This window comes from Leeia sp., from assembly GCF_041909055.1.
In the GTDB taxonomy this organism is placed as follows: Bacteria; Pseudomonadota; Gammaproteobacteria; order Burkholderiales; family Leeiaceae; genus Leeia; species Leeia aquatica.
Genome location: NZ_JAYREC010000006.1, coordinates 1 through 114,155 on the forward strand (window position 1 = coordinate 1; position 114,155 = coordinate 114,155).

Annotated in this window: 107 protein-coding genes and 1 tRNA gene (1 of these 108 running past the window's edge); 49 read left to right on the forward strand and 59 right to left on the reverse strand. The window is 61.7% G+C overall.

Going from position 1 to position 114,155, the window contains the following annotated elements; translation table 11 throughout:
- The 7 genes from ACE3O2_RS14580 to ACE3O2_RS14610 form a co-directional block, all read left to right on the forward strand.
- Positions 1-189: hypothetical protein (locus tag ACE3O2_RS14580; RefSeq protein ID WP_374338708.1), on the forward strand; the 189-nt coding region annotated here is incomplete at its 5' end.
- Between the two features lie 163 nt (positions 190-352).
- Positions 353-1,627: a phosphoribosylamine--glycine ligase gene (gene purD / locus ACE3O2_RS14585; protein WP_374338710.1), complete on the forward strand. Its 1,275-nt coding sequence runs from the start codon at positions 353-355 to the stop codon at positions 1,625-1,627.
- A 2-nt stretch (positions 1,628-1,629) separates the two neighbouring features.
- On the forward strand, positions 1,630-2,181 hold the full coding sequence (locus ACE3O2_RS14590; RefSeq protein WP_374338712.1) for an L-threonylcarbamoyladenylate synthase: 552 nt from the start codon (positions 1,630-1,632) through the stop codon (positions 2,179-2,181).
- Between the two features lie 91 nt (positions 2,182-2,272).
- On the forward strand, positions 2,273-3,526 hold the full coding sequence (hemA, locus tag ACE3O2_RS14595) for a glutamyl-tRNA reductase (RefSeq protein WP_374338714.1): 1,254 nt from the start codon (positions 2,273-2,275) through the stop codon (positions 3,524-3,526).
- A 53-nt stretch (positions 3,527-3,579) separates the two neighbouring features.
- Positions 3,580-4,659, forward strand: coding sequence for a peptide chain release factor 1 (gene prfA / locus ACE3O2_RS14600; protein WP_168878414.1), 1,080 nt, complete (start codon positions 3,580-3,582; stop codon positions 4,657-4,659).
- Between the two features lie 57 nt (positions 4,660-4,716).
- The gene (gene msrP / locus ACE3O2_RS14605; RefSeq protein WP_374338717.1) at positions 4,717-5,649 is read left to right on the forward strand and encodes a protein-methionine-sulfoxide reductase catalytic subunit MsrP; all 933 of its coding nucleotides are present in this window, start codon (positions 4,717-4,719) and stop codon (positions 5,647-5,649) included.
- A gap of 10 nt (positions 5,650-5,659) precedes the next feature.
- Positions 5,660-6,310 carry a sulfite oxidase heme-binding subunit YedZ gene (locus tag ACE3O2_RS14610; RefSeq protein ID WP_374338719.1) on the forward strand — a complete coding sequence of 217 codons (651 nt, stop codon included), beginning with the start codon at positions 5,660-5,662 and terminating at the stop codon, positions 6,308-6,310.
- Here the strand turns inward: ACE3O2_RS14610 and ACE3O2_RS14615 are convergent.
- A complete protein-coding gene (locus ACE3O2_RS14615) occupies positions 6,289-7,389 on the reverse strand; it encodes a VanZ family protein (protein WP_374338721.1) in 1,101 nt (366 codons plus the stop codon). The genes ACE3O2_RS14610 and ACE3O2_RS14615 overlap by 22 nt on opposite strands.
- A gap of 143 nt (positions 7,390-7,532) precedes the next feature.
- On the opposite strand from ACE3O2_RS14615, the gene ACE3O2_RS14620 reads away from it, so the two are divergent.
- The gene (locus tag ACE3O2_RS14620; RefSeq protein WP_168878410.1) at positions 7,533-8,426 is read left to right on the forward strand and encodes a response regulator; all 894 of its coding nucleotides are present in this window, start codon (positions 7,533-7,535) and stop codon (positions 8,424-8,426) included.
- 9 nt (positions 8,427-8,435) lie between these two features.
- On the opposite strand, the gene ACE3O2_RS14625 is transcribed toward ACE3O2_RS14620, so the two are convergent.
- The 6 genes from ACE3O2_RS14625 to ACE3O2_RS14650 form a co-directional block, all read right to left on the reverse strand.
- Complete coding sequence (locus tag ACE3O2_RS14625; RefSeq protein WP_374338723.1) at positions 8,436-9,299, reverse strand: amino acid ABC transporter substrate-binding protein; 864 nt, start codon at positions 9,297-9,299, stop codon at positions 8,436-8,438.
- Positions 9,300-9,395: 96 nt separating this feature from the next.
- Complete coding sequence (gene ubiB / locus ACE3O2_RS14630) at positions 9,396-10,913, reverse strand: ubiquinone biosynthesis regulatory protein kinase UbiB (protein ID WP_374338725.1); 1,518 nt, start codon at positions 10,911-10,913, stop codon at positions 9,396-9,398.
- Positions 10,913-11,509: an SCP2 domain-containing protein gene (locus ACE3O2_RS14635; protein ID WP_374338727.1), complete on the reverse strand. Its 597-nt coding sequence runs from the start codon at positions 11,507-11,509 to the stop codon at positions 10,913-10,915. Before ACE3O2_RS14635 ends, ubiB begins: the two co-directional genes overlap by 1 nt.
- Positions 11,506-11,835: a multidrug efflux SMR transporter gene (locus ACE3O2_RS14640; protein WP_168878406.1), complete on the reverse strand. Its 330-nt coding sequence runs from the start codon at positions 11,833-11,835 to the stop codon at positions 11,506-11,508. The genes ACE3O2_RS14635 and ACE3O2_RS14640 overlap by 4 nt, the downstream gene beginning before the upstream one ends.
- A 2-nt stretch (positions 11,836-11,837) precedes the next feature.
- On the reverse strand, positions 11,838-12,569 hold the full coding sequence (gene ubiE / locus ACE3O2_RS14645) for a bifunctional demethylmenaquinone methyltransferase/2-methoxy-6-polyprenyl-1,4-benzoquinol methylase UbiE (RefSeq protein ID WP_168878405.1): 732 nt from the start codon (positions 12,567-12,569) through the stop codon (positions 11,838-11,840).
- 22 nt (positions 12,570-12,591) lie between these two features.
- Complete coding sequence (locus ACE3O2_RS14650) at positions 12,592-12,957, reverse strand: gamma-butyrobetaine hydroxylase-like domain-containing protein (protein WP_374338730.1); 366 nt, start codon at positions 12,955-12,957, stop codon at positions 12,592-12,594.
- Between the two features lie 155 nt (positions 12,958-13,112).
- On the opposite strand from ACE3O2_RS14650, the gene phoB reads away from it, so the two are divergent.
- The 3 genes from phoB (at position 13,113) to ACE3O2_RS14665 (ending at position 17,278) form a co-directional block, all read left to right on the forward strand.
- Entirely contained in the window at positions 13,113-13,805 is a 693-nt protein-coding gene (gene phoB, locus ACE3O2_RS14655) for a phosphate regulon transcriptional regulator PhoB (RefSeq protein WP_168878403.1), read from the forward strand.
- Positions 13,806-13,865: 60 nt separating this feature from the next.
- Positions 13,866-15,224 carry a phosphate regulon sensor histidine kinase PhoR gene (phoR, locus tag ACE3O2_RS14660; protein WP_374338732.1) on the forward strand — a complete coding sequence of 453 codons (1,359 nt, stop codon included), beginning with the start codon at positions 13,866-13,868 and terminating at the stop codon, positions 15,222-15,224.
- A 110-nt stretch (positions 15,225-15,334) separates the two neighbouring features.
- Positions 15,335-17,278 carry an ATP-binding protein gene (locus tag ACE3O2_RS14665; protein WP_374338734.1) on the forward strand — a complete coding sequence of 648 codons (1,944 nt, stop codon included), beginning with the start codon at positions 15,335-15,337 and terminating at the stop codon, positions 17,276-17,278.
- Here ACE3O2_RS14665 and gloA read toward each other — a convergent pair.
- The gene (gloA, locus tag ACE3O2_RS14670) at positions 17,259-17,645 is read right to left on the reverse strand and encodes a lactoylglutathione lyase (protein WP_374338736.1); all 387 of its coding nucleotides are present in this window, start codon (positions 17,643-17,645) and stop codon (positions 17,259-17,261) included. The genes ACE3O2_RS14665 and gloA overlap by 20 nt on opposite strands.
- Positions 17,646-17,752: 107 nt before the next feature.
- Between gloA and ACE3O2_RS14675 the strand changes: the two genes are divergently transcribed.
- Positions 17,753-18,793: an aminopeptidase gene (locus ACE3O2_RS14675; protein ID WP_374338738.1), complete on the forward strand. Its 1,041-nt coding sequence runs from the start codon at positions 17,753-17,755 to the stop codon at positions 18,791-18,793.
- Position 18,794: 1 nt separating this feature from the next.
- Here the strand turns inward: ACE3O2_RS14675 and ACE3O2_RS14680 are convergent, their stop codons facing one another.
- The 6 genes from ACE3O2_RS14680 to glyQ form a co-directional block, all read right to left on the reverse strand.
- Positions 18,795-19,559 carry a M48 family metallopeptidase gene (locus ACE3O2_RS14680; protein WP_374338740.1) on the reverse strand — a complete coding sequence of 255 codons (765 nt, stop codon included), beginning with the start codon at positions 19,557-19,559 and terminating at the stop codon, positions 18,795-18,797.
- Entirely contained in the window at positions 19,514-20,236 is a 723-nt protein-coding gene (locus ACE3O2_RS14685; protein WP_168878397.1) for a 1-acyl-sn-glycerol-3-phosphate acyltransferase, read from the reverse strand. The genes ACE3O2_RS14680 and ACE3O2_RS14685 overlap by 46 nt, the downstream gene beginning before the upstream one ends.
- Before the next feature lie 45 nt (positions 20,237-20,281).
- On the reverse strand, positions 20,282-20,863 hold the full coding sequence (locus ACE3O2_RS14690; protein WP_168878396.1) for a phospholipid scramblase-related protein: 582 nt from the start codon (positions 20,861-20,863) through the stop codon (positions 20,282-20,284).
- Positions 20,863-21,405, reverse strand: a complete 543-nt coding sequence (gene gmhB, locus ACE3O2_RS14695; protein WP_374339200.1) for a D-glycero-beta-D-manno-heptose 1,7-bisphosphate 7-phosphatase — start codon at positions 21,403-21,405, stop codon at positions 20,863-20,865. Before gmhB ends, ACE3O2_RS14690 begins: the two co-directional genes overlap by 1 nt.
- A 12-nt stretch (positions 21,406-21,417) precedes the next feature.
- Positions 21,418-23,484 carry a glycine--tRNA ligase subunit beta gene (glyS, locus tag ACE3O2_RS14700; protein WP_374338742.1) on the reverse strand — a complete coding sequence of 689 codons (2,067 nt, stop codon included), beginning with the start codon at positions 23,482-23,484 and terminating at the stop codon, positions 21,418-21,420.
- 63 nt (positions 23,485-23,547) lie between these two features.
- Complete coding sequence (gene glyQ / locus ACE3O2_RS14705; RefSeq protein WP_205882143.1) at positions 23,548-24,456, reverse strand: glycine--tRNA ligase subunit alpha; 909 nt, start codon at positions 24,454-24,456, stop codon at positions 23,548-23,550.
- Between the two features lie 139 nt (positions 24,457-24,595).
- On the opposite strand from glyQ, the gene ACE3O2_RS14710 reads away from it, so the two are divergent.
- Positions 24,596-26,065: an NAD(P)H-hydrate dehydratase gene (locus ACE3O2_RS14710; RefSeq protein ID WP_374338744.1), complete on the forward strand. Its 1,470-nt coding sequence runs from the start codon at positions 24,596-24,598 to the stop codon at positions 26,063-26,065.
- Positions 26,066-26,071: 6 nt separating this feature from the next.
- Here the strand turns inward: ACE3O2_RS14710 and ACE3O2_RS14715 are convergent, their stop codons facing one another.
- The gene (locus tag ACE3O2_RS14715; protein ID WP_374338746.1) at positions 26,072-26,887 is read right to left on the reverse strand and encodes a cytochrome c; all 816 of its coding nucleotides are present in this window, start codon (positions 26,885-26,887) and stop codon (positions 26,072-26,074) included.
- Positions 26,888-27,089: 202 nt separating this feature from the next.
- On the opposite strand from ACE3O2_RS14715, the gene ribA reads away from it, so the two are divergent.
- Entirely contained in the window at positions 27,090-27,683 is a 594-nt protein-coding gene (ribA, locus tag ACE3O2_RS14720) for a GTP cyclohydrolase II (protein WP_168878434.1), read from the forward strand.
- 7 nt (positions 27,684-27,690) lie between these two features.
- Here ribA and ACE3O2_RS14725 read toward each other — a convergent pair whose 3' ends face one another.
- The 6 genes from ACE3O2_RS14725 to ACE3O2_RS14750 all read right to left on the reverse strand — a co-directional run bounded on the left by ACE3O2_RS14725 (position 27,691) and on the right by ACE3O2_RS14750 (position 34,065).
- Positions 27,691-28,629 carry a VirK/YbjX family protein gene (locus ACE3O2_RS14725; protein ID WP_374338748.1) on the reverse strand — a complete coding sequence of 313 codons (939 nt, stop codon included), beginning with the start codon at positions 28,627-28,629 and terminating at the stop codon, positions 27,691-27,693.
- A 198-nt stretch (positions 28,630-28,827) separates the two neighbouring features.
- A complete protein-coding gene (locus ACE3O2_RS14730; protein ID WP_374338750.1) occupies positions 28,828-29,604 on the reverse strand; it encodes an ABC transporter ATP-binding protein in 777 nt (258 codons plus the stop codon).
- Positions 29,601-30,650, reverse strand: coding sequence for a FecCD family ABC transporter permease (locus ACE3O2_RS14735; protein WP_374338752.1), 1,050 nt, complete (start codon positions 30,648-30,650; stop codon positions 29,601-29,603). The genes ACE3O2_RS14730 and ACE3O2_RS14735 overlap by 4 nt, the downstream gene beginning before the upstream one ends.
- Complete coding sequence (locus ACE3O2_RS14740; protein WP_374338754.1) at positions 30,647-31,768, reverse strand: ABC transporter substrate-binding protein; 1,122 nt, start codon at positions 31,766-31,768, stop codon at positions 30,647-30,649. Before ACE3O2_RS14740 ends, ACE3O2_RS14735 begins: the two co-directional genes overlap by 4 nt.
- A 7-nt stretch (positions 31,769-31,775) precedes the next feature.
- The gene (locus ACE3O2_RS14745; RefSeq protein ID WP_374338756.1) at positions 31,776-32,072 is read right to left on the reverse strand and encodes a DUF2218 domain-containing protein; all 297 of its coding nucleotides are present in this window, start codon (positions 32,070-32,072) and stop codon (positions 31,776-31,778) included.
- Positions 32,073-32,124: 52 nt separating this feature from the next.
- Positions 32,125-34,065: a TonB-dependent receptor domain-containing protein gene (locus tag ACE3O2_RS14750; protein WP_374338758.1), complete on the reverse strand. Its 1,941-nt coding sequence runs from the start codon at positions 34,063-34,065 to the stop codon at positions 32,125-32,127.
- 178 nt (positions 34,066-34,243) lie between these two features.
- Between ACE3O2_RS14750 and ACE3O2_RS14755 the strand changes: the two genes are divergently transcribed.
- Positions 34,244-35,185: a helix-turn-helix transcriptional regulator gene (locus ACE3O2_RS14755; protein ID WP_374338760.1), complete on the forward strand. Its 942-nt coding sequence runs from the start codon at positions 34,244-34,246 to the stop codon at positions 35,183-35,185.
- 151 nt (positions 35,186-35,336) lie between these two features.
- The gene (locus ACE3O2_RS14760) at positions 35,337-35,780 is read left to right on the forward strand and encodes a prepilin-type N-terminal cleavage/methylation domain-containing protein (RefSeq protein ID WP_168878385.1); all 444 of its coding nucleotides are present in this window, start codon (positions 35,337-35,339) and stop codon (positions 35,778-35,780) included.
- A 9-nt stretch (positions 35,781-35,789) separates the two neighbouring features.
- Here ACE3O2_RS14760 and panC read toward each other — a convergent pair whose 3' ends face one another.
- The 6 genes from panC to purB form a co-directional block, all read right to left on the reverse strand.
- Positions 35,790-36,614 (reverse strand): pantoate--beta-alanine ligase, encoded by an 825-nt coding sequence (panC, locus tag ACE3O2_RS14765; protein WP_374338762.1) that lies wholly within the window; start codon positions 36,612-36,614, stop codon positions 35,790-35,792.
- Positions 36,615-36,625: 11 nt separating this feature from the next.
- Positions 36,626-37,420 (reverse strand): 3-methyl-2-oxobutanoate hydroxymethyltransferase, encoded by a 795-nt coding sequence (gene panB / locus ACE3O2_RS14770; protein WP_374338764.1) that lies wholly within the window; start codon positions 37,418-37,420, stop codon positions 36,626-36,628.
- 146 nt (positions 37,421-37,566) lie between these two features.
- Complete coding sequence (locus tag ACE3O2_RS14775; RefSeq protein WP_374338766.1) at positions 37,567-38,202, reverse strand: deoxynucleoside kinase; 636 nt, start codon at positions 38,200-38,202, stop codon at positions 37,567-37,569.
- A 24-nt stretch (positions 38,203-38,226) separates the two neighbouring features.
- The gene (gene folK, locus ACE3O2_RS14780; protein WP_374338768.1) at positions 38,227-38,733 is read right to left on the reverse strand and encodes a 2-amino-4-hydroxy-6-hydroxymethyldihydropteridine diphosphokinase; all 507 of its coding nucleotides are present in this window, start codon (positions 38,731-38,733) and stop codon (positions 38,227-38,229) included.
- Positions 38,733-40,076 (reverse strand): polynucleotide adenylyltransferase PcnB, encoded by a 1,344-nt coding sequence (pcnB, locus tag ACE3O2_RS14785; RefSeq protein WP_374338770.1) that lies wholly within the window; start codon positions 40,074-40,076, stop codon positions 38,733-38,735. The genes folK and pcnB overlap by 1 nt, the downstream gene beginning before the upstream one ends.
- 9 nt (positions 40,077-40,085) lie before the next feature.
- A complete protein-coding gene (purB, locus tag ACE3O2_RS14790; RefSeq protein WP_374338772.1) occupies positions 40,086-41,465 on the reverse strand; it encodes an adenylosuccinate lyase in 1,380 nt (459 codons plus the stop codon).
- A 272-nt stretch (positions 41,466-41,737) separates the two neighbouring features.
- On the opposite strand from purB, the gene dusB reads away from it, so the two are divergent.
- The 6 genes from dusB (at position 41,738) to ACE3O2_RS14820 (ending at position 47,185) form a co-directional block, all read left to right on the forward strand.
- Positions 41,738-42,742, forward strand: coding sequence for a tRNA dihydrouridine synthase DusB (gene dusB, locus ACE3O2_RS14795; protein ID WP_374338774.1), 1,005 nt, complete (start codon positions 41,738-41,740; stop codon positions 42,740-42,742).
- A gap of 58 nt (positions 42,743-42,800) precedes the next feature.
- Positions 42,801-43,049 carry a Fis family transcriptional regulator gene (locus ACE3O2_RS14800; RefSeq protein WP_168878377.1) on the forward strand — a complete coding sequence of 83 codons (249 nt, stop codon included), beginning with the start codon at positions 42,801-42,803 and terminating at the stop codon, positions 43,047-43,049.
- Between the two features lie 42 nt (positions 43,050-43,091).
- A complete protein-coding gene (gene purH, locus ACE3O2_RS14805) occupies positions 43,092-44,660 on the forward strand; it encodes a bifunctional phosphoribosylaminoimidazolecarboxamide formyltransferase/IMP cyclohydrolase (protein WP_374338777.1) in 1,569 nt (522 codons plus the stop codon).
- 50 nt (positions 44,661-44,710) lie between these two features.
- Complete coding sequence (locus ACE3O2_RS14810; protein ID WP_374338780.1) at positions 44,711-45,373, forward strand: HAD hydrolase-like protein; 663 nt, start codon at positions 44,711-44,713, stop codon at positions 45,371-45,373.
- A 28-nt stretch (positions 45,374-45,401) separates the two neighbouring features.
- Positions 45,402-46,733, forward strand: a complete 1,332-nt coding sequence (rlmD, locus tag ACE3O2_RS14815) for a 23S rRNA (uracil(1939)-C(5))-methyltransferase RlmD (RefSeq protein ID WP_374338782.1) — start codon at positions 45,402-45,404, stop codon at positions 46,731-46,733.
- 122 nt (positions 46,734-46,855) lie between these two features.
- Entirely contained in the window at positions 46,856-47,185 is a 330-nt protein-coding gene (locus ACE3O2_RS14820) for a hypothetical protein (RefSeq protein ID WP_374338784.1), read from the forward strand.
- 69 nt (positions 47,186-47,254) lie between these two features.
- On the opposite strand, the gene ACE3O2_RS14825 is transcribed toward ACE3O2_RS14820, so the two are convergent.
- The gene (locus tag ACE3O2_RS14825; RefSeq protein ID WP_374338786.1) at positions 47,255-47,938 is read right to left on the reverse strand and encodes a Bax inhibitor-1 family protein; all 684 of its coding nucleotides are present in this window, start codon (positions 47,936-47,938) and stop codon (positions 47,255-47,257) included.
- A gap of 160 nt (positions 47,939-48,098) precedes the next feature.
- On the opposite strand from ACE3O2_RS14825, the gene ACE3O2_RS14830 reads away from it, so the two are divergent.
- Both ACE3O2_RS14830 and ACE3O2_RS14835 read left to right on the forward strand, forming a co-directional pair.
- Positions 48,099-48,186: transfer RNA gene (locus tag ACE3O2_RS14830), tRNA-Ser, on the forward strand.
- A 325-nt stretch (positions 48,187-48,511) separates the two neighbouring features.
- Entirely contained in the window at positions 48,512-49,711 is a 1,200-nt protein-coding gene (locus ACE3O2_RS14835; protein ID WP_374338788.1) for a branched-chain amino acid ABC transporter substrate-binding protein, read from the forward strand.
- Positions 49,712-49,795: 84 nt separating this feature from the next.
- Here the strand turns inward: ACE3O2_RS14835 and ACE3O2_RS14840 are convergent, their stop codons facing one another.
- Entirely contained in the window at positions 49,796-50,236 is a 441-nt protein-coding gene (locus ACE3O2_RS14840) for an Lrp/AsnC family transcriptional regulator (RefSeq protein WP_374338790.1), read from the reverse strand.
- Positions 50,237-50,505: 269 nt separating this feature from the next.
- On the opposite strand from ACE3O2_RS14840, the gene ACE3O2_RS14845 reads away from it, so the two are divergent.
- From ACE3O2_RS14845 to ACE3O2_RS14900, 12 genes are all read left to right on the forward strand, one after another.
- Positions 50,506-52,158: a phosphotransferase gene (locus tag ACE3O2_RS14845; RefSeq protein ID WP_374338792.1), complete on the forward strand. Its 1,653-nt coding sequence runs from the start codon at positions 50,506-50,508 to the stop codon at positions 52,156-52,158.
- A gap of 288 nt (positions 52,159-52,446) precedes the next feature.
- Entirely contained in the window at positions 52,447-54,138 is a 1,692-nt protein-coding gene (gene kdpA / locus ACE3O2_RS14850; protein WP_374338794.1) for a potassium-transporting ATPase subunit KdpA, read from the forward strand.
- A 12-nt stretch (positions 54,139-54,150) separates the two neighbouring features.
- Positions 54,151-56,205 carry a potassium-transporting ATPase subunit KdpB gene (gene kdpB / locus ACE3O2_RS14855; RefSeq protein WP_374338796.1) on the forward strand — a complete coding sequence of 685 codons (2,055 nt, stop codon included), beginning with the start codon at positions 54,151-54,153 and terminating at the stop codon, positions 56,203-56,205.
- 10 nt (positions 56,206-56,215) lie between these two features.
- On the forward strand, positions 56,216-56,803 hold the full coding sequence (gene kdpC, locus ACE3O2_RS14860; protein ID WP_374338798.1) for a potassium-transporting ATPase subunit KdpC: 588 nt from the start codon (positions 56,216-56,218) through the stop codon (positions 56,801-56,803).
- Positions 56,804-56,825: 22 nt separating this feature from the next.
- A complete protein-coding gene (locus tag ACE3O2_RS14865) occupies positions 56,826-59,486 on the forward strand; it encodes an ATP-binding protein (protein WP_374338800.1) in 2,661 nt (886 codons plus the stop codon).
- Positions 59,476-60,198 (forward strand): response regulator, encoded by a 723-nt coding sequence (locus ACE3O2_RS14870; protein WP_374338802.1) that lies wholly within the window; start codon positions 59,476-59,478, stop codon positions 60,196-60,198. Before ACE3O2_RS14865 ends, ACE3O2_RS14870 begins: the two co-directional genes overlap by 11 nt.
- 43 nt (positions 60,199-60,241) lie before the next feature.
- Positions 60,242-60,943, forward strand: a complete 702-nt coding sequence (locus tag ACE3O2_RS14875; protein WP_374338804.1) for an HAD family hydrolase — start codon at positions 60,242-60,244, stop codon at positions 60,941-60,943.
- A 109-nt stretch (positions 60,944-61,052) separates the two neighbouring features.
- Positions 61,053-61,502, forward strand: coding sequence for a DUF4124 domain-containing protein (locus tag ACE3O2_RS14880; RefSeq protein ID WP_168878366.1), 450 nt, complete (start codon positions 61,053-61,055; stop codon positions 61,500-61,502).
- A 178-nt stretch (positions 61,503-61,680) separates the two neighbouring features.
- On the forward strand, positions 61,681-62,769 hold the full coding sequence (gene glnL / locus ACE3O2_RS14885) for a nitrogen regulation protein NR(II) (RefSeq protein WP_168878365.1): 1,089 nt from the start codon (positions 61,681-61,683) through the stop codon (positions 62,767-62,769).
- On the forward strand, positions 62,766-64,172 hold the full coding sequence (gene ntrC, locus ACE3O2_RS14890) for a nitrogen regulation protein NR(I) (RefSeq protein WP_374338807.1): 1,407 nt from the start codon (positions 62,766-62,768) through the stop codon (positions 64,170-64,172). Before glnL ends, ntrC begins: the two co-directional genes overlap by 4 nt.
- Positions 64,162-65,019 (forward strand): hypothetical protein, encoded by an 858-nt coding sequence (locus tag ACE3O2_RS14895; RefSeq protein WP_374338809.1) that lies wholly within the window; start codon positions 64,162-64,164, stop codon positions 65,017-65,019. The genes ntrC and ACE3O2_RS14895 overlap by 11 nt, the downstream gene beginning before the upstream one ends.
- A 25-nt stretch (positions 65,020-65,044) precedes the next feature.
- Positions 65,045-66,091 carry a hypothetical protein gene (locus ACE3O2_RS14900; RefSeq protein WP_374338811.1) on the forward strand — a complete coding sequence of 349 codons (1,047 nt, stop codon included), beginning with the start codon at positions 65,045-65,047 and terminating at the stop codon, positions 66,089-66,091.
- Here the strand turns inward: ACE3O2_RS14900 and ACE3O2_RS14905 are convergent.
- From ACE3O2_RS14905 to ACE3O2_RS14930, 6 genes are all read right to left on the reverse strand, one after another.
- Complete coding sequence (locus tag ACE3O2_RS14905; RefSeq protein WP_374338813.1) at positions 66,077-67,069, reverse strand: septal ring lytic transglycosylase RlpA family protein; 993 nt, start codon at positions 67,067-67,069, stop codon at positions 66,077-66,079. The two genes, ACE3O2_RS14900 and ACE3O2_RS14905, sit on opposite strands and share 15 nt — an antisense overlap.
- A 24-nt stretch (positions 67,070-67,093) precedes the next feature.
- Positions 67,094-68,209, reverse strand: a complete 1,116-nt coding sequence (rodA, locus tag ACE3O2_RS14910) for a rod shape-determining protein RodA (RefSeq protein WP_205882130.1) — start codon at positions 68,207-68,209, stop codon at positions 67,094-67,096.
- Positions 68,202-70,169: a penicillin-binding protein 2 gene (mrdA, locus tag ACE3O2_RS14915; protein WP_374338816.1), complete on the reverse strand. Its 1,968-nt coding sequence runs from the start codon at positions 70,167-70,169 to the stop codon at positions 68,202-68,204. Before mrdA ends, rodA begins: the two co-directional genes overlap by 8 nt.
- Positions 70,169-70,678, reverse strand: a complete 510-nt coding sequence (gene mreD / locus ACE3O2_RS14920) for a rod shape-determining protein MreD (protein WP_168878358.1) — start codon at positions 70,676-70,678, stop codon at positions 70,169-70,171. The genes mrdA and mreD overlap by 1 nt, the downstream gene beginning before the upstream one ends.
- A complete protein-coding gene (mreC, locus tag ACE3O2_RS14925) occupies positions 70,675-71,589 on the reverse strand; it encodes a rod shape-determining protein MreC (protein ID WP_374338818.1) in 915 nt (304 codons plus the stop codon). Before mreC ends, mreD begins: the two co-directional genes overlap by 4 nt.
- Positions 71,590-71,655: 66 nt before the next feature.
- The gene (locus ACE3O2_RS14930) at positions 71,656-72,711 is read right to left on the reverse strand and encodes a rod shape-determining protein (RefSeq protein ID WP_374338820.1); all 1,056 of its coding nucleotides are present in this window, start codon (positions 72,709-72,711) and stop codon (positions 71,656-71,658) included.
- A gap of 194 nt (positions 72,712-72,905) precedes the next feature.
- Here ACE3O2_RS14930 and gatC point away from each other — a divergent pair, with 194 nt between their 5' ends.
- From gatC to gatB, 5 genes are read left to right on the forward strand one after another with little or no spacing between them, the layout of a single operon-like run.
- Entirely contained in the window at positions 72,906-73,193 is a 288-nt protein-coding gene (gatC, locus tag ACE3O2_RS14935; RefSeq protein WP_168878355.1) for an Asp-tRNA(Asn)/Glu-tRNA(Gln) amidotransferase subunit GatC, read from the forward strand.
- A 20-nt stretch (positions 73,194-73,213) separates the two neighbouring features.
- Positions 73,214-74,671 carry an Asp-tRNA(Asn)/Glu-tRNA(Gln) amidotransferase subunit GatA gene (gatA, locus tag ACE3O2_RS14940; protein ID WP_374339203.1) on the forward strand — a complete coding sequence of 486 codons (1,458 nt, stop codon included), beginning with the start codon at positions 73,214-73,216 and terminating at the stop codon, positions 74,669-74,671.
- Positions 74,668-75,360, forward strand: coding sequence for a hypothetical protein (locus tag ACE3O2_RS14945; protein ID WP_374338822.1), 693 nt, complete (start codon positions 74,668-74,670; stop codon positions 75,358-75,360). Before gatA ends, ACE3O2_RS14945 begins: the two co-directional genes overlap by 4 nt.
- The gene (locus tag ACE3O2_RS14950; RefSeq protein ID WP_374338824.1) at positions 75,357-76,109 is read left to right on the forward strand and encodes a GNAT family N-acetyltransferase; all 753 of its coding nucleotides are present in this window, start codon (positions 75,357-75,359) and stop codon (positions 76,107-76,109) included. The genes ACE3O2_RS14945 and ACE3O2_RS14950 overlap by 4 nt, the downstream gene beginning before the upstream one ends.
- Before the next feature lie 11 nt (positions 76,110-76,120).
- Positions 76,121-77,578 (forward strand): Asp-tRNA(Asn)/Glu-tRNA(Gln) amidotransferase subunit GatB, encoded by a 1,458-nt coding sequence (gatB, locus tag ACE3O2_RS14955; RefSeq protein WP_374338826.1) that lies wholly within the window; start codon positions 76,121-76,123, stop codon positions 77,576-77,578.
- A 48-nt stretch (positions 77,579-77,626) separates the two neighbouring features.
- Here gatB and ACE3O2_RS14960 read toward each other — a convergent pair whose 3' ends face one another.
- Positions 77,627-78,253, reverse strand: coding sequence for a DUF4124 domain-containing protein (locus tag ACE3O2_RS14960; RefSeq protein WP_374338828.1), 627 nt, complete (start codon positions 78,251-78,253; stop codon positions 77,627-77,629).
- Positions 78,237-78,896 carry an orotate phosphoribosyltransferase gene (pyrE, locus tag ACE3O2_RS14965; protein WP_374338831.1) on the reverse strand — a complete coding sequence of 220 codons (660 nt, stop codon included), beginning with the start codon at positions 78,894-78,896 and terminating at the stop codon, positions 78,237-78,239. Before pyrE ends, ACE3O2_RS14960 begins: the two co-directional genes overlap by 17 nt.
- A gap of 93 nt (positions 78,897-78,989) precedes the next feature.
- On the opposite strand from pyrE, the gene ACE3O2_RS14970 reads away from it, so the two are divergent.
- The 5 genes from ACE3O2_RS14970 to ACE3O2_RS14990 all read left to right on the forward strand — a co-directional run bounded on the left by ACE3O2_RS14970 (position 78,990) and on the right by ACE3O2_RS14990 (position 85,837).
- Positions 78,990-79,769: an exodeoxyribonuclease III gene (locus ACE3O2_RS14970; protein WP_374339205.1), complete on the forward strand. Its 780-nt coding sequence runs from the start codon at positions 78,990-78,992 to the stop codon at positions 79,767-79,769.
- A gap of 12 nt (positions 79,770-79,781) precedes the next feature.
- Positions 79,782-81,494 carry an MFS transporter gene (locus ACE3O2_RS14975; protein ID WP_374338833.1) on the forward strand — a complete coding sequence of 571 codons (1,713 nt, stop codon included), beginning with the start codon at positions 79,782-79,784 and terminating at the stop codon, positions 81,492-81,494.
- Positions 81,487-82,455, forward strand: coding sequence for an asparaginase (locus tag ACE3O2_RS14980; RefSeq protein ID WP_374338835.1), 969 nt, complete (start codon positions 81,487-81,489; stop codon positions 82,453-82,455). Before ACE3O2_RS14975 ends, ACE3O2_RS14980 begins: the two co-directional genes overlap by 8 nt.
- An 86-nt stretch (positions 82,456-82,541) precedes the next feature.
- Positions 82,542-83,495 carry an ABC transporter substrate-binding protein gene (locus ACE3O2_RS14985; protein WP_374338837.1) on the forward strand — a complete coding sequence of 318 codons (954 nt, stop codon included), beginning with the start codon at positions 82,542-82,544 and terminating at the stop codon, positions 83,493-83,495.
- Positions 83,492-85,837 (forward strand): response regulator, encoded by a 2,346-nt coding sequence (locus ACE3O2_RS14990; protein WP_374338839.1) that lies wholly within the window; start codon positions 83,492-83,494, stop codon positions 85,835-85,837. The genes ACE3O2_RS14985 and ACE3O2_RS14990 overlap by 4 nt, the downstream gene beginning before the upstream one ends.
- Positions 85,838-85,942: 105 nt before the next feature.
- Here the strand turns inward: ACE3O2_RS14990 and ACE3O2_RS14995 are convergent, their stop codons facing one another.
- From ACE3O2_RS14995 to ACE3O2_RS15040, 10 genes are all read right to left on the reverse strand, one after another.
- Positions 85,943-86,995, reverse strand: coding sequence for a LacI family transcriptional regulator (locus ACE3O2_RS14995; RefSeq protein WP_374338841.1), 1,053 nt, complete (start codon positions 86,993-86,995; stop codon positions 85,943-85,945).
- A 21-nt stretch (positions 86,996-87,016) separates the two neighbouring features.
- The gene (locus tag ACE3O2_RS15000; protein WP_374338843.1) at positions 87,017-88,741 is read right to left on the reverse strand and encodes an amylo-alpha-1,6-glucosidase; all 1,725 of its coding nucleotides are present in this window, start codon (positions 88,739-88,741) and stop codon (positions 87,017-87,019) included.
- 2 nt (positions 88,742-88,743) lie between these two features.
- A complete protein-coding gene (locus ACE3O2_RS15005) occupies positions 88,744-89,565 on the reverse strand; it encodes a carbohydrate ABC transporter permease (protein ID WP_205882129.1) in 822 nt (273 codons plus the stop codon).
- Between the two features lie 38 nt (positions 89,566-89,603).
- On the reverse strand, positions 89,604-90,512 hold the full coding sequence (locus ACE3O2_RS15010) for a carbohydrate ABC transporter permease (protein ID WP_168878342.1): 909 nt from the start codon (positions 90,510-90,512) through the stop codon (positions 89,604-89,606).
- Positions 90,513-90,594: 82 nt separating this feature from the next.
- Positions 90,595-91,815 (reverse strand): sugar ABC transporter substrate-binding protein, encoded by a 1,221-nt coding sequence (locus ACE3O2_RS15015; protein ID WP_168878341.1) that lies wholly within the window; start codon positions 91,813-91,815, stop codon positions 90,595-90,597.
- Positions 91,816-91,922: 107 nt separating this feature from the next.
- Positions 91,923-92,984: a sugar phosphate isomerase/epimerase family protein gene (locus ACE3O2_RS15020; protein ID WP_374338846.1), complete on the reverse strand. Its 1,062-nt coding sequence runs from the start codon at positions 92,982-92,984 to the stop codon at positions 91,923-91,925.
- 11 nt (positions 92,985-92,995) lie between these two features.
- Positions 92,996-94,105 (reverse strand): ABC transporter ATP-binding protein, encoded by a 1,110-nt coding sequence (locus tag ACE3O2_RS15025; RefSeq protein ID WP_374338848.1) that lies wholly within the window; start codon positions 94,103-94,105, stop codon positions 92,996-92,998.
- Between the two features lie 24 nt (positions 94,106-94,129).
- On the reverse strand, positions 94,130-94,879 hold the full coding sequence (locus ACE3O2_RS15030) for a sugar phosphate isomerase/epimerase family protein (RefSeq protein ID WP_374338850.1): 750 nt from the start codon (positions 94,877-94,879) through the stop codon (positions 94,130-94,132).
- Positions 94,876-95,955 carry a Gfo/Idh/MocA family protein gene (locus ACE3O2_RS15035; RefSeq protein WP_374338852.1) on the reverse strand — a complete coding sequence of 360 codons (1,080 nt, stop codon included), beginning with the start codon at positions 95,953-95,955 and terminating at the stop codon, positions 94,876-94,878. The genes ACE3O2_RS15030 and ACE3O2_RS15035 overlap by 4 nt, the downstream gene beginning before the upstream one ends.
- A complete protein-coding gene (locus ACE3O2_RS15040; protein WP_374338854.1) occupies positions 95,952-97,973 on the reverse strand; it encodes an aldo/keto reductase in 2,022 nt (673 codons plus the stop codon). The genes ACE3O2_RS15035 and ACE3O2_RS15040 overlap by 4 nt, the downstream gene beginning before the upstream one ends.
- Positions 97,974-98,230: 257 nt before the next feature.
- On the opposite strand from ACE3O2_RS15040, the gene ACE3O2_RS15045 reads away from it, so the two are divergent.
- Positions 98,231-99,352, forward strand: a complete 1,122-nt coding sequence (locus ACE3O2_RS15045) for a Gfo/Idh/MocA family protein (RefSeq protein WP_374338856.1) — start codon at positions 98,231-98,233, stop codon at positions 99,350-99,352.
- 34 nt (positions 99,353-99,386) lie between these two features.
- On the opposite strand, the gene ACE3O2_RS15050 is transcribed toward ACE3O2_RS15045, so the two are convergent.
- The 4 genes from ACE3O2_RS15050 to gcvPA are packed head-to-tail and all read right to left on the reverse strand — an operon-like array spanning position 99,387 to position 104,358.
- The gene (locus ACE3O2_RS15050) at positions 99,387-100,172 is read right to left on the reverse strand and encodes an SDR family NAD(P)-dependent oxidoreductase (protein WP_374338859.1); all 786 of its coding nucleotides are present in this window, start codon (positions 100,170-100,172) and stop codon (positions 99,387-99,389) included.
- Between the two features lie 39 nt (positions 100,173-100,211).
- Positions 100,212-101,366, reverse strand: coding sequence for an ATP-NAD kinase family protein (locus ACE3O2_RS15055; protein WP_374338861.1), 1,155 nt, complete (start codon positions 101,364-101,366; stop codon positions 100,212-100,214).
- A complete protein-coding gene (gene gcvPB / locus ACE3O2_RS15060; protein WP_374338863.1) occupies positions 101,363-102,958 on the reverse strand; it encodes an aminomethyl-transferring glycine dehydrogenase subunit GcvPB in 1,596 nt (531 codons plus the stop codon). Before gcvPB ends, ACE3O2_RS15055 begins: the two co-directional genes overlap by 4 nt.
- Entirely contained in the window at positions 102,955-104,358 is a 1,404-nt protein-coding gene (gene gcvPA / locus ACE3O2_RS15065) for an aminomethyl-transferring glycine dehydrogenase subunit GcvPA (protein ID WP_374338865.1), read from the reverse strand. The genes gcvPB and gcvPA overlap by 4 nt, the downstream gene beginning before the upstream one ends.
- A 197-nt stretch (positions 104,359-104,555) precedes the next feature.
- On the opposite strand from gcvPA, the gene gcvA reads away from it, so the two are divergent.
- Both gcvA and ACE3O2_RS15075 read left to right on the forward strand, forming a co-directional pair.
- Entirely contained in the window at positions 104,556-105,464 is a 909-nt protein-coding gene (gene gcvA, locus ACE3O2_RS15070; RefSeq protein ID WP_168878331.1) for a transcriptional regulator GcvA, read from the forward strand.
- Positions 105,465-105,608: 144 nt separating this feature from the next.
- A complete protein-coding gene (locus ACE3O2_RS15075) occupies positions 105,609-106,013 on the forward strand; it encodes a hypothetical protein (protein WP_374338867.1) in 405 nt (134 codons plus the stop codon).
- Positions 106,014-106,034: 21 nt separating this feature from the next.
- Here ACE3O2_RS15075 and ACE3O2_RS15080 read toward each other — a convergent pair whose 3' ends face one another.
- The 8 genes from ACE3O2_RS15080 to atpD form a co-directional block, all read right to left on the reverse strand.
- Entirely contained in the window at positions 106,035-107,393 is a 1,359-nt protein-coding gene (locus tag ACE3O2_RS15080) for a flavin monoamine oxidase family protein (protein ID WP_374338870.1), read from the reverse strand.
- A gap of 83 nt (positions 107,394-107,476) precedes the next feature.
- On the reverse strand, positions 107,477-108,004 hold the full coding sequence (locus tag ACE3O2_RS15085; protein WP_374338872.1) for a hypothetical protein: 528 nt from the start codon (positions 108,002-108,004) through the stop codon (positions 107,477-107,479).
- 45 nt (positions 108,005-108,049) lie between these two features.
- Positions 108,050-108,685 (reverse strand): LysE family translocator, encoded by a 636-nt coding sequence (locus ACE3O2_RS15090; protein WP_374338874.1) that lies wholly within the window; start codon positions 108,683-108,685, stop codon positions 108,050-108,052.
- A gap of 120 nt (positions 108,686-108,805) precedes the next feature.
- Positions 108,806-110,635 (reverse strand): glutamine--fructose-6-phosphate transaminase (isomerizing), encoded by a 1,830-nt coding sequence (gene glmS, locus ACE3O2_RS15095; protein WP_374338877.1) that lies wholly within the window; start codon positions 110,633-110,635, stop codon positions 108,806-108,808.
- Complete coding sequence (locus ACE3O2_RS15100; protein WP_374338879.1) at positions 110,636-111,421, reverse strand: DeoR/GlpR family DNA-binding transcription regulator; 786 nt, start codon at positions 111,419-111,421, stop codon at positions 110,636-110,638. It lies immediately after the preceding gene.
- A 135-nt stretch (positions 111,422-111,556) separates the two neighbouring features.
- Positions 111,557-112,924, reverse strand: a complete 1,368-nt coding sequence (gene glmU / locus ACE3O2_RS15105) for a bifunctional UDP-N-acetylglucosamine diphosphorylase/glucosamine-1-phosphate N-acetyltransferase GlmU (RefSeq protein ID WP_374338881.1) — start codon at positions 112,922-112,924, stop codon at positions 111,557-111,559.
- Positions 112,925-113,038: 114 nt separating this feature from the next.
- On the reverse strand, positions 113,039-113,464 hold the full coding sequence (locus tag ACE3O2_RS15110; RefSeq protein WP_168878323.1) for a F0F1 ATP synthase subunit epsilon: 426 nt from the start codon (positions 113,462-113,464) through the stop codon (positions 113,039-113,041).
- A 14-nt stretch (positions 113,465-113,478) separates the two neighbouring features.
- A protein-coding gene (gene atpD, locus ACE3O2_RS15115; RefSeq protein ID WP_168878322.1) for a F0F1 ATP synthase subunit beta crosses the window boundary here: on the reverse strand, positions 113,479-114,155 show its end. It continues 724 nt past the right edge of the window; the window shows 677 of its 1,401 coding nt (coding positions 725-1,401); the start codon falls outside the window, past its right edge; its stop codon occupies positions 113,479-113,481.

Below are 114,155 nucleotides of genomic sequence, written 5' to 3' on the forward strand. Positions count from 1 at the left end.
TTTGTTAAAGAGCAGTTGCAACCCACACCAGACTTCGCTAAACTCAGCAGCTTTTCGCTTCGTTTCGTCGTCTGCGTCAGCAGCAGAGATGCGAACTATACGCACACCAGCCACAGCCGTCAACACCTTTCTGCAGTTAATTTTCCAGTCTCTCGTCTTACGGCTTTCAAGCTCATGTTTCTGCAATGAATTTTTGGTGAAATTTTTTTCGCCTGCGAAGCATTTGACACAATCTCTCCCATTTTCAGCCACTGAGCAGCGGCATACCGGCTTGCATGGACACCGATCAGGGCTTTTTATATAGTGCGACAAGTCGCTTTCTATATATATGTAACGGGCAAGGTGTCGGGTCATGAAAGTTCTGGTTATTGGTTCGGGTGGTCGTGAGCATGCGCTGGCATGGAAGCTGGCACAGTCACCCCGGGTGTCCAAGGTCTTTGTTGCGCCGGGCAATGCCGGTACGGCGCTCGACAAGCATTTGACCAATGTGCCGCTCAGCGGTCATGACGCCCTAATGGCATTTGTACAGCAGGAGGGAGTGGACCTGACGGTGGTGGGCCCGGAGGCACCCTTGTCAGAAGGAGTGGTCGATGCTTTTCGTGCAGCAGGGCTGCCCATCTTTGGCCCGACCCGCGCTGCGGCGCAGCTGGAATGGTCGAAAGATTTTGCCAAAGCATTCATGCACCGTAACAACATCCCCACTGCACGCTACCGTACCTTTAGTGATGCCGCTGAAGCGCATGCTTATGTGGTTGAGCAAGGCGCACCTATCGTGATCAAGGCGGATGGTCTGGCTGCGGGTAAAGGCGTGGTGGTGGCAATGTCGCTGGACGAAGCCCACGGTGCCATCGACATGATGCTGCTGGATAACCGCATGGGCAAGGCCGGTGCTCGGGTGGTCATTGAGGAATTCATGCAGGGCGAGGAGGCCAGCTTTATTGTGATGGCAGATGGCCAGCATGTGCTGCCGCTGGCCACCAGCCAGGACCATAAGCGCCTGCTGGATGGTGATCTGGGGCCCAATACGGGCGGCATGGGTGCGTATTCCCCCGCGCCGGTGGTGACTCCGGAGGTGCATGCACGTGCCATGCGTGAGGTGATTCTGCCGACCATCGCTGCGATGTCGCGTGAGGGCATGCCGTTTACGGGCTTCCTGTACGCCGGGCTGATGATTGATGAGCAGGGTGCGCCACGGGTGGTGGAATTCAACTGTCGCATGGGGGACCCGGAAACCCAGCCGATCATGGCGCGCTTGAAATCTGACCTGCTGACCCTGCTGGAGCACGGTGTAGCCGGGACGCTGGATCAGGTGGAAGCCGAGTGGGACCGTCGGGTCGCGGTGGGTGTGGTGATGGCAGCCAAGGGCTATCCTGACCACCCGGAAAAAGGCGCGGCCATTACCGGCCTGCCTGCCGCGCAGGACGATGTGCAGGTATTCCATGCCGGGACGACCCTGGAGAGTGATGGCTCAGTCCGGGTTAGCGGTGGTCGCGTCTTGTGCGTGACGGCCATTGGTGACAACGTCAAGCAGGCTCAGGCACGTGCCTATGACGTGGCAAATGGCATCCAGTTTGATGGCATGCAGATGCGGCGCGATATTGGCCACCGGGCCCTGCAGCGTCGTTAATCATGCGGATGCGTCGTCTGGGCCGTGCTTCGCGCGGCCACATCCAGCGTGGGGGGGTGATTGCCTACCCCACCGAGTCTTGTTTTGGCCTGGGGTGTGACCCCTTGCATCCGCAAGGCTTGAAAGCCATCTTGCGGCTTAAGGGTCGCCCGCAGCGCAAGGGGATGATTGTGGTGGCGGCCTCGCTGGATCAGGTGCGCCCGCTGTTGCGCCCACTCAGTCAGGCCGACGAGGCCAGACTGATGCAATACTGGCCCGGCCCGTATACCTTTCTGTTGCCAGCCGCCTGTCGGGTGCTGCCCTTGCTGCGAGGCAAACACCCGACCCTCGCGGTGCGTGTCACCGCCCATCCGGCCACGCTAGCTTTGTGCCGTAGCCTCGGTCCGCTGGTTTCGACCAGCGCCAACCGCAGCGGCAAGCCGTCGATCCGCGATGCCCGCAACTGCCGTCGCCAGTTTGGTACCGGCGTCCAGGTGATTCCAGGCCGGGTGGGGCGCGCCCGCAAGCCCTCTACCATTATTGATTTTGCCAGTGGGCGCATCTTGCGGGGCTAGTGATCCCTTGATCCGGATCAGTTCCGTCGCAGGCGACGAATGAATCGGCTAGAATGCCGGTACTCGGTCGACAAGTCATTGTTTTTCATTCATGCAGTTATTCACGCTGGGCATTAATCACCACACCGCGCCATTGGCGTTGCGTGAGCAAGTGGCATTCCAGCCGGAACGGCTGACGCATGCCCTGCATGATCTGGTCGACGGCCAGCGTGCGCATGAAGCCGCTATCCTGTCCACTTGTAATCGCACCGAGATCTACTACGCCACCGAGCGACCGGAACAGGCGTTGGACTGGCTGGCCCAGCATCACCAGCTGCCCCGCACCCAACTGGAACCCTTTGCCTACCAGCTCAATAGTGAGCAGGCGGTCAAGCATGCCTTCCGGGTCGCCAGCGGGCTGGACTCCATGGTGCTGGGGGAAACCCAGATCCTGGGTCAGCTGAAGGATGCCGTCCGTCAGGCTGAGGCGGCGGGCACGCTGGGCCTGCTGCTGAATCGTCTGTTCCAGCACACCTTCTCGGTGGCCAAGTCGGTACGCAGTGAAACGGCCATTGGCAGCAGCTCCATTTCGATGGCGGCGGCGGCCGTCCGCCTAGCCGAGCGTATTTTCCCCCGCGTGGGCGACCAGCATGTGCTGTTTATCGGCGCGGGCGAGATGATCGAGCTGTGCGCGGCGCACTTTGCCGCCCAGCAGCCGAAAAGCCTGCTGATTGCCAACCGCACGCTGGAGCGCGGTGAGGCCCTGGCCAGCCGCTTTGGCGGTCAGGCCATCACCTTGCAGCAGCTGCCGGATGCCCTGCCCCGCTTTGACATTGTGGTGTCCTGTACGGCAAGCCCCTTGCCCATTATCGGCAAGGGCTTGATGGAACGGGTGATTCGCCAGCGCAAACACCGCCCGGTGTTCATGGTGGACCTGGCGGTGCCGCGTGACATCGAGCCAGAAATCGCGCGGATGGACGATGTGTTCCTCTACACGGTGGATGACCTGGCCAGCATCGTGCGCGATGGCATGGATGCACGACAAACCGCCGTGGTGGAAGCAGAGGCCATCATCGAGCAGCAGGTCGTCGAATTCATGCAGTGGCTGGGCAAGCGGGAAGTGGTGCCCACCATACGTGCACTGCGCGATCATGTTGAACGCTTGCGCCGCCATGAGATGGAGCGCGCGCAAAAGCGTCTGGCACAAGGCGAAGACCCGCAACAGGTGCTGGAGCAATTCGCCCACAGCCTGACCAACAAATGGCTGCATGAGCCCACCCAGGCGCTGCAACAAGCCGATAGTGATGAGCGCAGCCAGCTGATTCGCCTGCTCGGCCGACTCTACCATTTCACGGATCACCTCTAGCGGCAGCGGCCCTCCCCGCGCATGCCCCCTTGATCCGTTTGACAGGAATACCCATGAAAGCCTCCATTGCCCAGAAGCTGGCCCAGCTGGCCGACCGTCTGGAAGAAGTCAACCATCTGCTGGCCTCACCCGAGGCGACCGCCAAGATGGAGCAGTTCACCCGGCTCTCCCGCGAGCATGCCGAGCTGTCGCCGGTGGTCGAACTGTTCCAGCGCTTCCGCCAGCAGGAACAAGACATGCAGGATGCCGAAAACCTGCTGTCCGACCCGGAGATGGCCGAGTTTGCCGCTGAGGAATTGCGTGAGGGCAAGCTGGTCTTGCAAGCCCTGGAGCAGGACTTGCAACGTGCCTTGCTGCCCAAGGACCCCAATGACGAGCGCAATGTGTTTCTGGAAATCCGCGCCGGTACGGGCGGAGATGAGTCGGCCTTGTTTGCCGCCGACCTGTTCCGCATGTACAGCCGCTTTGCCGAGCGGCAGCGCTGGCAGGTGGAAATTGTCTCTGCCAGCGAATCCGACCTGGGTGGTTACAAGGAAATCATTGCCCGGGTAATCGGCTTCGGTGCCTACTCGCAGCTCAAGTTTGAGTCCGGCGGGCACCGGGTACAGCGGGTACCCGCCACCGAAACGCAGGGCCGCATCCACACCTCGGCCTGCACGGTGGCCATCATGGCCGAAGCGGATGAGCTGGCTGAGGTCAACCTGAACCCAGCGGATCTGCGCATCGACACCTTCCGCGCCAGCGGGGCCGGTGGCCAGCACATCAACAAAACCGACTCTGCGGTACGGGTCACCCACCTGCCAACCGGCATCGTGGTGGAGTGCCAGGACGATCGCTCGCAACACAAGAACAAGGCGCGCGCGCTGGCCGTATTGGCTGCCCGCATCCAGGACCGGGAAGTACAGGCCAGACAAGCTGCCGAGGCGGCCACCCGCAAATCGCTGATCGGCTCCGGCGATCGTTCTGAACGTATCCGCACCTATAATTTCCCGCAAGGCCGGGTCACCGACCATCGTATCAACCTGACACTGTACAAGATTGATGCCATCATGGACGGAGACTTGGGGGAACTTACCCAGGCGCTGATTACCGAACATCAGACTGAACTGCTGGCCGAGCTGGGCAATGACTGATCGCCTGTAAGAATGCAGTCTCCCCGGCGACCAAGCCGTATTGCCGAGGAGTCCATCATGCTGATACGCCACCCTGCCGATATTGCCCCGTCGGACATCACCGACCGCACCCTGTTCGAGCAACGCCGACAGTGGCTGAAAACGGCATCTGGCCTCCTGCTGGCCGGTAGTGGTCTGCTGCCTTCGATCGCCGAAGCCGCCTTGCCCAAGGCCGGCAAAAGCCCGCTCTCGACCAATGAGCCGGTCAATGCCCTGCAGGAAATCACCGGCTACAACAATTTCTACGAATTTGGCACCGGCAAGGATGAGCCCGCACAGAACGCACGCAGCCTGAAAGTCCGACCGTGGACGGTACAGGTCAGCGGCGAGGTCAAACAAACCAAGACCTTTGATATCGACAGCCTGATCAAGCAGTTCCCGCTGGAGGAGCGCATTTACCGGCTGCGCTGTGTGGAGGGCTGGTCGATGGTGATTCCCTGGGTAGGCTTTCCGCTGGCCAGTTTGCTCAAGGCGGTAGAACCTACCGGCAAAGCCAAATTTGTGGCGTTTGAAACCCTGAATCGGCCCAGCGAGATGATCGGCCAGCAGTCTGGCGTGCTGGACTGGCCCTATGTGGAAGGCCTGCGGCTGGACGAGGCCATGCACCCGCTCACCCTGCTGGCGGTAGGCCTCTACGGCGACGTGCTGCCCAACCAGAACGGGGCCCCGATCCGGCTGGTGGTGCCGTGGAAATACGGCTTCAAGAGCATCAAGTCTATCGTCCGCATCCGGCTGGTGGAGGCTTTGCCACCCACCACCTGGAACAAGACCAACCCGCGCGAGTACGGCTTCTACTCCAATGTGAATCCGGAGGTGGATCACCCGCGCTGGAGCCAGAAGACCGAACGCCGCATCGGCGAATTCAGCCGCCGCAAGACCTTGCCCTTCAACGGCTATGCCGAGCAGGTGGCCAGCCTGTACAGCGGCATGGACCTGCGCCGCTACTACTGAGGGACAGCCGATGTTGAGTTACTGGCGCAAACTGCACTGGACGGTGCGTCTGAAATGGCTGCTGTGGCCGCTCTTGCTGCTGCCGCTGACACGTCTGGCGGTCGCTGCCTGGCACGATATTCACCATGGCAGCCTGTGGTTGAGCGCCAATCCGATTGAGTTCATCCTCCGCTCCACCGGTACCTGGGCGCTGACCTTCCTGCTGTGTACGCTGGCCGTCACGCCATTACGGCAGCTGCTGCAGCGCCCCGAACTGTTGCGCATCCGTCGCCTGCTGGGCCTGTTTGCCTTCTTCTACGCCTGCCTGCACCTGGGTACCTACCTGTGGCTGGATCAGGGCTGGGACTGGCTGGGCATGCTGAAAGATGTATGGAAGCGCCCCTTCATCACGGTGGGCATGACCGCCTGGTTGCTGCTACTGCCGTTGGCGGCCACCTCCACGCGATGGGCGATGCGCAAACTGGGCCGCCGCTGGCAAAGCCTGCACCGGCTGGCCTATCTGGCTCCAGCATTGGGTGTGCTGCACTATTGGTGGCTGGTGAAGGCGGACTACCGCACACCCCTTTTGTTCGGCCTCAGCCTGTTGTTGCTGCTCGGCTGGCGAGTATGGCGCAAGCAGCAAGCGAGCTCGCCACCGGCTCAGGTCGCCCGCCAACGCTGATACAGATAAGCCGAGAAGTACACCAGCCCTGCCAGTGGCCACAGATCGGCCGCCAGATCCGCCACCGCATTGAAATTCTGCAAATGCCCCATGGACCAGCGGAACAATTGCAGCATGGCGACGGGATTGGCCGTCAGCGGCCAGTAGTAGCTGACCACTTCACTCCCCAGCAGCAAGAGGATGGCCAGCATGGCCTGATAACGGCGAGGCAAACGGAAAATGCTGGCCAGGACCAGCCAGCCCAGAATTTGCCCCACCACCACGGTGACATTGAGCCAACTGAAAAAGGCAGCAGGTTTAAGCAGCATCCCGGCCATCACCCCTTTCACCAGCAAGGCGCCCGTGGCCATGATCAGCATGGCACGCAAGGTATGCTGCGGCCGCTGCAGCAAGGTTGCCAGAAAGATGCCCACGCTGGTGAAGTGCAGTGCCGCCCCCCCGCCCTCCAGCAGGCGCAGGAACAAGGCCGGATCCGCGATGGGCGATTCAAACGGCTGTGGCAAGCCCGTGGGCAGCAGCACAATGCCGAATAGCGGCGTCGCCGGGTTGGTCTGACCGATCAGCCAGAGCAGCAGCAACACTACGCCAAAATCCGCCAGTGGTCCATCGCGGAAAACCTGATGCCGCCAGCGGAACAGGGCCGCGGCAAACGGCAGCTTGCGACCCCACACCGGCAACAGCGCCCCGAGCGCACCGCCCAGCGTATTCGCCAGCAGGTCGACGTTGGAGGCATTCCGATTGGGCAGGTATTGCTGCAGCAGTTCAATCAGCAGGCTGAGTGCGGCACTGAGCAACACGGCCCGCAACCAGGCATGCCACCCCAGCCGACGACGGCGGCCATCCAGCCACAGTGCCGCCCCCAGCGGCATGAACGCCACAATATTGAGGCCGAAATCGAAGCGGGAAAAGTAATAGGGCCAGTCATAGCCCAAAAACGCGCCGAACGGTACCCCCGTATCCTGCCAGCCCTGCAATGGGAACAGCCCGGCGGTCAGCAGCAGCAATGACAGCCAGAACGCCACAAACCGCGGGATGCGGCTCTCGGCAGGATGGCGGGACAGGTAAGACACCGAAAACATGGGGGACTGCACGCTCCGTAACGCTGAGGCTCACGCCACCTACTGTCCTTTCAGGACAGTGGGTAGCGTTTGCAAAACAATACGGTACGTCTACACTGAGGATCACAGGTCCATTCGTTGGCGCAAGTCGCCAGGAGCACCCGATGCACAGACCCATACTGCTGGTCGTTGACGACGAACCGTTCAATCTCGAGATCATATGCGAATATCTGGAAGAGATCGACTGTGAGATCGATACGGCGGTTGATGGTGAACAAGCCTGGGCCAAGCTGCAGTCCGCCCCGGGCCGCTATGATCTGGTGGTGCTGGACCGGATGATGCCGCGCATGGATGGCATGCAAGTGCTGGCCAACATCAAGGGTGATCCACTGCTGAAAGCCTTGCCGGTGATCATGCAGACGGCGGCGGCGGCCAAGGAGCAGGTGCTGGATGGCCTGCGGTTAGGTGCCTACTACTACCTGACCAAGCCGTTCGAGAGCGATGTCCTGCTCACGGTGATCCGCACCGCCTTGAACGACCGGATGTCGCAACTGGCTGTCATTCAGCAGATGGAAGAGCAAAAGGCCATGCTCGACCTGCTGTGCGAGGGCACCTTCCAGCTGCGCACCTTGGCCGAGGCGCGCCGTCTGGCGGCCTCACTGGCCAATATCTGCCCCAACTCCTCCATCGTGGCACTGGGGCTGGCCGAGCTGCTGGTTAATGCCATTGAACATGGCAATCTGGGCATTGGCTATGAAGAAAAATCCACACTGATGTCCACGGGCAACTGGGCGCGTGAAGTCGAGCAGCGGCTTGAGCATCCGGATTATCACCATAAAGTGGTCTCCGTGCGCTTCCATCGCATGCCGGACCAAATTCAGCTGCATATCACCGACCAGGGCGAAGGCTTTGAGTGGCAGCGCTTTACCGAGCTGGACCCCACACGCGCCTTTGATTCCCATGGGCGCGGCATTGCGCTGGCCCGGCAGCTGTCATTTCAAAAGCTGGAGTATCTCGGCAAGGGTAACGAGGTGGTCGCTACCCTGCTGCTGAGCTAGGTTCCCGGCTTACGGAAAAGCCGGATGGTTGTTTGGGGTGTTGAAGTCTTCGCGCAGGATGTGGTTCAGCGGAGTCTTGCGTTTGGCATTCATGAACCAGCGGTTATAGATGCCAGTCGCCTCACCACCAATCATGATGTCGGACAGGGTACGGTTCAACGCCTTGAGCAAGTCCGGGTCGCTCTTGCGCAGCAGCAGGCCATAGGGCTGCACCGACAGGTATTCATGGGCAAAGGCATAGGCATCCGGGCCTGCCTTGCTGTGGGCAGCATGATCCAGCAACTGCGTGTCGTCATAGGCCAGACCATCCACCTTGCCTTGTTCCAGCAAGGTCCATAGCTCGTCAGCAGTCTTGCCCGGCACAAACACATAGTTATAGTGTTTTTCATTGGACAACTGGGTAATCAGCTTGGTCGCGGTGGTTCCTGGCATCACGCCCAGCCGCAGGCCCTTGTAGGCGGCCAGGCTGGTCAGCTTACGGTCTTTACGCCCCATGACGCGAGTGCCGGTCACAAAGATGGTGTGCGAGAAGGCATACTTCTGCTGCCGTTCTGCCGTGTTGGTAGTACCACCACACAGGATGTCGTACTGGCCACCATCCAGCAGTGAAAAACGGGTCTTGGAATCCAGCGGCACCCACTTGATGCGGACCTCCCCGCCTGCCTTCTTGCTCAGGTCTTGCAGGAATCGCTTGCACAGTTCCACCGCATAACCGGTGGGCTGCCCGGCCTCGACAAAAGAGAAAGGCTCATCATCGGTCCAGTGCCCCAAGCGGATTTCCTTGGTTTGCATAATCCGGTCCAGCGTCGGATCTGCCAAGGACAATACAGGGGTCGCCGCCAGAGCGAGGGCCAGCAGTTTAAGCAAGTTCATGATAAATGCATCCGGGAAAAAGGGCTTCTTTTACCCTAGGCGCCACCTGCCTGACAAGCAAAATGACGACGACAAACGGTCAGAATACGACCCGTCTCAGCGGCCCAGCCAAAAAAGCAGCACCATGACACACAACAGTAAAGCCACCACCAGCAGCAACCAGCTCTGCCGGCGTTGTTCGCGAGCCAGATGCATATAAGCCTGCACCAGGGTCTGGCTATGATCTTTCGATAGCAGTTGATCCAGCTTGCGCGGCCAAGCCGGTACGCTGGCCGCCCAGTGTGGTGCCTCCTGCTTCAGGGTGCGCCACAGCCCCCGCCAGCCAATCTGCTCGTTCATCCAGCGCTGCAGGAAGGGCTTGGCGGTCTGCCACAGGTCCAGTTGCGGATCGAGCTGGCGCCCCAGTCCTTCAATGTTGAGCAAGGTCTTTTGCAACAACACCAGCTGTGGCTGCACTTCTACATTGAAGCGGCGGGAGGCTTCAAACAGCCGCAACAGCACCTGGCCGAAACTGATTTCAGCCAGCGGCTTGTCAAAGATCGGCTCAAACACGGCGCGCAACTCTTTTTCCAGCTCATCAGGCCGAACATCGGCGGGTACCCAGCCAGACTCGATATGGGTGGTGGCAATACGGCGGTAATCGCGGTTGAAGAAAGCGAGGAAATTGACTGCCAGAAAGTGCTTGTCGACATCCGACAAGGTGCCGATGATGCCAAAATCCAGCGCAATGTAACGCCCATCCGCCGCCACCAGGATATTGCCGGGGTGCATGTCGGCATGGAAGAAACCGTCGCGAAACACCTGGGTGAAGAAGATCTCCACCCCGTAGCGACTCAGGGTGGGCAAGTCGATGCCTGCCGCCTGCAGCTGCTCGATCTGGCTGATCGGCGTGCCATCCATCCACTGCATCACCATCACATCGCGACTGCAGTAATCCCAGTAGATCTCCGGCACCAGCAGCATGCTGGACCCGGTGAAATTGCGCCGCAACTGGCTACCGTTGCCCGCCTCTTTCATCAAGTCCAGCTCGTCATGCAGGTACTTGTCGAACTCGGCGACCACCTCGCGCGGACGCAAGCGCTTGCCGTCCGCCGACACACGCTCGACCAGCCCTGCCAGCGTTCGCATCAAAGCGAGGTCAGACTCAATGACCGGGGCAATACCCGGCCGCAACACCTTGACCGCCACCGGACGGCCATCCAGCAGCACCGCAGCGTGCACTTGTGCCACCGAGGCACTGGCCACCGGTGTCAGGTCAAAGCGGGTAAACAGCTGGCTCACCGAGCGACCGAGACTGGCCTCGACAATGTCACGCGCCGCCTCACCGGAGAACGGCGGGACTTTATCCTGCAAGCGGGCCAGCTGATCGGCAATATCGGAGGGTAACAGGTCACGCCGGGTGGACAGCACCTGGCCAAATTTGACGAAAATCGGCCCCAGCGACTCCAGCGCCAGCCGCAGCCGCTCGCCACGTGGTGCATCCAATCGCCGCCAGAACAGCAGTCCGCCCACCAGCCGCCGCGCCCAGCGCGTTCGACTGTGCCCCAGCAAAAACTCATCCAGTCCGTAGGCAAAAATGACCCAGACGATGCGGCACAGACGGAACAACCGCATCAGGCACTGTCTCCAGTGGCACTCCGTTTCGCCTCCAGCAAGCTCAGCCGAGCCTCCAGCCGAGCGACATCGTCGCGCAGGGTGTCAATATCATTCACAAAACGGGACACCGCCTCCGGGTCCGCCAACAAGCCCGCTTCATCCCGGGCGTATTCGGCCAGTTGCTGCCCCAGCACCTGCCATTGTTCGCGATGCGTGTCCCAGTACTGCTGCCACTGCCGAGCAATTGGCGTCGCTGCCGTATCGCCCAGCAGGCGGGACAGGTCGGCGGATACGTCCCACTGCAGGGCTTGCAACACCTCACCCAAGGCAGCCGCCAGCGCCGGATCACCACTGATCTGCACCGCTCCACGCCGCTGGGCGGCGTCACCCAGCATCAGCGGCAGGCTGGACAACGGTATGCGGATGCTGGCATCCGGCTCGGCATCACCCGGCAAGGCGTGCAGATAGCCATCTGGCTGGATCAGCGCCACCACCTGCAAGGGCGACTCACCCAGCGCCACCTTGCGCCCGGCAAAGGGGCGCAGCTGTTCACACAGCCAATCCTGCTGCTGCAGCAAATGATTGAAGGCCGAGATTGCCAGATGCGCCATCATGCGTGCCCACCCCCGCTGAGGTTCAAGCCCACCACACCGGCCACGATCAGGGCAATCGACGCCAGCTTGAGCGGGGTCAGGCTTTCCTTGAACAGCCACCAGCCAATTACCGCCATCAAGGCGGTACCCGCTCCCGACCAGATGGCGTAAACCGTGCTGATCTCCAGTTTCTTGACCGTCAGGCCCAGCAACCAGAATGACACGCCATAACCGAGCACCACCATCACCGATGGCAGCAGGCGGCTGAAGCCCGCCGAGGCCTTCAGTGATGCGGTTGCCACCAGTTCAGCCGCGATGGCGGCGGCCAGCAGGCCCCAGGCATTCATGATCAGACCTTGAATCCCTTGTGCAGGGCGACCACACCGCCGGTCAGGTTGAAATAATCAGCACTGGCAAAGCCGGCATCCAGCATCATCTGCTTCAGGGTGTCCTGATCCGGATGCATGCGGATCGACTCGGCCAGGTACTGATAGCTCTCGGCATCCCCCGCCACCAGCTTGCCCATCATCGGCAACAGCTTGAAGGAATACACATCGTAGGCCTTGGACAGCGGCGCCCACACCTTGGAAAATTCCAGTACCAGCAAGCGGCCACCCGGTTTCAGCACCCGGCACATCTCGGCCAGCGCCTTGTCCTTGTGCGTCATGTTGCGCAGGCCAAACGCCACGCTGACACAGTCGAAGTAGGCATCCGGGAACGGCAGCTTCTCGGCGTCACACAGCAGGCTGGGCACCAGCAAGCCGTCATCCAGCAGGCGATCACGCCCGACTTGCAGCATGGAGCTGTTGATATCGGTATGCCACACTTCGCCGCTCCGCCCGGCCTTGCGGGCAAAGGCACGGGTCAGGTCGCCAGTACCGGCGGCGATGTCCAGCACCTTGCTACCGCTGCGCACCCCGCTCTGGGCGATGGTGAACTGCTTCCACACCCGGTGCAGGCCTGCCGACATCAGGTCGTTCATCAGGTCATATTTCTGCGCCACCGAGTGGAATACCCCGGCCACCTTGCGTGCCTTGTCCTGCTCTTCGACCTGCTGATAACCAAAGTGGGTCTGTGTCATGTTTGCTTACTCCTTCACCGGCTCAGGCCGGGTCTCGCGAAGCGCCTGCTGCAGCCAGTCGCGCCAGATAATCCTGCCAGTTGGCCGCATGCTGCTGCCCCAGCTGGTACAGCCAATCCCATGAGTACAGGCCGGTGTCGTGGCCATCGTCAAACACCAGCTTGACGGCGTAATGACCGACAGGCCGGATGTCTACGATATTCACTTGTCGCTTGCCGACCTGCAGCACCGCCTGTGAGGGCGAATGACCCCGCACTTCGGCACTGGGCGAGAACACCCGCAGGTACTCGCAATCAAGCATGAAATGCGCACCATCCGAGAAGCGCAGCTCCAGCTGTCGCGATTGTTGGTGCAGGATCAGATCGGTGGGATGCGGCATGTCCGCCATGGCGGCTCACTTCCTTCTAAAACAGTTGTCTATGATAGCGCAGCGTGGCAGGTGCCGGATACTGCGGCAACGCAACACAAGCTGTCATTTTTCTGTAATATGAAATATCTATGCTGTCGCGCATCAACAAGCAGATCAGCAGGTGGGGGGAAGTCATGGCAGCGAACATTCTGGTAGTGGAAGATGAGCCCGCCATTCAGGAGTTGATTGCCTTCAATCTGGAGCAGGCTGGTCATCATGTATTACGTGCCGACACCAGCGAACGCGCCCAGCATCTGGTGAAGAATGCCTTGCCGGACCTGATTCTGCTGGACTGGATGTTGCCTGGTCAGAGTGGCATCGACTTTGCCCGCCGCATGCGCTCGGATGACCGCACCCGCCCGATCCCCATCATCATGCTCACTGCCCGTTCCGACGAGCAAGACAAGATTATGGGGCTGGAATGCGGCGCGGACGACTACGTCACCAAGCCTTTCTCGCCGCGCGAGCTGTTGGCCCGCATCAAGGCCGTCCTGCGCCGCCGTGCACCCCAGATGACCGACGATGTGGTGGAAGTACGCGGCTTGCGGCTGGACCCGCAAACCCATCGCGTCACCAGCCACGGCTCACCGATGGATCTGGGCCCGACAGAATTCCGCCTGCTGCACTTTTTCATGACCCACGCCGAGCGGGTACATTCCCGCACCCAGTTGCTCGACCAGGTATGGGGCGACCATGTGTTTGTGGAAGAGCGTACCGTGGATGTACATATCCGGCGGCTGCGCTCCTCACTGGAGCCCAGCGGGCACGACAACCTGATTCAGACTGTACGCGGCGCAGGCTACCGCTTTTCTACCCAACCCGCCTGACCCCCGGTCAACGACCCGGCGCGTTTCCCTCCCGCATGGAAACGCGCTACCCTTGCGCCCATGAGTGACCTCCCCTTTTTCTCAGCCAAGGCGCAACCTCGCGTCAAGCGCTACCCGCCCCTGATGAAGTTCACCAGTCGCCTGCTCGGTGCGCTGCTGCCAGCAGCGGCGCTGATCTGGCTGGTGGGCTTCTTCGGCAGCAGCCATAGTGCCTGGGTGCTGGCCGCCACCTTGCTGGCGGTAGCGCTGGGCTACCAGCTGTGGCAGCTGTATCGTTTGAATGCCTGGCTGCTGGACCCCCACCCGGAATCGGTACCGGACGGGGTGGGCAACTGGGGGGAAATCTTCAGCGCGCTGTACCGGCAGGAAAAGCGTCGCCGCAAGGACCAGCGCCGCCTGACCGCCACCCTGTCGCGTTTCACCCTGGCGGCAGAAGCCTTGCCGGATGGCGTGGTGGTGCTGAACGATAACGACCGCATCGAATGGTGCAACCGGGTAGCCGAGCACCACCTGGGGCTCTCCCGCAAGCGAGACCTTGGCCTGACCATCAGCTACCTGATCCGCCAGCCGCACTTTGTCGAATACGTCAACAACGAGCGTTATACCGAGTCGATCAGCCTGCACCCGGTGCACGCACCCGATACCCTGCTGTCGATCCAGATTTTCCCGTTTGAGGCCACCCTCAAGCTGCTGGTCACCCGCGATGTCACCCAGCTGGAAAAAGTCAGCGTGGTACACCGGGACTTTGTCGCCAACGTCTCACACGAGCTGCGCACGCCACTGACCGTGGTCGGCGGTTTTCTGGAGACGCTGCTGGATCTGGAACAGCCCAACCGCGACATCGAACACCGCTACATGCGGATGATGCAGGAGCAGACCCGCCGCATGCAGCGCCTGGTGGACGATTTGCTGACCTTGTCACGTCTGGAGAGCCACAGCGGCGAGCACCGCGAAGAGGATGTCAACCTGTCCCTGCTGCTGCAGATGCTGGCGCAGGAGGCCGAAGGCTTGTCCGGTGGGCGTCATGTGGTGGTGCTGGAAAATCAGGGTCCAGCCTGGCTGCGTGGCAATCGGGATGAGCTGCACAGTGCGCTCGGCAACCTGGTCAGCAACGCCGTGCGCTATACCCCGGAAGGCGGGCGCATTACCTTGCGCTGGCAGAAGCAGGAAGACGGTGTTTGTTTCTCGGTCTGCGATACAGGTATCGGTATTGCCCCGGAACATCTGGACCGGCTGACCGAGCGCTTCTACCGCGTGGATCGCAGCCGCTCACGGGACACGGGCGGCACCGGTCTCGGCCTCGCCATTGTCAAACATGCCCTGTTGCGCCACCAGGCCCAGCTTGACATCCGGTCGATATCCGGCGAAGGCAGCACCTTCAGCGCCACGTTTCCGCCGGAGCGCATTGTCAACCGCTAAGCAAAACAGGCAGCACAACGGCCCGCCAGGCATTATGCTTCAAGCAGACCCCTGAACGGAGGCAACATGCCCCGCTGCTTTGCTGACCCTTTCAAAAACGCATCCCAACCATGAGTGCCCGGCGCTCGCTGGTACGCACCATTCTGCAGACCATACTGTTGCGTGTTGGTCTGCTATTGCTGGTTGTACTGCTGGCCGGGCAAGCCTATGCCCGTTGGTTATTGCAGCAGGAGAAGCTGCACGACCTTGAGCGGATGCTGCATGGGGTCCGGCGAGAACTCAACAGCTTCCTGCTCTCGCACCCCGCTGCATCTCGCCAACTGGGCAACTTTCATCCCACCACGCTGCCGGATGCGCAAATTTGGCTGTTTGATGACCAGGGTTATGCCCTGCTGAGCCCCATGGTGGCGCCACGCGGACCGGACGGGCGCCTACAGCTGACCCCGCAGCAACTGGCCCTGCTGGACTGGCGCCCCAGCCTGCCCGCACAAGGCAGTCTGGTACTGGACAACCAGCTGGCCAGTGTCGCACCTCTGCCCTCGCAGCGCTGGAGCCTGATCGCTTTACAGCCCCTCAGCATCCTGAATGCGCAGCTATGGCTGATTACCCTGCCTGTCGCCCTCTGCGGCTTGCTGAGCCTGTTGCTGGGCGTCCTGACCCTGCGCAGCACCCTGAAACGGCAGCTGGTCCAGCCCTTGCAGCAGCTGGCCACTGCGCATGCGGCCATTGGACAGGGCAACTATCGGCCTGACATCCCGGAGAATCCACTCTCCGAAATCCATGCCTTGAGTCAGGCCACTCGCCTGATGGCCGAGGCGCTGGATGAACGGGACCAGGCCTTGCAGGCCAGTACGGAGAGCCTGGTCCAGCAGATGATGCTGGCCGAAGCGCAACAAGCACGCTTGCAAGGCATACTGGCCACCATGCCGGACCCGGCTTTCCTGATGACCGCCGAGGGCGTGTTTGTGGATATTCTCGGCAAGCCGCACCTGCATCGACCCAGTGCCCTGCTAGGCCGCAGTCTGCTGGATCTACCCTCACCGCCGTGGGATGAGGTGGTTCGCACCGAGCTGAAGCGCTGTCTGGCGGGCGAGGCCGTGACCTATGAACTGATGCTGGAGGGCCAGGAAGGTCCGGTCTGGCTTGAGGCGCATATGGCCCCCATGCAGCAACCTGCACCTTTGGGTGCAGCGATCATTGCCGTTGCCCGCAACATCACGGCCCGCAAGCTGGCCGAACAGGAGCTGGCGCGCCACCGCGACCATCTGCAGGAGCTGGTTGCCCAACAAACCGAGCAGTTGTTGCAGGCCAAAAATGTGGCGGAAACCGCCAACCGGGTCAAATCGGAGTTTCTCAGCAATATGTCGCATGAGCTGCGTACCCCGATGCACGCCATCCTCAGCTTCTCCCGACTTGGGCTGGAGCGGGGCGGGCAGGATAGCAGCAAGGCCCAGCGCTACTTTCAGAATATCCAGGAAGCCAGCACCCGCTTGCTGGCCCTGATCAATGACCTGCTGGACCTCAGCAAGCTCGAAGCCGGCAAGATGTCCTACGATTTTCGCCTGCAGCCGCTGACCCCGCTGGTGACCGAGTGCCTGCGGGAAATACAGGGCTTGCTGGAAGCCCGCCAAGTGCAGCTCATCCTTCCCGAGGAGACCCTGCTGCAACAAAAGGTATGGTGTGATGGCTTGCGATTCGGGCAGGTGTTGCGCAATCTGCTGGCCAATGCTCTCAAGTTCGTGCCGCAGTCGGGTAGCATCACCCTCAGCGTGACCCCCTGGCAGGAACCCGGCTGGCTGGAGCTCGGTATCAGCAATAGCGGCAGCCCGATACGGGAGGATGAGCTGGAGCTGATTTTCGACAAGTTCGTGCAGGGTCGGCAGCATCGGGCGCCCTCCGGGGGGACCGGCTTGGGCCTGCCGATCTGCCGCGAGATCATGCAGGCCCACGGCGGGCGTGTCTGGGCGTCAAACCTGCCCGATGGGCAGGGGGTCTGCTTTACCGTCTTGCTACGGCAGAACCCGGACGTTGTCGTTAGCCCTTCCGCTCAATGAACTCAATCTTGTAGCCATCCGGGTCTTCGACAAAGGCGATGACCGTCGTGCCATGCTTCATCGGCCCCGCCTCCCGCACCACCTTGCCCCCCTTGGCTCGCACCTGATCACAGGCCGCCGCCGCGTTCTCCACCTCCACGGCCAGATGGCCAAAGGCATTGCCCAGCTCGTAGGCATCGGTGTCCCAGTTATGGGTCAACTCCAGCACCGTCTGCTGGGCTTCCTCACCATAGCCGACAAAGGCGAGTGTAAAGCGCCCTTCCGGATAGTCCTGTCGGCGCAACAGGCGCATGCCCAGCACCTCGGTATAAAACTGCAAGGACCGCTCAAGCTGCCCGACCCGCAGCATGGTATGCAGCAAACGCATGATCTGTTCTCCAATGCTATTGAAGAACTACCCTAACACAGCCCTTCGCTTGTCGGGTAGCCCACTGCTGCCTACAATCGGCCTATCCCCATTGCGTCACGGTTTCCATGCGCGCCCTGCTCCTGTGCCTGTCCTTGCTGCTGAGCGGTTGCCAGACGGTCGCCTATTACCTGCAGGCTGCACAAGGCCATGCCGATCTGCTGCATCGGGCGCGCCCCATTGAGGGGCTGCTGGCCGACCCCGCCACACCCGCCACCTTGCAGCAGCAATTGCGATCCGCTCAAGCCATTCGGCGTTATGCCAGCGTGCAACTCGGCCTGCCGGACAATGCCAGCTACACACGCTACAGTGCGCTGGACCGCCCCTATGTGCTGTGGAATGTGGTCACCACCCCGCCGCTCTCCCTGCTTCCGCAGCAGCACTGTTTCCTGTTCGCCGGTTGTGTCAGCTACCGGGGGTATTTTGATGCGGAGAGCGCCCGCCGGGTCGCACAGCAAGCCGCCGCCGAAGGGCAGGATGTGTTTCGCTACGGCGTTCCCGCCTATTCCACCCTGGGCTGGTTTGATGATCCTTTGCCCAGCACCGTGATCCAGTATGACCGCCCGACGCTGGCACGGCTGATCTTCCATGAGCTGGCCCATCAGGTGGTCTATGTGGCAGACGACAGCACCTTCAATGAGGCCTTCGCCACCAGCGTGGAGCTGGAAGGACTGACTCGCTGGCTCGCCATTGAAGCGACCGCTGACGAACGGACGCAGTACCTGCTGGAGGACAGCCGCCATCAGGCGGTGCAGCAGTTGCTGGAAGACGGGCGGCAACAGCTGACTACCCTGTACCAGGGACCTCTGAGCGATGCGGAGAAGTTGCAGCAAAAACAGCAGATCCAGCAACAGATGGCGGATCACTATCAAGCACTCCGCACACGCTGGCCTGATTACCGGGGCTATGCACAATGGTTTCAGCCTTACCCCAATAATGCCCAGCTGACGACGCTGGCCACCTACCAGCACTGGGTTCCGGCGTTCCGGCAGCTGTTCGCGCAAAACGGTAGCGATTTCCCTCGCTTCTACAGTGCGGTCAAAGCACTGGCGCAGTTGCCAGCGCCTCAGCGCCAGCAGCAGCTGTCCGCCTTGCTGCCCGCGAGCTGACTCAGCCCAGCCGCATCCAGCGATGGCCCTGCTGCTTTAATACGCTGCGCAACGGCAGATACGATGGGCACAGGCGAGCCACTTCGGCCCAGAAGCGAGGAGAATGGTTGAACTCCAGCAGGTGGGCCAGTTCGTGGCACACCACATAGTCCACCACTTCGGGTGGGGCTTGCAGCAGCCGCCAGTTCAGGCGTATCTCACCGTGCCGGTTACAGCTGCCCCAGCGTCCACGTGCAGAAGACAAACTCAGCGGTGGTACCGGGCGCTGCATCAGCGCCGCAAAATGGCTCAGCCGTGCCAGCAAGTAGGGCAGGGCCTGCTGGCGGTAATAACGGCTGACCGCCTGCGGCAAGGCGTCTGCCGCTGCCGCAACCGGCACACGCACCACCAGATGCGCCCCATCCCGCTCAACCCGGCTGCTGCGGCCTGCGGCGGGAAGGCACACCAAGGTCAAGGGCTCACCCAGCCATTCCACGGTGCCACCATCCTGCAGCGCAGGCACGGGCTCCGCAGCGGTTTGCAGATGACGCAGCAGCCAGCTGGCCTTATCTCGCAGCAGCGGCGTGAGGTCATGCAGGGGGTAGCGCTGCGGCAGCTGCAGGGTGAGCTGCCCGTCACGGATCAACAGGCCCACCGTGCGGCGGGCGCTACGTTTCAGCTGGATCGGCCAAGACTGCGATGCCAGCTGCAGGGTGCCGCCCTGCTCAGTCAGCTGCCAGCTTAGCGCGGCAGCGTGCTGATGCGCTGGACTTCGTCTTCGATCCACGTCTCAGCCACATCGGTCAGCGTCGTCGCATCCCGACCTTCCGGATAAACCGGGCGGCCAATGCTCACCGTGATGGTGCCAGGCCGCTTCCACCAGGAATTACGCGCCCAGAATTCACCGGCATTGTGTGCCACCGGCACCAGCGGCACATCCAGCGCGCGAGCCAGCTCGGCACCGCCCTTCTTGTATTTGACGCGACGTCCCGGCGCAATGCGCGTGCCTTCCGGAAAAATCACGATCCAGAAGCCATTGTCCAGGCGGTTGCGTGCCGCCGCTACCATCTTTTCCTTGGAGCGGGCACCGGCCTTGCGGTCGATGAAGATGGTGGAAATGGTGGCCAGGCCCCAGCCAAAGAACGGCAGCCAGCGCAGCTCCTGCTTGGCGATATACACCTGCGGCGGAAAGATGAACTGCAGTGCCATGGTTTCCCACGCTGACTGATGCTTGCTGTAGATCACCGCCGGACGGTCCGGGATATTCTCTGCCCCTTCCACCACATACTTGATGCCGCAGATATGCTCGATCACCCACATGGTGATGAGGGTCCAGCCACGCTGGGTCATGATGCGGTAACGCAGCTGCGGCGGCAGTGGCAGGATCAGCACCCCGATCAGGCAGTACAGGGGGGTGGTCAACAGCGCAATCAGGTAGAACAACAGGGAGCGGATAACCAGCATGGCGGGGTTTTCGTCACAAAAGGGGGGAGTTTAAGGGATGAATCATCATTCTTTCAGTACCATGTCGATGCACAGTACCGAGGCCAGCATCAGCCGCATCAGCTCCGGCTGGTTACAGGCTTGCGGGTCCAGCTCCAGCCGGTAATCGTCAGCGGTGGTAAACAGCTCTTTCACAAAGCCGTTCCAGACTTTGGTGATGGTAGCCCAATGCTTCTGCTCGTCCACCACCCGATAATCACGGCCGCGCCAATGCCCCAGCAGGCGGCCGACCTCATGATCGGTCCGGTCAAGCAGCTGAAACGCACCACCCGACGACAAGGGTATCTGCTGGAAACAGCCCAGGTAACTGCCATCATGCAGATGCACCTTGACCGTGGAGCGGAGGAAGGCAAAGCCGCGGCTCACCTCCATCACCAGATGGCCCTTGCGATCGCGCACCTGCAGGCGGAAGGGCAGGATACGCTTGTACTTGCCGTAACGAAAAGCCTTGTTGAACCAGTTCAGCTTCTCTTCCGTGCAGGTCAGCTGCAGCTGGCCGTGCTGATCCAGCACATCATAACCGTTGGCGGCTTTGAACACCCCGGGGTGCTCACGCACATGCAAGACCGGACTGGCTTCCCAGCTCATCATTCCTCCATCAGCAATCGCTGCACCACGGCCTGCAGGTCAGGCTCAATGCGGGTACCTTCCGGCAGCCCGCCCTTGGCCAGGGTACGCTCGCCCTTGCCGGTGCGTACCAGCCAGGGGCGGGTGCCCAGTGCCTGTCCCGCCTGCAGGTCACGCAGGCTGTCGCCCACCGCAGGCACTCCGTTCAGGTCCGCCAGGCCGTAGTGCTGCATGATCTGGCGAAACAAGCCGTCCTTGGGCTTGCGGCAGTCGCAGGCTGCGTCCGGGCCATGCGGGCAAAAAGTGATGAGGTCGATGCGCCCACCCAGCGGCTGCAGCAAGCGTTGCAGCTTGTCGTGCATCGCCTGCAAGGTGGCCAGGTCAAACAGACCACGGCCAATGCCGGACTGGTTGGTGGCCACCGCCACCGTCCAGCCTGCCTGACAAGCGGCCGCTACCGCTTCCAGACTGCCCGGTAGCGGAATCCACTCCTCAGGTGACTTTACGAAGTCATCCCGGTCGTGGTTCAGCACGCCGTCCCGGTCCAGAATCAGCAGCTTCAACGGTGTGCTCACTCAGTCGGCCAGCAAGGCGATTTCCGCCACCTGATTCATCAAACCGGCCAGCGCCTGCAACAGGGCCAGGCGGTTCTGTCGTACCGCCAGATCGTCGGCCATCACCATCACCTGATCGAAGAAGGCATCCACCGGCGCACGCAGGCCCGCCAGCTGTTTCAGGCCGCCGGTGTAGTCGCCCTGCAGCAGGGCGGCGTGGACCGGTGCTTCCAAGGCGCGGGTAGCATCAAACAAGGCCCGTTCAACGTCTTCCTGCAAACGGGCCGGGTCGACCTCCGGCAAGGGCTCGCTGACCTTTTTCAGAATGTTGCGGATACGCTTGTCGGCGGCGGCCAAGGCTGCCGCCTCCGGCAGGCGGCGGAATTCGGCCACCGCTGCCAGACGGGCACGCACGCGATCCAGCTGCGCCGGTTGCAGCGCCAGTACAGCCTCCACCTCACGCGGATCAAATTCGCCAGACAGCAAATGCTTCAGGCGATCCTGCATGAAACCGTTGACGCCTGCCACCACATCGGCTGCCAGCACGCCCGGCTCGAAGGTATCCGCCGTCATCTGCAGCAATTGCGGCAAGGACAGCGGCAGCTCGGCTTCCACCAGCATGCGCAGCACCCCCAGCGCAGCGCGGCGCAGGGCAAACGGGTCTTTGTCGCCGGTCGGAATCAGGCCAATACCATAGATGCCCACCAGCGTTTCCAGCTTGTCGGCCAGCGCCACGCTGAGTGCGACCGGGCCTTGCGGCAGACTGTCACCGGCAAAGCGCGGGTGGTAATGCCCCTCAATGGCCGCAGCCACCTCATCGTGCTCGCCATCCAGACGGGCATAGTAGGTACCCATGATGCCTTGCAGCTCAGGGAATTCCCCCACCATGTCGGACAGCAGGTCAGCCTTGGCCAAACCAGCGGCACGGCTGGCCAGCGCACGGTCCGCCCCCAGCAGCGCGGCAATCTCAGCTGCCAGCGCCTGCAGGCGGCTGACCCGTTGCAGCTGCGAGCCCAGCTTGTTGTGGTACACCACTTCGGCCAGACGCGGGATGCGACTGTCCAGCGGGTGCTTCTGATCTTGCTCGAAGAAGAACTGCGCGTCCGACAGGCGCGCGCGCAGCACCCGCTCATTGCCCTGAATGATGTGTGAGGGGTCAGCCGTTTCCAGATTGGACACCAGCAGGAAGCGCGGCAGCAGCTTGCCTTGGCGGTCCAGCAACGGGAAATACTTCTGGTTTTGCTGCATGGTCAGCATCAGGCACTCTTGCGGCACTTTGAGGAAGCCCGCGTCGAACTCGCCGACATAGACCTTGGGCCACTCTACCAGCGCCGTCACTTCGTCGATCAGCTCCGGTTCGGCGCCAATCACTGCATCCAGCCGCTCAGCCGCTTGCTGCAGCTCACGCTCGATCAGCGCCTTGCGCGCAGCGGTACTGGCCACCACCTTGCCCTGCTCGAACAGCACCCGCGCGTAATCATCCGCATGCGCGATGGTGAGTACGCCCTCCGAGAGGAAGCGGTGACCACGGGTATCCCGACCTGCCTGCAATGCCAGCACCGATACCGGCAACACGGCGCTGCCGTGCAGTGCGATCAGGCTTTTCACCGGGCGCACGAACTGTACGTCGGAATCGCCCCAGCGCATCACCTTGGGGATCGGCAGCTTCTTCACTGCCAGCTGCAGCACATCCGGCAGCAGGCTGGCCAGCGGCTCGCCGTCCCGCCGGCTGCGGTAGACAAACACCTCCTGCTTGCCGTCCGGCATGGTCTGCAAGGTGTTCCATTCCACGCCGCAGGAGCGGGCAAAGCCGAGCAGCGCCGGGGTGGGCTGGCCGTCTTTCAGGCCAGAGGCCACCGCCGGGCCTTTACGCTCGATCTGCTGCTCGGGCTGCTGCGCCCGCACCTGCGGGATCCGCACCGCCAGGCGGCGCGGGCTGGCAAACGGCTGCCATTCCACCCCGGCCTCCACCAGCTGCAGTTTCTGCAGCTCTTCGCACAGGGTCTGGGCGAAAACCTGCCCCAGGCGCGCCAGCGCCTTGGGCGGCAATTCTTCGGTGTGCAACTCAATCAACAGGGTGTCTTGCATGGTCTATCTCATCCGGGCGACACCTGCCGCAGCAGGTGTGAAAATCATGGCTGGCGGCAGGTATTAGCCCTGCTTGCACATCGGGAAACCCAGCGCTTCGCGGCTATCATAAAACGCTTGCGCCACAGCACGGGCCAGATTGCGGATGCGGCCAATATAGGCTGCTCGCTCGGTCACCGAGATGGCGCCACGAGCATCCAGCAGGTTGAAGGTATGCGCGGCCTTCAGCACCATTTCGTACACCGGCAGCGCCAGCCCCACCTGCTGCGTATTCATCACTTCCAGCAGGCGCTTGGCCTCGGACTCGAAGTAGTTGAACAGCGTGAACAGGCCGTCGACATTGCTGTGTTCAAAATTGTAAGTGGACTGCTCCACTTCGTTCTGATGGTAGACATCGCGGTACCAGATCTTGCTGCCGTCCGGACCTTCCGCCCACACCAGGTCGTAGACATTTTCCACGCCCTGGATGTACATGGCCAGCCGCTCCAGCCCATAGGTGATTTCACCCAGCACCGGCTTGCAGTCCAGCCCACCCACTTGCTGGAAGTAGGTGAACTGGGTCACCTCCATGCCATTGAGCCACACCTCCCAGCCAAGGCCCCAGGCCCCCAGCGTCGGGTTTTCCCAGTCATCCTCAACAAAGCGGATGTCGTGCACGGTCGGGTCGATGCCCACGGCACGCAGGCTGTCGAGGTACAGTTCCTGGATATTGTCCGGGTTCGGCTTCAACGCCACCTGAAACTGGTAATAGTGCTGCAGCCGGTTGGGGTTTTCACCGTAGCGACCATCCTTCGGGCGGCGTGAGGGCTGTACATAGGCGGCGCGCCATGGCTCCGGGCCGATGGCCCGCAGGAAGGTGGCGGTATGGCTGGTCCCGGCGCCCATTTCCATATCGTAGGGTTGCAGCAAGGCGCAGCCCTGCTTACCCCAATACTGTTGCAGCGTTAGAATCAGATCCTGAAAAGTGCGCATACTCATCTAGCCTGTACCGGTTGCCGCCCGCGTGGCGGTCCATCCGGCCTGATGGCCGGAGGTTCAAAACGCTTGATTTTACTTGGAATGTGGTGCCGGCAAAAGAACGTTTTCCCATCCGAGCTGCAGAAAGCTGCCCATGTCTGATTGCGATCGCCCCAACCTGCCCCCTTGTCTGCGCAGCTTCGCCTTGCGGCAGCTGGAAATGCAGCATGCCCACCTACAGCCGCCCCTGATGGAGCGGGCGGGGCAGGCAGCGGCAGACTGGCTGCTGCCGCGCCTGCAGGCCGGGGACCGGTTACTGCTGCTGGCAGGCCCCGGCAATAATGGGGGCGACGCGCTGGTGATGGCCCGCCACCTGCACCAGCGCGGCGTACCGCTGCATCTGGTGTGGCTGGGCGAGGAGGCGCGACTACCCGGCGATGCCGCTGCGGCCCTGCAGCGATTGCGTGCGGCAGACTGCCCGCTGCACACCAGTCTGCCACCGGCGCAGCAGTGGGACTGGGGGGTGGATGGCCTGTTCGGCATTGGCTTGCAGCGCCCGCTGCAAGGACAGTATGCCGAAGCCGTGAACTACCTCCATCTGCACGCCCGCCGCATCCTGGCGTTAGACATTCCCAGCGGCCTGCAGGCCGATACGGGCTACCCTACCGGTCCGGCGGTACACGCCCAGCACACGCTGACCTTCCTCAGCGACAAACCGGGCCTGTGGACCGGAGCCGGCCGAGATCATGCGGGTGAGGTGTGCATTGCCCCACTGCTGGACGACCTTAGCGTGACCGATGGCTGGAGACTGGATCAGTTGACCACCCATTTGCCTGCACGGCCGCATGACAGCCACAAGGGCCGCTTCGGGCGGGTGGGTATCATCGGTGGTGCGGCAGGCATGCAGGGCGCGGCCTTGCTGGCCGGGCGCGCAGCGCTGCAGCTGGGTGCCGGGCGGGTGTGGCTGGGCGGGCTGTCGCCACTGCCGCTGGATGTATCCCACCTGCAGTTGATGCAACAACCCGCAGACACGCTCTGCACACAAGCGCTGGAAGCACTGGTGGTCGGGCCGGGCATGGGGCTGGAACATGCGGCTTTGCAGCTCCTGCAGCAGTCGCTGCACAGCACAGCACCGCTGCTGCTGGACGCCGATGCACTAACCTTGCTGGGCGCACACCCGGCGTTACACACCACGGTACAGCAGCGGCCAGCGCCAACCCTGCTCACCCCGCACCCGCTGGAAGCTGCCCGCCTGCTTGGCTGCACCGTCGCGGATATTCAGGCAGACCGCATACAGCACGCCTTGCAGTTGGCACAGCAATTCAAGGCTTGGGTGGTGCTGAAAGGCGCAGGCAGCATTGTGGCCAGCCCGGATGGGCAATGGTGGGTGAACGGCAGCGGTAACCCCGGCCTGGCGGTGGCGGGCATGGGCGATGTGCTGGCGGGCATGGTGGCGGCCCTGCTGGCACAAGGCATGGCGGCCGGTGACGCCCTGCTCGGCGCAATCTGGCTGCATGGTGCAGCCGCCGACGATGCGGTCGCCCAGCAGGGCGGGCCGATCGGCTTGAGTTGCGATGAAGTCATCACCGCGGCCCGGTCACGCCTGAACCGGGCCTGCTACTGACATCGCTTAAGGTGTAACCTTGCGCCCGGCCATATGCTGCAGGTACTGCAGCAATTCACCCAGCTGCGCATCCGACAGGCTTTGCGCACTCAAGGCGGGCATCTGCCCTTTTTCCCACCAGCGCAAGCTCTTCGGGTCGCGGATCAGCTGACGCAGGAAGCGCTCGCCCAGGTACTCCGTCGGGTTATACGGCACATTCAGGTCCGGCCCCAGGCGGGCATCGCCCCCTTTGTTCAGGCTGTGGCAGGCCAGACAATGTTGCTTGAAATGGGCAAACCCCTGCCAGACCGCGCCTTGCCGTGGCAAGGCGGCATCGGGCAGCAGCATGGGGAAGCGCTCTTCCAGCGGGGCCACCCGGTCGATCATGGCCAGCTGGTACGGCCACATCTCTGCGGTGACCTTGCCTTGCTCCGGATGGGTCCACACCACATACAGTGGCCCGGCACCGGGCTTACCGGGCTTCAGCGGCGGCCACGGCGCTTGCGGATTTTCTACTGCCAGCCAGGCTTGTGCCCCCTGTTCATTCAGAAAAGGCGCGGCATCCGCGGTCATGGCAAAGCCATCCAGCGCCACCAGCCGCAACTGGTCGCCAGGCTGAAAGCCCGCCTGCCGCAGCAGCGGTGCCAGCGGCAGCGCCTGATACTGCATGCTGCGGTTGTAGGCGACGTCATTCGGGATGGTGATGCCGCGCAATCCAGACTGCCCCTGCAAGGTAGCCAGCTCATACGTCACCGTCTGCCGGGCAGACTTCAGGGTCAGCGCGGGGGCCGCCAGCAACGGTCCGCTACAGCACAGCAGAAACACACAGAACAAGCGCCACATCTTGGTCCCCTCCTGTCAAAAAGGTCAGCATACGTCAGCCTGCGCCTGCTTTAGACCTGCCATGGGGCGGCATCCAGACCAATGGACAGGTGTATACTTGAAAACAGGCAACATGCCCTGATTTATAGCGCATGCAGGATGCACCTGCTGTCTACTGTTTCAACCCGGCTGGCCTGTGGCCGCCCTGACCGATCTGCACCTGATGACACCGCCTCTGGAAAAAATTGCCAGCGCCCGTTTGCCCACCCGCCATGGTGAGTTTGACGCCCATGCCTTCCGCAACCCGGACAATGGTGTAGAACACCTCGCCCTGACCATCGGAGAAGTCGCCGGTGACGGGGTACTGGCTCGGCTGCATTCCGAATGCCTGACGGGCGATGCGTTTGGCTCGCTGCGTTGTGATTGTGGCGAACAGCTGGACCGCGCCTTGCAGCGCATTGTGCAGGAAGGGCGTGGCGTGCTGCTGTATCTGCGCGGCCACGAAGGCCGTGGCATTGGTCTTGCCCACAAGATTGATGCTTATCGGCTGCAGGATAGTGGGCTCGATACCGTAGACGCCAATCTGGCACTGGGCCTGCCGGTGGATGGCCGCGAGTACCACGATGCCGTCAACATGCTGCAGCAACTGGGCGTACGTTCGGTACGTCTGATGAGCAACAATACGCAAAAGCTGGACGCGCTGGAGGCGGCGGGCATCACGATTCTGGAGCGGGTGGAACACATCGTGGAAGCCAACGATGAAAACGCCGCCTACCTGGAAACCAAGCGGCGGCGCATGGGGCATCTGCTGGATTAACGCCGGGTCAGGCCTGCTGCAGGTACAGGGTCTGATACATCTGCTCGCTCATGTCCTGGTACAAGGCCTCTCGCCGCCGGTATTCAGCACGCTTGTTGGCGGGGATCTCCCGCGACCGTTCCGGCGCCTGCAGCGGAATATCATAAAGCCCGTCTGCACGGCGCGAGCCGCCACACATCTCCCACAACGCCACATAGTCCATCTGGATCTGTTTTTTCCAGCTGTAGCGGCCTGCCCGGTAGACATGCTGGGCCTGGGTAATGGCTTCGATACGCGCTGCCGCAAACCAGCGCGCCACCCGGCGCAACGCCTCCACCAGCAGCAGCCTTGGCTGAATGCCATGCAGGTCACGCGTGGCTTGCTTAAGCACATCCCGGCAGTTCAGGCCGCCTTGTGCGCCCCCCACCTTGATCACACGCCCCTCTGCACCTTCAGCCAGCAGCAGGGTCAAGGTCACCAGCACCCGGCCTTCGGTGAGGAGCTGCAGGCACATGCCGCCCTCCTTGTCGAACTTGCCATTGCGAGTGAACTGCAGGGTATACACAGCACCGCTCTTGCCCTGTAGCTGTGCCAATGGCCAGCCTTGCCCATTCAGGATGGACTCCACCAATCCCGGCTTGAGCAAGGTAAACAACAGGCGATAGTGGTTCAGCAGCAGTTCGGCCCGCTCGGCAGCTGTCAAGCGACAATCAAAAAACGGGCGATGCACCCGCTCCCAGAAGGCCCCCTCGCGTTTCGCCAAGGTGCCGAGGCTGGTTTGCTGCAACAGCTGGAACCAGCACACACTCCCCTGCCAGTAAAACAAGGAGCGCGACAGAAAGCGAAGCTTGCGCCCCAGCCGCTGCCCCTTTCGATCGGAAAACTGGCGATACGCCCACCAGACCGTGGACCAGGCTTGGGTGGATACAAAAGAGCGCGCAGGCGCAGCAAGGGCAGTGTGAGACATGATCAGCATTAACCAGATTCGGCACCCTTGGCCCCTGCTGTCATGGCGATGTCATTGCTGCAGGGTCAGGCGTCCGTTACGCCATAACAGCGCCCATGCTAGGCGCCTCATCCCAAGGCCAGCCAAAGGAAGACGCGATCCGGCTTAATGCTGTCCAAAGCCGCAGGCGGGTCACCTGCCCGGCGCGGATGCCGGCATTCAAAGTGGCGGAAAGCCTTGTGCTGCACCATCCACCATCAGCCAGTGCCGCCCTTGCGAGCAGGTTTCCAAGCGGGTGTCGATGGCGTAAACCGTTCGCAGCGTGTCCGGGCGAATCACCTGCTCCGGTCGCCCCTGGGCATAGAGCCCTCCCCGGTGCATCAGCAGCACTTGATCGGCATGGCGCAAGGCGATGTTCAGGTCATGCAGCACCAGGATGGTGATCATCTGCCGGGTCTGCGTCTCTGCTTTCAACCAGGCCATGACCTGATGTTGCTGGTACAGGTCCAATGCGCTGAGTGGCTCATCCAGCAGCAGCAGGCGCGGCTGCCGCAATAGCGCCTGCGCGATGCCGACACGCTGCCGCTGGCCACCTGAGAGCTCTGCCAGTGGTGTATGCGCCTGTTCCTGCAGATCCATGGCATGCAACATGCTGGCCAGCTCGGCATAACGGGTTGCAGCGGTGTCGCCAGACAGCTGTCGCGCCAGCCGCAGCGCCTCCAGCACGCTCAGGCGGGAGGGGGGTGGCAGCGCCTGCGGCAGGCAGGCTGCTTGTGCCGCCAGCGTCGCCCGGCTCACCGGGGCGCCATCCTGCCACAGGGTGCCTTCCGCCGGAATCTCGCCCATCAAGGCGCGCAGCAAGGTCGATTTACCACAACCATTCGGCCCCAGCACGGCCACCAGCTCACCCGCCCGTAGCGCTTGACAGGACAAGCCCTGCAAGACCGGCCGCTGACGATAGCCGACGGTCAGGTCCTGCCAATACAGTTGCTTCATGCCACGCCCCCGGTGCGCCGCAGCACCAGCCACAGGAACGCGGGCACCCCCAGCAGGGCCATGATGATGCCCACCGGAATCATGACCCCCGGCATCAGGTTCTTGCTCAGCAACGCGGCCAGCGATAGCAGCACACCGCCAATCAGGCCACTGGCCGGGATGGCGTATCGCTGATCATCCCCCACCATGCGTTGCGCCAGCGGTGGCGCCATCAGGCCAATAAAACCAATGGTGCCGGTAAAGGCCACAGCCAGCGCAGCCAGCAAGCTGACACGCAGCAGGGCCTGTCGCCGCACCCGCTGTACCGGCACCCCCAAGCCGCGTGCCCGTGCCTCACCCAGGCGAAAAGCCGTCATCATCCAGCGTGTGCGCCACCACCATGGCAGCACCAGCAACAGCGCCCCGGCCAGGACCGCCACAGCCGTCCACGAAGCATGACCAAAGCCGCCCATGATCCAGAACACCAGCCCTTGCAAATCCTCTGCGGAGGCGAGGAACTGCACCAGCGACAGCAGCGCGTTGAAGGCGAACACCAGTGCGATGCCGAACAGCAGCACGGCCTGCCGGTCTGCGCCGGGGCGTCGTGCCTGCTGGTCCAGCAACAGTGCGGTGCCCATAGCAAACAGAAAGGCGTTGCCCGGTACCAGCCAGGCCGTCGCCAATCCCGGCAGGCTGACACCCAGCACCATGGCCAACGCCGCGCCGCAGGCCGCCGCCGGGGCCAGCCCCAGGGTGAAGGCATCCGCCAGTGGATTATCCAGAATGGTCTGCATCTCGGCGCCGGCCACCCCAAGCGCCACGCCCGTCAACACCGCCAGCAGTGCGGCTGGCAGGCGAATGTCCCAGACAATGGTGCGGGCAATCGGGTCGGCCTGCCCTGGTTGCCACAGGGTCTGCCACCACTCTCGCAGTGTCAGTGCCGAGGGGCCGGTGATGCCATCCAGCAGCAAGCTCAGCAGGCACGCCAGCAGCAGCACACCCAGCAAGGCCTGACGGCGACGCTCGATGCGCAGCTGGCTGTGCTGCAGGGCGAGTGCGACGCTCAATGCCCGCTGACCCAGTACGTGCCGCTTGGGGCAACGGCCAGGAACTGCTGATGCAGCCGAAGCCAGGTTTGCTGCGGGTTCACCTGCTGCATCAGGTCCGGGTGCATCCAGCGCGCCATGGCTTGCACCAGCACCACGTGCAGCGGTGTGTTGTAGAAGTGATGCCAGGCACCCAGCACCTGCCCTTGCCGGATGGCGGGCAGTTGGCCCAGCTGCCCGCGTCGCGCGGTCTGCAACAGGCTGTCTCTTGCGAGTCTGGCGTCAATCTCCGCCCCCATTTTCAGGCCACTGGCCGCATCCGGGGCATTGGCGCCGGTCAGCAGGTAAAAAGGCGGGCGGGCAGCCAAGACCTTCTCCACGCTCACCTCACCCATGGCGCCGGGTACCCAATCTGCGGCCAGATTGCGGCCACCGGCAAACGCCACCATCTCGCCCAGGCTGCCTTTGCCGGGTGACATCATCTGCGGCATGCTGCCACCCCGTAAATCCACCAGCACCGCCGGGCGCTGGTTGCCGGGTAGTTTGGTCAGTGCTTGGCGGACCTTGTCCATTTCCTGCTGGTAGAAGCCGATGAAACGCTCGGCCTCCTGCTCACGCTGCAGGGCCTTGCCCAATAAACGCATGCTGGGTACGGTGTGGGTGAGCGGCGAAACACGGAAGTCGACAAACACCACCGGCACCCCGGCTTTCTCCAGATCATGCAGCACCTTGCTGTCGACATCCGGACCATGCCCCGCCAGCGTAAAGATGGCCAGATCCGGCCGTACCGCCAGCACTTTCTCCGAGCTGACCGACTCTTCATCCGCCTTGCCGATCAGGGGGATACGCTCAATCTCGGGAAACTGTTTCTGATACTGCCGATAGGTCTGCCCATCCAGCAGTTTGAGGTCGCCCTGCCAGCCCGCGATGCGCTTGAGCGGCTGCTTGCCTTCCAGCAAGGCCAGCGTATACAGCAAGCGCCCCTCGCCCAACACAATGCGCTCCACTTTGGCAGGCAGCTTGACCTGACGTCCGGCCAGATCCGTTACGGTTTCCGCCTTGATCTGGCCCAGCGGGAGCAGTAAACCGAGCAGCAGGCCAGCCTTGTAAAAATAACTGAGTATGCTTTTCATCATCATTTCTATTCTACGATAAGTCCAGCGGCTGCGACCAGCAACAGGTCAGCGGTGCCTTGCGGGTCAGCAGTTCCAGGTGCGCTTGCAGCACGGTTTGCAATTGCTGCAGCGTGTCCGCACTGCTGGCCTGGCAGCGAAAGACCAGGTCTTCCGCTGTGGCCTGCATGTGACAGGCCCCCCAGGGGAAACTGGCCTGGGCTTGCCGTTCGTCGAACTGCACGTCAATCTTGCGGGCAAAATGCTTGCACAGCTTGAACAGCAGACGCGATGCCTCGCTGGTCTGCACAATGGCTTCACTTTGCAACATGATGGGCATTTCCCTCGCCGACCACACCAAGAGGTGGCCGGCATCAAGTGGTTCAGAATTGCCAGCTGGCATCCAGACGAATGCTGCGACCCGGCTCAGGCAAGCCGATCAGCCGTTTCATCCCGGCGTGATAGCCATAGGTGGCATGGTCGTAATAGGCTTTGTTGAACAGGTTCTGCACCGTCAGGGTCAGGAACAGCTTTTCCTTTTCAACCGGCTGCCAGCGTACATAGACGTCATGGACGTTGTACCCCGGCTTGACCTGCTCTTTACCGTTGTAAGGGGTGTAGCGCAGTGCCGTCACCCACTTGCCGTTCCAGCCCAGCTCTACCCGCTGTGCCGGGAAGCGGTAGCTCGCATTGGCCAGCAGGGTCTTCCCATAGGTGCTGCCCAGGCCAAAGTCGTAATCCGCCAAAGCGCGACCATCCCACTCCGGCTTGCTGCGCGACAGGCTGACCCCGGCATTCCAGCGCGCCTGGCTGTACTGCAGGCCCAGCTCAAAACCCCGGATGCGTACGGCCCCCGAGTTGCCGCGCCCGTCGTCCAGCCCGGCCACATAGTTGTCGATACGCTGGCGGAACACACTGCCCCCGACCTTCCAGCCATCTGCTTGATACTGCACTTCCAGCTCGTGCTTTTGCGCGCGCTCGGCTTTCTGATTGGGCAGGTTACGGACAATCTCGCCGCCAATCAGGGTGTCCAGGTCAAAACCTTCCTTCAAGCCCACCCCGCGCAGACTGCGTGCACTGCTGGCCGTGATCAGCCAGTCATCATTTGGAGCAAAAGTCAGCGCGCCACTGGGGCTCCAGCCACTGCTGCGGTAGGTCTGGCTGTGGTTGTCCTTGTAGGCATAGCGGTCATGCCGCAGGCCGAGCGCCAGCTGCCACTGCTCACCCAGGGTGATCTTGTCTTCAACAAACAACCCGGCGACCCGACTATCCTCTTCAGCGCGATTATCCGCACCGTTGGTCACGCTGGCGTTGTAGCGGTTGACCGGACTCAGCGCCTGAGCATGGTCTTCCCGCCAGTTGAGGCCGTACTGCAGGCGGTGACGGCCGAGGGTAGACTCCAGCGTCACATCCATCCCATGGCTGGCCACTTCTTCGCCCGCCAGACGGCTTGTGGTCTGGCGGGTAGAGCGGGCTTGGGTGTGGTACAGGCTGGCCTGAATGCCGGGCACACCACCCTCTTCTTTCTGCCGGTATGACACGGTGGTGGTATCGCGCTCCAGCGTCTGCGGCAACGGCTGGTTGGTGGCCCAGGCCACCATGTTCGGCCGCTGGTTACGCACCCCTTTGTCACGCTCATGGTTGTGGCTCAGTGTCAGCTGCTGCCGGGCAGAGGGTTGCCAGTTAAGCTTGGCCAACCAGCTATCACGTTGCGACGCGCTGTTGATTTGCCGCTGACCATTGCCGTCCTCATAATCATGGTTCTGCTGCCGCGAGTAGGACAGCATGGCGTCGACTGTATCGGTAAAGCGCCCGTATACCAGCGCGCTACTACGCCAGCCTTCGTTGCTCTGCCAGCCCTGACTCAGGCGGGCACCCACTCGCTCACCGGGCTGCAGCAGGTCACGGGCATTACGGGTTTGCACCCGCACCGCGCCGGCCAGCGCACCCGGCCCCGCCGTGGCAGAGGCGGTGCCCTTCTCGACCTCGACTTTTTCCACCAGCGCCGGGTCAATCATCAATCGGCTCTGGTGGTGATACAGGTTGCCACTTTGTGTGGCGCCGTCAATGGTGACATTGAGCAAGGTATCTTCCAGACCCCGGATGTACACCTTCTGCGCGGCCGACAGACCCCCACCACCCACCGTGATACCGGGGGCATCGTTGAAGATGTCGCGGATGTCCTTGGCTTGTTTGCGTGCCAGGGTCTCGGGATTGGCCCGCAAAGTGGCATTGTCGATTTCACCCACTACCTGGATCGTCGGTAAACTGGCTTGTTCAGCCTGAGCCCACCCTGCCAGCGCCAGCCCAACCACGGCCACCATACGGCGCCCCCTTGCCTTAGCCTGCCCTGAATAACCCTTTTTCTGCATGGTTTTGATCATTTCTTCAACCATTGAATGAGAATTGATTGCAACAAAATGGAACGGCGCCTAGTATGGCGAGGTTGTTGCCTTTTGCGTTTTGCACGCCACTCAAACTGTTTTGCAAAAGAATCAAACCATGCTGCACCACATCCTTGACCGGTCCGACCTGCTCGCGCACGCCCGCCTCTGGGGCCCACACTACCAACTGCACGGCCAGACCCACCCGAGCGGCATGCTGCAAGGCGTATTTCGGACACACGATTGGGGCAACGGCTTGAGCCTGCATTGCTCGGACGTGCTCAACCTGCAGGATCTGCACAGTGAAGTCGTCGCAGAAGCAGGGCTGGGCTTCACCCTGCTGCTGGAAGGGGATGTGGCATTACGCTATGGCAGCGCGGAATGTGCAGACCATACACCTAGGCGGGGTGAGGCGACCTTGCTGCAGCTTCAGCAGCCGGAACGGTTGATCCGGCAGGCCCGGCGCGGTATCCGGGTACGCAAGGTTCACCTCGGCATGAGCGCAGACTGGCTGCACACACATGATCTGCTACGGCACGCCGCGCTGCCTGAGCAACACCTGCAAACGCGGCGCTGGCGGCCCTCGGCCCGATTACACGCACTGGCAGATGCCGTGCTGGACAGTCGACTGGGCAATGCCGGTCTCGCCCTCTTGCAACTGGAGAGCCTGAGCCTGGCGATGGCGCATGAAGTCTTGCAGGCTCCACCAGCAGACCGTGCGCTACCCCCACGCGTGCAGCAACGCATGTCACAACTGCGGGACTACCTGCACGCCCTGCCCGCTGACACGACGCCCAGCCTGCAGCAACTGGCCAGCCAGTTTGCCACCAGCGCCGCCAGCCTGCAGCGCCACTTCATGCAAGCCTTTGGCTGCAGTGTGTTGCACTATCTGCGGCAAAACCGCTTGCAACAGGCCCGTGATCATCTGCTGGACGGCGGCACCATTCAGCAGGCAGCGGCTCTGGCGGGTTATGCCCAGAGTGGCAACTTTGCTACGGCCTACCGGCGTTGCTTTGGTGAGGCTCCGAGTCAAACCCGTCCTGAGCGCTCCCGAGACTGACGTACAAGGTCACATCCCGCCGCAGCTTGTCGTGTCACTGGTACCAAATGACAGCTTTAGTCCGCTCCATGACAAGGCATCATTCTTGCTAATGAAGTCTGAAGACATAAGCCCGCCATGGCGGGCAGAGACCATTAGCAAGGAGCGCGTCATGGGCAAAACCCTGCGACAGGGCTTTACACTGATTGAGTTGATGATCGTGGTTGCCATCATCGGCATCCTGGCGGCCATTGCCATCCCGCAGTACCAGGACTACGTCACCCGCAGCCGCTGGCAGGACAACTTTGGCGGTGTGATGGCATTAAAGCTGGGCATCGCACAGTGCATGAATGAGAATGGATCACAGGCCAGCTTATGCGATTCCTTTGCAGAACTGCGCACCAGTGAGTACATTGACCCGATCCCTAACCCACTGGTCTGGAAGGTCAAGTTTGGTGACGTCACCATGCAAAGCTCCGCCATCATCAACATTCAGGGCACCGGGGGATTGGCAGGCTGCACAGTGCAATTGCAGCCCACAGCACAAAACAACAGCCTGCTCTGGAGCTTCTCCAACGTCGGCTGTACCCGCAAGCAAACCGGCGTTGGCAGCTGATCGACCAGGTCAGAACATCAGATTGTCGATCAGACGGGTCTTGCCCAGATAGGCAGCGGCCAGCACTACCTTGTGGTGGCTGCTTGCTGCCAGTGGCAGCAGGGTATCGGCATCACGTACTTCCAGATACTGTGGCTGCCAGCCGGACTGCTCTAATTCTGCCATCGCCTGCTGGCATGCTTGGCTGGCGTCCTCACCACGTCCCACAGCAGTCGCCACTTGCTGCAACAAGCGGTACAAACGAGGCGCTTCTGCCCGCTCGCCCTCGCTCAGGTAGCGGTTGCGCGAGCTCAGCGCCAGACCATCCTCGGCCCGACCGGTATCCACCGCCAGCAATTGCACGGGGATTTCCAGTTGCTCGACCATCTGGCGGATCAGGAAATACTGCTGGTAGTCCTTGAGGCCAAACGCTGCCACGTCCGGCTGGACAATATTGAACAGCTTGGCCACGACGGTTGTCACGCCTTTGAAATGACCGGGGCGAAAAGCCCCGCACAGGATGCTGGCCAGCTCTCCGGGCGGGTCGACGGCCACCACCTGTGGTTGTGGATACAGAGTGGCTTCAGTCGGGTAAAACACCGCCTCGCAGCCCGCCGCTTCCAGCAAGGCCAGATCGTCCTCCCGCGTGCGCGGGTAGCGGTCAAAATCCTCATTGGGTCCAAATTGCAAGCGATTGACGAAGATGCTGGTCAACACGGCATCGCAGTGCGGACGGCTGGCCCGCAGCAGGGACAAATGGCCGTCGTGCAGATTGCCCATGGTCGGCACAAAGCCCAGCCGCCCCACCTGCTTGCGAAAAGCGCGGACCTCCGCAATGCTCTCCAGTACCTGCATCACTCCGCTCCTCAGTAACTGTGTTCTGCCGCCGGAAACTGGCGGGCTTTCACTTCATCCACATAGCGTGCCACTGCTGCCTGGATGCTGGGTTGCCCTTGCATGAAGTTTTTGACGAAGCGGGCCTTCTTGCCAGGGAAGATGTCCAGCATGTCCTGCAGCACCAATACCTGGCCGTGGCAATCCACCCCAGCACCGATACCGATGGTCGGGCAGGTCTGCATGGCCGCCGTCACCTCAGCAGCCAGCTGAGCAGGGATGGCCTCCAGCACCAGCAGCCCGGCACCAGCGGCCTGCAGCTCCAGCGCCTCCCGCTTGACCCGCTCGGCCGCCTCTTCATTGCGGCCTTGCACCTTGTAGCCACCAAATACGTTGACGAACTGCGGGGTCAGCCCCAGATGGGCGCACACCGGAATACCACGCTCGGTCAGAAAGCGAACGGTGTCCACCATATGGCTGCCACCCTCCAGCTTGACCATATGGGCACCGGCTGCCATCAGCCGCGCCGCACTGGCAAACGCCTGCTGCGGGCTGACCTGATAGCTGCCAAACGGCAGGTCGGTCACCAGCATGGCGCGCTGCAGCTTGCTGGCCACACAGCGGGTGTGATACTCCACGTCCTCCAGCGTCACCGGCAAGGTGGAGCCATGCCCCTGGATTACCATGCCGAGGGAGTCCCCGACCAGCACCACGTCCACCCCGGCTTCATCTTCGACGTGGGCAAAGGTAGCGTCATAACAGGTCAGCATGGCGATCTTTTGCCCTTGCTGCGCCATGGACTGCAAAGTGGTCACGGTGACTTGCATGGTCATCCCATCCGTTTTAAACAAGCAAGCGGTTGCTTGGTAATTTTCAAGGCTGATGACCCCAGAAATGCACAGACCGCAGAAACAGCTGCGGTCTTCCTGTGGCATTTCTTCTGGGGTACAACCCGTATTCCGGCTGCGTTGGTCTAGTCGCCCTTGTTGAAAAACTCGCGCTGGCCACGCATCTCGTTGATGCGTCGCAACAATAGCGCAAAATCCGCGTCCTGTTCAAGCTGTAAATGCTCGACATTCACCATCAGCAGCGGGGCATCCTGATAGCGGTAGAAAAAACTGCTGTAGCGCTGCGCCAGGCGCCGCAACAAGCCATCCCCGACTTGGGGCAGGTGCGGGTAATTATGACGCCGCACATGCTCCACCAGCCAGTTGGGCGAGGCTTGCAGGCAGATCACCAAATCAGGCTGTGGCAAGTTACTGGTCAGCTTCTGGTACAGATCGAGGTACAGGCTGTACTCATCGTTGGACAGCAGCAATTCGGCAAACAGCGCGTCTTTCTCCAGCAGAAAGTCCGCCGCCAGGCCGCTGTCAAACAGGTCGGGCTGGGCCGTTTCCTCCAGCTGGCGCAGGCGCTGAAACAGAAAGGCCAGCTGGGTGGGCAGGGCATAGCGTTGCGGGTCAGCATAGAAGCGCGGCAGGAACGGGTTGTCTTCCGGGGCATCCAGCAACAGCCGAGACTGGTAATGTTCTGCAAGCCGGCGAGCCAGTGCCGTTTTGCCTACCCCGCTCGGGCCTTCCACCACGATATACCGGTATTGCCGCGACATAGTGCTCCTTCCAGCCGGTTGCAGTCAGTCCTTGCGTACTACCTCATGTTCCGGTGACCACGGCAGCACCACCTGATCTGCACACTGTTGTAACGCCGCCTGCGCCGAACCCAGGCCCGGAAGATGCAAGGTCGGCGCCAGATCCAGCAACGGCCGCAGCACAAAGGCGCGCTGGTGCATGCGGGGATGTGGCACGGTCAGCCGCTCATCCTGCAGACACAGCTCATCATACAGCAACAGGTCCAGATCCAGCGTCCGGGGCGCATTCTGGAACAAGCGCTCGCGTCCGGCCTCCCGCTCCAGCTGCTGCAGCAGATCCAGCACCTCATGCGGCAGCAGCATCACGTCCAGCCGGGCCACCGCATTGATGAAATCGGGTTGGTCCACATAGCCCACCGGGGCGCTGCGATAGAAGGGCGACAGCTCAACCAGGGTGACGGCCGGGTGGGCCGCCAGTTGCCGGGCCGCGGTCTGCATCAGGGCCACCGGATCGCCCAGATTGCCCCCCATGCCGATATAGGCAACCGCCATCAGTCCTCCGCTGATCCGGTGGACGACGTACCCTCACCTGCTGGCTTGCGACGACGACGGCGACGCTTCTTGGCGGTACCACTGCGTTCCGGTTGCAGCATCTCGGTCTGGGTATGTGCGTCGACATCCTGAAAGCGGGTCCACCACTCGGCCAGCTCCGTCTCCACCTCGCCGTTCTCGGCTCGCAACAGCAGAAAATCATAGGCGGCGCGGAAGCGCGGGTGCTCCAGTTGACGGAAGGGACGGCGACCACTGCGGGATTCGAAGCGGGGCTGCAAGGACCAGATCTCCCGCATGGTGCTGGCCAGGCGGGCCGGCACCATGCCACGGGCGCGATCCAGCACCTCTTCGATTGCGCCCAGATTGGCCTGCAGCACACTTTGGCCATCGGCCTCCAGTTCCTGTGCTTGCTGGCGCACTTCCGGCCACAGCAAGGCGGCCAGCTGGAACGCCGGATTCACCGGCTTGTCTTGCGCAATGCGCAGGTCGGTGGCGCGCATGGCCGCTAGCAGGAAAGCACGATCCTCCTCATCCCGCATCAGGCGATCGAGTTGCGGCAGTACGGCTCGATAGACGCCGGTACGGTGCAATTCCACCAGGCATGCTTCAGCCGCCCCAGACACCAGCACCTTGGTCAGCTCATCAAACAGCCGCGCCTGTGGCACGTCGTCCAGCAGCGTGATCAGGTTGGCGAACGGTGCAGCGGTGTCTTTTTCGATGTTCAAACCCAGCTTGGCCGCCAGCCGGACCGCGCGCAGCATGCGCACCGGATCTTCGCGGTAACGCCGCTCGGGGTCGCCGATCATCACCAGCTGCTTGCGCTGCAAATCCCGAATGCCATGGTGGTAGTCGTAGATCACCTGCTTGGCCGGGTCATAGTAGAGCGCGTTGGCGGTAAAGTCGCGTCGCCGGGCATCCTGCTCCTGATCGCCCCATACATTGTCGCGCAGAATACGGCCGGTCTCTTCGTCGGTGTGCACCTCATCCGCGTCGCCACGGAAGGTGGTGACTTCAATGATTTCCTGCCCGAACGGGACATGCACAATGCGAAAGCGGCGGCCAATGATGCGGGCGCGACGACCAAACACCTGCTGCACCTGTTCCGGCGTCGCATTGGTGGCAATATCAAAGTCCTTGGGCGACTTGCCCAGCAGCAGGTCGCGCACCGCACCGCCCACCACCAGTGCGGTATACCCCGCAGCCTGCAGCTTGTCGGTGACTTTCAGGGCCGGACCACTCAGGTGCTCGCGGGCAATACCATGCTTCTTGAACGGCACCGCCTCCGCTCCACCTTGCGGACGCAGCGGCAGTCGCAGGACGCGACGAATCAGTTTGCGAATCATGCCGACTGCTTACTCCTGCCCGATACGAAGCGCCAGCTCGGTGGCTTTACCGATGTAGCTGGCCGGGGTCATCGCCAGCAGGCGGGTTTTTTCCGCTGCCGGAATCGCCAGCCCCTGGATGAAGGCCGCCAGCGTGTCACGGTTGATACCCGCTTGACCACGTGTGAGCGCCTTCAGCTGTTCGTAGGGGTTGGCAATGCCATAGCGGCGCATCACGGTCTGGATCGGCTCGGCCAGCACTTCCCAGCTCTGGTCCAGATCCTCCGCCAGCGCAGCCGGGTTCACTTCCAGCTTGTTGAGGCCACGCAGCAAGGACACCCAGCCCAACTGGGTGTAGCCCAAGGCAGTACCCATATTGCGCAATACGGTAGAATCGGTCAGATCCCGTTGCCAGCGCGATACCGGCAGCTTTTGCGCCATATGCGTCAGCAGCGCATTGGCCACCCCCAGATTGCCTTCCGAGTTTTCAAAATCAATCGGGTTGACCTTGTGCGGCATGGTGGAGCTGCCCACCTCGCCCGCTACCACCTTCTGCTTGAAGTAGCCCAGCGAAATATAGCCCCACACATCGCGATCCAGGTCGATCAGGATGGTGTTGATGCGCACCAGTGCGTCATACAGCTCGGCCATGTAATCGTGCGGCTCGATCTGGATGGTGTAAGGATTGAAGGTGAGGCCAAACGACTCGATCACCTGCCGAGACAGCGACTCCCAGTCCACCCCCGGATAGGCCGACAGGTGGGCGTTGTAATTGCCCACCGCGCCATTGAGCTTGCCCAGCAGCGGCACCGCCAGCAGTTGCGCCCGTTGGCGCTGCAGGCGGTACACCACATTGGCCAGCTCCTTGCCCAGCGTGGTCGGGCTGGCGGTCTGGCCGTGGGTGCGAGACAGCATCGGCTGCGCGGCCAGTTGCGTCGCCAGCTCGGTCAGGCGTGCCAGCAGCTTGTCCAGCATAGGCAACAGCACCTGCTGGCGGCCGGCTTGCAGCATCAGCGCGTGCGACAGGTTGTTGATGTCTTCACTGGTGCAGGCGAAGTGGATGAACTCACTGGCGGCGCGCACTTCCGCGTTGTCGTTGAAATGCTCTTTCAGGAAATACTCAATGGCCTTGACGTCATGGTTGGTCACCGACTCAATTGCTTTGACCCGCTCTGCCTGCGCCAGCGAAAACCCCGCCACCAGCGCATCCAGTGCCGCCACCGTGTCTGCCGAAAATGCCGGTACCTCGGCGATGCCCGGGTGTGCTGCCAGCGCTTTCAGCCAGGCCACCTCCACCTGCACCCGACGGTGCATCAGGCCGAATTCGGAGAACAGCGGTGCCAGCGCTTCTACGTGTTTGCGGTAGCGCCCGTCCAGCGGGGAGAGCGCGGTCAGATGGGTCAAGTCCATGTTTCAGCAGCCAAAAAATCAGAACGGCATAGTTTAACATGCCCAGCCGGTCGCGTTCAGACCGATTTACCCTTGGCCTGCGGTCAACCTTCTGTCTAAAAAACAGGCAATCACCATTCCGCCGGTCCGGGGTTCGCGGTACAATGGCCGCCTTTTCGCTGCAGAGTAGCTGCCTTGGGCAGCCCGGCGTGCGCGCTGCCTGGCGCTCGCCCCGCACTGGGCCACTGCCTGCCAGGCCGCGCCCCATTTGATTTTATGGACATTGGCCACGCATGCAGATCGGACCGTACACCCTGCCGAATCGCCTGATTGTCGCCCCGATGGCGGGGGTGACGGACCGGCCTTTCCGCATGTTGTGCAAGCGACTGGGTGCCGGGTTGGCGGTGTCCGAAATGGTCACCTCGATTCCGGGCTTGTGGAAAACCGACAAGACGGTGCGCCGGGGCAACCATGAGGGAGAGCCCGGTCCCATCGCGGTGCAGATCGCTGGCGGTGAGCCCGGCATGATGGCCGAAGCGGCCCGCTACAATGTCAGCCGTGGCGCGCAGATCATTGACATCAATATGGGCTGCCCGGCCAAGAAGGTGTGCAATGTGGCCGCGGGCTCGGCCTTGCTGAAGGATGAAGCGCTGGTCGGGTCCATCCTGCGTGCGGTGGTGGATGCCGTCGATGTGCCGGTGACGCTGAAATTCCGCACCGGCTGGTGCCCGGACAGCCGCAATGCGCTGACCATCGCCCGCATGGCGGAAGACGCCGGGATTGCGGCACTGGCGCTACATGGCCGCACTCGGTCTGATGCCTACCGCGGCGCGGCTGAATACGACACCATCCGGCAGGTCAAGCAAGCGGTGCAGATTCCGGTAAGCGCGAATGGTGACATTGATTCACCACAAAAAGCGCGGGAGGTGCTGCAACACACCGGGGCTGACGCCGTGATGATCGGCCGGGCTGCGCAGGGACGGCCGTGGCTGTTTCGTGAAATCCAGCATTTTCTGGAGCATGGCCGCCTGCTGCTGGGGCCAGACCTGGCCGAGATGCAGGACATTGTGCGTGGCCACCTGACCGATCTGTATGACTTTTACGGTGAATACAGCGGCTGCCGCATCGCCCGCAAGCACATTGGCTGGTATGTGCGGGACTTGCCCGGGGCAGAGCCGTTCCGGCAAGCGATGAACCAGCTGGACAGTACCGCCGCACAATTTGCTACCGTTGACGGTTATTTCGACCATTTGATGCGCGAGTTTGGCGACCGTGTGCCGCTCGCGGTTGCAGCCTGAACAACAGACGCCACAAGGCACCTGCCGCAGCAGGATAACGAGAAAAGGCCAACAGCTGATGAAAGTGGAGAACCCGCAGTACGACCCGATTGCCGCATGCGTGGCACAGGCACTGCAGCAGTACTTTGCTGATCTGGACGGCGAAACGCCCGCCGGGGTGTACGACATGGTGTTGAAGAGTGTCGAGCGCCCCTTGCTGCAGGCCGTGCTGGACAAGGCCGGTGGCAACCAGAGCCGGGCCGCAGACTGGCTGGGCCTGAACCGCAACACTCTGCGCAAGAAAATGAAAGAGCATGGGCTGCTGTAAGCAGCCCATGCGTGTGTGACCCTTAGATTCAGGAACCCCCGGATGAATCCCTGCAAGATTGAACGTGCGCTGATCAGCGTCTCCGACAAAACCGGCGTACTGGCGTTTGCCCAAGCGCTGGCGGCCCGTGGCGTACACATCCTCTCCACTGGCGGCACCGCCAAGCTGCTGGCGGAAAACGGCGTGACTGTCACCGAAGTGGCGGATTACACCGGCTTCCCGGAAATGCTGGATGGCCGGGTGAAAACCCTGCACCCGAAGATTCACGGCGGCATCCTGGGGCGGCGTGACCTCGACAGCCACGTGCAGATGATGAGCCAGCACGATATCGGCCGCATTGATCTGGTCTGCGTGAACCTCTACCCGTTCGAGGCCACCATCGCCCAGCCGGGCTGCAGCTTTGACGACGCGATCGAGAACATCGACATCGGTGGTCCGGCAATGGTGCGCTCCGCCGCCAAGAACCACGCCCATGTGGCGATTGTGACCAACCCGGCAGATTACGACAGCCTGATCGCCGAGCTGGCCGAGCACGACGGTGCGCTGACCCTGCCAACCCGCCAGCGGCTGGCGCGGCAGGCCTTCAGCCACACCGCTGCTTACGATGGCGCCATCAGCAATTACCTGACCGCGCTGATGGACGACGGCAGCCTGCAGACTTTCCCCGCCCGGCTCAACCTGCAGTTCGAGAAGGTGCAGGACATGCGCTACGGCGAAAACCCGCACCAGCAGGCCGCCTTCTACCGCGACCTGCGCCCGGCAGCCGGCAGCCTGGCCCACTATCGCCAGCTGCAAGGCAAGGAGCTCAGCTACAACAATATTGCCGATGCCGATGCCGCCTGGGAAGCCGTCAAGCAATTCAGCGAGGCCGCCTGTGTGATCGTCAAGCACGCCAACCCCTGCGGTGTGGCGATTGCCGATACCCTGCTCGATGCCTACCGCAAGGCCTTTGCCACCGATACCACCAGCGCTTTTGGCGGCATCATCGCCTTCAACCGTGAAGTGGATGCGGCCACCGTGGAAGCCGTGACCGGCCAGTTCCTCGAAGTGCTGATTGCGCCCGCCTTCACCGCAGAAGCACAAGCGGTGATTGCGGCCAAAAAGAATGTCCGTGTGCTGGAAGTGCCGCTGCAGGAAGGCGCCAACCGCTTTGACCTGAAGCGGGTGGGCGGCGGCCTGCTGGTACAAACGCCGGACCTGCTGCCGATCAGCGCAGCCGACCTGAAAGTGGTCACCCGCCTGCAGCCGACCCCGGCACAGGTGGCCGACCTGCTGTTTGCCTGGCGCGTGGCGCACTTTGTGAAATCCAACGCCATTGTGTTCTGTGGCCAGGGCCAGACGCTGGGCGTCGGTGCCGGGCAGATGAGCCGGGTAGATTCCACCCGCATCGCCGCCATCAAGGCACAGCATGCCGGTTTGTCACTGCAGGGCTCGGTGTGCGCCTCGGATGCCTTCTTCCCGTTCCGCGACGGCGTGGATGTGATCGCCGAAAATGGGGTCTCCGCCATCATTCAGCCCGGCGGTTCGATGCGGGATGAAGAGGTGATTGCCGCCGCCGACGAGCATGGCATTGCCATGGTGTTCACCGGCATTCGCCACTTCCGTCACTAAGACCACCAGCGCCGCGTGAGCGGCGCCATTTTGACCCGAGGAGCGCGTGCTTGGCCCACTTGCTGTTTGACCTGGACGGTACGCTGACCGACCCGTTTGAAGGCATCACCCGCTCCGTACAGTATGCCATGCAGCAGCTGGGCTTCAGCGCGCCGCCACAAGCGGAACTGGGCTGGGTGATCGGCCCACCCTTGCGCAAGAGCTTCCCGCAATTGCTGGGACGGGACGACCTCACCGAGGCGGCCATCGCCGCCTATCGTGAGCGCTATAACCAGACGGGGCTATTCGAGAATCAGGTCTACGCAGGCATTCCGCAGGCGCTGGATCAGCTGACCGCGCTCGGGCACACCCTGTATGTGGTCACCGCCAAACCGCAGCAGCCCGCAGAGCGCATCCTGCAGTATTTTGGTCTGGCTGCGCGTTTTCGCGCCATTTCTGGCGCGGCGCTGGATGCCAGCCTGGACGACAAGGCGGTACAGATCGAACGCCTGACCACCCGGCTACAGCTCCCGCTGCAGGATTGCCTGATGATTGGCGACCGCGACAACGACCTGCTGGCCGCCCGTCGTGCCGGGGTGCACGCGCTGGCAGTGTGCTGGGGCTATGGCAGCGATGCCGAGCTGCACGCCGCCCAGCCGGATGGATTTTGCCGGCAGCCGGACCAGCTGCCGGACTGTATTACAACCCTGCTGGCAGCACGCTTGCCAGCCTGAATACTTGATGTACGGAAGGTAAAGGGCCATGCCGATTGCCCAGATTGAATCGCTCGACCATGAAGGCCATGGTGTCGCCCATGTCGATGGAAAAACCATTTTCATTGACGGCGCCCTGCCGGGTGAGGTGGTGGAGTACAGCAGTTATCGCAAGAAGCCAAACTTTGAGAGCGCACAAGCCGTCCGCATCCTGCAGCACAGCAGCCAGCGGGTGACACCCCGCTGTCCGCACTTTGGCGTCTGTGGCGGCTGTTCGATGCAGCATCTGGAGCCAGCGGCCCAGGTGGCGGCCAAGCAGCGCGTACTGGAGGATAACCTCTGGCATATCGGCAAGGTGAAAGCCGAGCGCATCCTGCCCGCCATCTATGGCCCGACCTGGGGCTACCGGCATCGTGCCCGGCTGTCAGCCCGGCTGGTGGTGAAGAAAGGCGGCATGCTGATTGGTTTCCATGAGAAACGCTCCAGCTTCATTGCCGACATGCAGTCCTGTGAAGTGCTGCCGCGCTTTGTCTCCAACCTGTTGCTGCCGCTGCGTACACTGATTGCTTCGCTCTCCATCGCCCAGCGCATGCCGCAGATCGAGCTGGCGGTGGGGGACGATGTCACCGCACTGGTACTGCGCAATATGGACCCGCTGACCCCGGCGGACGAGCTGCAGCTGCAAGCCTTCATCCAGCAGCACAGCACACCGGACCAACCGCTGCAGTTCTGGCTGCAACCGAAAGGCCCGGATACCGCCTACCCGCTGTATCCGCTGGATGCCCCGCGTCTGTGCTACCGCTTGCCGGAATTCAGTATCGAGATGCCGTACAAGCCGACCGAATTCACTCAGGTCAACCCGCACATCAACCAGGTGCTGGTCAAGCGCGCCATCACCCTGCTGGACCCGCAACCGGGCGAGCAGATTGCCGACATGTTCTGCGGGCTGGGCAACTTTACTCTGCCCATCGCACGCCGGGGTGCGCAGGTGCTGGGGATGGAAGGCAGCCGCCAGCTGTGCCAGCGTGCACTGGAAAACGCCAGTCATAATGACCTCAGCCACTTGACCCGCTTTACCGAAGCCAACCTGTTCGAGATCGACGAAGCCGGTTTTGCCGCGCTGGGCGATTTCGACCGCATGCTGATCGACCCGCCACGCGATGGCGCGATTGAACTGGTCAAGTCACTCGGTATCGCACTGGCACGCCGTCCGGATGCGCTCAAGCGTATTGTTTACGTGTCCTGCAGCCCTTCCACTTTGGCGCGGGATGCCGGAGTGCTGGTGAATGTGCATGGCTACCGGCTGATGGCAGCGGGCGTGGTCAATATGTTCCCGCATACCGCCCACGTCGAAAGCATCGCCTGGTTCGAGCGCCCTTGACGCGACTTTAATTGGTCAAAAATCGACATACAGCCGCACCGTTTGTCGGTTTTTGACCAATTGCTGCGACACAGCATGTGAAAACTGCTATAGTTTGCTGGCTAATATATCGAGTGTAAATCATGTCGTTATTGAACCAGTCCATCACCTTCCTCTACAGTATCTGCGGCATCGGCCTGCTGGCCGTCTATATCCCGCAGGCACTGATGATCTGGCGTGACCAGGAGGGCGCGCGCGCCGTCTCGCTGTGGTCGTGGGGGGTCTGGACCTTCACCTCGCTGGTGACCCTGCTGTACGCCGCACTGGTAGTGAAAGACCTGCCCTGGGTGGGCGTCTCCACCGGCCACCTGATCGGTTGTGCCACCGTCTATGGTTTGACCCTGCTGCGCCGCCGCCAGTTTGAGCGGCGCGAAGTCGGCCCTAAATTGCCAGTACCCGGTGTTGCCCGCTAAGCGGTTGCATGGATGCCCAACAAAAAACCGACCCAAGGGTCGGTTTTTTGTTGGCAGGACGCTTGGCCCTTAGTCGTCATTACCGGTCAACGACAGGATCAGCACCAGCAGGTTCTGGAACAGGCCATAGATGTCCAGATAGATCGCCAATGCAGCGGTGATGTAATTGGTTTCACCACCGTTCACCACCCGGCTCACGTCGTACAGGATGTACAGGCTGAAAATCAGCGCACCCATCGAGCACAGCACCAGCGTCATCACCGGCAAATGCAGGAACATATTGGCAATACCAGCCACCAGCATCACGATCAAGCCAATGAACAGGAACTTGCCCAGGAAGCTGAAATCCTTCTTGGTCACGGTCGCCAGCGTGGAGAGTGCGAAGAAGATGGTCGCCGTAGCACCACCGGCCAGACCAATCGCCTGCGCACCGTTACGGAACATCAGCGCCACTTGCAGCAACTGCGACAGCCAGAAGCCCATAAAGAAGGTGAAGGCCAGCAACAACACCACGCCCATGCTGCTGTGCTTGTTACGCTCGATCATGAACATGAAGGCAAACGATACGCCAATGAACACCAGCATAGGCACCAGGATGCCCTTTAGCATGAAGTGCATTTGCATGCCCAGCAGCGCACCAGCAATGGTCGGGATCATGGACAGCGCGAGCAGCAGATAGGTATTGCGCAACACCTTGTTGCGCTCTTGCAGGCCAGCGGCAGCGCCGTAACTCGGGATGCCATAGGGTTGCATGTTGGAACTCCTTGCGTTGAGATCAACCCACCACGGGTTGTTGGAGCGTAAGACTACCGTGAACCCAGGAAAGTTTCCACCTCAGCTCTCGTCACAACCCAGGCTGCACGGTATAATGCACAGCACCTTTGCTGCTGCCGTCCGGTCAGCAGCCTACAGCGGAAGCTTGGCCGAGTGGTTTAAGGCACTGGTCTTGAAAACCAGCGATGGGCAACCATCCGTGAGTTCGAATCTCACAGCTTCCGCCATCCATGCTTCCAACCTTGCTCTAAATTTGACAGGCTGCAGCTCCGCAGCAAACCCTTCCCCCTGCACACCCAACCGGTCATGCCTGGCGTCATTCAAACTGCGCTTGCGCCACCTTGGACTGGTCGAACCTGACACGGCCCCATGGTTTTGCATCAAACAGGCATTATGTCGGTCAAGGCCGACGTTATGTCGGTCTACCTGTAAACATGCAAGATGTTCTGCTTGTCCTGACATGCCAACATTCACGTCGAAGTCTGGTTCGGCTGGGCCGATCTTCCGGCGAACCGTTCATCGCAGCTGGGCATACACCAGGCAACTGTTGTTGTGCTTGCTCAGGCAAATAAAATACAAGATATCTGGAGAGCAGACATGCAGCCATTACGTTGTATCTTCGCAGCATCCCTCAGTTTGCCGTTGTTGAGCCTGCCTGCACTGGCTGAGGTGGTTGTAAAGTTTGGTCATGCAGGCCCCCTGTCGGGCCCTGCCAGCCATTTGGGCAAAGAAAATGAAAATGCCGTTCGTCTTGCACTGGAAGAGGCCAATACAAAGGGGATTGTGATCGGCGGGCAGAAGGTCAAGTTTGAGCTGGACAGTGAGGATGACGCGAGCGATCCCCGTACCGGCACTTTGGTAGCCCAAAAGCTGGTAGATGCCCAAGTTTCAGCCATTGTGGGGCACATGAACTCCGGGGTGACCATCCCGGCATCCAAGATTTATGCCACAGCCGGCATTCCACACATTACCCCAAGCGCCACCAACCCCAAGCTGACAGAGCAAGGCTTTGCCACCACTTTTCGTCTGGTAGGGCGTGACGACCAGCAAGGCCCAGCCTTGGCCATTTTTGGGGTGCAGCGAATGAATGGCAAAACATTTGCTGTCATCGACGACCGTACCGCCTATGGTCAAGGCTTGGCAGATGAGTTTGAGAAGAAAATCAAAGCGCTGGGGGGCAAAGTTGTCGCACACGAGTACACAACAGACAAAGCCGTAGACTTCATGTCGATCATCACTGCGATTAAAGGGCATAACCCGGATATTGTGATGTACGGGGGCATGGATGCAACCGCCGGTCCGCTGCTGGTGCAGATGCGCAGGCTGGGCCTGAAGTCCAAGGTGCTGCTTGGCGATGGCGCCTGTACCGGTGACATGGTTCGTTTAGGCGGTGAAGCCATGGACGGTAGCGTGAGCTGTTCGCAGGCTGCGATGGATATTGCCAAAATGCCTGGCGCAAAGAAACTGCAGGCCAAGTATACAAAGCGCTTCGGCCTGCCGCTGCGTGCTTATGGCTATCAAGCTTACGATGCTGCCAATTTCTTCATTGCCGCCATGATCAAGGCACAATCCACTGATCCTAAGGTATTCATGCCCGCCATGCACACCGTCAAGGTTGCGGGCGCAATCGGACCGATCAGCTTTGACGGCAAGGGGGACATGAAATCGCCCGCCATTACGATCTATGGCTATGACAAGGCCTTCCAGGACAACTCGGGCTGGAAAGCCGTCAACATGATCACCATGGAATGATGGGCATGGTGCTGGAACAAGGGGTACGCCCTTTGTTCCAGCGCATCCGCATCCTGGGTAGCACAGGCGCGGTGTCGGTCGTGGCTAACGCATTTCGCGGTCGATATTTCTTCGCAGGACAATCGACGTTGTCAGGTCTCCTACCGATTCATCGGTAGCGAGCCAGTCCCGGACGCGGTTCAGCCCGTCGATATTGGGGGTCTCGATTTCCACAATCAGGTCGAGCTCCCCGCTGACGGATGACACACGCCGCACCTCAGGGTGCTCAGCCAAAAGGTCCAACAGATGATTTGCTGGAGTACGCCGGAGGCTGACCAGAAGGATGGCCCGGATGACATGAGGGTTAATTTCGCCAATGTCTGCTCGATAGCCCCGGATGACACCGCACTTTTCAAGGCTACTGACACGTGCACTCGTCGCACTACGCGACAGCCCGATACGTGCCGCAAGTGATTTGGTAGCGATCCGTGCATTCTTTGACAGAATGGTGAGGATCTCACGGTCAGTCTCGTCCAGCTCTCGCATCCCGCACCTTGCTCCGATCAACGAATGTACCGTCTGGTCCACCAGAGTCTATCAACCATACGTAATACATGATGCCGCAAAACACCTGTACATGCCAATTTGCTATCCAGCCCTCCACAACCCCTTCTTCCCGGTCCTGACTGGTGCGTTGAAGCATCCGTCGGCGCAAGCATAGAAAGCATGAAATGACCGTCAGCCCAGCCCCTCAGCAATCATTCAGCACGCAGGACGCCGAAAGGCTCAGTGATTCGATTTTTGGTGTCAAAGGCGTGGCAATTGCCCTGAACAGTCCACAGGATGGCCTGTTTCGCCTGGTCACCGGGACGGGGCGGGACTGGGCACTGCACATCATGAACGCCCACGCCTCTGCAACTGAATGTACATTCCAGACGGCATTGCTGCACCATCTGGCATCTGCAGCCGCGGGTACCGCTACTCCCCGGTTAAAGCTCAGTATGGCGGGCCAGCTGCAAGTCACCACGGAATCACCGACAGGTGAAGCCTGCGTGGTCCGGATGATGTCATGGATTCCCGGCGCTGCACTGAGCGCCACCAACAAGTCTCTCGAATTACTGGGGAATCTCGGTCGCGCCATGGGGAATATGGACCGCGCGCTGCAAGGCTTCACGCATCCCGGCGCCTTACGGGATCTACCCTGTGACCTCAGGCATGCTTCGCGGATGCGCGGGCACTTGCCTGATGTACCCGATGCTGCGCAACGGGCGCTGCTTGAGCGTACCCTGAACCGATTTGAAGCTCGCATCGAGCCCAGGATCGGCCACCTGCGCAGTCAGGTGATCCATCATCAAATCAGTGATGGGCAGGTACGCGTTGACATGAGCCATCCTCATGATATTGCCGGTTTGATCGGTTTTGACCAATCCGTGCATTCACTGCTGATCGCAGATGTTGCCAGTGCCTGTGCACAGGCCATACAGAATATGGCAGACCCGATCGGTGCCGCATGTGCGCTGACGGCCGGTTTCCACGAGCAATACCCACTACGGCCTGAAGAGCTGGATTGCCTGTTTGACCTGATCAAGACACGGCTGGCCATCAACCTTGCTGCATCTGCTCCTCACCACCACCCAGCCGCTACAGACCTTGTTCCAGCATGGCAGCTGCTTCAGCGGCTGGATGGCATGAACCCCCGATTTGCCACCGCCATTCTGCGTAAAGCCTGCGGGTTTGATGCGATGGAAGGGGCGGGGGAAGTTCGCCGCTGGATGGCTACCCATGCCCACACTTTCGAGCCTATCGTACGTCCTCACCCAGCCCGGTTAACCACGGCACAGGTGCCCTATGGTGATGCCCAGCATTACATGACCATTGAGTCTGCCGCACAGCAACCGCTGAAAGCCACCGCCTGGTGGGAAAGCTATTGTGCAACCCATCGTGTTCAGCTTGGCCTTGGGGCATGGGGCGAAAAGCGAACCGTCTACACCAGCGCCGCTTTCGAATCCCGCTTCATTTCTGGCAAGCGTCGCATGCACCACTTGGGCATAGATCTGTTCATGCCTGCGGGGACCGCAGTGCATACCCCCCTTGCGGCTACCGTCCGCAGCGTGCAGATTGAACCTGACCCACTGGATTATGGTGGTTTGATTACCCTGTTGCATGAGCCCAAGGGTTGCCCGCCCTTTGTCACGTTATGGGGGCATATGAGTCATGAGGCGGTGGCACGCTTGAAGCCCGGCCAGCCTTTGGCAGCAGGCGAGGTGGTCGGTTACATGGGAGAAATCACGGAGAACGGTGGATGGACACCACACCTGCACTTTCAGGTTTCGACCGACATCACGCTGGCCGCAGCGGAAATACTCGGGGTAGGGGAAGCCGAATACCTCGGGGTTTGGGCAGACTTATTTCCTGATCCAACCAGTCTGGCGGGCATTCCTGCCGAGCGCTTTGCCGCAAGCACATAGGACCAGGCCCTCTGAGCACGTGCCCCGCACTCGCCTCCGGGTGATGCGCGAGGTCCCCCATGCCGGCCGCTGAATCAAATAGGGCACCTCTCTCAGATAAACACCTTCCGCAAGGAATGGTGCCATAGCCCCGCTATGCCGATAGACTGCGGTACGCCCCGTTGCACATAGAAGCATCCAGCCGACCCGGGTTTATGCAGAATTTACGCAAACCCGGCCTGGCTGGAATAGTAACTTTACGGGCTGCGCAGCCAGAATTTCTCCTGTGTTCATGACCAGGAGAATCGCGTGTTAGACCTGTTTCTTGTGCTGGCACTGGCCTTGGTGCTCGGCTGGCCGCTAGGCCATTACCTTTCAGCGGTCATGAAAGGGGCCCCCATGCGGGGCGATCGCTGCTTTGGCTGGATTGAAGGCCCGGTTTACCGCCTGCTGGGGGTGGACCCTGCGCAGGGCATGCCCTGGCAAACCTATGCCAAGGCGTTCCTGTTCAGTAACCTGATGCTGGCCGGAGTGGTGTGGATACAGCTGATGTGCCAGGGCTGGCTCCCCCTCAACCCGGATGGTGTGCCCAATATGCGCTGGGATTTGGCGCTGCACACCATGGTGTCCTTTTTGACCAACACCAATCAGCAGCATTACTCGGGTCAAGCTCAGCTGTCTTACCTGTCCCAGATGACCTGCATCGTTGGCTTGCAAGTCATCACCCCGATGATGGGCCTCGCGCTGGTGGCTGCCACCTTGCGTGGTCTGTTTGGCGGTCGCAAGACCGGACAGGCGGATGCCGCACTGGATGTCGGGAATTACTGGGCTGATGTCCTGCGCCCTGCAGTACGAGTATTTATCCCCGTGGCAATGCTGTTTGCCGTGTTGCTCACCACCCAAGGCGTGCCCTCCACCTTGTCGGCAGGGCCCGTGGCGCACCCTGTTGACGCCAGCGCAGGCATGGCGACGCAAAAGATTCCGCTTGGCCCCGTCGCCGCCATGGTGTCGGTCAAGCAGTTGGGTACCAATGGTGGTGGCTGGTATGGCCCGAACAGCAGTGTGGCGCTGGAAAACCCCAGCCCGCTGACGAACCTGCTGCAATGCCTGGCCTTGATTTTGTTCCCGGTCGCCATTGCATTCATGATCGGCCCGTTTACCGGGCGCAAGAAGTTCTCGGCCCTGGTGCTGGGCACCATGTTGCTGATGTCGCTCCTGTCCGCCACCGCCGCATGGTGGCTGGAAAGTCACCCAGCAGTGGCTTCAAGCCAGGTCGTCATGGAAGGCAAAGAGGTGCGCCTGGGCGTGGATGCGTCAGCAGTCTGGTCGGCATTCACCACCCAAAGCAGCAATGGTTCTGTCAATGCCATGCATGATTTGCTGACCCCGCTGACCGGTCTGGTTGCGATGAGCAATATGCTGATCAATGCCATCTGGGGCGGTGTTGGCTGCGGTTTGCAGCAGTTTCTGGTGTACCTGCTGCTGTCGGTGTTTCTGGCAGGGTTGATGACGGGCCGAACACCCGAGCTTTTTGGCCGCAAGGTGGAAGCCGGTGAAGTGAAATTGCTGGCGGTACTGGTCCTGCTGCAGCCGCTGGTGCTTTTGGGCATGACTGCGCTGACGCTGAGCCTGCCCTCCCTCACCGGCAACTCCAACCCGGGCTTCCATGGCATCAGCCAGGTGTTTTATGAGTTTACCTCGGCGTTTGCCAACAATGGCTCTGGCTTTGAGGGGTTAGGGGATGCCAGCTACTGGTGGAACCTGAGCTGCTCACTGGTTTTGTTTCTGGGACGCTACCCCGCGCTGATCTTGCCGCTGATCATTGCAGCCCGTTTGGGTAGCAAGCGGGTTGCCCCCGAAGGTGGCGGTAGTCTGCAAGTAGAAACACCGACCTTTGCCCTCACGCTGATTGCAGTGGTGGTGATCCTGACCCTGCTGCAGTTCATGCCGGTACTGGTTTTAGGCCCGATTGCCGAGCATCTGTCGCTGATGGCCCATTAAGGATATCCTGTCATGACCTCATTCACTTCCTCCCCCACTCAACGCAAGACTCACCAGGCTTTGCTGGATGCTGCGGGACTCAAGGCCGCGCTGGGCGCATCCTTTACCAAACTGGCGCCCCAGCATGCTTTCAAGAACCCGGTCATGGCCGTGGTCTGGGTCGGAACAGTACTCACCGCCGTCTTGACCCTGGCGGGCGCATCCAGCCCCAAACTGGGCTGGACGGTGACGAGCCTGCTGTTCGTTACAGTCTGGTTTGCCAACTTCGCAGAGGCCATCGCCGAAGCCCGTGGCCGGGGCCAGGCGGCCTCGCTGCGCCGGGCGCGTCAGTCGCTGGTTGCACGGCGGCTGTCCGATCCGGCACAACGTCACCAGACCACCACCGTCGCTGGCGCCGATTTACAACCTGGCGATCTGGTGCTGGTCTCTGCCGGCGAAATCATCCCGGCGGATGGCGAAATCGTGCAAGGTCTGGCCACCATCAATGAATCGGCCGTAACCGGTGAATCTGCCCCCGTACTGCGTGAAGCAGGGACCGACCGGTCGGGCGTGATTGGCGGCACCAAGGTGTTGTCAGACGAGATCGTGGTCAAGATTACGGTGGCCCCCGGGCATAGCTTCCTGGATCGCATGATTGCCTTGGTTGAAGGTGCAAACCGGCAGAAAACCCCGAACGAAGTGGCACTCGGCTTGTTGCTGTTCACCATGACGATCACCTTCCTGCTGGTGGTCGCCACCCTCCCCTTTATTGCGGGCTTTGTGGGTGTCACGCTCAATCCCTTGCTGCTGGTCGCCTTGCTGGTCTGCCTGATCCCCACAACGATCGGCGGCTTGCTGCCAGCCATTGGGATTGCCGGGATGAACCGGGCGCTGTCCGCCAATGTATTGGCCAAATCCGGCAAAGCGGTTGAAGTGGCAGGCGATGTCGATGTGCTGCTGCTGGACAAGACGGGAACCATTACCTATGGCGACCGCCAGGCGACTGCTTTCCATGCATTGGCTGGCATCGACCATGCCGCATTACGTGAAGCGGCCTTGCTGTCCTCGCTGGCGGACCCCACCCCTGAGGGTAAATCCATCGTCAAGCTGGCACGCCAGCCCGGTGAGTCGCTGGAGGAGCCAGAACAGGCACACTTTGTGGCCTTCAGCGCACACACCCGCATGTCCGGCGTCGACCTGCCAGACGGGCGCACCATCCGCAAAGGGGCCATGGATGCCATCAGTCGCCATGTGCAGTCGCTCGGTGGGCAAGTCCCGCTTGAACTGGCCAACCGGGTTGAGGCGGTTGCCCGCAAAGGGGCCACCCCGCTGGTGGTGTCGGATGGCAAGCATGTGCTGGGCGTGGTGGAGCTCTCCGATGTGGTGAAACACGGCATCAAGGAGAAGTTTGCGCACTTCCGGGCGATGGGGGTCAAAACCATCATGATCACCGGGGACAATCCCTTGACCGCAGCCGCCATAGCGGCCGAAGCCGGGGTCGACGATTACATTGCGGAGGCAACCCCCGAGGACAAGCTGGCCCGTATCCGCAAGGAACAGGCAGGTGGCCGACTGGTGGCCATGGTCGGTGACGGCACCAACGATGCCCCGGCACTGGCCCAGGCAGATGTGGGTCTGGCCATGAACTCGGGCACACAAGCCGCCAAGGAAGCCGGCAATATGGTCGATCTGGACAACGATCCTGCCAAACTGCTGCAAGTGGTAGAAATCGGCAAGCAGCAGCTGATCACCCGCGGGGCGCTCACCACCTTCTCTCTGGCCAATGATGTATCCAAGTACTTCGCCATCCTGCCCGCGCTGTTTGCCGGTGCGATTCCCTCCATGGCCACGCTGAATGTCATGCAGCTGTCCAGCCCGAACAATGCGGTGATTGCCGCCTTGCTGTTCAACGCGATCATCATCCCGGCGCTGATCCCGCTGGCGCTGCGCGGAGTACGCTTCCGGCCGTCAACCGCAACGGCGCTACTGCGACGCAACATGCTGGTGTATGGGCTTGGCGGCATCATCCTGCCGTTCCCGGCCATCAAGTTGATCGACATGCTGTTGCATGCCACCTTTGGCGCATGAGGAGATTGCCATGAATACCGTCGATATCACCCCGCAAACCCGCCTGCTACGCCCAGCCCTGGGAATGGCCATGCTGACCCTGCTCGGCTTCGGGCTGGCCTACTCCCTGTTGGCGACAGGACTGGGCCGCGCCCTGTCTCCCTACACCGCCACCGGTAGTCTGGTCACCCGGGATGGGGTGGTCGCAGGCTCTACCCTGCTCTCGCAACCTTTCGCATCAGCGCGATACTTCATGGGGCGACCCACCGCATCCGGTCACGATCCCATGGCCATGGCCGGCAGTAATCTGGCGCATTCCAACCCCGAGCTCATGCAGCGAATCACAGCGGCGCGCAAAGCCGTTGCCCAGCGTGAAGGCGTGCCGCTCGAACGCGTACCCGCGGATCTGTTCACACAGTCTGGCAGTGGCAGTGATCCGCACATCAGCCCGGAAGCCGCACGCCTACAAATCGCCCGCGTCGCACAAGCGCGCCATCTGCCTGCGGAGGAGGTCGCCAAGCTGGTCTCGGCCCATACAGAAGGCAAGCAGTTCGGCCTGTTGGGTCAACCCCGGGTCAACGTGCTTGCACTGAATCTGGCGCTGGACACCATGAAATAACATCACGCAGAGAGGCTGCCCCATGAATAACGATCGCGATGCCAAAGCCGATGCCCTGATACAGGAACTGCAGCGTCAGAAAGCCGGGCAGCTGACCATTTTCCTTGGTGCAGCGCCCGGGGTAGGAAAAACCTACGCCATGCTGTCCCGTGCCAAGGAACTACAAAAACAAGGGGTGGATATTGTCATCGGGCTGGTAGAAACCCATGGCCGCACCGAAACAGCCGCCTTGTTGAGTGGGCTTGAGCTGATCCCGCGGCGGGTGGTGAGCTACCAGGGGCATACGCTCGATGAGCTCGATACGGACACCATTCTGGCCAGAAACCCCAAAGTGGTGGTGGTGGATGAACTGGCACACCGCAATGCCCCCGGCAGCCGCCATGAGCGCCGCTGGCAGGATGTCGTGGAGTTGATGGATGCCGGTATCGACGTCTACTCGGCCGTCAACGTTCAGCATCTGGAGAGCCTGAACGATGTGGTATATCGCATTACCGGTGTGCGCGTCAGCGAGACGGTACCTGATGCGGTGCTGGACCGCTTGCGTGACATCCGTCTGGTGGACCTGCCACCGCGCGAGCTGATCGAGCGGCTGAATCAAGGCAAGGTCTACATTCCGGATCAGGCGGAGCGTGCACTGCAAGCCTTCTTCTCGCCCGCCAACCTGGCAGCCTTGCGTGAGCTTGCCATGCAAACGGCGGCAGACTGCGTTGAAGGCGACTTTCGGGCCTCTCAGCAGGCCAGGGGGCTGCCCGGTGTCGCGCTGCGACGCAGGGTATTGGTTGCCGTAGATGGCCTGGGCGCGTCAGAATATCTGGTCCGCGCGGGACGACGCATGGCAGAGCGGCGGGATGCGCCCTGGAGTGTCATCTCGGTCCAGCCGGGGGGCAGCGTTGATGCAGCCCGTCAGGCCGAGCTGGACCAGGCCTTTGCCTTGGCACGCAGTCTGGGAGCAGACACCGAAGTGCTGTATGGCAGCAGTGTCGCGGAAGCCTTGCTTGCGCATGCCGAGCGGGCAGGCGCCTCCACGCTGGTGATCGGACGCACGCGTGAGCGGCCGATCGCGCGCATGTTCAACCGGACGTTGACGCAGCAACTCCTGCAGAGAGGAACGCACTATGAGCTGGTCATCATTGGCACACCCAGTTTCCGGATGAAGGCCCGAATGCAGAAAAGCCGGTCCGTATCGCCCTTCAGTTGGCAGGATGTGCCCCTGGCCGCACTCGCCTCGATCTTTGCCACCGGCATGGCCTGGGGTGCGGAGCGTTGGCTGGGCTTGCATGACCTCTCCATGGTGTTCATTGTTGCCGTTGTGCTGGTGGCCGCCCGTACACGCATGACGGCTTCAGCATTAACCGCCATCCTGTGCTTTCTTGCCTATAACTTCTTCTTTATTGAGCCTCGATACACCTTTTATATCGGCGCACGCCAAGGCGTTGCTACAGTTTTTCTATTTCTGGCGGCGGCGCTGGCAGCTGGTCGACTGGCTTCACAATTGCGCATGCAGGTCCTCGCCTTGCGAGCCGCCAATGCCCATGCCACCGCCCTGCAAGCGCTCGGGCGGACGCTCAGTACCGCAGCGGACCTGGGCGAGGTTTTACGCGCAGGCCGCACGGTGCTGGAGCAGCACCTGCAGGCACGCGTGCGGCTGGAGGTCGGTACGCTTGCAGAGCAATCCAGCGGCAGTGTGCTGGAAAGCCTGGACCGGGGGGCCGCAGACTGGGCATTGCATCATGCTCAACTGGCCGGACGCTATACCGATACCCTCGCAGGCGCCTCCTGGTGGTTTCTGCCGCTCTTGAACGGGGGGCAGGCGGTTGGCGTCATCGGCCTGCAATTTGGCGCACATGAAGCTCGCCTGTCTGCAGAGCAGCGACGCCTGGCAGAAGCCATGGTGGAAGGCATAGCGCAAGCGGTTCAGCGCACCCGGCTGGTCGCAGAGCTGGAAAGCGCACGGGTCAGCAATGAGGCAGAGCGCCTGCGCTCCGCCTTGCTCTCTTCGGTTTCGCACGACTTGCGCTCACCTTTGACCGCCATGATTGGATCGGCCAGCAGCTTGAGCAATTATAGTGACGCCATCAGTGCTGCTGATCGCAAATCGCTGCTGGATGCCATCTTGCAAGAAGGTGAACGTCTGGACCGATATATCCAGAACCTGCTGGACATGACCCGGCTGGGGCACAATGGGCTGAGCCTGAAACGCGACTGGATCGGGGTGGATGAGCTGATCGGCTCCGCCACCGGCCGGCTCCGGCGGTATCAGCCGGATGTCAGCCTCAATGTCCTGATTCAGCCGGATCTTGCACCCATCTGGGTGCATCCGGCACTGGTGGAGCAGGCCTTGTTCAATGTACTGGAAAATGCCGCCAAGTTCTCTCCGCCGGGCGAGGCCATCGACATTTCTGCCCAGTTGGCAGAGGAACAACTACAGCTGGACATCCGTGATCACGGACCTGGCATTCCAGAAGACGAGCGTAGCCGGATTTTTGACATGTTCTATTCCGTTGAACGCGGAGACCGTGGGCGCCAGGGCACCGGCCTGGGCTTGAGCATTGCGCAGGGGATGGTGGGTGCACATGGCGGCAGTATCGAGGCCTTGCCGCCCAGAGCGGGACAAGGCACACTGATCCGCATCCGGCTACCGCTGTTGGTACCCGCCTCTTCAGATCAGGCTGATGGTCACTGATACCTCTGCATCCACGTCCACACGCATTCTGGTGATCGACGACGAACCTCAGATTCGTCGTTTCCTCGACATCGGCCTGCGGGCTCAGGGTTACACGGTCGTACAGGCAGAAACCGGGCAGGGCGGGCTGGAAAAACTGGCAGCCCTGAGTGCTGACCTTGTGATCCTGGACATTGGGCTGCCGGACATGGATGGACACGAGGTTCTGAAAACGCTGCGCCAGTGGTCACAGGTTCCCGTCGTCATGCTCTCCGTGCGCGCAGGTGAGCAGGAGAAGGTGGCCGCGCTGGATGCGGGTGCAAATGACTATGTCACCAAACCCTTTGGCACCCAGGAGCTCATGGCGCGAATCCGGGTACTGCTCAGGCAGAACATGCCTGCCCAGGAGGCGCCCACCCTGTTCGATGACGGACACCTGCGTATTGACCAGGCCCGCCGCGAAGTCCGGCTGGATGGGGAGCTCATCACGCTGGGGCGCAAGGAATACGCGCTACTGGTCTTGCTACTCAAGCACAGCGGCCGCGTGGTCACCCAGCCCCAGATCCTGCGGGAAATCTGGGGGATGACCCATACTGATGACACCCACTACATCCGCATTCTGGTCGGCAAGTTGCGCCTGAAACTGGGCGACTCTCCGCTGAAGCCCCGCTACATCGCCACCGAGCCTGGCGTAGGCCTGCGGTTTCTGGAAGGGCCCCAGGCCACCGGCTAAGCCACCCCGATCCCGCGTAGCGCCTTGGCAAGTACACCGCATCATGGCCAAGTGGTCTGACACGGAACAGGACAACTTGCCACATCGGGTGCCGCATGCCAGCATGGTCAGCTTCAGCAGGCCAGCGGCAAGGAATGACATGATCAAGGCGGTGGTATTTGATTTTGGCGGGGTGTTGTTCGACTGGAGCCCGGAGTATCTGTATCAGACCTTGATTCCGGATGAAGCCGAGCGCCGCTGGTTTCTGCAAGAGGTGTGCAATCCGGCCTGGAATCTGCAACAGGATGCCGGGCGCAGCATTGCTGAGGCCGAAACTGAGAAAATTGCCGCGTTTCCGCAGCACGAAACCTTGATCAAGGCCTTCTACGGGCAGTGGCCAGTGATGCTGAAAGGTGCGCTGACTGACGGCGTGGCACTGCTGGAATCCCTGCACGCGGCAGACATTCCCTTGTACGGCCTCACCAACTGGTCTGCGGAAACCTATCCTTACGCCGAGCAGCACTACCCTTTCCTGCAGCGCTTTCGCCATGTTGCGGTGTCGGGACGCTTGAAGCTGGCCAAGCCTGATCCGGCCATTTATCAGCACCTGTTGCAGCACATCGGCGTTGCCGCAGAGGCCTGCGTGTTCATCGACGATGTATTGCACAATGTGGAAGGGGCGCGTGCACTCGGCTGGCACGCCATCCACCACCGCTCGGGGCCGGACACCGCGGCCGCCCTGCGTGCCTTGGGTCTCTCCTTCTAGCAGAAAAGCAACAGCGCGGAATCCGCTTTCAGAACAAACCCTTGCACTGTTTTTGCCATTGGCATAAACTGGACTTTCCCCCTGCGAAAACGTACTAAGAGGTGTGTTCATGAAACTGCTGCCCATTATGCTGCTGGCGCTGCCCTTCATGGCCCAGGCAGACATCTTCAAAGTGGTGGATGCCAACGGCAACATTACCTATACCAATACCCAGGTTAAAGGCGCGCAGCGCGTCATCGTGGATGAAACCCCCGGAGGTAGTGTCAACCCCAGCCCGCGTCGTGCCAGTGCCGGCGGTGCCCCGGCCGCCACGCCTGCCAGCTTCCCCAAGGTAGAGACCGAGACCCAGAAACGGCGTGATGCCACCCGTTTCCAGATCCTCACCGAGGAGCTGAATGACGAAAACCGCATGCTGGATGATGCCCGCAAGCAGCTCACCAGCATCGCCAGCCAGAAGGCCAGCCCGGATCAACTGGCCAGCGCCCAGAACAAGGTGACCTTGCATGAGAAGAACATCGAGGCCTTGAAGAAAGAGCTGGCTGGCGTCAAGCAGTACTAAACCCGATTACTTCGCTCATTCCGCACCATTTTGGTGCGGAACTCTTGCCTAATGCGTCAGCATGGTGCAATCTGCTGCTCTGGGTGCAGCATTTGCAGCATGCCGCTCTGGCGCAAAACTTGCTGAGTCCTGCACACCATCCAACCGGATGGCCGTAATGCCACCATGCAGGATGACCATGACTGTCGTTGTCGACGCTTTTGCCGGGCTAGACTGGCTGGAACATGCCGTGTTCGCACTGGACGCGGAGGACCGGCTCCGCTATGCCAACCCGGCGGCCGAGCAGTGGCTGGGGACCAGCCTGCGCATGCTGCTGGACAAGCGGCTTCCTGAGCTGTTTGATAGCCAGGCCCGCCCTTGGCTGGACCAGGCGCTGGAGCGTGCCCGCCAGCAACATGCCCCCTGCCGTGAGTACGACATCCGCCTGTGCACCGTACCGCACCGCCAGCAGCTGCACGGCAACCTGCATGTGATTCCGCTACTGGACCACCCCGCCCTGCCCGATGGCCTGCTGATTGAGTTGACGGCGGTCGACCCGCAATGGAAAGTGGTCCAGGAAGAGCAGATGGCACGTCAGCAGGCGGCGAACCGCGAGTTGATGCGCAATCTGGCGCACGAGATCAAAAACCCGCTGGGTGGCATCCGGGGCGCCGCGCAACTGCTGGAGCATGAGCTGGCCGATCCGGCGCTGCATGAGTACACCGAGGTGATCCGCAGCGAAACGGACCGCCTGCAAGCCTTGCTGGACCGCCTGTTGACCCGCAATCCGCGTCCCCAGCCTGGCTGGCTGAACATTCATGAGGTGCTGGAGCGGGTACGCCAGCTGGTCAGCGCCGAAACCCATCGCGCCGTTCATTTTCGCTGTGACTACGACGCCAGCCTGCCGGAATTACTGGCCGACCGCGGGCAACTGGTACAAGTGGTGCTCAATATCGTCAAGAATGCGGTGCAGGCGCTGAATGGCCAGGGGGAGATCGGCTTGCGCACCCGCATTGCCCGGCAGGTGACCTTGCATCGCAAGCGGCATGGCATGGCAGTGCAGGTGGACATCATCGACAGTGGCCCTGGCATTCCACCCGCCTTGCAACCTCAGGTCTTTTACCCGCTGGTCACCGGGCGGGCGGAGGGTACCGGGCTGGGTCTCTCGCTGGCGCAGAGCATCGTGCACCAGCATGGTGGCACACTGGACTTTGAGAGCCGCCCCGGTCATACCGTGTTTACCATCCTGCTGCCAGTACAATTTACCCCTGTTGCGGAGTCTGCATGAGTCAAGTCTGGATCGTCGATGACGATCGTTCCATTCGCTGGGTATTCGAGAAGGCACTGAGCCGGGCCGGAATTTCCTGCCAAAGCTTTGCCGAGGTCAGCAGCGCACGGGACGCATTGGCCACCCAGGTGCCGCAGGTGCTGATCAGCGACATCCGCATGCCGGGCGAAAATGGCCTGGATTTCCTGCGTGAATTGCGTCAACAGCAGCCGCAGCTGCCGGTCATCATCATGACCGCCTATTCCGATCTGGAAAGCGCAGTCGCCGCCTTCCAGCACGGTGCTTTCGAGTATTTGCCCAAGCCCTTTGATGTGGACCAGGCCGTGGCACTGATCGAGCGTGCGCTGTCGTCCAACCCGACCCAGCCGGTCGATGCTGAGGCCCCCGCCAGCAGTACCGACATGCTGGGCCAGGCCCCGGCCATGCAGGATGTTTTCCGCGCGATTGGCCGCTTGTCCCAGTCCATCGCCACCGTCTTGATCACCGGGGAATCGGGTTCCGGCAAGGAGCTGGTGGCGCGTGCCCTGCATCGCCACAGCCCGCGCCATAACCGTGCTTTCATTGCCATCAATACTGCGGCCATCCCGCGCGATCTGCTTGAATCCGAGCTGTTCGGTCACGAACGCGGGGCCTTTACCGGTGCCCAGACCCAGCGTCAGGGGCGCTTTGAGCAGGCGGATGGCGGCACCCTGTTTCTGGACGAGATCGGCGACATGCCTGCCGAGCTGCAAACACGGCTACTGCGGGTATTGTCGGATGGTTATTTCTATCGTGTCGGCGGTCATCAACCGGTCAAAGCCAATGTGCGGGTGATTGCCGCCACCCATCAGGATCTGGAAACCCGGGTACGGGAAGGTCACTTCCGGGAGGACCTGTTCCACCGCCTGAACGTGATTCGCTTGCGGCTGCCCCCGTTGCGTGAACGTCCGCAGGACATCCCTTTGCTGACCCGGCACTTCCTGCAGCGCAGTGCCCGCGAGCTGGGTGTGGAGCCGAAGCAGCTGAGCGAGGCGGTGCTGCAGCTGCTGGCCCAGCATCCCTTGCCGGGCAATGTCCGTCAGCTGGAAAACCTGTGCCACTGGCTCACGGTGATGGCCCCCGGGCAGCGGGTTGAACTGGCCGACATGCCGCCGGAATTCCGCCAACCGGATGCCGCCGCATCTACAGCCGCAAGCCAGGGTGACTGGCTGCAGCATCTGGCACAGCATGCCCGCGACGCCCTGCAGCGTGGCGACAGCAATATCCTCCCAGCGCTGGCCGCTCGCTTCGAGGCCACCCTGATTCAGGAGGCCTTGCAGCATACCCATGGCCGCCGCATCGAGGCCGCACAACTGCTGGGCCTGGGGCGCAACACCCTGACCCGCAAGATTCAGGAACTGGGGCTGGGCCACGGTGACGACTGACGCCGCCCGTCAGCGCTGGTGGCTGCTGCAACTGGCCGACCGTGCCAGCGGCACCCCGCGGCAGTGGTTGCTACTGGATGCTGCGCAGGCGCTTTCGCGCTCGGCAGACTACCGGCCGCCGTGGCAGGATCGCCTGCGTTTGTGGCGGGCAGATCGGTTGGGCAGCAGCAGCTTGCACCGTTTTCTTAAGCGTCTGCTGCCTGCTTATGCGGGCCTGTACGCACCGCCCCCCCTGGAGCCCGTCCGCATATTGCTTGCGTTCGAGCACGTCCTGCTGGTTGCCAGCCTGCTGCTGGGCATTCTGCTGGTCACACCACACCCGGAGGTACTGCGGGCGGAGATCATGGCGGCCTTTTGCCTGCCCATCGGTTTGTACTACGGCGTAAGGCAAGCCCGGCAGCTGCATCATCGCTGGCAAACGCATTGTGAACGCCAGCTGGCCCAGCTCGCTGAGCTGGAGCCGCAGGTACTGGAACAAAGCCCATCGCTTGCACACTGGCTGCAAGGCATGCTGCCCGCGCCCAGCGCGTCTGTACTGTTGGCACAACTGGCCACCGCGCCGGGTAGCTGGCGTGACATCGAGTCGATGCCACGCTTTGCCATCTGGCAGCCCTTGCCCGAATGGCCCTGGCGCCAGTGGCTGGTGGAAGTGCTGGCCTGCCTGATCCCTTTGGTACTGCTGACCTGTACTTTGGTCGGGCCACGCTGGCTGACTTTAGGAGCATGGGCCGCTATGGCCGCCGGAGTACATTTGCTACCATGGAAGCCTGCCCCTCACGCGCAGCGCTGGTTATGGCTGCTGCTGGCCGGGGCCTGTGGCAGCGGTCTGGGACTGCTGCTGACCTGATCGTGTCTGAACACCGGGAGGCTGGATGGCAAGCCCGAGTGCAGCAGCATTACATGGTTACAGCCTGATTGATGCCCGGCAGCAGGTCTGGCTTCCCTATGATGTGGAACGCGAGGCCACGGCAAACCTGCGGCCCTTGCACGAATATCAGGCCACGCAACACGCAGGGCGTCAGCCTTTCCGGCTGGATCACGGCCGCTTGCGTACCTTGCATGTCCTCAACGGCATGGGGGTGGCGCTGGGTGATTCCATTATTGGCATCAGTGCACTGGCCTGGCTGAAGGCCCACCACCCCGACCTGCATATTCACCTGTACCGGGCCCGGCATGCACCGCGTTACGTCGAAGCCCTGTACCAGCTGGCCAGCCCCTTGCTGCAACAGGTGCATTACCTGCCACAACCCTTGCCCAAGCTGGATGCCGATGCGGCGCTCGTAGACCTCGCAGATATTGTCTATTGGCCACAGTTTGATGATACCCCGATGATCGATTTTTTCCTGTCGGGTCTGGGCATCGATCCTGCGAGGGTGCCTGCGGCGAGTAAAGCCAATGACTGGCTGCAGTCGTTCGACTTGCCCCTGCCCGCCAAACCCTGGCGGCACAGTGCGTACCTGCTGTTCTGCCCGCGTGCCAGCGTGCCGCTGCGCAGCATTCCGCAGGCGGTACAGCACACGCTGGTCGAACAACTGTGGCAACACTACCAGCTGCCTGTGCTGGGCTTCGAGCCCTTGCACCATCCGCACTATTACAACGTGGCCGCACTGTCGCCGGATACGTTCCACTTCCTGTCCTGGGTACGCGGTGCATCCTTGCTGGTCTCGACGGATACAGCAGCGGTACATGCCGCAGCGGGATTTGGGGTACCGACACTGGCGGGTTTTGTCAGCATCGCCCCCTGGCTGCGCACCCGTGACTATCCTTTATGTCACAGCCTGGACCTGCGCCTGCCGGAATTGAATGGCCTGCACCACAGTGACGATAAGACGCTGGAGCAGCTGGCTGTCCATCAATGGCGTGATGGCATGTCTCCTGATGCGCTCAAGCAGGTCAAACCCCGGTCAGTGCACCGGTAGCGGCGTCATCCCCGCCAGCTGCTGCACCACTGGGATCGCCTCACGCGCGCTGGCATCGCTATCGTAGCTGCCCACCCACACCCGGTACAGGCCGTTGCGCTGTACCACCTGCACCGGCTTGCCGTGCTCGGCCAAGACCCCTGCCATCTTGTCGCGCAGCACTTCTGCATTCGCTTTCAGGCTGAATGAGCCCAGTTGCAGATAGAAGCCGGCCGGCTCTGGCTGCGCCGTACTGGCCGGTGTCTGCGGGGTCTCCGCGATGGGTGTAACCGGCTGTTGCGCCAGCACCGTGGGCGGGGCGGGCTTTTCTTCACCCGGAAACACCCGCTCCACCTTGACGCGGGCACTACCCTTGCTGACATAGCCGAGCTTGAACGCCGCCGCATACGAGAGGTCGACCAGCCGTTCAATATGAAACGGGCCGCGATCATTGATGCGGACAATCACCGAGCGACCGTTTTCCAGATTGGTCACCCGGGCATAGCTGGGGATGGGCAAGGTGCGATGTGCGCCACTCATCTGGAACATGTCGTAGGTTTCGCCACTGCTGGTGCGCTTGCCATGAAATTTGCGTCCATACCAGGAGGCGCGGCCTTCCTCAACATAGGCCTTGCCCTGGGTATCCGGTACCCAGGTTCGACCCAGTACATTGTAGGGCCGGTTGGCAAATTTATGCAGCGGCTCATTCTGTGGTACCGCATCCGGCGTGGCGGCCAGATTATCCGGAATCTGCTCTGCCGGGCCATCGTCCAGATAATAGCCGCCGTCTTTGGCTGGCGGCGGCAGGTTAGGATCCCGACTGGCCTGCTTGCCGGGCTGATAGACCGGCGCGGGTTTACCCGCAGGGCTGGCTGGTGCAGGTGGCTCGCCACGATGGGCTACCGGGGCCGGGGCCTGACTGCTTTGCTGCGGGGAAGAGGTACTGCCGCAAGCAGCCAGTAAGGCGGTCAACAGCAGCATGACAAAACGTAACAACATGGTGCTCTCCAGCACGGTTCCGGATCAGGAAAACTTGATCAGGGACTTGTGGCGGTGAATGCTCATCAGTAAACCCATGCCGGTCAGCAGGGTCACCAGCGAGGTTCCGCCATAACTCATCAGGGGTAACGGCACCCCCACCACCGGCAGGATACCGGAAACCATGCCCATATTGACGAAGGCATAGGTAAACAAGGTCATGGTCACCGCCCCGCCCAACAGGCGGCCAAACAGGGTAGTCGCATGCAAGGTGATGGCGAGGCCCCGTAGCAGCAGCAGGGTATACAGCACCAGCAGCACGCAGCCCCCGACCAGCCCGAATTCCTCGGCATACACTGCAAAAATGAAGTCGGTAGTGCGCTCGGGAATGTAATCGAGATGGGTCTGGGTACCCTGTAGCCAACCCTTGCCGGTCACGCCACCTGAGCCGATAGCAATGGTACCTTGCAAGGTGTGATAACCCTTGCCCAAAGGGTCTGACAGCGGATCAATCAAAATCTGGACACGAGTGCACTGATACTTGTGAAACACCTGTTCGCAGCGGGGTGCATCCATCACATACCAGATACCCCCTGCCAGCAGTAGCACCACCGGAATGATCAACCGCCAGGACAAACCGGCCAGGAACAGTACAAAACAACCCGAGCCACTGATCAGAATAGCGGTACCCAAGTCTGGTTGCTTCAGCACCAATGCCACCGGCAAGGCCAACAACACCCCGGCCACCACAAAATCCTTCACCCGCAATGCGGCCTCATGCCGGTGCATATACCAGGCCAGCATCATCGGCAAGGCGATCTTCATCATCTCGGATGGCTGAATGCGGATGAAATGCAGGTTAAGCCAGCGGGTGGCCCCTTTACTGGTTTCGCCGAAGAAAAACACGCCCAGCAACAGAATCATCCCCAGCGCATACAAAGGCGGGGCCAGACTCATCAACCGCGGGAGCGGTTGACTGGCTACCAGCCACATGGCCACCGCCGCCACGGCAAAGTTGAACAGCTGCGCCTCAACCTTGATCATGCTGCGGTCACCCGCCGAATACAGGGTAATCTGCCCCACGGTCAACAGCGCCAACACCACCAGCAACAACCAGATATCCAGCGGCCGCCAGAATGCGTGCCACAAGCGGCTAATCATGGTCACCCTCCTGACTGGCGGGTTGTTCCGGGGCGGCGGGTTTGCTGCCCGGCTTGGCCGCCGCCGTAGGTGCAGGCACTTCGGCGCGCTTACCCAGCAAGTAAAAATCGGTCAGCTTGCGGGCAATCGGGGCTGCAGCGGTAGCACCGAAGCCGCCGTTTTCCACCAGCACTGCCATGGCAATCTTCGGTTGATCCGCCGGGGCAAATGCAATGAACCAGGAGTGGTCACGGTGTAGCTCATGGATGCGAGAAGCGTTGTACTTCTCACCCTGCTTGATGGTAATCACCTGTGCGGTACCGGTCTTGCCCGCCATGGCATACTCCAGCCCGCCGCTGATGCCAAATGCAGTGCCCCCCGGCATCAGCACCCCGCGCATGCCCTGCTTCACCACCGCCAGGTTTTCCGGCTTGAAGTCATGCCGGGCAATCGGCGTTGGCTCCACCGTGGACACCTTGCCGGTGCGAACATCTGTCACATGCCAGGCAATATGGGGCTTGAAGGCCACCCCGTCATTGGCCAGCACCGAGGTGGCGTACGCCAGCTGCAAAGGCGTGTATGAGTTGTAGCCCTGGCCGATACCAATACTGACCACATCACCAACATACCACTTGCGGTGCTCATCACGGAAGCGTGCACCTGAAAAGCGTTTTTGCTTCCAGGCGGGGGACGGCAGAATGCCTTCCACTTCACCGGGCAGGTCAATGCCGGTTTTCTGGCCAAAGCCGAACTTGGGCATGAAACGATCAATCGCTTCAATCCCCATGTCGTAGGCCAAACGGTAGTAATAGGTATCGCACGAGGCCGCAATCGACTTGTACATGTCTACCGAGCCATGCCCACCCGCCTTGTCATCGCGGAAACGGTGACTGCTGCCCGGCAGGGAAAAGAAGCCCGGGTCGGCAATGGCATCTCCTGGCCTGCGGTAGCCCATTTCCAGCGCGGCCATGGCCATGAAAGGCTTGAAGGTGGAGCCTGGCGGATACATACCGCGCAGCGCCCGGTTGTTCAACGGCCGATAAATGGATTCGTTCAGCTCTTTCCAGCTTTGTGCATCGATACCATCCACAAAGGGGTTGGGATCAAAGCCCGGCTTGCTGACAAAGGCCAGCACCCCGCCGGTAGCAGGCTCGATCGCCACCAGGGCGCCACGGCGATCACCAAACAGCTCGTCCGCGTATTGCTGCAGCTTGATGTCCAGCGACAACTGGATGTTATTGCCCGCAATCGGTGGCGTACGGCGCAACACACGGATGGCCCGGCCAGCGGCATCAGTTTCCACCTCTTCATAGCCGGTCACACCGTGCAAATCGTCCTCATACTTTTGCTCCAGCCCCAGCTTGCCAATATGGGTGGTGCCCCGGTAATTGACCAGCTTGCCGGTCTCCTCCAGCACCTGCTGATCCTTCTCGCTGAGGCGGCCAATATAGCCAATCACATGCGCTGTCAGCGCCTTGTAGGGATACTCACGGAAGGAGCGCGCCTTGATTTCCACGCCAGGCAGCCGGTAAACCTGCGCCGCCACTTTGGCGATTTCCTCATCGGTCAGGCGCAGTTTCAGCGGCAGGGTTTCAAACGACTTGCTCTCGGACAGCAGCTGCTTGAAGCGCTTGATGTCCTTGGGGCCGATCTCCACCAGCTTGCCCAGCTCGGCAATGGTCTGATCGACGTCGCCGACCCGGTCTGGACGCAATTCCAGCGTAAACGCCGTGTAGTTATGCGCCAGCACCACGCCATTGCGATCCACAATCAGGCCACGGCTGGGCATCACCGGCGCAATGCCGATGCGGTTACTGTCCGCCTGGGTACTGTAGAACGCGTGCCGACTGATTTGCAGCACCGAAAACCGCCAGATCAGCAGGCCAAAGCACACCAGTACCAGTACGCCTAGCAGCAACACCCGGATCTGAAACTGGACGGCGTCATGCCCTTCGTGGCGCTGGGCCGATTTCTTCCCCATTACAGCTCAGACTCCCGCGCCCGCCGCTGCGGCCACTGCAAGACATGGGTCAGCACAGGCCAGCACAAGGCGCCGACCATCGGTCCGTAAAAGTAGCTCCACCCCGGCAGGCGACGCTCCGCCAGAAACCGCACCAACACCATGATGGCGGCACCCAGCAGCAACAGCGGCATCAAGTGCATGGCCTGCCACCACTGGCCAAACATGCGCATGCGGCGGGAGAGTTGCAGGGCAAGATAGAGCGTGACCACGTAGGCCAGCGCATGCTGGCCAGCCAGAGCGGCATCGGCCACATCCATCAGCAAGCCAAAGATCAGCCCCCAACCCAGCGACACCCGCTCCGGTTCGTACAGATTCCAGTACAGCAACAGCAGAATCACGAAATCCGGCTGCAGCATCAGGCCATGGTTACGCCATGGCAACAGGTTCAGGAACAGCGCGCACAGCAGGGAAAACCAGACGAACCAGGGCCGTACCGGCAGCAACAGGGTTTGCGGACGCGGACTCATGACTTGCCCCCTTTGCCCTTGCCTTTTTTACCTTCCGTCTTCTCCGGCTCCGGCGGCTGCGGATAAGCGGGCAAAGCCGGTTTGGGAGACAGCACCAGCAGGAAGCGGCTTTGCTCCACCCCGGCGACCGGCGTGGCCAGCACCTTGGCAAACGGCAGCGTGCTGTTGCGCTCCACCCGGCTGACCCGCGCTACGGCAATCCCTGGCGGGTAAATGCCATCCAGCCCGGAGGTCACCAGCAGGTCACCTTGCTGCACATCACCATTCACCGCCATGAAGCGAACCTCCATGGTACCGGCCACCCCCAGACCGTACAGCAAGGTCCGCTGCCGGGTCCGCTGCACTTCGACCGGCACCAGAAAATTCTTGTCCGTGACCAGGGTAACTTCCGACACCAGCTTGTGCACCAGTGTCACCTGCCCGACCAGGCCCTCACCATCGAGCACCGGCACCCCTTGCGCCACATCGGCATCCAGCCCTTTGCCGATAATGATCTTGCGGGTGAAGGGGTCTCGTCCGGCGTACAGCATTTCCGCAACCTGCCCTTGTCGGTAAGGCTGGCTGGACAAGCCCATCAGGCGGCGCAGCTCCTGGTTTTCCTGCTGCAAGGCTTGCTCACGCTGCAGCTGATCCGTCACCTGCAGTTCACGCATGCGCAGCATCTGGTTTTCCTGCTGCAAGGCCGTGTGTGCGGTCGCCAGGGTCGACACCGACTCCCACCACTGCCCTGGCAGCGTGGCCATTTTCTGCAGCGGGTACAGCGCCACCGAGACGTTCTGGCGCACGCCTTTCAGGTAGTTCCAGTAACTGTCGGTAATCGCCAGCGCAATGGCCAGCCCACCGAACCAGATCAGCTTGCTCAGCGGGCTCTGTCGGCGTCCGAAAAAGGCGGGTTGGGTTTCCTTGTCCACGGCCTTGACTCACAAAAACAACAGGCGGGCCTGATGGCCCGCCCCGATCGAGGAGGTGAAAACAGCTTAGTCGTTGGTGAAAATGCTACCGATCGACACCTTGTCCAGCTTCTCCAGCGCCCGGCCCGAGCCGCGCACCACGCAGGTCAGCGGGTCTTCCGCCACGATCACCGGCAGACCGGTTTCTTCCATCAGCAGGCGATCCAGCTCACGCAGCAGCGCCCCACCACCGGTCAGCACCATGCCCGCTTCGGCAATATCAGCGCCCAGTTCCGGCGGGGTCTGTTCCAGTGCCGACTTCACCGCCGATACGATCTGGTTCAGCGGCTCGGTCAGCGCTTCCAGAATCTCGTTCGAGGTGATGGTGAAGGAGCGCGGAATGCCTTCGGCCAGATTGCGGCCCTTGACTTCCATTTCCTTGACCTCGGCACCCGGGAACGCCGAGCCGATCTTTTTCTTGATCTCTTCGGCGGTGGTTTCGCCAATCAGCATGCCGTAGTTGCGGCGGATATAGTTGATGATGGCCTCATCAAACTTGTCGCCACCCACCCGTACGCTGCTGGAGTACACAATGCCGCCCAGCGAGATCACGCCCACTTCGGTGGTACCGCCACCGATATCCACCACCATGGAACCGGTCGGGTCCTCCACCGGCAGACCGGCACCAATCGCTGCCGCCATGGGCTCTTCGATCAGCTCCACCTTGCTGGCACCGGCGTTCAGCGCGGATTCCTTGATGGCGCGGCGCTCCACCTGGGTTGAACCGCAGGGCACGCAGATCACAATGCGCGGGCTGCGGCCAAACAGGCGCGAGGGGTTCACGTCCTTGCGCTTGATGAACTGCTTGAGCATTTGCTCGGTCACGGTGAAGTCGGCAATCACGCCGTCTTTCATCGGGCGAATCGCCTTGATGCTGCCCGGCGTACGGCCCAGCATTTTCTTGGCTTCCAGACCCACCGCCAGAATGGTCTTCTTGCCGTTGGAGCCACCCTCTTGCTGCATGGCCACCACCGACGGTTCGTCGAGCACAATGCCCTTGCCGGACACCCAGATCAGCGTGTTGGCGGTACCCAGGTCAATCGCCAGATCGTTGGAAAAGTAGCTGCTCAGTGCGCTGAACATGAAAAAACCTGCCGAATCAATATGTTAAATTTGAATTCTGCATGGAACATCCAACCCATGCAGTACCCGTCAAGCTGCAAGCTGCACCGGTTTCGGGCCTTGCCGACCCCGGTGGCAAATTCTGTCTGCCTAATAGAGTATGATAACCTATTCAGGTTCCACGATTAAAGCCAACCAAGCGGACATTTTTCATCATGTCACTCAGTACCGAAGCCATCCAGAAACTGGCCCGACTTTCTCGCCTGCATGTCAGCCCGGAAGAGGTCGATGCCTTGCGCCAGCACTTTGACAATCTGTTCGCGCTGGTCGACGAACTGCAATCCATCGACACCGAGGGCATCAACCCGATGTCGCACGCTCTGGACCTGCCTCTGCGCTTGCGTGAGGACGTGGTCAGCGAGTCTGATCGACGCGACGCCTACCAGAGCGTCGCACCCCAGGTAGAGCAAGGTTTCTATCTGGTTCCGAAAGTGATTGAATGAGTCTGCTGCCGAGTACCCCGATGCACACCCATACCCTGACCCAACTGAGTGCGGCGCTGGCCACTGGTCAAGTGTCCAGTGTCGAGCTGACCCAGCACTATCTGGACCGCATCCAGCAACTGGACCCGCAGTTCAACAGCTTCATCACCCTGGATGCCGAGCGCTCGCTGGCAGAAGCCCGCGCGGCAGACGCCCGGCGCGCCGCAGGCCACGCCGGGCCGCTGACTGGCATTCCGCTCGCCCACAAGGATATCTATGTGGCGGAAGGCTGGCGCTCCACCTGCGGCTCACGCATGCTGGAGAACTTTGTCTCGCCGTACGACGCCACCGTGGTGGCCCGCTGCAAGGACGCGGGCATGGTCACCCTCGGCAAGCTGAACTGCGATGAATTCGCCATGGGTTCCAGCAATGAGAACAGCCACTTCGGCCCGGTGAAAAACCCGTGGGATACCCAGGCGGTACCCGGCGGCTCCAGCGGTGGCTCTGCCGCTGCAGTCGCCGCCCGGCTGACACCCATCGCCACCGGCACCGATACCGGCGGCTCGATCCGCCAGCCCGCCAGCTTCTGTGGCATTACCGGCATCAAGCCGACCTATGGCGTGGTATCCCGCTATGGCATGGTGGCTTACGCTTCCAGCTTTGATCAGGGTGGCCCGATGGCGCGCAGTGCCGAAGACTGCGCCCACCTGCTCAATGTGATAGCCGGATTTGACGAGCGCGATTCCACCAGCCTGCAACGCCCGGCAGAAGACTACACCCGCGAACTGAACCAGCCACTGGCCGGCCTGCGCATTGGTCTGCCCAAGGAGTATTTCGGCGACGGGCTGGACAGTGAAGTGGCTGCCACCGTACAGGCTGCGGTAGAGCAATTCCGCCAGCTGGGGGCCACGGTCAAGGACGTGTCGCTGCCGCGTACCCGCATGGCGATCCCGACCTATTACATCCTGGCGCCGGCAGAAGCGTCGAGCAACCTGAGCCGCTTTGATGGCGTGCGCTACGGCCACCGTGCGGCGGAATATGGCGATCTGGCCGACATGTACGAGCGCAGCCGTAGCGAGGGCTTCGGCGCCGAAGTGAAGCGCCGTATCCTCACCGGTACCTACGTACTGAGCCACGGCTATTACGATGCCTACTACATCAAGGCGCAGAAGGTGCGCCGCCTGATTGCCGATGACTTCCAGCGTGCCTTTGCCGATTGTGATGTCATCATGGGCCCGGCTGCGCCCACGGCTGCATTTGATCTGGGCAGCCGCAGCAATGACCCGCTGCAGATGTACCTGGAAGACGTCTACACCCTGTCACCCAATCTGGCTGGCTTGCCCGCCATGAGCATTCCGGCGGGCTTCAACCGCGCCGGGCGCCCAATCGGCCTGCAGGTTATCGGCAACTACTTCAGCGAAGCACGCATGCTGGGTCTCGCCCACCAGTTCCAGCTAAACAGTGACTGGCACCAGCAACAGCCCGGGAGCCTGGCATGAGGCTGCGCCACGCGCTTGCGCTGCTGCTGGCCCTCCCCCCCATCCTGCTGGCGGCAAGCAACACGCTCACCCTCAAACCCGGTGGCGTACCTCTGGCCATTCCGGTACCGACCGGCTTTGTGTTGCTGAGCCAGAGTGACCCGCGTTTTCTGGCCACGCGTCAGTTCATGCCCGCCAACATCGCATTGGAGGCCATGCTGGTCGATCCCAAGGATGCGGCAGACCCCAAGGCCAACTTCAAGCGCTACCACATGGTGCAAACCATGCCTGAACTCAATGGCATGACCATCCCGCCGGTACAGTTCAAGTCAATGGTGGACGATTTCGAGCGGCAAATGCCTGCCTTGGGCAGTGCCGCCGAGCAGACGGTCAATCAGCAGATGAGCAACCAGGTGCAAAAGCTGAATCAGCAGCGTACCGCCAAGGTGGAAAAGCTCAAGCTGGGCGAAACCCGGATGAGCAAGCTGGAGCGCCAGACCGATCGCTTCACCTTCCAGATGTGGAGCCGCCTGCAGTTCAAGGCCGGACAAAAGACGATGGATGCCACGGTATACGGGGTCTCCTCCATGATCAACAAGCGTAACAAGGTGGTGCAGCTGTTGAGCTATAGCCTCAATGGCCCGGCAGACGAAGCGTGGACTCGAACCACCAACACGCAATGGGCCACCACCACCCTGAAGCAGCCATGAGCCTGGGCGCCGACCACAGTCACCAACTGGAGCAGCTGGCCGCCGCTGCGTGGCCTGCGCGCCAGCAGCAGGTGATGGACGGCTGGCTGTGGCGCGAGCATGGGGGCTATACCAAGCGCGCCAACTCGGCCTGGCTGCTGGATGCGACAGACGCAGCACACCCCGCTGCGCTGGACCGGGTAGAGGCCCGTTACCGTGCGCTGGGTCTGCGTCCTTTGTTCAAGCTCACCGAGCACACGCCGCAGGCGGTGGTACAGCAGCTGGATGCGCGCGGCTATAGCTGTCTGGATGAGAGTCTGGTGATGTATTGTCACTGGACGCAGCCGGCCACCGCACACCCGGCGGTGCAGATCAGCCCGGCGTGCTCCGACGCCTGGCTGGCAGCCACAAGCCGCTTGTTGCAGTTGTCCGATCAAGGTCTGCAACTGGCAAGCATCCTGCAGGCGCTGCCGCCTTCGCTATACGCGTGGGTGACGCACGGGGATGAGGTGATCGCGGTTGGTTTGGGGGTGGTACAGGGTGACCACATCGGCTTTTGTGACCTGATCACCGCCCCGGCACACCGCAGACAAGGCTGGGCGCGGGCCATTGTCGATAGCTTGCAGGCTCACGCCTGGCAACAAGGTGTTCGCCACAGCTGGCTGCAGGTAGTGGCAGACAACCCGGGCGCGCGCGCCTTGTGTCAGCAAACCGGATTTCACGAGGGCTACCGGTATGTTTACCGGCAAGCCCCTCAGGCAACACAGTAAAGGGCATGACCATGCAATGGGAAGTCGTGATCGGGCTGGAAGTACACGTTCAGCTCAACACCCAGTCAAAGATTTTCAGTGGCAGCGCCACGGCGTTTGGTGCGGAACCCAACGTTCAGGCCAGCGCGGTGGATCTGGCGCTGCCTGGCGTACTGCCGGTGATGAACCGTGAAGCGGTAGAGAAAGCCATCCGTTTCGGTCTGGCCATCGGGGCGGATATCAATCGTCACTCCATCTTTGCCCGCAAGAATTACTTTTACCCGGACTTGCCCAAAGGCTACCAGATCAGCCAGTTCGAGCAGCCGATCGTGGTGGGCGGCAACCTGACCATCCAGGTGGGCGATCAGGAAAAGGTCGTGCAGCTCACGCGCGCGCATCTGGAAGAAGATGCCGGCAAGTCGGTGCATGAGGATTTCCACGGCAGCTCCGGCATTGACCTCAACCGTGCGGGTACCCCGCTGCTAGAAATCGTGTCCGAACCAGTGATGCGCTCCTCTGCCGAGGCTGCGGCCTATGGCCGCGCCCTGCATCAGCTGGTGACCTGGCTGGACATCTGCGACGGCAACCTGCAGGAAGGCAGCTTCCGCATGGATGCCAACGTGTCTGTACGGCCACTGGGGCAGACCACTTTTGGTACCCGTCGTGAAATCAAGAACCTGAACAGCTTCCGCTTTGTGCAGCAAGCCATCGACTATGAGGTGAACTGGCAAATCAGTGAAATCGAGGATGGCCGCGAAATCCAGCAAGCGACCGTGCTGTTCGACCCGAACACCGGGGCCACCCGCATGATGCGCAGCAAGGAAGATGCACACGACTACCGCTACTTCCCCGATCCGGACCTGCTGCCGCTGCAGGTCAGCGAAAACTGGATTGCCAGGGTGCAGCGCGACATGCCGGAGCTACCGCAAGCCCTGCAACAGCGGCTGATGCGTGAGCTGGGCCTGTCTGCCTACGATGCCAGCCAGCTGTCTGCCAGCAAGGCACTGGCGGAATATTACAGCACGGCGCTAGGTACGCTGTCGCCACAACGCGAAGCCAGCGCCGCCAAACTGTTGGCCAACTGGCTGACCGGCGAAGTGATGGCCCAGTTGAACCGTGAAGAAAAAGACATTCTCGATTGCCCGGTATCCCCGGCACAACTGGCGCAGTTGCTGGGCCGGGTGCGCGACAACACCCTCTCCGCCAAGGGGGCCAAGGATGTGTTGCTGGCGCTGTGGTCGGGCGAAGGCCGTGAGGTCGATGCCATCATCGCCAGCAAAGGGCTGCAACAGATTTCAGACAGCGGCGCCATCGAGAAGATGATTGACGAGGTGATGGCCGCCAATGCCGGCATGGTGGCGGAATACCGCGCGGGCAAGGAAAAAGCGTTCAATGCGCTGATCGGGCAGGTGATGCGGGCTAGCAAGGGCAAGGCGGACCCGGCGCAGGTCAACAGCCTGCTCAAGCAAAAGCTGGATCAAGCCAGCTAAGGGGTATCCACAGGCCCGCCACCGGGCCTGCACTTCCCCAGCCAGGAATCAGGGCGCCATCGGCGCGCCCGATTTCAGCTCCAGATAGCGTTTCTTGTCTGCCTCAGCCGCCTGCCGGATCACCTCAACAGACTTTTGCTTCTCATCCATCTGCTGCTTGATCTTCACCAGCTCGGCTTCGGTATCCGCAATATCCGTTTTCAGTGAAGCCGGTACCGGGCGCTTGGCCTTTTCGTACTGCGCCATCTGCGTATAGTAGGCATTCAGTCGGCCTTCGGTCGACTTGAAGCGCACTTTCAGGCTGGTGAGCTCACCTTGCACCTGCTGCAGGTTACGGTCACGCTTGCGGTCGATTTCCGCGACGCTATTGAAGGTAGAGAGTAAAGCCTTGTCACGCAACCGGGCCGCCTCGCGCGCCTCGGCCTCGGCTTTGGCCTTGGCCGTGTCTGCTTCACGCTGCTGCTTTTGCTCCGGCGTCAGCTCACCCTCGGTTTTCTTGACCACCGTGCCCTGCTTGGACAAGGTCGCAGTACCGCTTTTGCTCTGCACCGGCGGCTTGTCGCTGTACTGCACCTTGCCGTTCTCATCCACCCAGCGATACAGCTGCCCGGCGCTGACCGGCAGCGCCAGACACAACAGCAATCCCCAGCAAATCGAATCAGCCTTGAGGGCCATCCAGTGTCACCCCGTATTGTTGACGGTAAGCCTCAATCTTATGCAAGTACTGTGCCATATCGCCACGCGGGGCCAGATAGTCGAACAAATCTGTCAGCCGGGCAATAGCCACCACCGGCAAGCCATGCTGGCGCTCCACCTCCTGCACCGCAGACAGCGCCCCCTGGCCCCGTTCCATTCGGTCCAGCGCGATGGCAACCCCCGCGGGCTCCGCACCCATGCTGCGAATCAGGTTCACCGATTCCCGCACCGAGGTGCCCGCCGAGATGACATCATCCACAATCAGCACCCGGCCCGACAGCGCCGCCCCCACCACCGTACCCCCTTCGCCGTGGTCCTTGGCTTCCTTGCGGTTGAACGCATACGGCACATTGTGCCCTTTTTCGGCCAAGGCGATCACGATAGACGATGCCAAGGGGATGCCTTTGTAGGCAGGCCCGAACAGCATGTCGTACTGTACACCGGATGCCAGGATGGCTTCTGCGTAAAACTGACCCAGACGGCGCAGGCTATCGCCATCATTGAACAGGCCCGCGTTGAAGAAGTAAGGCGACAAACGGCCTGCCTTGGTGACAAACTCACCAAATTTCAACACGCCGCGCTGTACGGCAAAGTCAATAAAATCCGTGCGAAAGTTGCTCATCCGTTTTACCATCAGCCCTTGTTTCGCGGGGTCAGCCCCATCCGCCCCCGCCCAAATACCTGTCAGTATAGAAGTTCGCACCCGTGAAAGCGAATCATGCGTATTGTTAGCGCCAATCTGAACGGTATCCGCTCCGCCGCCAGCAAGGGATTCTTCCCCTGGATGCAGGCGAGCGGCGCCGATGTGGTCTGCGTGCAGGAGCTCAAAGCCCAGGCCGCAGACATGACACCCGACTTTCTTGCCCCCGAGGGCTATCACGGTCATTTCCAGTATGCCGAAAAAAAGGGCTATAGCGGCGTCGGCCTGTACAGTCGCCAGCAGCCGGACCAGGTGCAGATCGGGCTGGGCCACCCTGAGTTTGATCTGGAAGGCCGCTTTGTGCGGGCCGACTTCGGACCACTGTCCATCATCTCGCTGTACCTGCCGTCCGGCTCCAGCTCGGAAGAGCGGCAGCAGGTCAAGTTTGCCTTTCTGGATTACTTCCTGCCCGAACTGCAGGCCCTGCGCGCGCAGCAACGGGAGTTCATCGTCTGTGGCGACTGGAATATCGCCCACCAGCCGATCGATCTGAAAAACTGGAAGGGCAATCTGAAAAATTCTGGCTTCCTGCCGGAAGAACGTGCCTGGCTGACCCGGTTATTCGACGAGGTGGGCTGGGTCGATGTCTACCGCAGCCTCTACCCCGAGCAACCCGGCTATACCTGGTGGTCCAACCGTGGCCAAGCCTATGCCAAGGATGTCGGCTGGCGCATCGACTACCAGATTGCCACGCCAGGCGTCGCCAAGGCAGCCCAGGCGGCGTTCGTCTACAAAGATGAGAAATTCTCAGACCACGCACCACTGGTGGTTGATTACCAACACGCATTGCGCTGACAAGGACTCCCCATGCAAAAATGGTCCCTGGCTTCCTGCCGACGCCTGTTTGCCATCGCCGTTCTCGGCTTCGCCTCCGGCTTGCCTCTGGCCCTCACCGGCCAGGCCATGCAAGCATGGCTGACCACCGATTGTGTGGATATTGCCGCCATTGGTCTGCTGTCTATGGTGGGGCTGCCCTACACCTTCAAATTTCTGTGGGCCCCGCTGATGGACCGCTTTGAGCCCCCTTTGCTCGGGCGGCGGCGCGGCTGGCTGATTATTACCCAGCTAGGGTTGGCAGCCGCACTGTACCTGATGAGCATGCAGAGCCCCAAGGTGGGTACACAGGCGTTTGCGCTGTGTGCGGTGCTGATCGCATTCCTGTCAGCCTCGCAGGATATCGTGCTGGATGCCTATCGTACCGATGTCCTGACGCAGGACGAGCGCGGCATGGGGGCCTCACTGGCCATTGCAACCTATCGGCTGGCGATGATTCTGTCTGGCGGCATCGCTTTGCTGTGGGCTGACCCGGTCAGCGGTAACGGCTGGAGCTGGTCTTATATCTACGGCATCATGGCCATCATCATGTTGGGCATGGCCGTATTCTCGGCCCTGATGCTGCCCTCGGTACCGCGCAACCAGCGCGCGCCGGATTCGCAAGCCTCACAAGACCTGATTGGTTTCCTCGCTGTCATCGCTGTGGTGATTGCGGGCTACCAGTTTACGGACAAGCTGCTCTCCAAAGGTATCAACAGTGTCTTGAATCAGGCCTTCCCGCCAGCCGCCACGGCTCCCGCGGTAACACCAACGGCCACGACGCCCCCCGCTGCGCCGGTAGCTAAGCCCACCGCGACAACCACCACGCCCGACAAGGCTGCCACCGTCTGCGATGTGAAGAAGGACGACAAGAAGGCCGCCGGTCCGAAGAAGGACAACCCGGTGAAGAAGTGGGCTGACATGCTCACCGTACTACTGGGTGTGCTGCTTACGCTGCCACTGGTCTATTTTGCGGCACGGATCAGCCGCTTCGAAACCTTGAACCGCTCGCTTGGTGCCTATTTCAGCCAGGAGAGCGCGTATGCCATTCTGGCCCTCATCATCCTCTACAAGCTGGGTGATGCTTTTGCCGGTTCGCTAACCACGCCCTTCTTGCTGAAAGGCATGAGCTTCGGGCAGGCGGAAGTGGGTCTGGTCAACAAGATCTTCGGCATCTGGCTCACCATCGGCGGTGCGTTACTCGGCGGTGCCTTGATGCTGCGCATGGGCTTATACCGCGCCTTGATGGTATTCGGCGTCTTGCAGCTGCTGTCCAATTTCGGCTTCTACGCGCTGGCCATTCTGGGCAAGGGTGCTTGGGGCAGCTTTGAAGTCCCGGCATTCAGCCTGTTTTGGGGTGGGATCACCTTGAAGGAAGCCACTCAGCTGGACTATCTGCTGCTCAGTGCCGTCGGGTTTGAAAACATCACCGGCGGGATGGGTACAGCGGCCTTCCTCGCGTTCCTGATGGCCTTGTGCAATCAACGCTTCTCCGCCACCCAGTTTGCCCTGCTGTCCGCCTTTGCTGCGATTGGCCGGGTGTGGGTGGGGCCGGTGGCTGGGGTCTTGCCGGACAGCATCGGTTGGGACCACTTCTTTATTGTATCGGTGGTGATGGCGGTACCGGGTCTGCTGATGCTGCTGAAGCTGCGTGGGCAAGTGCGCCAGCTGGAAACCCCCAAGCTGTCCGGAGCACTGGATGACTAAGCGCCGGATCGCCCTGATTGCCACCGGCGGCACCATTGCCGGGGCAGCCGCTTCCTCCAGCCAGACGCTGGGTTATCAGGCGGCGGCCTTGCAAGTGGAACACTTGCTGGCCGACGTGCCGGGGCTGGATGCCCTGGCTGATTTGCAGGCCGAGCAGCTGTTTGCCATCGACAGCGCCCATATTACGTCGGCGCACTGGTTGCAGCTGTCGACCCGTCTGAATGCCCTGCTGGCCGACCCTGCGGTCGACGGCGCGGTGGTGCTGCACGGTACCGATACGCTGGAAGAAACCGCCTGGTTCCTGCACCTCACTGTCCGCAGTGACAAGCCGCTGGTGCTGACTGGCGCCATGCGGCCTGCCACTGCCCTGAGTGCCGATGGCCCGATGAACCTCTACCATGCCGTGGCGGCCGCCGCCCACCCGGCCAGTGTCGGGCTGGGTACGCTGGTGGTATTTGGTGACAACTTGTACAGCGCGCGCGGCCTGCAAAAACGCGACAGCACCCCCGCGGCGTTTGATGCCGATCAGTATGGTCGACTGGGTCTGGTCAAGGGCAGTCACGTGCATCTGTACCAGCGCCCGGTTCGGGCACACGGAGACCTGCCGTTGCCGGACAGTCTGCCGTCGGTTCACATCCTGCACGCTTATGCCGATCTGCCTGTCACACAGATCGAAGCCGCCGCTCAAGGTGCAGCGGGGCTGGTGTTTGCCGGGCTCGGCAACGGCAACCTGCGGCCCGACTGGCTGGCCTGCCTCGCCCGCTTGCGCCAGCAAGGTATCCACATCGTGCGCAGCAGCCGTGTCCCCAATGGTACGGTGATTCGCGATGGCGAGGTGGCAGACAGCCAGCATGGCTTTGTCAGCGGTGACAATTTGCCGCCGCCACAAGCGCGCATTCTGCTGCAGCTGGCGCTGGCGAGCGGTGAGCCGAACCTGCAAGGCTGTTTTGATCGCCATTAGGGTGCCACCGGTTTAACCGCTGGCCCGCCAAGCATGGCAAATACCCCGGCGCTTGCCTATAACAGAGGCATCCTCCGGAGAATGCCATGCGTTTGCTCATGCTTTTGCTGTGCCTGTTGCTGGTCAGCTGCACCCCGCCCCCGCCGCCACTCCGCATCGGCCTCAATGCCTGGCCGGGCTATGAGTTCCTCTATCTGGCCGAACACCTGAAATACTATCGGGACGAAGGGATTGAGGTACAGATCATCCCTTTTTCCACCCTTGGCGATGGTCGGCGCGCCTTCGAGCGCGGTCAGGTGGATGTGATGGGCTCCACCTTGCTGGAACCGCTGATGGCGCGTGAGTTGGCTCCGGTCGAGCCTGTTGCCTTCTACGTCACCGATTACTCCAATGGCGCAGACATGCTGATTGCCCGCAAGTCCATCCCGGATGTGGCCGGGCTGCGTGGCAAGCGCCTGGGGCTGGAGAGTGGCACGGTGGACGTGCTGACAGCCGGGCTGGCCCTGCGTTCAGCACAGATGGGCTATGCCGATGTCGACCTGCAAAACCTGACACAGCCCCAGGCCGTCAACGCCTACCTGCGGGGTGAACTGGATGCGATCCAGACCTATCCCCCCTTTGCCCAGAGTGTGCTGAAAAGTGACGATGCCCATGTGATTTTCGATACTGCACGCAGCCCCGGCAATGTAGTGGATATCCTGGTCACTCACAAGGACATGGTCCGTACCCGTCGCGACGATCTGGTCAAGCTGGCACGCGCCTTCCACCGCGCCCAGCAGTATCACCGGGCCCACCCGACAGAAGCCAATGCCATCATGGCGGGGCGAGAAGGCATCTCACCGGCAGAATTTGCAGATAGCCTGAAAGGGATCCAGCTGGTCTATCTGCCGGATCAGGCCAGCTATTATCAGCAAGGCAAACTGGCACACCTGATGCTGACCACCCATCAGACCCTGCAGAGCCTCAACCTGCTGAAACAAGCGCCCTGTGGGGGCGCCTGTCTGGATGGCTCAATCACGCAGCTGGCCGGTACACCATGAAAACACACTACCGCAGCCTGCAAGCCCGCTTGCTGTTGCCCATGCTGGGCTTGCTACTGCTGGTCGCGCCCATCAGTGGCGGGCTGCTGTATCGCTACCATCGTAACCAGGTTGAAAATGCCCTGCTCACCCAGGGGGCTTTGCTGAATGATGCCATCGTGCTGGCCGCAGAAAGCACCCACGATCCCGTCGAGCTGCGCCGCTTTGTCATGGCCATGGGGGCCAGCCGCAATATCCGCGAAATTGTGGTGGTGGGCGGTACCCCACTGCAGGTGATTGCCACCACCCAGCTGGAGTGGGATGGACAAGTGCTGGAGCGGTTGCCGGAGGAAGATGTGCGGGCCGATCTGGAGCGCGTGCTGCAATCTGGCACAGCCTGGCATGCCTTCGACCAGGAAGGGGGCAAGGCATTTGATTACTCCGCCCCCTTCATCTTCAGCCAGGTCAATCCACAAGGTGGACCGCCGATTCCGACACGCGGTGCCATCATGATTCATATTGACACCACCCTCACCAGCGCCGCCATCCAGCAGTCCATCCTGACCATACTCGGCACGGCGGGCGGGGTGGCGGTATTGCTGCTGGTGGCCGGCTATGTACTGTTACTGCGCCGCGTGATCCGCCCCAGTCGACATATTGTGGAAGTGATCCGGGAGCAGCAGGACAGCAATGTCCGCTGGCGTACCGGCATGCAGGAAGCAGACGAGATTGGCTACATCGGGAAAGCGCTGGATACGCTACTCGATGAGATGCAGGAACGGCAACAGGCCCTGGCACAGGCACGCAATGCAGCAGAGGCCGCCAATCAGGCCAAAAGCGCTTTCCTCGCCAACATGAGCCATGAAATTCGCACGCCGATGAATGCCGTGCTGGGGTTTACCCGCCTGCTGGAAGATACCTCGCTCACGCCTGAGCAGCGCGACTACCTGCGCGCAGTAAGTACTTCGGGCGAAAGCCTGCTGGCGCTGATCAACGACATCCTCGACTATTCCAAGATCGAAGCAGGGCGTATGGATTTCGAGTATATCGACTTTGATAGCCGCCTGCCGTTTGAAGACGCTATCGAAGTCATGGCCAGCAAGGCTGAAGAGAAGCACCTGCAGCTGGCGGGCTTGATCAGCCCTGGCTTGCCACCCCGCTTGCAAGGTGACCCTGGGCGCTTGCGCCAGGTGGTGATCAACCTGCTGGGCAATGCCATCAAGTTTACCGATCAGGGTCAGGTGGTGCTGCGGGTAGAGACCCAGCCGCTCGACCCGGCACGCTGCATGCTGCGCTTTACCGTGACCGACAGCGGCATCGGCATGAGTGAGGACACGCTGACCAAGCTGTTCAAGCCCTTCAGCCAGGCCGATGCCTCCACCACCCGCCGCTTTGGTGGTACCGGGCTGGGCTTGTCCATCTGCCAGCGCATCATTCAGGGCATGGGCGGGAAGATTACGGTCAGCAGTCAGCCAGGACAAGGCAGCACCTTCACGGTCAGCCTGCCACTCACCATTGCCACCCAGACCACGACGCCCCCCACCTCCACCACCTCGTTGAGCGGCAAGCGGGTGCTGGTGGTAGACGACAATCCGCTGAATGTGGAATTACTGCGCCTGACACTGGAAAACTGGGGCATGCAGGTTACCACCACGCACGATCCCCAATCGGTTCTCCCCCTGCTGCAGGGCAGCGAACACACCTTTGAACTGGCGATTCTGGACCAGCAAATGCCAGGCCTGGATGGCTTGGGGCTGGCGCAGATGATCCGGAGCATGCCCCATCCCCCTTTGCTGGTCTTGCTCACCTCACTGGCAACCAAGGGTCAGTCGCAGGATATCCGTGAAGCGGGTTTTGATGGTTATCTGACCAAGCCTTTCCGGGCCAGCCAGCTGGCAGAACTGCTGCAAGTGGTACTGGGCAGCGGCCATGGAGGTACCCTGCATACCCGGCACACACTGGCGGAGCAGCGCCAGGCCAGCCGCCCGACCTTGCTGCTGGCGGAAGACAATGTCGTCAACCAGCGGCTGGTCACCCTGCTGCTGGAGAAACTCGGCTATCGGGTGGATGTGGTGGACAATGGCCGCAAGGCCGTCAGCGCGGCGTCCATGGGAAACTATCCGTTGATTCTGATGGATTGCCAGATGCCGGAGCTCGACGGGTTGGAAGCCACACGGCAGATACGGGCGCAGGGCCTGAGCATGCCCATCATTGCCTTGACCGCCAATGCGTTTGAGAGTGACCGGCTGGATTGCCTGAATGCCGGCATGAACGATTTTCTGACCAAGCCAGTACGCGCTGAGTTGCTGGCCACTACCCTGGATAACTGGCTACAATCCGCTGAACTCAAGGCCAGTCGCTAAAAAAATGGCCACCGCAATGGTGGCCAAGGTCAAACAACACACTGAACTGCATCGGGGCAGATGCAGGTACCCATGATAGCGCGAACAACCTTAACTGCCGCCTGCTCATTGGGACAGGCCCCCTCCCTGCGGCGGCCAGCAGTCATCCTGCCGCTCCAGCAACTCGGCACAGGTCAGCTGCTGCAGCTGCTCGGCAGCCACACCCGCAATCCGCCGCAGCAGCAGCTGGCCGAGTGCGGTGCCAGCGTCCACCAGCGAGGAGTAGTAGGTGGTCAGCGGAGGGACAAAGTAGGCGCTGATATTGGAATCATCCGTCGCAATCAGGCAGGCATCGCGTCCGGCTTGCCAGCCCAGTTGCTGAAAGGCCGACAGGGCCCCCAGCGCAGCGTATTCATTGGCACAGATAAACGCGGTAGGGCGATCCGGCAGGGCCGCCAGCTGCAGCACCAGCTGCTGCCCATCGGCCGCCGACAGTTCGGAGGCGGTCATCAGCGCGGAGTCTTGCGGCAAACCGGCCTCGCGCAATGCACGGCGATAGCCATACTCACGGTGGCGGCTGTAGAGCAAATGCGCAGGCGGGTTGAGCAGAGCTATGCGCTGATGCCCCTTGTCCAGTAAACGGCGGGTGGCACGGTAGGCCATGTCTTCATGATCAGTATCGAACCAGGCATGCGGCGTATGCAGCTCGCTGCGCCCGTAGGTGACGAAAGGCATACCCTGCTCCAGCAGGTAGCGGATACGGACATCGTCCGGTCGGGTCTGGGTGAGGATGACCCCATCCGCCACTTTGGCCTCGACCACGTGGCGTAGCCCGGCCAGCTCGTCCTCATCCATCAGCTGCGGCTGAACAATCAGGCTGTAGAGTGTCCCCTGCAAGGCTTTGTGGATGCCCGAGGTCAGGGCCATATAGCCGCTGTCGGTGAAATCCTGTGCACGGGTATCCACCGGCAGTACGATGCACAGGGTGTAGGTCTTGCCAGTCCGCAGCTTGACCCCACCCAGATTGGGGGTGTAGCCCAGCTGCCTTGCCATCTGCTTGACCAGCTCGCGCGTCTCGGGTCGGACCTCCGGGGCATCTTTCAACGCACGTGACACCGTCCCCAGCGACAACCCGGTCCGCTCCACCAGCGTTTTCAAGGTGACTTTTCCTGTGCGCATGCCCGCTTCCTGTTCTGTCTGTCAATCCGCCATCAATCCCTGCCCCAGTAGTAGAAACACACTGGAGGTCCAGGTAAAGGCCGGGTCCCGCAGCCCGACACCGCTGCAAGCGTCATAATTTTCCGCCATCCCGCTGTGATTTGCCATCCGGGTAAATCCGAAGGCCAACTGTTGCGCCAGGGTATGCGCTCCGCAGCGTTGCAAGGCATCTACCATCAGCGCCATGGTGGGCGCCCAGATCGGGCCGCGCCAGTAGCCATCCGGGGTGTAGTGGGAGCTGGACAGCGATTCGGTCGCCAGTCCATGTGCGGTGAGAAAGCGTCCCTCCTGTTGCAAACCCGCCAGCAGGCGCTGCCGGATGGGCAGCGGCAGACGCTCCCCCAGCAATAGCGGCGTAAAGCAGATCAGGCTGTCGCCACCCGTCACCGCCTCACCCCGTAGTGCATGTCGCGCGACAAAGCGTTCGCCATCCCACAGCTGGGTCAGCAGCGCTTGCCGCAAGGCAGCGGACTGGTCACGCCAGTGACGTGCCTCGACCTCATCCCGCTCCAGTGCCGCCAATACGGCCAGCTCTTCCATTTGCAGGATCAGGAAAGTCGCCAGATCCGGGCTGTGCAGCGGCGTGCCCTCCAGAAATACCGTGCTGTTGTCCCAACCGGCATCGTTGCCGTGATCGTAGCAGGGCAAACCCTTGATGCTGCCCGCCATCCAGCTCTGTGTCTGCCGTGTCAGCCAGTGGCGAACCTGCAAGCGTCGATCCGGGGTATAAAACTCAGGCGCCCATTGCCGCAGGCGTGCGAAAGTCCAGCCGTGCACCGGGGGCTTGGTGAAGCGCCAATAGGCGTAACGATCATTGATGAAATCGGGCAGGCGGCCGCTATCATGCTGGGCCGCAAATATCACCGCCATTTGCTGCCAGGCCAGCTCCGGCTGTAGCTGCCCCAGCGCTAAAGCATTGAAACAATGGTCCCAGCTCCAGGTATTGGTCATCCAGTTCTTGGACATGTACATGGCGGGCAGGCTGAGCATGCCCTCCGCCGGCACCATGCAAGACCAAGTAATGTAAGCCGCCAGCAAGCGCCCTGCTTTCAGTTCATCCGGCAGGGCCAATGTCGCCGCCAGCCAGCGCTCAAAGTCGGTACGGCTGCTGGCTTGCACCTCAGCAAAAGCCGCTGCAACCTGTCGCTGCGGCACCACCCGGTACAGGTGCAGGCTGGCGGCAAGCCGGTCATGGCTTCCCGGTTGCAAGCAGAGGGTGATATGCGTGGCCCGCTGGCCTTGCCATGGGGCGTCCAGCTGCATTTGGCCCTGGCTTTGTTGCACCCGCAGGCTGAGATCCTGCCGGGCATGGCTGATCTGTACGGCATCCGGCAGGCGCTGGGCGTAGTCGTAGCTCTTGGGCTGCATGCCCAGCATCAGCCCCAGCCGTTCACCTTGCAGCGCCACCGTGTCGCCATCGGCAAAACTCAAGGCCAGCCAGCCACCATTCCCTTCAAAGCGAAGCTGATCGGGGGTCAGTGTTACCTTGACCTCGCAGGGTTGCCCTTCGGCATCACAGCACTGTAGCCAGAACAGACGGCCATCATCCACATGCTCGTCACCACCGCGCACCGAGCGCAGCCAGAAGCCAGGCTGTGGCCCCTCGCTCAACCAACTGATCGCCAGAAAGCTGTTACGGCGCGAGAACGGGACCTTGTACGGGTCAAACAGATCTGCTCGCCAGTCCGGCCACATTGCAGTCGACATGCTCACCCCTTCACCGCGGCGCTAGTGGTGCCTTCCATGATCTGCCGCTGTGCGGCAAAGAACAGGATCAGCGGCGGCAGGCACAGCAGTACGGTCATGGCCGAGATGGCGCTGACATTGGAGCCATGGATACCACTGAAACTGGCCAGGCCCAAGGGCAGCGTGTACGTGCTCTGGTCATTGAGGAAGATCAGCGGGCCAATATAGTCATTCCACGCTGCGAGGAACTGAAACGTCCCCACCAGCACCAGGGCAGGAATCATCAGCGGCAGGTGAATGCGCCAGTAGATCTGCCAGGCATTGGCGCCATCCATGCGCGCGGCTTCATCCAGCTCGCGCGGCACCCCCATGATGAACTGGCGCAGCAGAAAGATGAAGAACGGCGCGCCAAAGAAGGCCGGTACGATCAAGGGCTTGAGCGTATTGATCCAGCCCAGCAGGTTGAACTCCATATACAGCGGAATCATGATGGCATCCCACGGGATGATCATGCCGGCCAGCAGCACCATGAACAAGACATTGCGCCCCTTGAAATCAAAGCGGGCAAAGCCAAACGCCACCAGGCTGGAAGAAAACAACTGGCCAATGGTGGACAGCACCGATACTTTCAGTGAATTCCACAGATAGGTATCGAACGGGGCGGACTGCCACGCGTCGGAAAAATTGTGCCACTGCGGCTGTGACGGCCACCACACCGGCGGCCAGGTAAACAGCTCCTGTGGCCCTTTCAATGCCGACACCAGCACCCAATACAGCGGCAGCATGAAGGCCGCGGACAGGCACACCAGCAGGGACCAGACAAACCATTTCTGATACGGTTTCACGCATGACTCCTTGCCGGGCCTGCAACACCCGGCTCATTTCACTTCGACTTCACTTCGGCTTCATAGAACACCCACATGCTGGAGAAGCGCATCACCAGCATGGACAGCAACAACACCACCAGGAACATGACCCAGGACATGGCCGAGGCATAGCCCATCTCGAAGTGCTTGAAGGCGGTGTCATAGATATACAGCGCTACCATATAGGTGGTCTTCAGTGGTCCGCCCTTGGTCAGCAACAGGGCCAGCGCCAGTTGCTGGAACGCGGCAATCAGCGTGGTCACCAGATTGAACAGCAGCACCGGGCTGAGTAGCGGCAGGGTCAGGCCGAAGAAGCGGCGTACCGGCCCGGCACCCGACAGGATGGCGGCTTCATGCAGCTCGCTGGGGATGCCCTTGAGGCCCGCCAGGAAGATCAGCATGGTGCCCCCCAGCCCCCACAGCCCCGCGATCACCACCGAGCGCATCGCCCAATCCGGGCTGCCCAGCCAGTCCACCGCCGGGATATTGAGCAGCGACAGCAGGTAATTGAGGATGCCGTACTCGTGGCTGTACGCCCACGACCAGATGGTGACCAGCGCCACCGTGGAAATCAGCGAGGGCAGGTAGAACAGGGTGCGAAACACGCCCTGCCCCGGCACTTTCTGATTGAGCAGCATCGCCAGCAGCAGCGACAGCACCAGATTCACCGGCACATACAGGGCAGCAAACTTGAGGGTGACCACCACGGCATCGAGGAAATCCTCGTCTTGCAACATGCTGCTGTAGTTATGCAGCCCCACAAACGTCCGCTCTCCCACCAGCGGCCAGTTGAACAGGCTCATATAGAGCGAGTACAGCAGCGGCCCGACGGTAAAAGCGATGAAGCCGAATACCCAGGGGGCCACAAACAACCATGGGACCAGCTTGCCCCAGCGTCTGCCGGGACGAGGTGTTGCAGCAGGCATGTGTCATCCTTTGCTTGCAGGATGGGGCCGGGCGGCCCCGTCTGGACGGGCGGGCACCGTGCTGGCGCCCGCCACGCCGGGCTCAAGGCACCAGCTTGCCTTCCGCCTTTTTAGCGATCTTGTCGAGGATGGCGCCAATGTCGCTACGCTTCAGCAACGCTTCCTGAATGCCTTCCAGCAAGGTGTCCTGTGCCTTGCTCCAGCCCTTGGCCAGCAGGAAAGCCGGGGTACGCGAGCCCTTTTGCATCACCTTGTAGAACGGAGCCACATACGGGTCTTTCAGGAAGTTTTCGTTACGCGCCACCGTCAGCGACACCGGCAGGTCAGTATCCTTGCGCAGCACCACTGCTTCCGGGCTGACGTAGAACTTGATGAATTCCCAGGCCAGTGGCTTGTTCTTGGAGTCCTTGGCAATCGACACCGCCGACTGTGCCACCACGCTCACCGGCGGCTTGCCCTTGAACGACGGCAGCATGGCAACCCCAAACTGCTTGTTCGCCTTGATGAAGGCACCGCGCGGCCACACCCCGCTCACCACCATCGCCAGCTTGTCAGCAATGAACAGGTCACGATAGCTCTTGTTGTCGCCAGTACCGAACAGTACCGCTTCTTCCTTGTTCACCATGTCGGCAAACATTTCGAACACTTGTTTCGATTGCGGACTGTTAAAGTAACCATTGATCTTCTTGCCGTCCGGGCTGACCATGGTCGCGCCATTGCTCCACAGGAAGCTTTGCAGGTCATACGGGTCCGGGTTGGCATCCACCCCGTAGCCATACTGCTTTTGCTCCTTGTTGCGAATCTTGCGCGCGGCAGCGCGTACATCGTCCCAGGTCCAGTTGTCATTCGGGTAGGCCACACCGGCCTTGTCGAACATGGTTTTGTTGTAGTACAGCGCGTAGCTGGAGAAGCCGGCAGGCAGGCCGTACAGCTTGCCGCCCACCTTGTTGTAGTTCAGCAGGCCAGGGACCAGATCGTTCAGCTTGAGTGACTTGTCCTTCTTGATGTAGTCATCCAGCGGCTCCAGCGAAGCCGCGTAGTCCGGAAAATTCCACATATAGGTCACATCGGGCGGATTCTGTGCGCCAAACGCGGCCGCCAGCTTCTGGTCAAAGCCGTCGCCATAGGCTTCGATCTGCACCTTCACGCCAGGGTGGGTCTTCTCAAACAGTTTGGCAGTCTGGGTCAGCACATTGACCGACTCGCCACTGTCCCAAGTAGCGACCCGCAACACCTTGTCTTCTGCCATCACCTGCAGCGCGATCAGTGTCAGCCCCAGACCCGCGACGATTTTTGCTTTCATGCGTGCTCTCCTCTTGTCACTTCAGGGTTGTTATTCATGTTCCCGGCAGCAAGCTGCTACCCCCATCACCCATGCGGCTGCCAGCCACGCACCGGGAGGGTTGTCATTCATGTCGTCGCCAAGCCCAGCACACTGCGCAGATGGCCGGCATCCACGCCACTGCCGGCAAAGTCGTCAAACGCCCGCTGCGCGACCTGGATAATGTGGCGGCGGATAAATTCCGCGCCTTCGCGCGCACCGACTTCACTGTCTTTCAAGCAGCACTCCCACTCCAGCACCGCCCAGCCGGGAAAGTCGTACTGCGCCAGCTTGCTGAAAATGGCGGCGAAGTCGATTTGCCCGTCCCCCACGCTGCGGAAGCGCCCGGCGCGCCCCACCCAGTCCGCGTAGCCGCCATACACCCCGCTACGCGGGCTGGGGCGGAATTCGGCATCCTTGACGTGGAACATGCGGATGCGTTCGTGGTAAACGTCGATGAAGCCGAGGTAGTCCAGCTGTTGCAGCACAAAGTGGCTGGGGTCGTACAGGATGTGGCAACGCTCATGACCCTCTACCGCTGCCAGGAAGCGCTCGAAACTGAGACCATCATGCAGGTCCTCTCCGGGGTGAATCTCATAGCAGAGGTCGACCCCGGCTTCCGTGTACGCATCCAGAATCGGCCTCCAGCGGTGCGCCAGCTCGTCAAACGCGGCCTCGACCAGTCCGGCCGGACGCTGCGGCCACGGGTAGAAGTACGGCCACGCCAACGCACCCGAGAAGGTGACCGATGCCCGCAAGCCCATGCGGGCCGAAGCTTTTGCTGCCGCCTTCACCTGACTGATGGCCCATTCGGTGCGGGCGGCCTTGTTGCCACGCAGCGCCTCTGGTGCAAAGCCGTCAAACAGGCTGTCGTACGCCGGGTGCACCGCCACCAGCTGCCCCTGCAGGTGGGTGGACAGCTCGCTGACCTGCACCCCGCATTCGGCCAGCCGCCCAGTGATCTCGTCACAATAGTTCTGACTCTCTGCCGCCCGCGCCAGATCAAACAAAGCCGGGACATTGGTCGGCAGCTGTACCGCCACAAAGCCCTTGTCTGCCGCCCAGCGCCCCAAACCTTCCAGCGTGTTGAACGGGGCTTCGTCACGGATGAACTGCGCCAGGAAAACGGCCGGTCCTTGCAAGGTTTTCATGTCGTGCTCCTTCAGGCTTGCAGCAGGTGCGCCAGCTCCGGCGGCAAGGTACGTGGCAGCGCCTGACCTTGCGCATCAAACAGATGGCAATGCACCGGGTCCGGCTGCAGCCCCACCGTTTCCCCATCCCGGATCAGGTGACTGCCATCAACGCTGACCGTGACCACCTCGCCACCACTCAGTCGCACATAGGCCAGGCTTTCCGCACCCAGCCGCTCCACCATCAGCACCTGCCCATTGAGTGATGCGGAACCCGGTTCGACAAGCTGGACATGCTCCGGGCGGATGCCCAGCGTCAGTCCATCGCTGGCCTGCCCTTGCACCTGGGTGGCGATCTCCACCCCGCAGCTGGTCACTGTCAGGTGGCCGTCGACACTGTGGGCCGCAGTCACTGGCAGGAAATTCATCTTCGGCGAGCCAATGAAACCCGCCACAAAACGGTTGGCAGGCAGGTGGTACAGCTCTAGCGGCTTGCCGAACTGCTCGATGCGACCGCCGCTCATCACCACCACCCGATCAGCCAAGGTCATGGCCTCCACCTGATCGTGGGTCACATAGACCATGGTGGCCTGCAACTCCTTGTGCAGCCGCGCCAACTCGACCCGGGTATTCACCCGCAGCGCGGCATCCAGATTGGACAGCGGTTCGTCGAACAGAAAGATGCGCGGGTTGCGCACGATGGCGCGGCCAATCGCCACCCGTTGCCGCTGACCGCCAGACAGCTGCTTGGGCTTGCGCTCCAGCAAGGGTTCGAGTTGCAGGATACGGGCCGCTTCGGCAATGCGCTTCTCAATCTCGGCCTTGGGGAATTTGCGCAGCGACAGGCCAAAACTCATGTTCTTGCGCACATTCATGTGCGGGTACAGCGCGTAACTCTGGAACACCATCGCCAGATCGCGATCCGCCGGGGAGAGGTCTACCACGCTGCGCCCATCGATCACGATATCGCCGGACGTCACCTCTTCCAGCCCGGCAATCGCCCGCAGCAAGGTGGATTTGCCACAGCCGGACGGCCCGAGGAAACACACAAACTCACGATCGGCAATTTCCAGATTGATGCCCTTCAACACCTCTACATCGCCAAAGGTCTTGCGTAGATTGACTATGCCCAGTTGCGCCACCGTGTTCTCCTCGTTGTATTTGGCTCAGTTCAGGTGCTGTTGCAGGAAGCTCAGGCCTTGTCTTGCCGTACGCGCCGGGTCAACGGGCTGATCGTGCTCGACGATCCAGATGCCAGACCGGGGCTGCAAGGTGGGCAACAGTGTCGGCCATGGCACCAAACCTTCACCCAGCGTGGCCCAGTCGTTCTCCGGCGGGTTGCCGCCCGGCCCGGTGTAGTCCTTCACATGCACACTCTGCAGGCGAGCCGCATAGCGTTGCAGCCAGAACACCGGGTCTTCCCCGGCCCGCACCACCCAGGCCACATCCGCCTGCCAGTTCAGGTCTGGCGCTTCCGCCAGCAGCAGGTCCAGTACCGTTTCGTGGTCAGACAGGCGGGCAAATTCAAAGGCGTGGTTGTGGTAGCTCAACTGCACCCCATCCGCCTTCAGTTCCTGCGCCAGTTGCTGCAGCCCTTGTGCCAGTAGCAACCAGCCGGCGCGGTCCACAGGCCGCTCGGGCTCGTCCAGCCACGGCATCACCAGCTGCTGGCAGCCGGTTTGTCGCAACACCTGCTTCAACTCCGGCAGCCGCTTCAGCTCGCCCAGATCGGCGTGCATCGAGGCCAGCTGCAAACTGTGTCGATCCAGTGCGGCCAGAAAGTCCGCCACCGGCAGCCCATGCAGCCCCTCGCTCTCCACCCACTGGTAGTCGCAGGCGGCGGCCAGCGCCAGCCGCTCTTCCAGTACCGGGGTGTGGTTGAAGGTATACAGTTGTAAAGCCAGGCGCGCGCTCATGCGAACCCTCCCGGCAGCATATCCAGCGGGGCAGGCCGCTCACAGCGGGTGTGTACCGGCAACGGACGCTGTTGCGCGGCCGACAGCAACAGGGTTTCCATCACTTCCAGCACGTGCAACGCCATTTCGCCACTAGCGCGGTGCGGACGGCCTTCGCGGATGGCATCCGCCATCTCGGCGACGCCCAGACCGCGCAGATTGCTGTCAAACGGCTGGCTCAGCGGCAAGCCCTGCCAGTCGCCATCCTGCTGGCTGTAGCGCAGCTCGCCACCAAAATTGTTCGGGTCCGGCAGCAGCAAGGTGCCGTCTGCACCGTATAGCTCCATCGGCGTGCTGGCGTGCTTCCACACGTCAAAACTGGTGGTCAGGCTGACAAAGGCGCCACTGGCAAAGCGCAGCCCGCCAGTGACATGGGATGGGGTGTCGACCTCGATGGTGGCCCCCTTCCGCTCGCCACGCGGTACGATGCGGGGCGACCAGCTGGTATGCGCCAACCCTTGCACCTGCTCGACCGGCCCCAGCAACTGTACCAGCTGGGTCAGGTAGTACACGCCCATGTCCAGCAGTGGCCCTGCACCGGCGGCGTAGAAAAAGCCGGGGTTGGGGTGCCAGTCGTCCGGGCCGCGCTCCATCATGATGGCCTGCCCGGCCACCACCGCGCCAATGCCGCCCTGGTCGACAAAGCGACGGGCGGTCTGCCCGGCGGCCCCCAGAAAGGTATCCGGCGCGCAGCCTACCCGCAGCCCACGCTGCTTAGCGTCTGCCAGCAGTTGCTGGCCCTGACCGAAGGTGGCCGCCAGTGGCTTTTCGGTATACACATGCTTGCCTGCGGCCAGAATGCGCTGGCAGACCTCGAAGTGGGCCTGTGGCGGTGTCAGGTTGATGATGATGTCGGCATCGCTGGCCAGCAGGGCGTCGAGCGTGAATACCGGCACATCCAGTTCACGGCCCCGGGCCACGGCAGCCTCATGTCGGGCATCCGCCAGCCCGACCAGCTTCAGCGCCGGGAAACGGCGCAGGCCATTCACATAGGCCGGGCAGATGTCACCGGCACCGATCAGGGCAACGCGAGTCATGCCGATGCTCCTGGATCAGCCAGGTCCAGCCAGGCCAGCTCTTCGGCACTCAGCGTCACCTCCAGCGCACGGAAGGAGCTGGCGGTTTCCGCCAGCGTGCGCGGGCCGATCAGGCTGAAGCAGGGGAAAGGCTGCGCCAGCACCCAGGCCAGCGCCACATTGATCGGGTCGACACCCTTTTCACGCGCCAGCTGCTGCGCGCGTTCACGGCGCTGGAAATTTTCCGGACTGTACCAGCAGCGTACCAGCTCGGCGTCGTCCAGCCGGTCCGGCGCGGCACGGTCGGTAAAGAAACCGCGCGCCTGGCTGGACCAGGCGAACAGTGCCAGTTGCTGCTCGGTCAGCCAGCGGCGGGAATCCAGATCACCTGCGGATACACAACCGGCCCAGATGGGAGACAGCAAGCGGGCCAGGCTCAGCTGGTTGCTCAGCACCGAGAAGCCTTGCAGGCCATGCTTGGCGGCGTAGGCATTGGCTTCCGCCACCCGCTCGAGCGACCAGTTGGAGCCACCAAACACCTTGAACTTGCCGGCGCGGACGTGCTGGTTCAGCACATCGACAAACTCGCCCACCGGCACCTGCAGGTTGTCACGGTGCAGGATGTAGATGTCGGCGTGGTCGGTGCTCAGGCGCTCCAGACTCTCGGCAAACTCGCGCTGCATGGCCTCCGGCGTGCAGTTGGGCGTGTGCGCCCCCTTGGAGATCAGCACCAGATCGTCGCGCCCGCCGCGTGCACGCAGCCAGTCGCCCCATACCGCTTCGCTGTGGCCACCGTCAAAGTCGTACACCCAGGCGGTGTCGAAGGTATTGCCGCCGCGCTCCTGGTAATCGTCGAACATGGCGGCGGCGTGCGGCAAGCTTTCCTGATTGTCCACCCCCATCACCAGCCGCGACACCGGCTTGTCCAGCCCCGGCACCTTGCCATACTGCATGACGCTGTCGGCACGGCGGGCAATCGGCAGACCCGCCAGATTGTTGCGCCCGGCCAATCCCACTGCCGTTTCGCGCGGGAACACCAGCCCCAGCGCACGCCGCCACTGGTCGAGCACCGCCAGATTGCCCAGACTGTCCGCCGCGCTCATGGCCGGATGCGCCACCACGCCCTGCTGCACGGCCGCTGCAAACGTTTCGATTTCATGGGCATACAGGCCGTATGGGGCGTCCACCACAATGCGCTCCACCACCGCCTCGTCCCGCACCAGCAGGATCTCGCTCTGTCCACCCTCGCTGCCCGCGCCATACCATGGCTTCGGCACCACCAGTGCACCGGTACTGCCGCCGATGCGCAGCGATTCTTCCTGCTCGACACAGATGCCGGTGGCAATCTGCGCCACAATATCGCCGGGGAACAGCAAGGTGGCGACCGCCCACTCGTCGACGCCGGTTTCACCAATACGACCCTGCGCCTGCAGGCTGAGTGGCTGCGCAAACGGTTGCCCTTGCGCCACCCCGGCCACCAGTCGTGCCATCGACACCGGGTAGCAACCCACATCCATGATCCCGCCCCCCGCCAGCGACGGTTCCCACAGGCGGGAACCGGCACGCGGGGTGGAGGCAAAGCTGAATGAGGCCTGGATATGCCGCACGCGGCCAATGATACCTTGTTGCAACAGGTCAACCAGTTTGGCTGTCTGCGGCAGGCAGCGGTACATGAAGGCTTCCATCAGCAGCTTGCCTGCACGCTCGGCCTCAGTAAACGCCAGCATCGCCTCGGCGTGGTTCAGCGCCAGCGGCTTTTCACACAGCACATGCTTGCCTGCCCGTAGTGCGGCCACTGTCCAGCGCAAATGCTCGGTATGCGGCAGGCCGATGTAGACGGCGTCAATCGCCGTGTCGGCCAGCAGGTCTTCATAGCGGGCATAGCTACGTACCTCGCCGTCACCCTGCGCGGCCAGTGCCTGCGCCTTGGCGAGCTCGCGGCTGGCGACCGCCGCCAGTCGTCCCGACGGTGCTTGCGCCAGACCCGCTACAAATGCGCCGGAAATATTACCCGCGCCCAGTACACCCCATTGCAACATATGCCCTTCCCCCGACGTCCTGTCCCGATCACCGTGTGGCAGCATGTCCACACCGGTACGATCACTGCCTGTCGTTTCTTGAGTCCACCTGCACGACAACTCAAATTGAAACGTTTTCAAATTCTGGATACAGAATATTTTTTGCGTTACAGTGTTGTCAAGCATCACACCGGATTTTCGTCATTGCATCGCAACATGCGATGTAGCGAAAGCCTGTAACCAAGGCGCTTGCAGCGCAATAACACTGAGGAGACTCCATGAACCGAATCCGTACCGGCATGATCGGTGGCGGGCAGGGCGCCTTCATCGGCGCGGTGCATCGTCTGGCCATGCGTTTTGACAATCGTTTTGATCTGCTGGCCGGGGCGCTGTCCAGCCAGCCGGAACGGGCCCGACAGAGCGGGCTGGAACTGGGTCTGGCACCTGAGCGCTGTTACGACAGTCATCAGGCCATGCTGCAGGGCGAGCGGGGTCGGGCAGACGGTATTGAAGCCGTGGTGATCGTCACTCCCAATCACCTGCACTTCGCCGCGGTACGGGATTGCCTGCAGGCGGGCCTGCACGTGATCTGTGACAAGCCGCTCACCGTCACCAGTGCGGAAGCGCGCGAGCTGCAGGCCCTCAGCCAGGCGCAACAGCGCCAGCTGATCGTCACCTACACCTATACCGGCTACCCGATGCTGCGCGAGATGCGCGAGCGTATCCTGCGCGGCGATCTGGGCGCGCTGCGGCTGGTGCATGTCAGCTATACCCAGGACTGGCTGGCCACCCCGCTGGAGCAGCAGGGGCAAAAGCAGGCCAGCTGGCGCACCGACCCGGCGCAGGCCGGTGCGGTGGGTGCGCTGGGTGACATCGGCGTGCACGCCTACAACCTCAGCCACTTCGTGACCGGCCAGCGCCCGAGCAGCCTGTCTGCCGATCTGGCACGGCTGGTGCCGGGCCGTCGGCTGGACGACCACGCACAGGTGAACTGCCGCTATGCCAATGGCGCACGCGGGCTGATTGTCGCCAGCCAGGTGGCGGTGGGTCGGGAAAACAGTTTGCGGGTACAGGTGGTCGGTGAACACGCGGCGCTGGAATGGGTGCACGAACAGGCCAATCTGCTGCAGTGGTCCCCGCTCGGCCAACCGGGCCAGACGCTCAGCCGGGGAGGCCCCGGCTGCGGTGATGACGTCCGGCGGCTGTCCCGTGTGCCATCCGGCCACCCGGAAGGCTATTTGGAGGCGTTTGCCGCGCTATACCGCGACGCCGCTGAATTGATCCAGCACGGCACGCCCTGCCCGGTGCTGCCGACGGTGGACGAGGCGCTGCACGATCAGCTGTTCATCGAGGCCTGCCTGCGCTCCAGCGCAGAAGACAGCCGCTGGGTCCGCCTGTAAAACAAGGCGGCCCCAGCGGGGGCCGCCTGCCGGTTTACATCGACCCGGCCAGACCGCCACCATCCACCACAAAGGCGGCGCCCGTCACGAAGGAAGAACGGTCACTGGCAAGGAACAGCACCGCCTGCGCGATCTCGCGCGGGCTACCTACCCGCTGCAGCGGGCGCTGGTCGCCTGCCGCCACCAGCGCATCATCCGCCAGCCCCAGCTGGTGCGCTTCATTACGCAACATGGCGGTATCGGTGTCACCGGGACACACGGTATTGACGCGTACCTGCTGCGGGCCGTGGTCGACGGCCATCGCCCGGGTCAGGTTGACCACCGCACCCTTCGAGGCGCAGTACGGTGCCGCGTCCTTGCCACCCACCAGCCCCCAGCCGGAACCGGTATTGATGATGCTGCCCCCGCCCTGACGGGCCATCACCGGCACAGCATACTTGCTCATCAGGAACACTGATTTCAGGTTGACCGCCATCACCGCGTCCCACTCGGCTTCCGTGGTGTCCACCACGCTGGTACGACGGGTAATGCCCGCGTTGTTGAACAGCACATCCAGCCGTCCCCAGCGCCCGATCACCGATTGTATGGCCGCTTCACAGTCTGCTGCCCGGCTAACGTCGGCCTGCACGGCATAAGCCTCCCCCCCAGCGGCGCGAATCTCGCTCGCCACCATCTCGGCCCGGTCCAGATTGATGTCACACACCGCTACGCGGGCCCCTTCTTCGGCAAACAACTGCGCGGTGGCCCGGCCGATACCGGAAGCCCCCCCGGTCACCAGTGCCACCTTGCCCTGCAGTTCACCCTGTTTTACGCTGCTCATGCCCTGTCCTTGTCATGTGATGGCGACGACTGCCGCCTGTTATTGTGCTGCATCATCCGCTGGCGGCGGCTCGCCGCGCAAGCGGTAACGTACTTCATCACGGTAGCCGGTCCACACCCGCGCCATGCCGGCAAAGGCGGCGTCCAGCAACGGGTCGCCACTGTCGATCAGCAGGGGTCGCCCGCCCAGCGACTGCAGCTTGCCCGGCGTGGCCAGTACCGTCACCGCCGCTGGCCCCAGCCGCTGCAATATCCGTGGTGAAAACTGCTGGTTGCCCCGGCCAAACACATGGCCCTGCCCGCCAATACAGCTGACCCAGGCCTGGCACGGCCCCTGCTGTACGTGCTGCCACAGTTGCGCTTCGGTGGCATCTTCCACCCGCCAGTGACCATCCTGCCAGACATCCACCCCCAGCAAGCTGCCGCCGCCCAGCAGGCGCTTGACCGCATATGTGGTCGAGCCCGGCCCGAACAGGTGGGCCACACCTGGGCTCAGCTGTTCCTGTACCCGCGCCGCGATGGCCTCGGTCTGCACCCGATCGCCCTCCGGCGCGCGCGACTTGCCCGCTTGCAGGTAGCGCGGGTCCACCGGCGTTGCCATATAGCCAAACAGCGCCGCCTGCACCCGGCCTTGCCGCAAAGCGGCTTCGTCCAGGTCCATGACCTCCTGCTGTGCAGTGACTCGTCTGCTGCCCGACAGAAAGCGCGCGGCCAGCAGGCCGCTGGCCTGCGGGGTATGACCGAACACCGCCGACTGCATCTTCACCCCGGCGGGAATGCCCAGCACGGCTTGCTGTACCCCTGCACCGCTCAGTACGTCGCGCGCGGTACCGTCGCCGCCGGCGAACAGCAGCAGGTCGGGCGACTGGGCAGCCAGCCGGGCCGCCAGTTGCCGACTGTCCTCGGCCTGACTTTGCAGCCCCCCGGCGGGCTGCGCATGGTGGCAGCACTGGGCTGGCAAGCCCAGCGCGGCCAGCACTGCCTCACCCAGCGGGCCACTGCCGGTCAGCCAGTCGATCTGCGGCCACCACGGCTGCAGCGCGAGTATGGCCTGTGTCGCCCGCGCGGCAGCCTGCGGCACCGCCCCGGCCTGCAAGGCCTGCACCGCGCAGCCGTCACTGCCTTTCAGCGCCAGTGGCCCGCCCAGCCCGGCGTAGGGATTGACCAAGAGGCCAATCCGCCAACGATCGCTCATGCCGCACCGTGCTCCCGCAGCTTGCGCTGCCACGCCCGCCAGGTAATGGCCCAGCGCGCCGGGTCGTCCAGGTAGTCACCCTGCACCTTGTGGATCGGACAGTTGTAGGGCGCACCTTTGACCTTGGCCGGGTCTTGCCGTGCTTCATCAGCGATATGCCGCATGATGCCGACAAACTCGTCCAGATCCGCCCGTGAGTAGGCTTCGGTCGGTTCAATGGTGGCGGGCTCTGGTACCACATAGGGGTGATGGCTGGTCCAGTAGTGGGTGCCAAAGTCGGCCGCACGGATACCGATCTCGTCCGAATGAATACCGGTGTCTGCCGCCAGACCTGCCCAGCTGTAACGCACCTGCTCGATACGGCGGTGGCCTTCGGCATACGGTGCGGTCAGGCCACGAATCTTCAGCAGCTCGGCCATCATGTAGTTGTTGTTGAGTACCGCGATTTCCGAGACTTCACGCAGGCCATCGGCACCCAGATTCATCACCCAGGCGTAGGCACGCAATACGATGCTGGCGGTGCCCAGGAAGGCCGATACCTTGCCGATGGAGCGGTCATCGCCCATGTCCAACCGGTAGCGCTGTCCGTCCTGCACCACCCGTGGGCGGGGCAGGAAAGGGGCCAGTGCTTCGGTCACACACATCGCACCAACCGCCGGACCACCGCAGGCGTGCGGGGTGGCAAAGGTCTTGTGCAGATTGAAGTGACACAGATCAAACCCGGCCTCACGCGCGCGGGCAATCCCCATCAGTCCGTTGGCATTGGCCTGGTCGTAGCAGGTGAGCGCACCCACACTGTGTGCCAGATCCACCCATTCGCGGATGCGTGGGTTGAAGATGCCGGTGTCTTCCGGATTGGTGATGATCAGCGCGGCGGTACGCGGCGACACTGCGGCCCGCATGGCTTCGAGGTCCGGGTAGCCGTTCTCGTCCGGGTAGAGGGTGATCACCTTGTAGCCCATCAGCTTGGCGCAGGCGGCATCTGACGGGTGCGAGAAAATGGTAGTGATCACTTCATCACGCTGCGCACCTTCACCGCGCGACTCATGCCAGGCGCGAATGATGGCCATATTGGCGTAGATGGCATGTGAACCGGAGCGGGGCTGCAGGTTGATGGCGTCCATGCCGGAGACTTCTTTCAGCACGCCTTCCATCGCGTACATCACCTGCAGGATGCCCTGTACCGTGTCTTCATGCTGCAAGGGATGCAGCTCGCTCATTTTAGGCGCACGGGCCAGCTGCTCATTGATCTTCGGGTTGTACTTCATGGTGCAGGTGCCCTGCCCTACATCCACATTGAAATCCGCCCCAAGGTTTTCCTGCGACAGCCGCAGGTAGTGGCGCAACGTCCGGTTTTGTGACAACTGGGGCAGTGCAGGCGCATCCTTGCGCTGCATGCCCGCGGGCAGGGTGGCCAGCACATCGTGACCGGCCGCTTCGATCGCCGCTTCCACCTCGGGGACCAGCACGCCACGCTCACCAGCCTGGCTCAGTTCAAAAATCACCGGCTCGTCCCAGCGCGCCTGATGATAGCGACGCAGATTGGGCTGGCCATCGGTGAAACGGAATCGGGAAATGTCTTGCATGCTCATGCGGTCTGTCCTTGCAGAATCTGCGCCAGTGCATCCACCAGGGCATCGAGGTCGGCCTGGCTGTGCAGGTCACTGACGGCGTACAGGGCCGATTGCCCCAGTGACGGGAAGGTCTCCGAGAGATCGTGGCCCCCAAAGATGCCGCGTGCACGCAGCGCCTGGTTGATCTCGGCAACGGTCTTGCCGGTGCGGCTGAAGTTCACCACGCACTCGCGGTAATGGGCGCTGCTGCCATGAGCCAGACGCACCCCCGGCAGGCTGGCCAGCCGCTGCTCGAGGTAGCACAGGCGTTTCATCATGCCTTCGCCCAGCTCCTGCATGCCTTGCGGCCCCATCATCGCCAGATAGACCCCGGCGGTGATGCCCCACAGCGCGGCAGCGGTACCGACGAATTCATTACCGTTCTCGCGCTTGTCGAACGAAGTGCGGTGGTAGGCGACATCGCCAAAACCGTACTCGCCCGGCACCTCGGTTGGGGCAATGCCGAACAGGCGGGACGGGTACTGCAGCACCAGCGCTTCTTCGTCCCGGCTGCTGATGAAGCCGCCGTGGCCGCCGCCATAACTCATGTGCATGCCCAGCGGCTGAATGTCGCCGCACACCAGATCCGCACCAAAGCGGATCGGCGGGGTCAGCACGCCGAGCGAGGACGGATCGACCCCGGTCAGCAGCATCGCGCCCTTGGCTTTGACCCGCTGGCTAATGGCAGGCCCATTCTCGATCACCCCGAAGTAATTGGGGGTGTCAAAGTAAAAACCGGCTACCGTATCGTCCAGCCTGGCACTCAGATCGTCGAGGTCCACCTGACCGGTATCGCTATTGAACGCCACGTACTCGAAATCGAGGTCTGCACGGCCATAGGTCACAATATGGCTGAGCTTGTCCGGGTTGACGCTGGCCGCCAGCAGCACCTTGCGCTTGCCCGTGTAGCGCCCCGCCATGCGGCAAACCGTCGCCGCCGCCTGAAAGCCGTCAAAGGTCGGTACGCTGACGACTTCTGCATCCAGCAGCTCACCCATCATCGAGCAGTATTCAAACAGGGCCTGGAAACGGCCATGGTCGTCGTACGGCTCACCGGCGTAAGCGGTCAAAAACTCGCTGCGGCCATTGATCTCGTCACAGATTGACGGCACATGGGTCTGGTAACAGCCACCACCCAGAAAGCTGACCACTTCATTGGCCGCAGTATTGCGTGCCATGATGCGCTCAACATGCTGCTTCAGCCGCACTTCAGACAACATGGGCTCCGGCAGCTGCATGGGCTGGACCATGCGCAGCGCTGCCGGAATCTCGGCGTAGAAATCCTCGACCGAGCGCGCGTTACACGCTGCCAGCATGGCGGCCTTGACCTCTGGCACCGAGTTGGGGATATAGGGATATACCCGGGGTTTGTTGGACATGGTTCCTGACCTGAGTCTGGGGGCAGTCTGAACGCTGCCGGTTGCACACCCCGCCGCAGCCTGCATCAATCTGGCTTTTGCATCCAGCATCTGCATGCACGACGGACTGCGGCTATTACACTTGGCTTGACAGGGCAGTGACAATCGAGCAATTCTCATGCAATGAATAAATTGAGCTCATGCATGATGAGGACGCCATGCGCAAAGACCTGCACTACCTGAAAGCCCTGAAGACCTTTGAGGTGGCCGCTCGCCTGCTGTCCTTCACCCGCGCTGCAGACGCCCTGTTTGTCACCCAGGCCGCCGTCAGCCATCAAATCCGCCAGCTGGAAACCCATCTGGGCTTGAAGCTGTTTGAGCGGCTGGTGCGCAAGGTGCAGCTGACCCCGGCAGGTGAAACCCTGCTGCATACCCTTAGCCAGGCGTTTCAATCCATCGAGCAGGTGATGGACCAGCTACAGCAGCAGGCCCGGCAGCAGCATGGCCTGACCATTGCGCTGACCCCGCTGTTCTCCAGCCGCTGGCTGGTGGGCCGCCTGCCTGCATTCTGGGCTGCGCACCCGGAAATCGAGCTCAAGCTGCACCACACCGTGCAACACGTGGATCTCAAGCGTGAGGGTGCAGATCTGGCCATCCGCTGGGGACAACGGGAGCACTGGCCCGAGCTGATGGCCGACCCACTGTTTGGCACCCAGCTCACGCCAGTGTGCGCACCGGGCTATCGCATGGAAGGCCGTCAGCTGTGTCAGCCCACGGATCTGGCCTGGGCCACCTTGCTGCATGAGGATAACCATCAGGATTGGCAGCGCTGGCTACAGCACGCCGGCTGCGGCCAGCTGTCCGTGCGCCACGGCCCGACCATTGACGACAGCAACGCGCTATTGATGGCGGCCATTGCCGGGCAGGGTGTGGCGCTGGGGCGCCTGGCTTTCATCCAGCAAGAGCTGGATACCGGCCTGCTCCGCCGCCCCTTCAACCCCACCATCGCCAGCCAGGGCCGCTACTGGCTGGTCTACCCACCCAGTCTGGCCGAACGTCCGGCACTGCAGGCCTTTCGCCGCTTCTTGCTCGACGAATCTGCCCGGATGCCGGTACACGAGGGGTGAGCCATCCCGGCATGGTGTAATTCAAGACATCCTACCCACCAGGGCAGTTCATACTTGCCACCAAACAGGCACACTGGAGCACCCGGCGCATGCAGGTCAGGATGACGCCACCATCATTAACCGCAACTTGCTGCAGGAGCTCGCATGACCGACATCCCAGACAACGTCAAAGATCGCATCCGGACCTACGCACAAGGCGAGTGGCCTGATGACTTTGAGATGCAACGGCATATTATCGAGAAGCAGGTGGCAGCATTCCAGACCCTGGAAACCCACCGCGCGCAGTGGGCAACGGATCCATCCATCAGTCCACTGTTCGATCTCGCTGCATCCGAGTGGCCAAATGACTATGAAATGGAACTCCATACCTTCCAGAAACAACTGGAAGCCACGCAGCGATTGGCCAATTACACCGCCGACGACGTGCCGACAGCCATCTTTGAGAAAATCAAGCTCAAGGCCATTCAGGAGTGGCCGAATGATCATGAGATGATTCTGCACACCATGGAAACCCAATTGACCGCATGGCGTGAAGTGCAAAAATTCTAGGCCTCGCGGCTTCAACCCCAATCATGCCGCCGCCTGCAGGCGGCGTGCTGCTTGTACGCCAGACAGCCAGGCCCCGTGTACCGTGGCAAAATAATCGCGGTGGGTGGCTTCGCCAGCAAAATGCAGGCGGCCACTGCTGGCTGCGAGCTGATCGCGCATCTCCGGCGTGGACCCCAGTTTGTTGAAGGAGTAGGCACCACGCGCATAGGGGTCCTGCCCCCAGCGGGTGAGCTGCCAGCGGGAAGGCTCTGGAATCTGCGTGCCGAACACGCTGCGCAAGGTTTGCATGGCACTGTGCACCACATCCCTGTCCGACCAGCCTTCAATGGCCCGGCCAAATTCGACCGCGTTGAAGCCCAGCAGTACCGGCTGCCGGGCGATGCGATGCAGGTTGATCCACTCTTGCCACTGCCCGCGATGGGCCACATCCGGCATCACCGTCAGCCAGTCCGTATTCGGCCAGAACACCTTGGGGAAGCGCAGGTAGCACTTGTTGAGCACCCCCATGCCCAGGCTACGGATGGCCGTCTGCTTGGCTTGGGGCAGCGGCGGGCTGAACTGTACCTGTCCGGACTGCAGCACCCCCAGCGGCAAGGTCACGATAACGTGATCGGCCACCCATCGGCCTTGGCTGGTCTGCACCCGGACCTCGCGCTCATCCTGTTCGACCGATTGCACCACCGTCCCAAGCCGCACTGTGAGACCACGTGCCAGCCAGTCGGTCAACTGACTGTAGCCTTGAGGGAACAGTACATCGTCCCCGTCAAAACCCTCGCTGTCAAAATGGCGCGCCGACAATTCCTCTGCCGAACCCGCAAACTCCTGCTCGAAGTGATCGTTCAACAGGTAGTTGATATACGCCCGGTCATCCTCATCCAGTTTGTCCCACCCCACCGCCCGCTCGACAACCGTGCGCACAGCCACATCCGGCCCCTGCGTGCTCACATTGTGCAGGGCTTGCTCGATCACCTCGCGCCACGCTTCCAGATCGTTCTCTATCGCAGGGGTGAATTTGCCTAGCCGGGGGGTGTAACTGGTGGTGCTCGCATAGCGGGTCGCTTGTGTTCGCGCCCCTGCCTGCCGCGCCAGCGAGACCAGCGGATTCCCCTGCGTACCATGAATCCACGAGGCCCCCATATCCACCGGCACGTCCGGCCACACCGTGCTGGTCCAGATGCGGCCTCCGATGCGCTCCCGCGCCTCCAGCAGCGTCACCGCGTGCCCCTGGCTCACCAGCGTTCGCGCTGCCGCCAGCCCCGCCATCCCCGCTCCCAGCACCAGTACCCGCTGAGGCCGCCCGGCGGCGTGCACCCCGCCCATGCGGCTCCCCAGACTGAGCAGCAGGGCCATCTGCAGTAATTGGCGGCGAGATAACGACATGTGTGCTCCTGGTGCGGGGTGAAGGACCTATCCATACACTATAGGCTAGCGGCAAGTAAGAGCTGGATAGCCGCTGGGGAGGGTCAGCCGTTCACCGCGCGCAAAAGCCGCTGCAATCTGGTTTGACGCGCCTTGATTAACGTGAGGGGCAGTTTTGACTGGATGGTTTTCCACCCTTCGGACAACCGTTGCAGCAGCACCCGCTGGTCAGCAGGCGGAAAACTTGATATCCCGCGCTCCAGCCAGTCTGGTGAGCGGATGAACAATTCTGCTACAGATTCGGAGTACGCTTCACTGGCTGAATTCTGAAAGGACACTGCCACACTCAGCAGCTCATGCAGCAATTGCCGGTCTGCATCCTGGGTCAATCGCTTGACCGCTCGTCGCATGCAGCTTTCCAGCACCGCTTCTTCAAAGGCCTCGGTATCGTGGCGCAAGCGCCTGTAAGCCTCGCCACCCTGATGAATGCTGGCCTTGAATTGTTGATTGAGCACAATGCCTTGCCTGAATGACGAAACCATGTCCTGTTTGCTCACACAGGAAGACTGGGCGCCCGCTGCGCTTGCCAGCGCTGGTGTGATGGCCAGCAGACCAAGCAGTAAACGCTTCATGCACCATCCTTTCCTCATTCTCAGCAGCCGCTGCGCTCACGCTTCTTAACGCTGCTGACTGAGAGCCAGCCGCACCCCCAAGGCCAGCAGTACCCCACCAAATACCCGGTCCAGCCAGACCGAGGCGCGAGGGTGGTTACGGAAAAACCGGGTGGTACGAGCGGTGGCCAGCACAAAGGCTGCCTCCACCACGATGGCAACCAGAATCACCAGCACGCCGAGCAGCATCAGCTGCTGTGCTGTCGTCCCGTGGCCGTGGCGAACAAATTGTGGCAGAAAGGCCATGTAAAACACGGCGACTTTGGGGTTCAACACGTCAATCAGTACCCCCTGACGAAAGGCTTGCCATGGGGTGGTGTGCTGGCGCGGCTGATCGTCGACCCGAAAGGCGGCCCCCGCCGAGCGCAAGGCCTTGATACCCAGGTAGATCAGGTAAGCCGCCCCCACATATTTCACCACATTGAAGGCGGTCACCGAGGTGGCCAGGATGGCCGAGAGCCCCAGTGCGGCCGCGGTCACATGCACCAGCGCCCCGCTGCATACCCCGGCCGTCGCCGCCAGACCGATGCGGGTGCCACCCGCAATCGAGCGGGACAGGATATAGAGCAGGTCCGGCCCCGGTGACACCACCAGCGCCAGGGCAGCAGAGAAGAACAGCAACCAGTATGCGGCTTCCGACATGATGCGACGTACTCCAAGGCTGAGCCATTCAAACCGCGCTACGGTGACACCCTTCACGTGATGGCGTGGCCAACAGGATGGCGGCGCCCGCCGGTGTATCACCGGCGGGAATCTGTAGCGTTACTCTACCGTGACCGACTTGGCCAGATTGCGCGGCTTGTCGACATCGGTGCCACGCTGCAGGGCGGCGTGGTAGGCGAGCATCTGTACCGGGATGGCGTGCACCACCGGCGACAGGGTGCCAACGTGGCGCGGGGTGCGGATCACATGTACGCCATCGGATTCGCTGAAGTGGCTGTCGAGGTCGGCAAACACAAACAGCTCGCCGCCACGGGCGCGCACTTCCTGCATATTCGATTTCACTTTTTCCAGCAGGCTGTCGTTCGGAGCAATCACCACCACCGGCATGCTGTCATCCACCAGTGCCAGCGGGCCATGCTTGAGCTCACCGGCCGGGTAGGCTTCGGCATGGATATAGGAGATTTCCTTCAGCTTGAGCGCGCCTTCCAGTGCGATGGGGTAGTGCACACCACGGCCCAGGAACAGCGCATGCTGCTTGCCGGAGAATTGCTCGGCCCACAGCTTGATCTGCGGCTCCAGATTCAACGCATGCTGTACGCTGCCCGGCAGGTGGCGCAGTTCGTCCAGGTACTGTGCCTCTGCCGCCGCATCCACGCGCCCGCGCACCTTGCCCAGGGTCACCGCCAGTGCAAACAGGCCGACCAGCTGGGTGGTGAATGCCTTGGTGGAGGCTACCCCGATTTCGGCACCGGCGCGGGTGTAAAACACCAGATCGCTGGCACGCGGAATGGCGGACTCGCGCACATTGCAAATCGACAGCGCATGGCGATGGCCCAGCTCACGGGCGTATTTCAGTGCTTCCATGGTGTCCAGCGTTTCACCGGACTGCGAGATGGTCACCACCAGGTGCTGTGGGTCGGCATAGGCCGCGCGGTAGCGGTATTCGCTGGCGATCTCCACATCGCAGCTCACACCGGCGATGCTTTCGATCCAATACTTGGCGGTCAAGCCGGCGTAGTAGCTGGTACCGCAGGCGAGGATCTTCACGCCTTGCAGCTGTGGCAGCACGCTGGCGGCCGCATCGCCAAACAGGCTGGCATTGAAGCCGTGATCCAGCACAGTGTCGATGGTGTCGGACAGGGCCTTGGGCTGCTCGTGAATTTCCTTCTGCATGAAGTGGCTGTATGGTCCCAACTCCAGCGAAGCCAGCGACACATCCGACACATGTACCGGGCGGGTGACCGGCTGGTCGTCCTTGTCGATCAGCTTGACGCCGTCACGCGTGAGGTGGCCGATGTCACCTTCCTCCAGAAAGATCACCCGACGCGTGGTGGAGAGGATGGCCGACACATCGGAGGCGATGAAGTTTTCGCCCTCGCCCAGGCCCACCAGCAGCGGGCAGCCCATGCGGGCGCACACCAGCTCGTCTGGACGGTCCAGTGCAATCACGCCAATGGCGTAGGCACCGGTCAGCTCACGCGTAGCCTGCTTGACGGCGTCGAACAGGCTGCGGCCCGACTGGTAGTAGTAATGCACCAGATGGGCGATGACTTCGGTATCGGTTTGTGACTCGAAGGTGTAGCCCAGTGCCTTCAGGCGCAGGCGCTGTTCTTCATGGTTTTCGATGATACCGTTATGCACCACAGCGATCTGGCCAAAGGAGATATGCGGGTGGGCATTGAACTCGGTCACGCCGCCGTGGGTGGCCCAGCGGGTATGACCAATGCCGAGCAGACCTTGCAGCCCCTCGTCTGCCGCCGCATTTTCCATCTCGGCCACCCGGCCGACCCGGCGCACACGACGGATCTCGCTGCCGGTCAGCACGGCAATACCGGCGGAATCATAGCCACGGTATTCCAGCCGTTTCAGGCCTTCAACCAGAATCGGGACGATATTACGCTGCGCAATGGCGCCAACAATGCCACACATTCATTTTCTCCTGTCTTGCGGGGTGGGCGCGCAGATCAGCGTCACGCCCTTGGTTTCGATCTGGTGACGGGCATCAGCGCTCAGGCCGTCGTCGGTCACCAGGGTATGGATACGCTGCCACGGCAGCTCCAGATTAGGAATGCGGCGCCCGATCTTGTCGGACTCCACCATCACGATCACCTCACGCGCCACTTCGGCCATCACCCGTGACAGGCCAACCAGCTCGTTGAAGGTCGTGGTACCGCGTTCAAGGTCGATGCCATCGGCGCCGATGAACAACTGGTCAAAATCGTAGGAACGCAGCGCCTGCTCGGCCATCTGCCCCTGGAAGGACTCGGAGTGCGGGTCCCAGGTGCCGCCGGTCATCAGCAGGATGGGTTCGTTTTCCAGCTCGCGCAGCTGCCCGGCCACGTTCAGCGAGTTGGTCATCACCACCAGCCCACGCTTGTTACCCAGCAGCGGGATCATGGCGCTGGTGGTGGTGCCACTGTCGATGATCACCCGGTTGTGGTCGCGCAGGCGCTCAGCGGCGGCACGGGCAATTGCCTGCTTTCGTTTCGAAACATGCTCCACATCGGCATCGCTGACCATCTCACTGGGCAGCGACACCGCGCCACCATAGCGGCGCAACAGCAAACCACCGGTTTCCAGCAGCGCAAGGTCTTTGCGGATGGTGACCTCTGAGGTGGCAAAGCGTTGCGTCAGCTCGTCGACACTGACTTCGCCCCGCTCCTGTACCAGGGCGGCAATCGCGTGTCGGCGCTGCTGTGTGTTTCGTTTAGTCATTTTATGTTTCGTTTCGAAAGTTTTGTGATCATAGCAGGCACTGCCCGGCTTTGGCAAGCAGGGGGGCACATAAAGCAAAACGCCCGAACAGCTTGGCTGTTCGGGCGTAATCAAGGCCGGATAGGCTGGCGCCGCCTAGCCTGACCTCTTCTGTGGCCGGGTCCAGCCGGGGATGGTCACCGCTTTGGCGCGGGCGACGGTGAGTTGCTCCGCCGGGGCATCCTTGCTCAGGGTAGAACCGGCGCCAATGGTGGCACCCGCACCAATGGTCAGCGGCGCCACTAGCATGCTGCCGGAGCCAATGAAGGCACCATCACCGATCACCGTGCGGGATTTGTTGACACCATCGTAGTTGCAGGTCACGGTACCCGCGCCCACATTCACCCCACTGCCGATGCTGCTGTCGCCGATATAGGTGAGGTGGTTGACCTTGCTGCCGACCCCCACCTCTGACTTCTTGATCTCGACGAAATTGCCGACGTGGACCTGAGCCGCCAGCACGGCACCGGGGCGCAGCCGGGCATACGGGCCGATCCGCGCACCCTCGCCGACTTGCGCGCCGTCGAGATGAGAAAACGGCGCAATCTGGCTACCGGCTGCAATCTCGCAGTCCTGCAGTACGCAATGCGCACCAATGCTGACGTTGTCTCCCAGTATCACCTTGCCAATGAACAGGCAGTTCACGTCGATCTGCACATCCTTGCCACATTGCAGCTCACCCCGCACGTCGATACGCGCCGGGTCCAGTAGGGTGACACCTTGTGTCATCAACTGCACCGCTTGCTGCTGCTGGTAATGGCGCTCCAGCTCGGCACGCTGTAGCTGATTGTTCACCCCCAGCGTTTCCCACTCGCAGCCGGGGTGCAGGGTGCGTACCGCCACCTGGTCACGCACGGCAAAGCCGATCAAGTCGGTCAGGTAGTACTCACCCTGGGCATTGTCGTTGCGCAGCGCTTTCAGCCAGCGATGCAGGTGCACGTTGGGCAGCAGCAAGATGCCGGTATTGATTTCGGTAATCGCCCGCTCGGCCTCACTGGCATCCTTCTGTTCCACGATGGCCTGCACGGCTCCGCTGGCATCGCGGCGAATACGACCATAACCACTCGGGTCGGTAAGGTGCTGGGTCAGCAAAACCAGATCATCGCCCTGCGCCAGCGCCAGCATGGCACGCAGCGTGGCGTCGGACAGCAGCGGCACATCGCCATACAGCACCAGGGAGTGCCCCTCTTGGGGGAGTTCATGCGCCGCACATTGCATGGCATGCCCTGTACCCAGCTGTGGCACCTGCTCCACCCAGCTGACCGGCAATTCACCCATGGCGGCGCGCACGTGCTCGGCAGCGTGTCCGACCACCACCACCAGTTTGCCATCCGCCACCGCACGGGCGCGTTCCACCACATGCGCGAGCATGGGCTTGCCAGCAATCGGGTGCAACACCTTGGGTTTACTGGAGTACATGCGGGTGCCTTTGCCGCCCGCCAGAATCACGACTGTAATGCTCATGTCTGTCCTGCTTGTTGTGTCCTGCGCCTATTCTACCGCCAGCCGGAGATGACAAACCGGTGACGGCAAGAAAAAAGGCAGCCCGCAGGCTGCCTTTTTCCCGATTCTACTGCCTTAGTGCGACCGCTTGCGCAGCTTGTTGATGGCGGCCAGTTCGGCTACCGCCTGCGCGAGTTCCACCTGGGCCTTGGCCAGATCCAGTGCCGCATTGTTGCTGGAGAGAGCCTCTTCGGCCCGGCGCTTGGCTTCCAGCGCGCGGGCTTCGTCGAGGTCATCCCCGCGCAGTGCCGTATCCGCAAGGATGGTCACCACATGGGGCTGGATTTCCAGCAGACCGCCGGAGACGAACACAAACTTTTCGTCTTCAGCATGCTGCAGCTTGATCTTGATCAGACCCGGCTTCAGACGCGTCAACAACGGCGCATGGCGGGGATAAACGCCAATCTCGCCCCTTTCTGCCGGTGCCACCAGAAATTCAGCAGTACCGGAGAAAATGCTCTCTTCAGCGCTTACCACATCTACATGCATCGTCATGGCCATATCGTCCACCCAGCTTATTGCAGGCTCTTCGCCTTCTCGACCGCTTCGTCAATGGTGCCGACCATGTAGAACGCCTGCTCGGGCAGGTGGTCGTATTCACCATTCAGAATGGCCTTGAAGCCGGAGATGGTTTCCTTCAGCGGCACGTATTTGCCCGGGCTACCGGTAAACACTTCAGCCACATGGAACGGCTGCGACAGGAAACGCTGGATCTTACGAGCGCGCTGCACCACCAGCTTGTCTTCCGGTGACAGTTCGTCCATACCCAGAATCGCGATAATGTCGCGCAGTTCCTTGTAGCGCTGCAGGGTTTGCTGCACGCCACGGGCCACAGTGTAGTGCTCTTCACCCACCACCAGCGGATCCAGCTGACGGGAAGTGGAGTCCAGCGGATCCACTGCAGGGTAGATACCCAGCGCAGCGATATCACGCGACAGCACCACGGTTGCGTCCAAGTGGGCGAAGGTGGTGGCCGGAGACGGGTCAGTCAAGTCATCCGCCGGCACGTACACGGCCTGGATCGAGGTGATCGAGCCAGTACGGGTGGAGGTGATCCGCTCTTGCAGACGGCCCATTTCTTCGGCCAGCGTCGGCTGGTAACCCACGGCGGAAGGCATCCGGCCCAGCAGGGCGGACACTTCGGTACCGGCCAGGGTGTAGCGGTAGATGTTGTCCACGAAGAACAACACGT

Bases quoted from the DNA above. Each gene is read 5' to 3' on its own strand.
- purD (WP_374338710.1), top strand. From the start codon at position 353: ATGAAAGTTCTGGTTATTGGTTCGGGTGGTCGTGAGCATGCGCTGGCA.
- ACE3O2_RS14590 (WP_374338712.1), top strand. From the start codon at position 1,630: ATGCGGATGCGTCGTCTGGGCCGTGCTTCGCGCGGCCACATCCAGCGT.
- hemA (WP_374338714.1), top strand. From the start codon at position 2,273: ATGCAGTTATTCACGCTGGGCATTAATCACCACACCGCGCCATTGGCG.
- prfA (WP_168878414.1), top strand. From the start codon at position 3,580: ATGAAAGCCTCCATTGCCCAGAAGCTGGCCCAGCTGGCCGACCGTCTG.
- msrP (WP_374338717.1), top strand. From the start codon at position 4,717: ATGCTGATACGCCACCCTGCCGATATTGCCCCGTCGGACATCACCGAC.
- ACE3O2_RS14610 (WP_374338719.1), top strand. From the start codon at position 5,660: ATGTTGAGTTACTGGCGCAAACTGCACTGGACGGTGCGTCTGAAATGG.
- ACE3O2_RS14615 (WP_374338721.1), bottom strand. From the start codon at position 7,389: ATGTTTTCGGTGTCTTACCTGTCCCGCCATCCTGCCGAGAGCCGCATC.
- ACE3O2_RS14620 (WP_168878410.1), top strand. From the start codon at position 7,533: ATGCACAGACCCATACTGCTGGTCGTTGACGACGAACCGTTCAATCTC.
- ACE3O2_RS14625 (WP_374338723.1), bottom strand. From the start codon at position 9,299: ATGAACTTGCTTAAACTGCTGGCCCTCGCTCTGGCGGCGACCCCTGTA.
- ubiB (WP_374338725.1), bottom strand. From the start codon at position 10,913: ATGCGGTTGTTCCGTCTGTGCCGCATCGTCTGGGTCATTTTTGCCTAC.
- ACE3O2_RS14635 (WP_374338727.1), bottom strand. From the start codon at position 11,509: ATGATGGCGCATCTGGCAATCTCGGCCTTCAATCATTTGCTGCAGCAG.
- ACE3O2_RS14640 (WP_168878406.1), bottom strand. From the start codon at position 11,835: ATGAATGCCTGGGGCCTGCTGGCCGCCGCCATCGCGGCTGAACTGGTG.
- ubiE (WP_168878405.1), bottom strand. From the start codon at position 12,569: ATGACACAGACCCACTTTGGTTATCAGCAGGTCGAAGAGCAGGACAAG.
- ACE3O2_RS14650 (WP_374338730.1), bottom strand. From the start codon at position 12,957: ATGGCGGACATGCCGCATCCCACCGATCTGATCCTGCACCAACAATCG.
- phoB (WP_168878403.1), top strand. From the start codon at position 13,113: ATGGCAGCGAACATTCTGGTAGTGGAAGATGAGCCCGCCATTCAGGAG.
- phoR (WP_374338732.1), top strand. From the start codon at position 13,866: ATGAGTGACCTCCCCTTTTTCTCAGCCAAGGCGCAACCTCGCGTCAAG.
- ACE3O2_RS14665 (WP_374338734.1), top strand. From the start codon at position 15,335: ATGAGTGCCCGGCGCTCGCTGGTACGCACCATTCTGCAGACCATACTG.
- gloA (WP_374338736.1), bottom strand. From the start codon at position 17,645: ATGCGTTTGCTGCATACCATGCTGCGGGTCGGGCAGCTTGAGCGGTCC.
- ACE3O2_RS14675 (WP_374338738.1), top strand. From the start codon at position 17,753: ATGCGCGCCCTGCTCCTGTGCCTGTCCTTGCTGCTGAGCGGTTGCCAG.
- ACE3O2_RS14685 (WP_168878397.1), bottom strand. From the start codon at position 20,236: ATGCTGGTTATCCGCTCCCTGTTGTTCTACCTGATTGCGCTGTTGACC.
- ACE3O2_RS14690 (WP_168878396.1), bottom strand. From the start codon at position 20,863: ATGAGCTGGGAAGCCAGTCCGGTCTTGCATGTGCGTGAGCACCCCGGG.
- glyS (WP_374338742.1), bottom strand. From the start codon at position 23,484: ATGCAAGACACCCTGTTGATTGAGTTGCACACCGAAGAATTGCCGCCC.
- glyQ (WP_205882143.1), bottom strand. From the start codon at position 24,456: ATGCGCACTTTTCAGGATCTGATTCTAACGCTGCAACAGTATTGGGGT.
- ACE3O2_RS14710 (WP_374338744.1), top strand. From the start codon at position 24,596: ATGTCTGATTGCGATCGCCCCAACCTGCCCCCTTGTCTGCGCAGCTTC.
- ACE3O2_RS14715 (WP_374338746.1), bottom strand. From the start codon at position 26,887: ATGTGGCGCTTGTTCTGTGTGTTTCTGCTGTGCTGTAGCGGACCGTTG.
- ribA (WP_168878434.1), top strand. From the start codon at position 27,090: ATGACACCGCCTCTGGAAAAAATTGCCAGCGCCCGTTTGCCCACCCGC.
- ACE3O2_RS14725 (WP_374338748.1), bottom strand. From the start codon at position 28,629: ATGTCTCACACTGCCCTTGCTGCGCCTGCGCGCTCTTTTGTATCCACC.
- ACE3O2_RS14730 (WP_374338750.1), bottom strand. From the start codon at position 29,604: ATGAAGCAACTGTATTGGCAGGACCTGACCGTCGGCTATCGTCAGCGG.
- ACE3O2_RS14740 (WP_374338754.1), bottom strand. From the start codon at position 31,768: ATGATGATGAAAAGCATACTCAGTTATTTTTACAAGGCTGGCCTGCTG.
- ACE3O2_RS14745 (WP_374338756.1), bottom strand. From the start codon at position 32,072: ATGTTGCAAAGTGAAGCCATTGTGCAGACCAGCGAGGCATCGCGTCTG.
- ACE3O2_RS14750 (WP_374338758.1), bottom strand. From the start codon at position 34,065: ATGGTGGCCGTGGTTGGGCTGGCGCTGGCAGGGTGGGCTCAGGCTGAA.
- ACE3O2_RS14755 (WP_374338760.1), top strand. From the start codon at position 34,244: ATGCTGCACCACATCCTTGACCGGTCCGACCTGCTCGCGCACGCCCGC.
- ACE3O2_RS14760 (WP_168878385.1), top strand. From the start codon at position 35,337: ATGGGCAAAACCCTGCGACAGGGCTTTACACTGATTGAGTTGATGATC.
- panC (WP_374338762.1), bottom strand. From the start codon at position 36,614: ATGCAGGTACTGGAGAGCATTGCGGAGGTCCGCGCTTTTCGCAAGCAG.
- panB (WP_374338764.1), bottom strand. From the start codon at position 37,420: ATGCAAGTCACCGTGACCACTTTGCAGTCCATGGCGCAGCAAGGGCAA.
- ACE3O2_RS14775 (WP_374338766.1), bottom strand. From the start codon at position 38,202: ATGTCGCGGCAATACCGGTATATCGTGGTGGAAGGCCCGAGCGGGGTA.
- folK (WP_374338768.1), bottom strand. From the start codon at position 38,733: ATGGCGGTTGCCTATATCGGCATGGGGGGCAATCTGGGCGATCCGGTG.
- pcnB (WP_374338770.1), bottom strand. From the start codon at position 40,076: ATGATTCGCAAACTGATTCGTCGCGTCCTGCGACTGCCGCTGCGTCCG.
- purB (WP_374338772.1), bottom strand. From the start codon at position 41,465: ATGGACTTGACCCATCTGACCGCGCTCTCCCCGCTGGACGGGCGCTAC.
- dusB (WP_374338774.1), top strand. From the start codon at position 41,738: ATGCAGATCGGACCGTACACCCTGCCGAATCGCCTGATTGTCGCCCCG.
- ACE3O2_RS14800 (WP_168878377.1), top strand. From the start codon at position 42,801: ATGAAAGTGGAGAACCCGCAGTACGACCCGATTGCCGCATGCGTGGCA.
- purH (WP_374338777.1), top strand. From the start codon at position 43,092: ATGAATCCCTGCAAGATTGAACGTGCGCTGATCAGCGTCTCCGACAAA.
- rlmD (WP_374338782.1), top strand. From the start codon at position 45,402: ATGCCGATTGCCCAGATTGAATCGCTCGACCATGAAGGCCATGGTGTC.
- ACE3O2_RS14820 (WP_374338784.1), top strand. From the start codon at position 46,856: ATGTCGTTATTGAACCAGTCCATCACCTTCCTCTACAGTATCTGCGGC.
- ACE3O2_RS14825 (WP_374338786.1), bottom strand. From the start codon at position 47,938: ATGCAACCCTATGGCATCCCGAGTTACGGCGCTGCCGCTGGCCTGCAA.
- ACE3O2_RS14840 (WP_374338790.1), bottom strand. From the start codon at position 50,236: ATGCGAGAGCTGGACGAGACTGACCGTGAGATCCTCACCATTCTGTCA.
- kdpB (WP_374338796.1), top strand. From the start codon at position 54,151: ATGACCTCATTCACTTCCTCCCCCACTCAACGCAAGACTCACCAGGCT.
- kdpC (WP_374338798.1), top strand. From the start codon at position 56,216: ATGAATACCGTCGATATCACCCCGCAAACCCGCCTGCTACGCCCAGCC.
- ACE3O2_RS14865 (WP_374338800.1), top strand. From the start codon at position 56,826: ATGAATAACGATCGCGATGCCAAAGCCGATGCCCTGATACAGGAACTG.
- ACE3O2_RS14870 (WP_374338802.1), top strand. From the start codon at position 59,476: ATGGTCACTGATACCTCTGCATCCACGTCCACACGCATTCTGGTGATC.
- ACE3O2_RS14875 (WP_374338804.1), top strand. From the start codon at position 60,242: ATGGCCAAGTGGTCTGACACGGAACAGGACAACTTGCCACATCGGGTG.
- ACE3O2_RS14880 (WP_168878366.1), top strand. From the start codon at position 61,053: ATGAAACTGCTGCCCATTATGCTGCTGGCGCTGCCCTTCATGGCCCAG.
- glnL (WP_168878365.1), top strand. From the start codon at position 61,681: ATGACTGTCGTTGTCGACGCTTTTGCCGGGCTAGACTGGCTGGAACAT.
- ntrC (WP_374338807.1), top strand. From the start codon at position 62,766: ATGAGTCAAGTCTGGATCGTCGATGACGATCGTTCCATTCGCTGGGTA.
- ACE3O2_RS14900 (WP_374338811.1), top strand. From the start codon at position 65,045: ATGGCAAGCCCGAGTGCAGCAGCATTACATGGTTACAGCCTGATTGAT.
- ACE3O2_RS14905 (WP_374338813.1), bottom strand. From the start codon at position 67,069: ATGTTGTTACGTTTTGTCATGCTGCTGTTGACCGCCTTACTGGCTGCT.
- rodA (WP_205882130.1), bottom strand. From the start codon at position 68,209: ATGATTAGCCGCTTGTGGCACGCATTCTGGCGGCCGCTGGATATCTGG.
- mrdA (WP_374338816.1), bottom strand. From the start codon at position 70,169: ATGGGGAAGAAATCGGCCCAGCGCCACGAAGGGCATGACGCCGTCCAG.
- mreD (WP_168878358.1), bottom strand. From the start codon at position 70,678: ATGAGTCCGCGTCCGCAAACCCTGTTGCTGCCGGTACGGCCCTGGTTC.
- ACE3O2_RS14930 (WP_374338820.1), bottom strand. From the start codon at position 72,711: ATGTTCAGCGCACTGAGCAGCTACTTTTCCAACGATCTGGCGATTGAC.
- gatC (WP_168878355.1), top strand. From the start codon at position 72,906: ATGTCACTCAGTACCGAAGCCATCCAGAAACTGGCCCGACTTTCTCGC.
- gatA (WP_374339203.1), top strand. From the start codon at position 73,214: ATGCACACCCATACCCTGACCCAACTGAGTGCGGCGCTGGCCACTGGT.
- ACE3O2_RS14945 (WP_374338822.1), top strand. From the start codon at position 74,668: ATGAGGCTGCGCCACGCGCTTGCGCTGCTGCTGGCCCTCCCCCCCATC.
- ACE3O2_RS14950 (WP_374338824.1), top strand. From the start codon at position 75,357: ATGAGCCTGGGCGCCGACCACAGTCACCAACTGGAGCAGCTGGCCGCC.
- gatB (WP_374338826.1), top strand. From the start codon at position 76,121: ATGCAATGGGAAGTCGTGATCGGGCTGGAAGTACACGTTCAGCTCAAC.
- ACE3O2_RS14960 (WP_374338828.1), bottom strand. From the start codon at position 78,253: ATGGCCCTCAAGGCTGATTCGATTTGCTGGGGATTGCTGTTGTGTCTG.
- pyrE (WP_374338831.1), bottom strand. From the start codon at position 78,896: ATGAGCAACTTTCGCACGGATTTTATTGACTTTGCCGTACAGCGCGGC.
- ACE3O2_RS14975 (WP_374338833.1), top strand. From the start codon at position 79,782: ATGCAAAAATGGTCCCTGGCTTCCTGCCGACGCCTGTTTGCCATCGCC.
- ACE3O2_RS14980 (WP_374338835.1), top strand. From the start codon at position 81,487: ATGACTAAGCGCCGGATCGCCCTGATTGCCACCGGCGGCACCATTGCC.
- ACE3O2_RS14985 (WP_374338837.1), top strand. From the start codon at position 82,542: ATGCGTTTGCTCATGCTTTTGCTGTGCCTGTTGCTGGTCAGCTGCACC.
- ACE3O2_RS14990 (WP_374338839.1), top strand. From the start codon at position 83,492: ATGAAAACACACTACCGCAGCCTGCAAGCCCGCTTGCTGTTGCCCATG.
- ACE3O2_RS14995 (WP_374338841.1), bottom strand. From the start codon at position 86,995: ATGCGCACAGGAAAAGTCACCTTGAAAACGCTGGTGGAGCGGACCGGG.
- ACE3O2_RS15000 (WP_374338843.1), bottom strand. From the start codon at position 88,741: ATGTCGACTGCAATGTGGCCGGACTGGCGAGCAGATCTGTTTGACCCG.
- ACE3O2_RS15010 (WP_168878342.1), bottom strand. From the start codon at position 90,512: ATGCCTGCTGCAACACCTCGTCCCGGCAGACGCTGGGGCAAGCTGGTC.
- ACE3O2_RS15015 (WP_168878341.1), bottom strand. From the start codon at position 91,815: ATGAAAGCAAAAATCGTCGCGGGTCTGGGGCTGACACTGATCGCGCTG.
- ACE3O2_RS15020 (WP_374338846.1), bottom strand. From the start codon at position 92,984: ATGAAAACCTTGCAAGGACCGGCCGTTTTCCTGGCGCAGTTCATCCGT.
- ACE3O2_RS15030 (WP_374338850.1), bottom strand. From the start codon at position 94,879: ATGAGCGCGCGCCTGGCTTTACAACTGTATACCTTCAACCACACCCCG.
- ACE3O2_RS15035 (WP_374338852.1), bottom strand. From the start codon at position 95,955: ATGACTCGCGTTGCCCTGATCGGTGCCGGTGACATCTGCCCGGCCTAT.
- ACE3O2_RS15040 (WP_374338854.1), bottom strand. From the start codon at position 97,973: ATGTTGCAATGGGGTGTACTGGGCGCGGGTAATATTTCCGGCGCATTT.
- ACE3O2_RS15045 (WP_374338856.1), top strand. From the start codon at position 98,231: ATGAACCGAATCCGTACCGGCATGATCGGTGGCGGGCAGGGCGCCTTC.
- ACE3O2_RS15050 (WP_374338859.1), bottom strand. From the start codon at position 100,172: ATGAGCAGCGTAAAACAGGGTGAACTGCAGGGCAAGGTGGCACTGGTG.
- ACE3O2_RS15055 (WP_374338861.1), bottom strand. From the start codon at position 101,366: ATGAGCGATCGTTGGCGGATTGGCCTCTTGGTCAATCCCTACGCCGGG.
- gcvPB (WP_374338863.1), bottom strand. From the start codon at position 102,958: ATGAGCATGCAAGACATTTCCCGATTCCGTTTCACCGATGGCCAGCCC.
- gcvPA (WP_374338865.1), bottom strand. From the start codon at position 104,358: ATGTCCAACAAACCCCGGGTATATCCCTATATCCCCAACTCGGTGCCA.
- gcvA (WP_168878331.1), top strand. From the start codon at position 104,556: ATGCGCAAAGACCTGCACTACCTGAAAGCCCTGAAGACCTTTGAGGTG.
- ACE3O2_RS15075 (WP_374338867.1), top strand. From the start codon at position 105,609: ATGACCGACATCCCAGACAACGTCAAAGATCGCATCCGGACCTACGCA.
- ACE3O2_RS15080 (WP_374338870.1), bottom strand. From the start codon at position 107,393: ATGTCGTTATCTCGCCGCCAATTACTGCAGATGGCCCTGCTGCTCAGT.
- ACE3O2_RS15085 (WP_374338872.1), bottom strand. From the start codon at position 108,004: ATGAAGCGTTTACTGCTTGGTCTGCTGGCCATCACACCAGCGCTGGCA.
- ACE3O2_RS15090 (WP_374338874.1), bottom strand. From the start codon at position 108,685: ATGTCGGAAGCCGCATACTGGTTGCTGTTCTTCTCTGCTGCCCTGGCG.
- glmS (WP_374338877.1), bottom strand. From the start codon at position 110,635: ATGTGTGGCATTGTTGGCGCCATTGCGCAGCGTAATATCGTCCCGATT.
- ACE3O2_RS15100 (WP_374338879.1), bottom strand. From the start codon at position 111,421: ATGACTAAACGAAACACACAGCAGCGCCGACACGCGATTGCCGCCCTG.
- glmU (WP_374338881.1), bottom strand. From the start codon at position 112,924: ATGAGCATTACAGTCGTGATTCTGGCGGGCGGCAAAGGCACCCGCATG.
- ACE3O2_RS15110 (WP_168878323.1), bottom strand. From the start codon at position 113,464: ATGGCCATGACGATGCATGTAGATGTGGTAAGCGCTGAAGAGAGCATT.